A 110,586-nucleotide genomic window follows, 5' to 3' on the forward strand; every position below is an offset into this window, starting at 1 on the left:
TGCGCTCCAGCGGCAGCGCCTTGGCCTGCTCCTGCCAGCGCTCCTGCAGGCGGCGCACCTGGTCGAGCGTGTGGCGGCCGGACGGCTCCAGCGCCTCGGCTTCGGCGATCAGTTGTTCACGCCTGGCGGCCTCGATCTTGCGCTGCTCCGACAGCGGCGCCAGCATGTGCGCCAGCACCTTGTCGAAGGTATGGTCGAGCTTGCGCTTTTCCTTGCGGTCGATGGTGCCCAGGCGGCCCCACATCTGGCGCAGGCGCTGGCCGGCGGCGGCCACGTTTTTCAGGTCGGCGCCGCCGTCGGCCACGGAGTCGGCCAGCGCCTGGGTTTCGGTAATCAGCGCCTGGGCCTTGGCGGCGTTGGCGTGGCGTTCGTCGGCCAGTTGCTTGAAGTGGGCGGCGGCCGGCGCGTAGGCGCTGGTGCAGGCGGCGTCGAAGCGTTCCCACAGCGATTTCGGCGCGTGGCCGGACACCGCGTCCAGCTGTTTCCAGCGGTCGCGCATGCTGCCGACTTTCTTCGCCAGCTCGCTCATGGCAAGCTTTTGGCCTGGCAATTCTTCCACCGCCTTCACCAGCTCCTCGCGCGAGACGTTGCCGCCCCAGCGCGCCCAGTCGCCCAGGCGCTTCAGCTCGGCGCGGATGTGGTTCAGGTGGTCGGTTTGTGCCGGGCTGAGGCGGGTTTTGTGGTCGCGCAGCCATTTGTCGTGCTCGGCGGCGGTGTGCAATTGCCCTTGCTCAAGCGCGGCTTCCAGCGCGTCCATGGTTTCCAGGAATTTCTTGTCGGTTTCCTGCGGCGCCTGTTTGGGCTGCTTCGGCTGCTTCGGCGGCTTGACCGGAGTGGCCGCTTGCGCGCCGCCTGCGGCGCCATCCGCTGCGCCGGCAGCCTCCGCCGAGGCGTCCACAACGCCCTCGCCCGCTTGCGACGTAGCGCCTGCGGCGGACCGGCCGCTGGCGCCGCTTGCCGCAGCTGTACCGGCAGCGGCAGCCGGGTCAGCGGCGGTGGCAGGTTTCGCGGCGGCGGCTGGGTTCGCGGCGTTGGCCGGGCTCGCGGCAGTGGCAGGTTTCGCGGCGGCGGCTGGGCTCGCGGCGGCGGCCTGCTTGGGCGGCGCCGTCAGTGCGGCGCGGGTCTGCTCCAGCGCTGCGGCGAAATCGCTCAGCAGGTGGCGCGGCAAGGCATTGTGCTCCGGCGCCTGCTGATAGCCGGCGGCATCGGCCGCGTGCCGCTCCAGCGCTTGCAGCGCCTCCTCGGCCGGCAAGCCGGCCTCCGGCAGCTTGCGCACGGCGGCCAGCGCGTCGATGATGGTGCGCTGCAAATTAACCTGTGCTTCCAGCCGCGCCGCCAGCGCCGCGCGCGCGGCCGCGTAGTCGGCTGCCAGCGTTGGCACCTCGGCAACCACCTGCCATTGGCGATCCAGCTCGGCCACCTGGTTCGGCGTCAGTTTCTCATCGGCCAACAGGCGTTGCGCATGGTCCAGGCACGCTTGTGCTTTTTGATGCTCGGCCTGCTGGTAGCGGATCGCGTCCAGCCGCCCTTGCATCAGCTTGGCCACGCGGCGATCGGTATTGCGCACCGCCGCCAGCACCTGCTCCAGCGCCGGCTGCGACGTCACGTGCTCGGCGGCGGTCAGGCGCACGCCGGCAAATTCACTCTCCAGTATCAGGGCGACCGCGGCCGCTTCGTTGCCGTTCAGCGCGGCGGCGCGCTGCGTTTGCTCGTCGCGACGGTTGGCGGTGGCGGCAGTGGCCGCATCCTGCTCCTGCGAAGCGGCCGGGGCGGTGGGAACGGCCGAAGTTTCGGTCGCACGCTTAAAGAGGAAATCGAACATGGTGCGCTGTGGTGATGGCTAAAACCACCATCATAGCAAAGCAGGCGGAATTTGCCCTGCTAGCGCGTCAAGAGGGTGGCTATTTCATAATTGCATCATCGCGCGACGCATGTCGCGCGGCTTGGGCAGCGGCCTGGCCGGCATGTCGTCCAGGCCGGCCACCGGCAAAACCTGCAGGCCGGGGATGGAAATCTGGCCGTCATCGACCTCGCCGCCCGGCAGCGCGCGGCGTCGCGCGGTCACCTGCGCCGCCTCGGCCGGCGGCAGGCCGGAGCGCTTCATTTCGTCCAGGTGCTTATCGTGCATCATCAACTGGTTGGCGATCGAGAACCAGGTTTCGCCGGCGATGGCGTTGCGCGCCAGGGCAAACAGTTCCTGCTCCTCTTTTTCCAGCCGCTTGAGCAGGGCCGCGCAGAAAGTGTCGATGCTGTCGCACACTTCGCTGACCTGCTCGTCGCGCACGTCGGCCAGCGCGCCCAGCTTGTTCTGCAGCAGGCGGATCGAGGTCAGCGCCGCCTGGTTCAGGCGGTTGAGTTCGTCGAGCAATTGATCGGCGCGCTCGGTAGCGTCGCGCAGCGCCGGGATCAGGTACATCTCCGTCTTGCGCCAGTGGCAGGCCTGGTACAGGGTGTTGAGGCTTTCGCAGGCGTATTCCAGCTGCGACAGGGTCATGCGGTTCTGCTGCATGAGCGTGGTGCGCACATACTTTTGAAACGATATCAGGCTAACCCGAACGCTGGCTTGTTCGACTGACAGTGCGACCAAAGTGTATGTGGCGGTTAACATTCTGACTGACTCCCTGGGCTGAGGTGGAGGAAGTAAAAGTGTAAAGTTTCCCGACAACGGCGCTTTGAGCTAGCACAAACCGGCCCCGCGCTTCGAAGCACAAATATATAACAAGCCCGCCCCGAATGCTATCGCAAAGGCAGTTGCAGACGTACCATTCCGGCCTCGGGGTGCGGCAAAACCACGCCGCCGAAATGGCGTATCAGTTTCTGGACGCCGCCATTCTCGGACAGCGCATCGCCGACGATCTCGCGCGTGCCCCGGGCGCGGAAATAATCGACCAGCTTCTGGAACAGGATGTAGCCCAGCCCCTTCCCTTTCAAATCGGAACGCACGATGATGGCGAACTCGGCCGATTGATTGTCCGGGTCCAGCACCGCCCGCACCACGCCCAGCGTTTCCGGCTGACCCTGCGGATTGGGGCGGGTGGCGATGAAAGCCATGGCGCGGTCGTAATCGATTTGCGTCAGCCGCGCCAGCTGGGCCGGCGGCAGCTCGCGCATGGCCGAGAAGAAACGCAGGCGGACATCGTCCGGCGCCAGCGCGCTGAAGAAGGCCTGGTGCTGCGCGCCGTCCTCCGGCTTAATCGGGCGCAGCAGAATCTGGCCGCCGTTCCAGTCGAGCCGCTCCTCCAATTCCTGCGGATAGGGACGGATGGCCAGCTCGGCGCGCCGGCCGCGCGCCTTGGCCAGGTGCAGGCGTGCGCCCAGCGCCACCACGCCGCCACCGATGGCCAGCAGCGGGTTCAGCTCCAGCTCGGCCAATTCCGGCAGGTCGGCCACCATGTCGGCCACCTGCACCAGCGTGCGGATCAGCGCCTCGCCGTCGGCCGCGGTCTGGCCCTGCGCCAGCAGCCGCGAAACGCGGGTGCGGCCGACCATGTCGCGCGCCAGCGCCAGGTTCAGCGGCGGCAGGCCGGCCGCGCGGTCGGCCGCGACGTCGGCGGCAATGCCGCCCTGGCCGAAGAACACCACCGGCCCGAACACCGGGTCGTGGCCGATCTGGATGCGCGCCGCCGCCAGCGTGGCGCCGGCCAGCGCGGCCTGCTGCGGCGTCGCCAGCGCAATGCCGTAGGCGGCCATCAGCGCGCGGGCGTCGGCGTCCGACAGCTCGCTGCGGCCTTGCTGCAGCGCCGCCTGCACCAGCTTGCGCGCGGTCGAGCGGCCGCCGGCGCTGGTGGTCGGCACGCCAACGGGCACCTCCATCAGCAGCTCCTGGTTGCGCCGGTACTGGACGATCTGCAGGAAGCCGTTGACCGCCTTTTCCGGCGTGTCGTAGGTCGGCAGGCCGGCGTCGGCAAACACGCGCCGCGCCTGCGCCACCGAGCCGCCGCCCAGCCAGCAGGACAGCACGTTCTTGCCGGCCGCCTGCATCAGCGGCGCCACCGCCTCGGCGATCAGGTGGCTCGGCACCATGGCGGTGGGCGCGTGCAGGAACAGCAGCGCGTCGGCCTGCGGCTCGCGCAGCAGCGCCTGCACGGTGCTGACATAGCGCTCGACCTGGGCATCGGCCAGCAGGCCGACCGGGTTGGCGTGCGGCGCGCCGGCCTGCGTCAGCAGCTTTTGCGTGGCCGGCGACAGCTCCGCCAGTTGCGCGCCGCTGCACGCCAGGGCGTCGGCGGCGATCAAACCGAGGCCGCCGCCGTTGGTCAGCACCGCCAGCCGCTCGCCGCGCTGCGGACGCTGGCGCGCCAGCGTTTCCACGGCGTCGAACAGGTCTTCGGTGGAGTGCACGCGCAGCATGCCGGCGCGGCGGATGGCGGCGTCGAACACCAGGTCGGCGCCGGGCGCGGCGTCGCGCCCCACTTTCAGCACGATCACCGGTTTGCCGCGCGCCGCCAGCCGGCCCGCCGACATGAACTTGCGCGCGCTGCTCACATGCTCGATGCACAGCAGGATGGCTTCCGTTTCGCCGTCCGCCGCCAGGTAGTCCAGCAGGTCGCCGAAATCGACATCGGCGCCGTCGCCCATGGCGGCAAAGCGCGAGAAGCCGATGCCGCGCTGCCCCGCCCAGTCCAGCACCGCCGTCGCCAGCGCCGCCGATTGCGAGACGAAGGCCAGCTTGCCCTTGCGCGCCGCCATCTGCGTGAAGCTGGCGTCCAGCCCCAGCGCCGGCGACTGCAGGCCGGCGCTGCCGGCGCCCAGCACGCGCAGCAGATACGGGCGCGCCGCCTCCAGCATCGGCTGGCGCAGGCTGCGTCCGCCAGCGTGTCCCGGGTCAGCCGTCATGACGATGGCGGCCTTGCCGCCGGCTTGTCCCAGTTCATGGATCAAGCCGGGCACCGTGGCCGGCGGCGTGCAGATGATGGCCAGCTCCGGCGCCGCCGGCAGCGCGCTGACCCGCGCGTAGCTTGGCAGCCCTTGCAGCTGCTGATGCTTGGGATTGACCGGCCAGACGCTGCCGCCGTTCCTGACGAAATCGCCGGCCAGCAGGTTGGCCAGCACCCGCGTCCCGATGCGCTGCGGATTGTCCGAGGCGCCGATGACGGCCACCGAACGGGGTTGGAACAGGCGGTCGAGATTGCGGATGCTCATAGGGCTACCAGCGGGAGCTGTGGTCTTCGGTCACGCCCATCATCTGCGTGACCATGCGTTTGGGTTGGTCCGGCGCGGCGCGCACCCAGCCGCTGAAAGTGCCGATCGGTTGCAGGTAGCGGCTGGCCGCCACCATCATCTTGCGGTTGTCGCGGCGCGCGCCTTCCGGCGTGAAGGTCAGGTCGAGCATATCGTCTTCGGTGAAGATATGCCATGGCGACAGCAGGTCTTTTTTATCGTACAGGAAGTGCGCCGGGCCGAGCGCGATCAGGTCGCCGTCCAGCCACAGCGCGTTTTCATGGTCGCCGAAGTAGCCGGCTTGCAGGTTGAAGCCCAGCTCCATGCTGTGCGCCGAGGCCCAGCGCCAGGCGGTGTTACGCGCCAGCAGGCCGTTCGAGTAGTCGAAGCTGGCGACGCCGCCATCGAGCTTGAATTCCTCGCGCCAGGTGCGCACCTCGCCGCGCAGCGGCATGGCGGACGATTTCTGCGTCGCGTGCACCGAGCCATGGGCGATCGGCCCGGTGGCCAGCAGCAACGGCGCTGGCGATGGACCGAAGCTGGCGTCCACCTCCAGGTAATCGCAGCGCAGCGCCAGTTCGTAGCTGCCGGCGCCGTTGGTGTCGATGCCGATATCGCAGCCTTTGGTTTTGAAGCGGCTCGATTCGCCGGCGTGGTTGGCCAGTTTGGCCGACACCAGCGGCAGGCCGTCCTGCGAGAAGTTGGCCAGCATGTCGCCGTCGCGGCGCTCGAAGGCGTAGGCAAAGGCGGTGCTGGTCCAGCCCAGATCGACGATGGCGACCGCGCAGAACACCTGTTCGGTGCACAGCGCCACGTAATGCCAGCGCTTGTGGTGGAAGCGCCGCCACAGCGCGCCGCGCGAAAACGGCGCCGCCAGCTGGCTCCAGTCGATGTTGCCGACCTGGCCGGCGTAGCGTCCAAACAGCGGTTGGCCGTCGGCGGCAAGCAAACTGGCAGGGGCGGCGGGCAGGCTCAATATCGGTTCAGTCATGCACGCTATTCTAATAAAGATTTCAATATTGCCTGTACAGGAGTGACGTATTTTGTACACCTTTCATGCCAAAAGCGATATTTCCGTGCAGAATGAGCGGCACACCTGCACACCATGACCAGACCACCGCCCGATGCTCGATTTTCTCCGCCGCCTGTACCGCGTGATCCTGCTCCCGGCCTTCGGCCTGGCGCTGCTGATTTTTACCTGGAGCGCCGTGGCCTACCAGCTGCGCCAGGAACACCAGACCGCCCATTACGAGGCGGTGCTGCACAGCCAATCGCTGGCGCGCACGCTGGCCGAGCATAGCAACCACCTGCTGCGCCAGGTCGACCACGCCACCCAGCTGTTCAAGGTCAAATACGAGGAAAGCGACGGCCAGCTGCGGCTGTCCGAATTCACCCGCAAGAACGGCCTGCTGCACTCCCTGCTGCCGGCCAACCTGGACCTGCCGCTGGCCATCATCGACCGCGAAGGCCGCGTCATCGACAGCCGCAATGGCTACTTCGCGCCGGACCTGCGCCAGCAGGCGGTGTTCAGGCAGCACGCCGCCAGCGCTTCCGACACCTCGCTGGTGGCGACGCCGGTGGTGGACCGCCGCACCAAGAAATGGCAGATCCAGATTTCGCGCCGCCTCAATCAGGCCGGCGGCGGCTTCGCCGGCGTCATCATGGTCAGCGTCGACCCGGCCTACCTGGTCGAGGGCTACGACCGGCTGAACGTCGACGCCGGCGCCGCCGTCATGCTGCTCAGCCGCGAAAACGGCATGTCGGCCGGGCGCGTCGACGCCCAGGTCATCATCAGCGACAGCATCGGCTTCGATGTGACCCAGGCCGGCGCCGGCCGGCCGCAGGATGAACTGCTGCTCAAGCGCCCGTTCGACGCCATCGACCGCATTTACAGTTCCAGCGAGCTGCCGCGCTATCTGCTGACGGCCGTGGTGGGCATTCCGGGCCAGGTCGCCATGGCGCGCTTCGAGCAACGGCGCAATATGTATGTCGGCGCCGCCGTGGTGATTTCCGGGCTGGTGCTACTGTTCGTCTACCTGCTGATGCAACAGGCGCACCGCCTGCGCCGCAGCGCCAGAATGGTGATCGAGGCGCAGCTGATGCTGCGCGCCGCCGCCGACGCCAGCCTGGACGCCGTCTACCTGTTCAAGGCCTGCCGCATGCGCGGCGCACAGCGCGAAATCCTCGACTTCACCATCGCCGACCTGAATGAACGCGGCGCGCAGCTGATGGGCTACCGCAGCGCCGACATCAAGGGCAAGCGGCTGGTGGAGGTCATGCCGGAGCTGCACGCCAAAGGCTTCGTCGAAAAATACCGCCACGTACTGGAATCGCGCCAGCCGCTGGAAGAGGAATTCGAAGTCGACTTCCTGCCCAACCGCGCGCTCCACTGGCTGCATCACCAGATCGTGCCGATCACCGACGGCGTGGCCGTCAACGTCCACGACATCACCTCGCGCAAGGAGGCCGAACTGGCGGCGCGCAAGCAGCAGGCCGAACTCACCGCCGTCAACGACGCCTCGCCGCTTGGCCTGCTGCGCGCCGACGCCAACGGCCACTGCACCTACGTCAACCGCACCTTTGAAATGATCACCGGGCTGACGCGCGAAGAGGCGCTGGGCGACGCCTGGCTGCGCGCCGTCCACCCGCAGGACCGCGAGGTGCTGAAGAACGCGCTGCATCACATGGCGCGCACCCGCACGCCCTACCAGGACACGCTGCGCTGCGTGCACCCGGACGGCGCCATAGTCTGGGTGTCGTTCAAGATCGCCGTCATGGTGGTGGACGAGGCGGTGTACGGCTACGTGGGCACGGTGGACGACATCACCCACGTGCGCAAATCGGTGATGGCGCTGCGCGAAAGCGAGTCGCGGCTGCGCACCATCGCCGACACGCTGCCGGCCATGGTGGCGTATATCGACGCCGCGCAGATTTACCGCTTCCACAACCTCGCCTACGAGCGGGAATTCAACCGCACCGGCACCACGGTGCTGGGCATGCCGATCCGCGACACCGTCTCCCCCGAGCGCTACGCCAACCTGCTGCCCTATGTGCAGCGCGCGCTGCAAGGCGAAACGCTGACCTTCGAGGAAGACGACGAGAGCGACGCCACGCCGCGCACCTACGAAGTGGTCTACATCCCGCAGATGGACGAAGACGGCGCCAATGTCATCGGCTTCCACGTCATGCGGCAGGACATCACCGTGCAGAAGCGCGAGAAACAGCGCCTGCTGCGGCTGTCGCAGGTCGATGCGCTGACCGGCCTGACCAACCGCGCCGGCTTCCTGCAAAAACTGCACGACACGATGCTCGCCGCGCGCGCCAACGGCAACCTGATGGCGGTGATGTACATGGACATCGACCGCTTCAAGCCGGTCAATGACACCTTCGGCCACGCCGTCGGCGACGCGCTGCTGAAAGCCTTCTCGGCGCGCCTGACCCACACCATGCGCGCCAGCGACACCATCGCCCGCCTTGGCGGCGACGAGTTCACCATCATCATGGACCGCATCCACCGGGTCGACGACGCTGCCGCGCTGGCGGCCACGATCGTCGCCGCCATGCAGGGCGACTTCGACCTCGATGGCACGGTGGTGTCGATATCGACCAGCATCGGCCTGACCTACTATCGCGGCGAGGACGTCACGCCCGCCGAGTTGCTGAACCGCGCCGACATCCTGCTGTACGAGGCCAAGCAAGCCGGCCGCAATACCTTCCGCGCCGGCCAGACGCTGCACACGCCGGCCGACAACCCGGCATAAATCAAAGCGGGAGCCGCCGGCATGCGCTATATTGGCGCTTTTCCGGCTGTTTCACACTTTTTCATGCGTCTGCTGCACACCTCCGACTGGCATCTCGGCCAATCCCTGCATAATTTCGAGCGTCACTACGAACACCAGCGTTTCCTCGACTGGCTGCTCGACGCCATCGTCGCCGAACAGGCCGACGTGCTGCTGATCGCCGGCGACGTCTACGACAATGCCAACCCGTCGGCCGCGACCCAGAAGCAGCTGTACCGCTTCCTGCGCCTGGCGAAGGAGCGTGTGCCGCATCTGAACCTGGTCATCATCGCCGGCAACCACGACTCGCCGGGCCGGCTGGACGCCCCCGGCCCGCTGCTGGAGGCGCACGGCACGCGCGTGATCGGCGCCGCGCAGCGCGGCGCCGACGGTGAAATCGACATCGAATCGCTGGTGCTGCCGCTGACCGGCCGCAGTGGCGAAATCGAGGCCTGGTGCCTGGCCGTGCCCTTCCTGCGGCCCGGCGACGTGCCGCGCGTGCCGGCGGAGGAAGGCGTCGATCCCTACCTGGCCGGCATCGCCCTGCTCTACCAGCAGGCGTTCGCGCTGGCGCAGAGCAAGCGGCAGGAAGGCCAGGCCATCGTCGCCATGGGCCACTGCCACATGGTGGACGGCCAGATGTCCAGCGACTCCGAGCGCCGCATCGTCATCGGCGGCACCGAAATGCTGCCGGCCGGGATCTTCGACCCGGCCATCGCCTACGCGGCGCTGGGCCATTTGCACCTGGCGCAGCACGTCGGCAAGCAGGAACACATCCGCTACAGCGGCAGTCCGCTGCCGCTGTCCTTCGCCGAGGTGAATTACGCGCACCAGATACTGCGCATCGACCTGCAAGGCGCGGGCGTGCGCGAGATCGTGCCGGTGCCGGTGCCGCGCGCGGTGGAGCTGCTGCGCGTGCCATCCAGGCCGGCGCCGTTGACGCAGGTGCTGGAAGAACTGGAAGCGCTGGCGCCGCCGGAGGCGCCGGCCGAGCAGCAGCCGTATCTGGAAGTGCGCGTGCTGCTGGAGCAGCCGGAACCCGGCCTGCGCGCGCGCATCGAGGCGGCTTTGGACGGCAAGCATGTGCGGCTGGCGAAGATCGAAACCTCGACCGCCGCCCGCGACTCGTCCATCGACAAGGAAGTAATGACGCTGGACCAGCTGGAAAAACTGAAACCCGACGACATCTTCAGGCAGCTATATGAACAGCGCTTCGGCAATCCAGCGCCGGCCGATCAGCTGAGCGCCTTCGCGGAGTTGATGCTGCCATGAGAATCCTGAAAATCAGCGGCAAAAACCTGGCCTCGCTGGCCGATGACTTCAGCGTCAACTTCGAATCGGAGCCGCTGGCATCGACCGGCCTGTTCGCCATCAGCGGCCCGACCGGCGCCGGCAAGAGCACCTTGCTCGACGCCCTGTGCCTGGCGCTGTACGACGCCACCCCGCGCCTGCTGCGCGTGGCCGGCCGCAACTACCTGGCCGACGTCGGCAACGAAACCGTCTCCACGCAAGACCCGCGCACGCTACTGCGGCGCGGCACCGCGGAAGGCCACGCCGAGGTGGACTTCGTCGGCAGCGATGGCGCCACCTATCGCGCGCGCTGGAGCGTGCGCCGCTCGCGCACCAAGGCCGAGGGCGCGCTGCAACCGACGACGATGTCGCTGAAGCTGCTGCCGACCGAACAGCAGATCGGCGCCACCAAGACCGAGGTGAAGGCGGAAATCGAAAAACGTATCGGCCTCTCGTTCGAGCAGTTCACACGCGCCGTGCTGCTGGCCCAGAACGAGTTCTCGGCCTTCCTCAAGGCGGAAGACAACGAGCGCGGCGAACTGCTGGAGACGCTGACCGGCAGCACCGTCTATTCCGAAATCTCCATCCGTGCCTTTGAACGCAACAAGGTGGAACAGGCGGCGCTGCAAAAGCTGAACCTGCGGCTGGCGGACCAGAAGCCGCTGAGCGCCGACCAGCGCGCCGCGATCGAATCGCAGAGCGCCGATGCGGCCGTCGCCATGCAGGCGCTGGACCAGCAGAAGGCGGCGCTGGAACAGGAACTGCGCTGGCACCAGCAAGCGCAAAATCTGGCGCAGGATGAACAGGCCGCGCAGCAGGCCGTCGCCGCCGCACTGGCGGCGGTGGAAGCGGCCGCGCCGCGTCACGCCGCACTGGCACGCATCGATGCGGTGCAGGCAGCGCGTCCGCTGGACGACGACATCCGTCGCATTGACGGCGACATCGCCGCCACGCAGAACATCATCGCCGCCAATACGGAACATGCGCGGCAAGCGGCAGCCGCCCTTGAGCAAGCCAGCGCCGCGCAGGCGCAAGCCGCCGTCAGCCAGCAGGAAGCCGAAGCCGCGCAGCGCGCCGCCGCACCGCTGCTGGACCAGGCCAAGGCGCTGGACGCGCGCATCGAGGCCATGCTGCCCGCCTGGCGCCAGGGCCAGGCCGCCTGCGAGAAGGCCGACCAGGCCGACGCCGCCGCCCGGACAGCGCTGCAGGCGCGCCAGAATGAACATGCGCGCCTGTCCGCGCAACAGCAGGCCGGCGTCGCATGGCTACAGCAGCACAAGCACTGGAAAGCGCTGGCCCAGCAATGGGAACGCTGGGACGTGCTGTTCGTGCAGGCCGGCCAGGCCGCCGCGAACGCCGAGCGCCTGCACCATGGCCTGGCGCGCGTACAGCGCAACGCCCAACTGCATCGCGACGAGGAGGCCGACGCCATCGCCAAACTGGCGAGCGCCGTCCAGGCCTTGCAGACGCTGGACCAGCAGCGCCAGCAGGCAGCGCAGGAAATGGCCATGTACCCGGTCGAACAGCTGCGCGAATCGCGCACCGGCTGGGAACAGCACCGCGACCTGCTGACCAGCGCGGAGAAAATCTGGCTGGACCTGGAAGCGCGCCAGGCCCGCCACGCGCAAATTGAAACGCAATCGGCGCAACTGCGCCAGGCCATGACTGCCGCCGAAGCGCAGCTGGCGGCCGCGCAGCAGCAAGGCATCGCCATCATGGCCACCTTCGCGCAGGCCGAACGCTCGCTCAAGCTGGCGGAAGCCGCCACCGCCGCCAGCGTGGAATCGCTGCGCCAGACGCTGGAAGACGACATGCCCTGCCCGGTCTGCGGCGCCCAGGATCATCCATACCGCCACAACGACGACAGCTTGCAAACCATGCTGCGCGAACTTCAGGGCGATGTGGCGCGCAGCCGGCAGCAGATGGAGGCCAACGTCAAACAGCAGGCGGCGCACAGCGCCACCGCGCAGGCCAGCGCAGATCAGCTGAACGTGCTGGCCGCCGAACAGCGCTCGGTGCAGCAGCAAATGGAACGTGTACGCGCCGCCTGGTCGGCGCATCCGCTGGTCGATGGCGGCGAACTGCCGCCGGAAAGCGAGCGCACCGCCTGGTTCACCGCACAACTGAACGAAGCGTACAAGGCGCTGCAAATCGTTGAGCAACAGGAGCGCGCCCTGCACGCCGCCCGCCTGGCGCGCGATCAGGCGCAAGCCGCCTACGAGCGCGCGGCCGCCGAGCATACGCGCCTGCAAGCCGCGGCCGCCGCGGCCAGGACCGCACTGGCGCAGGCCAACACCGAATACAAGGGTCTGGAAGACCAGCGCATCGAAGTGGCGCTGGCGCTGAGCGGGCTGTTGTCCGACCTGGACGCGGCCTTCAGCGGCGGCGATATTCCAAGCGAAGAGTGGAAAGAGGACTGGAAGTCCGGCCCGGCGCGGTTTTACGAGGCGCGCCAGGCAGAAAGCAAGCAATGGCTGGGGCAGCGCGCGGCTTACGACGAGCGCGCCGCCTCGCTGGCCAGCTTCGAGGTCGAACTGAAAGCGCTGAGCGAGGCCTCGGCCAAGGCCGAACAAGACGCCCTCGTGGTGCGCGCCACATTCGCCACGGCCGATGCGGCGCTCAAGGCCAGCCAGGATCAGCGCATGTCGATGTGGGGCGGCAAGGAAGTGCGCGATGTCGAAGCCGCGCTGCAAGCGGCCATCGATGCAGCCAAGGCCCGCCACGCCGCCAGCCAGGCGGCGGCCCAGGATGCCACGCAGGCACGTACGCGCGCCGACGAGGCGCTGGTGCAGGCCAGCCAGCGCCTCGCGGCCTTGCAGGCATCCGCCGCCGGCGCCGCCCAGCGGCTGGCCGGCTGGCTGGCCGCATTCCAGCAGCGGCAGCCGGAAGCCGGGCTGCACGACCTGGCGCAGCTGCGCGAGCTGCTTGCCACTCCGGCCGACGACATCGCCGCCGAGCGCAACGCGCTGCAAGCGCTGGCCCGCGCCGCCGACCAGTCGGCGACCGTGCTGCAAGAGCGCCAGCGCCAGCGCCAACAGCACCAACTGGGCGCACCGCCATCGCGCCTGCCTGAAACGCCGGCCGGCGAGGCGGCGCCAGGCGCCGACCTGTGGTCCGAGCCAGCGGCGGCGACCGCACCCGCCATCTCCGCTATCGACGCGGTGACGGCGGCGCTCGACGCGCTGCTGGCCGAACGCAAGACCGCCAACGACCACGCCACCGCATTGCAACTGGCGCTGGCGCAGGACGACGAAAAACGCCGCCGCTCGCATTCCATGCTGGCCGAAATCGAGCAGCAGGAAGCCATCGCCCAGCGCTGGGCGCGCATGGACGACTTGATCGGCTCCGCCGACGGCAAACGCTTCCGCAACTACGCGCAGCAATTCACGCTCGACGTGCTGCTGGGTTATGCCAACGCCCACCTGCGCCACCTGTCGCGCCGCTATCAGCTGGAACGCATCCAGAACAATGCCGCGCCGTCGCTCGCGCTGCTGGTGCGCGACCAGGACATGGGCGGCGAGATGCGCTCGGTGCATTCGCTGTCGGGCGGCGAATCCTTTCTGGTGTCGCTGGCGCTGGCGCTGGGCCTTGCCTCGCTGTCGTCGAACCGGGTGCGGGTCGAATCGCTGTTCATCGACGAAGGCTTCGGCAGCCTGGATGCCGACACGCTGCGCGTGGCCATGGACGCGCTGGACGGCCTGCAGGCGATGGGCCGCAAGGTCGGCGTCATTTCGCACGTGCAGGAGATGACGGACCGGATTTCGGCCAAAATCCTGGTGCAGCCATCGGCCGGCGGCCGCAGCACAATTAGCGTCATGTAGCCGCACCGGTGCTATGATTAAGTCTCCAGCGAGGCTACACCATGAGCATCGGCGCCATCCTACCGAGTTCCGCCAGCCTGTCCCCGGGGTACAGCGTACCGCCGGTGCAGCCTTCTGCGCCTGCTGAAAAAACCACGCCTGCCACCACCATCAATCTATCGCCAGAAGCGCAAGCCATGGTCGAAAAGCTCAAGGCGCGCGATCTCGAAGTGCGCCAGCACGAGCAGGCGCACATGGCGGCGGCCGGCGGCCTGGTACTTTCGGGCCCGTCCTATACCTATCAGCGCGGCCCGGACGGCGTCAATTACGCTATCGGCGGCGAGGTCAATATCGACACCTCGCCCGGCGCCACGCCGGAGGAAACCATCGAGCGCGCCCGCACCATCCAGGCGGCGGCGATGGCGCCGGCCGAACCGTCCGGCCCCGACCGCGCAGTGGCCGCCCAAGCGCAGCAGATGGAAATGAAAGCCCGCGCCGAGCAGGCGCAACGCGCCTATGAAGACCCGCCGGAGAAGCGCCCCGCGCTCGACATCTTTGCGTGAATGATAAAATCCCGCCTTTGAAATTTTCCGCAACCTGGCAATCATGTTAAAAGCACCACGCACCCTCACCTTCAAATGCGCCAAGTGCGCCAAAGCCGTGCAAGTCCGCCTGCAAAAGGTGTCGGCATGCTCGCACATCCAGCCTTACGTCGGCGTTTGCCAGTGCGGCGAAGTACGTCATCACGCCATCGGCCAGAAAGACGCCGTAGAATCCTACCTGGCAGCGCCGGAAGGCTGGACCCATCACCACTAAATTGCGCGCCCGGCCCTCAAGTATTGGATTAGCATACCGTTAAAGAGTTGTAGAAGTATCATCAAACGGGGTCCACCATGTCTATCATTTCCAATCTGGGCAGCCGCCTGCCGTCGCTGTACACCGGTAATCAGGGCAACGACAACAAGGCGTCGGCTTTGCAAAAAACGCAAGCCGCCACGCCGGCCAAACTGTCCAACAACCCGCTGGACCTGACCAGCCGCGTGGCCGCGCTGGGCAACGCCACGGTGGATTTCGCCGAGGATTTCGTCAACAGCTTCACGCAGGCGCTGTTCGGCGACGCCGCCAAGGGCGCCGTGATCGACTTCGATTCCGCCAGCCTGGAAACCACGTCCACGTTCGCGGCCGGCGTGCAGCAGACGCGCAGCGGCGGCAGCGTTACCAACGCGGCAGCTTTCAGCCTGACCGACAGCTCGCACTTCATCGGCAAAGGCACCATCACCACCGCCGACGGCCGCAAGTTCGATTTTGAGGTGGAAGTCCAGTACAACGCCGAACTGAGTGCGGCCGCCAGCCAGACCACCGACACCGCAGACCTGCCCAAACCCGGTTGGGCCACCGATACCAAGGATCTGCCGGTGGTGCAGTTGCCGAATCTCGACTTCCCGGGCACGCTGGCGGACCTGTTCCAGCTGATCGGCCGCGATCTGCAAACCGCGCTGGCCAACAACGACAAAGGCAACGGCAAAAACGAGGACGGCATCGACCGCAACACGCTGCGCAGCCTGTCCCTGCGCCTGCTCGATCTGGTCGAAAGCAAGGACACCAACACCTACGCCGCGCCGACCGCCGCCGACAAGGCCAAGGCAGCGGCCAACGCCACCGACGTCGAGCCGGTCGCGCCAAAGGAGCCTGCTGCCAGCGAGCCGCCGTCCGTTGCAGCACCGGCAACCCCGGCCACCCCGGCCGGGCAAGCCGGCGCCGCCACCGCCACGGGCAAGCCGCCGTCGGACAGCGCATCGGTATAATAGCGGCTCCGCGCCACGCAACTCCGCGTGGCGCTCCCCTATTTTATCGATCGCCTCCCCATGCCTGAACAGACCTCCTCTCCGCTGCCACCACAAATCCACTGGGAGGAGAACGGCGAACAACGCTCCGCGCGCTGGCGCTCCGAGGCCGGCATGCCGCCGCCGAAGCGCGTCGTCATCGCCGACGACACCACCAACGCCGACACCGCGTACCGCCTGGCCTGCGAAGGCACCGCGCTGCTGTGGCGCGGCGACTTCCAGAACGCGCGCCAGCTGCTGCAAGCGCTGGCGCGCCGCGCCGACCACAAGGGCAAGTCCGGCAAAAAGGCCAAGGCGCCCAAGGTAGCGGCCTCGCCGACCGAAGCCTTCCACCTGCACCGCCAGGCGCAATCGCAACGCGCCCGCACGCTGGCCATGCTGCTGATCCCATTCGACGAGGGCTACACCATTCCACTGCGCCGCGCGCCGGACGTCAAGCTGGCCTGCAATGAAGCATATGGCCGCTATGAAGAACCGTTCATCGCCTCGCTGCGCGAGCTGCTTGGCCTGATCGGCGCGCACGAATGGCGCCGCGCCGGCGTCGAGATTCCGGCACTGGGCGCGCGCATCCACCCGCATTACGGCGTGTTCTCGCCGGTGCGCGGCGAATACGTTCAGATGGTGGCAGATGCGCCGTTACCGGCGGGCGCGGATCTGGCGTTCGATATCGGCGTCGGCACCGGCGTGCTGTCGGCGGTGCTGGCGAAGCGCGGCATCGCCCGCGTGGTCGCCACCGACCAGGACCAGCGCGCGCTGAGCTGCGCGCGCGAGAACCTGGCGCTGCTGGCGCTCGATCAGCAAGTCGCGCTGCAAACGGCCGACTTGTTCCCCGAGGGCCGCGCCCCGCTGGTGGTGTGCAATCCGCCATGGGTGCCGGCGCGTCCAAGCTCACCGATCGAATACGCGGTATATGACCCGGACAGCCGCATGCTGCGCGGCTTCCTCGCCGGCCTGTCGTCGCACCTGACGCCGGGCGGCGAAGGTTGGCTGATCCTGTCCGACCTGGCCGAGCATCTGGGCCTGCGTCCGCGCGGGCAGCTGCTGGAATGGATCGCCGCCGCCGGCCTCACGGTGCTGGGCAGGATCGACGTCCGCCCGGTCCACCCGCGCGCCGCCGACGCCAGCGATCCCCTGCATGCCGCCCGCGCCGCCGAGGTAACGTCGCTGTGGCGTTTGGGCGCAGCATAATGGACCGCATGAGGGGCACTTGCGCATCGCGGCAAACCTCTATATAATACATGCCTTCAGACGCGGGGTGGAGCAGTCTGGCAGCTCGTCGGGCTCATAACCCGAAGGTCACAGGTTCAAATCCTGTCCCCGCAACCAAATTCGAAAAGCCGTTGATTTCGCAAGGAGTCAACGGCTTTTTCCATTGCGCTCCTTTGTATCGGAATGTTCGCTGGCATACCCAAGCCGCGGCAAAACTGGCACAATCGGCTTTTCGTTTTAGCCAGGAGAGCCGCGTGAAGGATCAAGAACAAGCAACACAACAACCGGTGCAGGATGCGCCAGTCAATCCTTCGCGCCGCCGCATCTTCCAGGCGGCGGGCGCCGCCGGCCTGGCCACCACGCTGCCGGCGCTGACCGAGGCGGCGACCGCCAGGCCGGCCGTCAAGGGCTCGCTCGACGACAAGCTCAAGGCCAATATCAAGAATGTGGTGGTGATCTACCTGGAGAACCGCAGCTTCAACAACCTGTTCGCCAACTTCCCCGGTACCGCCAGCCCACTGTCGGCCGCGCCGGCCGCCGCCTGCCTGCAGCGCGACCGCGACGGCTCGGTGCTGCCGTCGCTGCCGAAAATCTGGGGCGGCATGGTGCCGAACACACAGGACATCGGCGGCAAGAAATACGCCGTCAAGGAAGACGATATCAAGGGCCTGCCGAACGGCCCGTTCAAGCTGGTGGACACCGAAGGCAAGCCGCTGCCGGAAGCCGTCATCACGCGCGACCTGTGGCACCTGTTCTACCAGAACCAGATGCAGATCAACGGCGGCAAGAACGACGGCTTCGCCGCCTGGGGCAACACCGGCGGCATGGTCATGGGCTACTACAGCGAAACCAGTAAAAACCTCGGCCTGTGGAAGATCGCCGAGCAGTACACGCTGTGCGACAACTTCTTCATGGCGGCCTTCGGCGGTTCCTACCTGAACCACCAGTTCCTGATCACCGGCCGCGTGCCGGAATACTTCAACGCCAAGGATACCGCGGCCAGGAAGAAAATCGCCGTGCTGGACGACGGTCCGACCGGCCACCGCCTGTCCGTCACGCCGGATTCGCCGGCATCGGCGATGGACGGCCATCCGCACTTCGTCAACAACGGCGCCATCACGCCGGACGGCTACGCGGTCAACACCATGGCGCCGCCGTACCAGCCGAGCTACATCCGACCGGCCTACGACGGCGATCCGCTGCACGCCGATCCGAAAGACGCCAACACCCTGCCGCCGCAAACCTACGACACCATCGGCGACCTGCTGTCGCGCAAGAAGATCAGCTGGGCGTGGTATGGCGGCGCGTGGCAGGCAGCCTTGGACGCGCGCGGCGGCGGCGAAAGCCGAACTTCCAGTACCACCACCAGCCGTTCAACTACTTCAAGCAGTTCGCGCCCGGCACCAAGGAGCGCGAGGAACACCTGCGCGACGGCGGCCTGGGCGACAGCCCGATCTCCAACAAATTCATCGCCGACGCGGTGGCCGGCAAGCTGCCTGCCGTGACCTTCTACAAGCCGCAGGGCAACCTCAACCTGCACGCCGGCTACTCGGACATCGAATCGGGCGATGCTCACATCACCAATATCGTCGAGCATCTGAGGAAGTCGCCGCAGTTCAAGAACATGCTGGTGGTGATCACCTTCGACGAAAACGGCGGCTGGTGGGATCACGTGGCGCCGCCGAAGGGCGACCGCTGGGGCCCGGGTTCGCGCATTCCGGCCATCGTCATTTCGCCGTTCGCGAAAAAAGGCCATGTGGACCACAACTTCTACGACACCACCTCGATCATGCGCTTCATCACCCGCCTGCACGACCTGCCGCTGCTGGAAGGCCTGAAGACCCGCAACGAAGCCTTCGCCGCCCGCCACGCCACGCCGCCGGGCGACCTGACGGGGGCCCTGAGCTTCCGCTGATATGGCGCATGTGTTAAACTGAGCGCAATTTTGTATGCTTACGAAGCCCGACTACTCAGCCGGGCTTTTGTTTTTCCCCAATGAGAGATAAAAAAGATAACGCGACGTTCGACCTGCCGGGCTTTGATCCCGCCGCGCCGCTCGAACCGGAAGCCAAGCGTCCGCCGCCGCCGCGCGTGCGCCGGGCCACGCTCAAGCAGGAACAGCTGGAGCTGCTGGAACCGACCGACACCACCGGCCTGCCGGTCTGGGTCCGCGACGACAATCTCGATCTGACCGGTTTGCCGGTATGGAAGCGTGACTGATACGGCACACCTGCCGTACACCGCACAAACACCTCCCGCACAGTGGGCCAGACAATGCTAGCCTGTTAGACTGTGTCCACATCCTTTTAGAACAGGGTCCGCCACCATGACTTCCACCTCCTTCGCCAGCCTGCCGCTGAATCCCGCCATCCTGGACAACCTCGACTCGCTCGGCTACAAGGAGATGACCGCCATCCAGGCGCAAAGCCTGCCGTCGGTGCTGGAAGGCCGCGACCTGATCGCCCAGGCCAAGACCGGCAGCGGCAAGACCGCCGCCTTCGGCATCGGCATCCTGGCCAAGCTCAATCCTGCCTGGTTCGCGGTGCAGGCGCTGGTGCTGTGCCCTACCCGCGAGCTGGCCGACCAGGTCGCCGGCGAGCTGCGCCGCCTGGCCCGTTCGACCGGCAACGTCAAGGTGCTGGTGCTGACCGGCGGCTCGCCGATGCGCCCGCAAATCGCCTCGCTGGAGCATGGCGCCCACATCATCGTCGGCACGCCGGGCCGCGTGCGCGACCACCTGAGCCGCGAGACGCTGGACCTGTCCAAGGTCGGCACGCTGGTGCTGGACGAGGCGGACCGCATGACCGACATGGGCTTCTACGACGAAATCGCCGGCATTGTCAGCGCCTGCCCGAAGCGCCGCCAGACCTTGCTGTTCTCGGCCACCTACCCGGACGATATCCGCCGCGCCACCGACGACTTCCTGGTCGATCCGGTCGAAGTCACCGTCGAGGCGCAGCATGACAACAACCAGATCGAACAGCTGTTCTTCGAGATCGGCTTCGACCAGCGCAACGACGCGGTGGCGCGCCTGCTGGGGCACTACAAGCCGGTATCGGCCATCGCCTTCTGCAACACCAAGGTGCAATGCCGCGAACTGGTCGAAGACCTGCAATCGAAAGGCTTCTCCGCACTGGCGCTGTACGGCGAACTGGAACAGCGTGAGCGCGACGAGATCCTGATCCTGTTCGCCAACCGTAGCTGCTCTGTACTGGTGGCCACCGACGTCGCCGCGCGCGGCCTGGACATTCCGAACCTGGAAGCGGTGATCAACGTCGACGTCTCCAAGGACACCGAGGTGCACATCCACCGCGTCGGCCGCACGGGCCGCGGCGGCGAGCAAGGCCTGGCGCTGTCGCTGTGCGCGCCGAACGAGAAGAAATGGGTCAAGCTGATCGAGGAATACCAGGGCCAGCCGGTCAACTGGTTCGATCTCGATAGCCTGGACGAAAACGACTACGGCGTCGATCCGGCGCCGATGATGACGCTGGTGATCTCGGGCGGCAAAAAGGACAAGCTGCGCCCCGGCGACGTGCTGGGCGCACTGACCGGCGACGCCGGCCTGAGCAAGGAACAAGTGGGCAAGATCAACGTGACCGAGTTCCAGACCTACGTCGCCATCGACCGCCGCGTCGCCTACGACGCCTTTGCGCGCCTGAACAAAGGCAATCCGCTCGGCGGCGATTTCGGCGCCATTAAAGGCCGCAACTTCAAGATGCGCTTTATCGACGCCTGATGCCTGTTATCGGTGCTTCGGCTGCTCGATGTGCGGCAGCAGCACCGTCAGGATACCCAGCAGCGGCAGGTAGGAGCACAGCTGGTACACATGGGCGATGCCCTTGATGTCGGCGATGTGGCCCATGGCCGCCGCGCCGATGCCGCTGACGCCGAACATCAGCCCAAAGAAAATCCCCGCCACCATGCCGACCTTGCCCGGCATGAGCTCCTGCGCGAACACCACGATCGCCGAAAAGGCCGACGAGATCACGAAGCCGATCACCACCGACAGCACGGCAGTCCAGAACAGGCCCACGTACGGCAGCGCCAGCGTGAACGGCGCGGCGCCGAGGATGGAGATCCAGATCACGCGCTTGCGGCCGATGCGGTCGCCGATCGGGCCGCCCATGAAGGTGCCCGCCGCCACGGCCGCCAGGAACAGGAACAGATACATCTGCGCGTTCGACACCGAGACGCCGAATTTGTCGATCAGGTAGAAGGTGTAGTAGCTGGTCAGGCTGGACATATAGATGTACTTGGAGAACACCAGCAGCGCCAGCACCGTCATGGCGCCGTACACCTGCGCCTTCGGCAGCGGCGACACCGCCGGGCCGGCGGCTTTCTTCGGCTGCGCCAGGTGGTGGCTGTGCCAGCGGCTGACGTAGACCAGGATCGCAATCGCGGCCAGCACCAGCAGCGCGAACCAGGCGATATTGCCCTGGCCGCGGCCGATGATCACCGCCGCCGCCAGCACGGGGCCCAGCGCCGAACCGGCGTTGCCGCCGACCTGGAACAGCGACTGCGCGAAGCCGAAGCGGCCGCCGGAAGCGGCGCGCGCCACGCGCGAGGCCTCCGGGTGGAAGGTCGAGGAGCCGATACCGATCAGCGCCGACGACACCAGCAAGCCAGCGAACGACGAGGCGAACGACATCATCAGCACGCCGATCAGCGTGGCCACCATCCCCATCGGCAGCAGGAAAGGCATCGGGCGCTTGTCGGTGTACAGGCCGATCCACGGTTGCAGCAGCGAGGCGGTGCACTGGAAGGTCAGCGTGATCAGGCCGACCTGGGTGAAGCTCAGGCCAAACTCCGATTTCAGCATCGGATAAATCGAAGGCAGCATGGCCTGGGTCAAATCGTTCAGCAGATGCACCAGCGCGACGGCGCCGAGTATCTGCATCACGGTGTCGCCGTGCGGGCGACTCATAGCAGCGGTAGTCATGATCTGAAAATTCCGGTTTGAGGAGGATTGAGTGTAATATGGTTGGCAAACTGTGATATTCCAATAATCGTCGAATAAATGCCAAATCCCGACCGCAGCACCGACCACCGCGACTACCAGCGCGTGCCGCGCGTGGTCACCGCCCTCGCGCGCGATGCGGAACACGGCATCACCGCCGCACCGCACAGCCACGAACGCGCGCAGTTGTTGTACGCCACCCAGGGCCTGATGCGCGTGCAGACCGATTCCGGCGTGTGGATACTGCCGCCGCGCCGCGCGCTCTGGCTGCCGCCGGGCGTGGTGCATCACTGGACCTCGGTGAGCAAGGTGGCCATGCGCACCATTTATGTGGAAGCCGGCGCCGCAAAGGCGTTTGGCGACAGCTGCCGCGTGATCGAAGTCAGTCCGCTGCTGCGCGAGCTGATACTGGCGCTGCTGGAGGAGCCGATCGAATATCCGCTGCCGGGACGCGGCGAGCATCTGGCGATGCTGATCCTGTCGGAGCTGAAGGCGGCGGAGACGGTGCCGATTGCGATTCCGTGGCCGCGCGACCGCCGCCTGCTGGCCGTGTGCTCGGCCATCATGGCCGATCCGGGCAGCAGCCGCAATATCGAACAATGGGCCGATGCAGTGGGCGCCAGCGCCCGCACATTGATACGGCTATTCCCGAAGGAGACAGGGCTGCACTACCGCCAATGGGTGCAGCAGGTGCATCTGGCCGAGGCGTTCGGCCGGCTGGCGCAGGGCCAGAGCGTGGGCGAGATCGCGGCGGCGCTGGGTTATGCGAGTCCCAGCGCCTTCAGCGCCATGTTCCGCCGCATTCTCGGCAAAACGCCGCAGCACTACCTGACCGAGTGGCGCCAGCCGCTTACGCAGCGTCCAGCGTAAAGCGGAACACCGCGCCGAGCCCCGGCTCGCTGACCAACTCGATCTTGCTGTGATGGAGTTGCAGGATGCGGTTGACGGTCAGCAGTCCGAGGCCGCCGACGCGGTATTCGCCTTGCAGCGCCACCGGGCGGCGGAACAGGTTGTCGCGCATGGCGGCGGGCACGCCGGGGCCGGTGTCTTCAACGGTCACGGTGACCTTGCCGCTGGCCGCCGGTTCGACGGTGATTTCAACCTCGCCGCCGGACGGCGTGTGGCGGATGGCGTTGTCGAACAAATTGGTCAGCACGCGCTCCATCATGCCCAGGTCGGCGCGCACCATCGGCGCCGGGTGCGGCAGCGTCGCCATCAGGCGCACATGGCGCTCGGCGGCTTGCAGCTCGAATTTCTGGAACACGTCCTGTATCAGGTCCGACAGCGAAAACGGCTCCAGCTCCGGCTGCACCGAGCCGTGTTCGAGGCGCGCCAGTTCAAACAGCGCCTGCGCCAGCCGCCCTACTTTCTGGCTCTGCGCCAGGGCGATGCCGAGGTAGTGCTGGCGTTGGACCGCTGTCAGCGTTTCATCCTTCAGCGACAGCGTTTCCAGGTAGCCGTGCAGCGAACCCAAAGGCGTGCGCAGGTCGTGCGAGATATTGGCCACCACTTCGCGCCGGTCGTGGTCCAGCTGGCGCATGGTCTGCCATTGCTGGTTGATGCGCGCGGCCATATCGCCAAAAGCGTGTTCGAGGACGGCGATATCGTCGCGCGGGTTCTCGACACCGGGCGCGGGCAGCGCCAACTGGTCCGCCTTGGTATCCAGTTGGCGCATGGTGGTTGTGAGCCGGCGCAGCGGCCGCGTGATCAGGCGGAACGCGATCAGGCCGGCGATAAGCACGAGCGCCGCCACCACCACCATCGACCACAAGGTGGTGCGCAGCACCGAGCTGGCCGTGGCGCGGGCGGCCAGCCGGTCGTGCTCCTCGCTTTGCAGGATGACATAGATGTAGCCGACCTTTTTTCGCCGGCGCGCAGGACGGCGGCGCTGAATACCTTGCGGCCCTTGTCGCTGCGCGGGTCGTCGCCCTGTATCGGCAACGGCTCGTTGGCCAGCAGGCGGCGGATCGGATCGAGGCTGACATGGTCGCGTTTCAGGCTACCTTCCGGGGCGGCGTGACCGACGACGCGCCCCTGCATATCGAGCAGGTAGACTTCCACGCTAGGATTGACCGCCATCAGGCGGCTGAACAGGCGGCGCACCATGTCGGGGCCGAGCGCTTGCGCGTCCTCGGCGTGCATCAGCTGCGCGTCCAGCGCGATGCTGCGCGCCAGCCCGCGCGACAAGCCCTGCACCACTTCCTTCTCGTGCATGATGTTGGCGCGGATTTGCAGCCAGGCCGACGCCCCGCAGCAGGCCAGCAGCAGCACCGAAAAGACCAGCGACAGGCGCTGCGACAGCGTCAGCCTCATGCGGCCTCGCCGGCGCTGGCGTACCTGTAGCCTTTGCCCCAGACCGTGAGGATGCGGGTCGGTTCGGCCGGATCGGCTTCGATCTTGGCGCGCAGGCGGTTGATGTGGGTGTTGACCGTGTGTTCGTAGCCGTCGTGCTGGTAGCCCCACACCTGGTTCAGCAGGTCGAGCCGGGAGAACACTTTTTCCGGATGCTTGAGGAAGAAATACAGCAGGTCGAACTCGCGCGGCGTCAAATCCAGCAAGGCGCCGTTCAGGTGCGCCTGGCGCGTGATCGGGTCGACGCGCACGCCGTTCAGTTCCAGCGCTCCGCCCTCGTTGCGCTGGTTGCGCGACATGGCGTCGGCCCGGCGCAGCAGCGCCTTCACGCGCGCCACCAGTTCCAGCACGGAGAACGGCTTGGGCAGGTAATCGTCCGCCCCCAGTTCCAGCCCGAGGATGCGGTGCACCTCGCTCGACCGCGCGCTGGTGATGATGATGGGCGTGTAGGGCGTCATCGCGCGCGCCTGGCGGCAGATTTCCAGGCCGTCCACGCCGGGCAGCATGATGTCGAGGATCAGCGCGTCCCAGCCGCCGGTGCGCACCTGCGACAGGCCCTGGGCGCCGTCCGCGCAGTGCGTCACCTGATACCCCTCATCCTGGAGGTGCATCCGCAGCAGATCCGCGATATGAATATCGTCTTCGACGATGAGTACACGTTTGTTGTCCATGACCGTCATTGTGCCGTAATCGGAAGGACGAAAGTATCACAATTAGTTTAAGTTTACGTGAGGATTTCGTCAGCACTCCCGGCGCAGAATGGCTCCATCGTTATTCCACTTACGGAGGACACCATGACATCACGACGCTCTTTCATCCTGACCAGCGGCGCCGCGCTGCTGGCGGGCATCGCCTACCGCAGCACCATCGCCGCCCCTGCCGCCGCCTGGGAAGTGACCCGCAGCGACGCCGAATGGCGCGCCCTGCTGACGCCCGCACAGTACGAGGTGCTGCGCAAGCACGGCACCGAACGGCCGTTCAGCAGCCCACTGCACAAGGAACACCGCGCAGGCAAGTTCTTGTGCGCCGGCTGCCAGAATCCGCTTTTCTCGTCGAAGAACAAATTCGATAGCGGCACCGGTTGGCCGAGCTTCTGGAAGCCGCTGGACAAGGGTGTAATCACCAGCCGCACCACGTCGCTGGGCATGTATGGCGTTGAGGTAGTGTGCCGCCGTTGCGGCAGCCACCTGGGCGACGTGTTCGACGATGGCCCGGAACCGACCGGCCTGCGTTACTGCATCGACGGCGTGGCGCTGAACTTCGTCGCCGGCGAAGCCTGATCGGGAGATGACATCATGTTGCTGATTTTGCTCTCTTATCTGGGCGGGGCGCTGACGATTGTGAGCCCTTGCATTCTGCCGGTGCTGCCGTTTGTGTTTGCCCGCACCGGGCAGCCGTTTGTGCGCAGCGGCCTGCCGCTGCTGGCCGGCATGGCCCTGACCTTCGCGCTGGTGGCAACGCTGGCTGCGGTCGGCGGCGGCTGGGTGGTGCAGGCCAATGAGTATGGCCGCTGGATCGCCTTGGTGTTGATGGCCTTCTTCGGCATTACGCTGATGCTGCCACAGGTGGCGGACCGCTTGACCAAGCCGCTGGTGGCGCTGGGGGACAAGTTGTCGAACAAGGCGCAGCAGTCGGGCGATGCGGCGGACGGCCAGCATGGCGGTGCACGTTCGTCCTTCCTGCTCGGCGTCGCCACCGGTCTGCTGTGGGCGCCGTGCGCCGGACCGGTGCTGGGGCTTGTGCTGACCGGGGCGGCGTTGAATGGCGCCAGCGCGGGCACCACCTTGCTGCTGTTGGCGTATGCGGCCGGCGCGGCGACTTCGCTGGCACTGGCGCTGCTGGTCGGCGGCAAAGTGTTCGGCGCCATGAAGCGTTCGCTGGGCGCTGGCGAGTGGATACGTCGCGGCTTGGGCGTGGCCATGCTGGCCGGCGTCGCTGCGATTGCGACCGGGCTGGATACCGGCTTGCTGACGCGCGTTTCGAGCGTCGCCACCGCAGGCGTCGAGCAAAAGCTGATCGACACCCTCGCGCCACGTCCAGCCAGCGATGCGCCTACTGGCGGCGCCATGATGCGCAGTGCCGCAACCGCAGCGGCGGACGAGGTGGCGGCCGGCGGCGCGATGATGTCGCGTGTCGCCATGTCCGCCAATGCCGCCAATGCCGCCGGGCCGGCGATGATGTCGCGCCGCGCCGTGGCGCAAGCCGCCGACGCGCTGCCGGTCGAAGGCAAGCTGCCGGCGCTGACGGGCGCCGTGGAATGGCTCAACACCGCCCCGCTCACGGCGGAACAACTGAAAGGCAAGGTGGTGCTGGTCGACTTCTGGACCTACTCCTGCATCAACTGCCTGCGCAGCCTGCCGTACACCAAGGCCTGGGCGGACAAATACCGCAACCAGGGACTGGTGGTGATCGGCGTGCACGCACCGGAGTTCGCGTTCGAGCGCAACGTCAACAACGTGCGCAAGGCGGTGAAAGACCAGGGCATCAACTTCCCTGTCGCCATCGACAACGACTTCGCCATCTGGCGCGCCTTCAACAACCAGTACTGGCCGGCGCACTACTTCATCGACGCCAAAGGCCAGATCCGCCATCACCACTTCGGCGAAGGCGGCTACGCGAAGTCGGAGCAAGTGATCCAGCAACTGCTGGAAGAAGCGGGCCGCAAGGACGTCGCCAACACGGTGGTCAGCACCGAGGACGTCAAAGGCATACAGCAGCAGTCGGACATGGGCCAGGTCGGCTCGCCTGAAACCTATCTGGGCTACGAGCGCGCCGAGAACTTCGCATCGCCGGAAACGCAGGCAGCCAACGCCGCCCGCCAGTACACGGCGCCCGCCAGGCCAGCGCTGAACCAGTGGGGACTGGCCGGCAACTGGCTGTCGCTGCCGGAGCAGGTCACGCTGACACAGGGCGCCGGCAGCATCGTCTACCGCTTCCATGCGCGTGACCTGCACCTGGTGCTCGGCCCGGCCAGGAACGGCAAGCCGGTGCGCTTCCGCGTCACCATCGACGGTGCGGCGCCGGGCAAGAACCATGGCGCCGACACCACCGCCGACGGCGCCGGCGTAATCGACAGCCAGCGCCTGTATCAACTGGTGCGCCAGTCCGGCGATGTGGCCGACCGCACCTTCCGGATTGAATTCCTTGACCCGGGCGTACAAGCGTATGCCTTCACCTTCGGCTAACAGGAGAAAGACCATGAACAGCATCAAGGCACTGGGCGGCGCGCTCGCCCTCTTTAGCATCGCAGCCTGCCAGCAGCAGGCGATATCGGCGGAATCCGCAACCGTGATCGCACCGCCGGTGATCGACTTGCCGGCCGGCGGCGCGCAAAGCGCCACCGCCATCTTCGCGGGTGGTTGCTTCTGGGGTGTGCAGGGCGTGTTCCAGCACGTGAAGGGCGTCACCAGCGCGGTGTCCGGCTACACGGGCGGCGAGGCGCGCACCGCCAGTTACGAGGCGGTGGAAAACGGTGACACCGGCCACGCGGAATCGGTGAAGATCACCTACGATCCGGCGCAAATCAGCTACGGCAAGCTGCTGCAGATATTCTTCTCGGTGGCGCACGATCCCACGCAGCTGAACCGCCAGGGACCGGACAGCGGCACGCAGTACCGCTCGGCCATCTTCCCGCAGACGCCCGCGCAGCAGAGCGTGGCCGAGAAATACATCGTTCAGTTGAACGCCTCGCACGTGTTCAAGAAACCGCTGACGACGCGCATCGAACCGGGCAAGCAGTTCTACGTGGCCGAGTCCTACCACCAGAACTACCTGACGCTGCATCCGAGCGATCCGTACATTGTCTACAACGACTTGCCCAAGCTGACCGACTTCAAGCGCATCCTGCCCGCCCACTATCGCGCGGAAGCGGTCCTCGTGCGACCCGGCGGGAACAGTTAAGGCCGGACCTGCTTCAGCACTTCCAGCACGGCGTCGGCCACCGCTTCTGGCTTATCCGCCTGAATCGCGTGGCCGGCGCCGGCAATGACGCGCTGCACGGCGCGCGACGACAGCCTGGTGAACTCCTTCTGGATGGCGACATTCTCGTCCTCAAACGCTTTATTGGCAGCGCTCTGCGGCTGGCCCGGCACAGCGTAGGGACTAACGCCACGCGTCAGGACCAGCACGGGGATGTCGCCGAAGGGGCGGCGCAATGCGCGCAGCTGTGCATCGCTGGTGGCCATGGCGTTGTACTCCGACGATTTGGCGTGCCAGTAGGACGGCTTCGATTCGGAAGCCAGGATGGCCGCGCCCAGTTGCGGTCCATAGTTCTGCAACGGCTCGCCGATGCATTGCTTCTGCTTCTCGCCATCGCTTGCAAAGCCCTGCTCCGCTGCGTCCAGACAGTATTTGTTCTGCGCCTCGTACATCGCGTAGATCTGCTTGATCTTGCCGCCCGAAGCCCTGTTCAGCCGCTCGGTCTCGTCCTCGTGCTGTGCCTCGACCAGCACCAGTCCTTGCACCAGCTGGGGATGGCGATAGGCGTATACCTGGACATTGGCGCCGCCGAGCGAATTGCCGACCATGATGTACGGCCCCTTCTCCCCTGCGGCCTGTAGCAGCGCATGCAGATCGGCCGCCACGCTTTCGGCGGTATTCGGCTGTGAAGACGGATCGCTGAAACCGAAACCGGCGCGGTCGAAGATGCAGGCGCGCGTATGTTTGGCTACCGCCGGCTGCACGCGATGCCACGCCCATCCGGCGTCGCCGGCAGGTGCGTCAAACACCACCGTCGGGGCGCCTGAACCGGTGCAGTACAGGTTCATCTTGCGGCCGCCGCCAACATCGAGCAACTGATGCGGCACTGCGAAGTCGCTTGCCGCTGCCCAGCCTGAACTCAAGGCCAGGACCATCAGAACAGCTTTCATTCCACCTCCGTTGTCGTGTGAAGTTGCGTAATAATCAGCGATAATAAAGGGATGGACAAGTTAATTTCTGAACTGAGAAGGCTGTACCTGCTTAACGCGGACAACCATCAGCGCCTGCAACACCACTTGCGCGGCGAGGCGACATTTGCTTTCGACCTGGCGCAGGACGGCGTTACGCGCGCCATCGTCATCAATTTCCATAAGGCGCAGGGGAGCGGCACTGGCTGCGACTGTGCGACGTGGCCAACGCGCTGCAATCGGAGCTGGGTTTGCCGGCGCCGGCGGTCAGCGTGTCCGGCGGCGACAGCTACTGTTTGTGGCTATCGCTGGCGACGCCGATTTCGCTCGATCAGGCGCGCCAGTTCCTCGCGCTGCTGCATCAGGCTTACTTCGAAGATGAGCAGATCGATTTCGGCCGCACCATGGTCGAATTGCCGCCTTGCCTGCACGTGGCCACCGGCCTGTGGGCCGCGTTCATCAATCCGAGCATGGGCGGCGCGCTGGCCGAGGATCTGGGCCTGGAAATGCCGCCGAACGAGATGGCGCAAGCGGCCTTCCTGGAAAAGCTCGACTGCATCAGCGACGAGCAGTTCGCCCACGCGCTGGCCACGCTGCGCCGACAGCATGAGGCCAGGCCGCAAGCCGCGCCAGCCAGCGCGCGCAGCCCCACCACGCCTGCCACGCCTGCCACGCCTGCCACGCCAGCCACGCCCGCGTCTCCGCCAACGCCCGGCAGCGCCGATGGCCCGCTGCTGAAGGACGCCACGCTGGAAGACATCGTCAGGCACCTGCATGCGATGGGCATCGAACCCACCTTCCGCCACGTATTGAAAAACTAGCGCGCCGCCAGCGAGCACGCTGGCCGGGAACTGCGGCGCGCGCCGGTGCAGCGTCGCCTGTTCATACGAGTAGGCCATGCGGATCAAGGCCGCCTCGCTGTAGGCCGCACCGACGAAGGACAAGCCCACCGGCAGCCCGTGCACATGCCCCGCCGGCACGGTAATGTGCGGATAGCCCGCCACTGCCGCCGGCGACGAGAAACCGCCGACATAATGGTCGCCGTTGATGAAGTCCGTCAGCCACGCCGGGCCACCGGTCGGCGCCACCAGCGCATCCAGACGATGTTCCTGCATCACCTTGTCGATGCCTTCGGCGCGCGCATAGCGGTGGTTGTTGGCCAGCGCCTCCTTGTAGGCCGGCGATTCCAGCCCGTCCTTGGCCTGCGCGCGTTCCAGGTACTCCTGGCCGAAGTACGGCATCTCCTGCTGGCGATGCTTCTCGTTGAAGGCGATCAGCTCCGCCATGTTGGACACGGGGGCGTTCGGCGCATACTCTTTCAGGTAGGCCGCCAGGTCGTTCTTGAATTCATACAGCAGCACCTCGGTCTCGCTGTCGCTGTACTTGCCGACATTAGGCACTTCAGTCTCCACCAGCACCGCCCCCTGCGCCTTCAGGTCCAGCAATGCCTTTTCGATCACCGCGTCCAGCTCCGCGTGCTGGCCAAAGAAGTTGCGCGCCACGCCGATGCGCGCGCCTTTCAGGCCGCCCTTCTCCAGCGCCGCGCGGTAGTCTCCGGCCTTGCCGGCGCTCTCCCGCGTGACCGGATCCTTCGGGTCCACACCGGTCATCGCCGCCAGCATCAGCGCCGCATCGGCCACGCTGCGCGCCATCGGTCCGGCCGTGTCCTGCGAGTGTGCGATGGGGATGATGCCGCTGCGGCTGACCAATCCGAGCGTCGGCTTGATGCCCACCAGGCCACAGATCGACGCCGGCGAGACGATGGAACCATCGGTTTCGGTGCCCACCGCCAGCGTCGCCAGGCCAGCCGCGATGGCCGCGCCGGAGCCGGAGCTCGAACCGCTGCAATTGCGGTCCAGCGAATAGGGATTGAGCGTCAGGCCGCCGCGCGCGCTCCAGCCGCTGACCGAATGGGTCGAGCGCATATTGGCCCACTCGCTCAGATTGGTCTTGCCGATGATGACCGCGCCGGCGGCGCGCAGCTGTGCCGTGACATGTGCGTCACGCGCGGCGCGCACGCCGGCCAGCGCCAGCGAGCCGGCGGTGGTGCTCATGCGGTCGGCGGTGGCGATATTGTCTTTCAACAGAACCGGAATGCCGTGCAGCGGGCCGCGCACGCGCTTGAGGTTGCGCTCGCGGTCCATGTCCAGCGCGATCTTCAGCGCTTCCGGATTGATTTCGATGATGGCGTTGAGGCGCGGCCCGGCCTTGTCGATGGTCTTGATGCGCGCCAGGTACTGCGAGGTCAGCTTGTGCGAGGTCAGCTTGCCCGCCGCCATCATCTGCTGCTGCTCGAAGACGCCGGCGTCGAGGATGCCGCCGGCGCCGACCGGCCTGGCAAACACGCTCCCCGTGGCCGCCCCGGCCACCAGCCCGATTTTTACGAAATCCCTGCGATCCATGCCGTCCCCGTGAGTTTCACCAATGCGCCGCATTTGTTGCGCTACATTAATATATCAGGAGGTTGCCACTTCCACCACAAAAATTGATAAAAAAAGCACGCCGGCTTGCGCGGGCGTGCTTCTGGCAACAAAGACTGTGCTTAGTTACGCACGACTTTCTTGAATTCGTTGGTGCGGGTGTCGATTTCGACGATGTCGTCTTGCGACACGAACAGTGGCACCTGGATCGAGAACTGTTTCGATTCGATCGCGTTTTCGATCTTGGCTTCCTTGGTCACGTTGCCCGAGGTGTTGCCTTTAACCGCTGGCTCCGAGTAGATGATCTGACGCTGGATGGTGGTTGGCAGTTCAACCGAGATCGCTTTGCCGTCGTAGAACACGGCTTCGCATTCCATGCCGTCTTTCAGGTAGTTCAGCGCGTCGCCCAGGTTTTCTTCTTCGATTTCGTACTGTTCGTAGTCAGCGTCCATGAACACGTACAGCGGGTCGGCGAAGTACGAGTAGGTTACTGGCTTCTTGTCCAGCACCACAACGTCGAATTTGTCGTCGCCGCGGAACACGCTTTCGAAAGGCGCGTTGGTCAGCAGGTTCTTCATTTTCCACTTGTAGGTGAAGCCGGTGCGGCTCGAACCGTTGACGTCGGAGCGCAGCACGATGAATGGCTTAGCGTCAACCATGATGATGTTGCCAACGCGAATTTCTTTTGCAGGTTTCATAGTGATTCTACTTAATAAGGTGGTTGCGTAAAGATCATCGTTGCCTCGCCGGCCTACGCTTGATCGGGTAAAAAATGCGTTATAGAGATTAACCCGGCATTGTACCTTGTTTTTCTTCTAGCGCCTATCTCAGCGTGGCCGCAAACGCCAGCAGATTGCTGGCCAAATCGCCATGCGACAGCATCTGCCGCTGCCACTCGGCGGCGCCCGCCGCGGCCTGCGCCGCCTCCCCTTGCAGCCCGGCCCACAAGGCCGTCCAGTCGTCTTCGGCACCGCCGCCGGACGCGGCGCCGTTCCAGCGCAGCGCAAAGGCGGCCAGTTGCGGCAGCGCGCCGGCGTAGCGTTGCAGGAAGGCGCGCAGCTTCTTGTGGTGCAGGTTCTCGTCCTGCGGGTAGATGTGCCAGATGAACGGCTTGCCGGCCCATTGCGCGCGCACGAAGGAGTCCTCGCCGCGCACGAAGTTCAGGTCGCAGGCCCAGAGCAGCTTGTCGTAGTCCGGCTGCGGCACGAACGGCAGCACGCGCAGCGCTCAGCGCACCGTGCGTGGCGACCGCGCCTGCGTGGCCATCGCCGCCGGTAAAGGCGCGCACGGCGTCCGCCGCCACGCCCTCCGGCACCAGGCATGTAAGCGGCCGGCCGCCCTGCCGCCAGGCGTCGAACAGCGCCGACACCGGCGCGTGCGGATAGCAGAACAGCGATACCTTGGTCGACGCCAGCTCGGCCGGCGTCAGCCCCAGCCCGCGCAGGAACGGCGCCGGCGCGAACTGCAAACGCTGCTGCTCCAGCGCGGCCTCGCGCAGCAGCCCGCCGGTCTGGCCGGTAAAGCCGGGAAAGAAGAAATGCTTCATCAGCCCCTGGCGCTGCGGCGACGGCAGGCGGTGGCAGCCCTCCACCCACTCCTCCGCCGTCAGCCCCTCCAGGTTGAACCACACCGGACGCGGCTGGCGCTGCGCCATGGCGTCGATGTAGCCCGGCGGGATGTCAACGGCGAAGAATTCCACCACGATGTCGGCCACGTCGGCCGGCGCATAAACGCCGTCCTGGTCGCGCCAGTGGCGCACGGCGACGCCCTGCACCTGCTGGCGCGCGGCCGCCACGTCCACCTCCGGGCAGATGCGCTGGAAGCTGGCCAGATCGTCGACGTACAGCGTCACCGCCACGCCGTGCTCGTGCACCAGCTGTCTGGCGAGACGCCAGCAAATACCGATATCGCCATAGTTGTCGACGACGCGGCAGAACAGGTCCAGTTTCATAGGCATGCGGGCAAAAAAATCGAGGCTGGATGATACCTGATTAAGGCATGGCGGCCACCAAGAATATCAAAACTTCAATCCGCGCTGTCAGTCCAATCCTACCAGCGCGGCGCCTCTACCGGCTGGATTCACCAAACACAAGGAGATGTCATGAACGAATATCAACAATATTACGGACAACCATTCGCACCACAACAATTCGGAGAACTGGCGCCGCAAGGCTTCTTCGGCGGGCTGCTCGGCGCTCCGCTGGGGGCCTGATCGGACGCGGCATCGGCGGCCTGTTCGGCAACGCCAACCTGGGCCGCCAGATCGGCCAGGCCGCAGGCGGCATCGGCGGCGGCCTGCTGCCGTTCGGCGCGGACCCGGTCGCCGCCGCCTATGCGCAACAGGCGCAGCAACAGCAACTGCTGCAACAGGCGCAGCTGGGCCAACTTGGCCAACTGGCGCCGCAGGGCTGGTTCGGCAACATCATCAAGAGCGTGGCGCGGCCGCTCGGCGGCGCCGTCGGCGGCATCTTCGGTAACGCCGGCCTGGGCAACACCATCGGCGGCATCGCCGGCCAGCTGGGCGGCATGCTGCCGTTCGCCGCCGACCCGGTGGCGCAGGCCTACGCGCAGCAGGAAGCACTGGCGCAGCAGCAAGGCCTGGCGCCGCAAGGCTGGCTGGGCGACATCATGCGCAAATACCGCCCTTACACGGGCATCATCAGCCCCACCTTCCCATCGTCGCCGAACCTGATGCCATTTGGCGCCGATCCGATGCAACAAGGGCAGCTGCAACAACTACAGCAACTACAGCAACTACAGCAACTACAGCAACTGCAACAGCTGCAGCAGATGCAGCAGATGCAGCAGTTCCAGGACCAGGGCCTGGCGCCGCAAGGATGGTTCGGCAACATCCTCAAAAGCGTGGCGCGGCCGATCGGCAGCGCCGTCGGCGGCATCTTCGGTAACGCCGGCCTGGGCAACACCATCGGCGGCATCGCCGGCCACCTGGGCGGCATGCTGCCCTTCGACGCCGACCCGGTGAGCGCGGCCTACGCGCAGCAACAGGCACAGCTGGCGCAACTGGTGGCGCAGCAAGGCAACAGCGCCCTCTACGGCGGGCAAACCCTGCACTGACACCCAGCCGTGCACGACCACCCCGCCGCGGCGCTGGCCGTCGCGGGGCGCTGCACCTGAAGGAGAACCGTATGCCTGACAAGTCCCGCTTCCTGGTCCACGCCGCGCTCGGTGCGCCGCTCAACGACTTCCTGACGGTGGCCGCCACCGATACGGACATCAAGGTGATCGACATCATCGGCCCGCGCGACCGTCCGCACACGGCGGTGGTGGAACTCAGCCCCGACAAGGCGCAACAGCTCGAACAGCACTTCCGCCTGACCGGCACGCCCTCGCACCAATTGACGATAGAACCGGACCGGCCGCTATCCATGTTCAGCGGCCCGTTCGCCCCCTTTTGAAAGGAACATCATGCCCAAGAATCCCAATGGCGGCGGCAGCACACCGCCAGACCTCAGCACGTCCATCGGCGACGGCGACACCGCTGCCCCCGCTGACAGCGGCAATCCCGTTGCCAGCCGCCGCGGCGGCGGCGCCAGCAGCGGCGCCAGCGCCGGCGAAGCACCCGCCAGCGAAGCGGCCGGCGGCAGCAGCGATCCCGCGCCGCACAGCAACGGCCGCGCCGACAGCACCGGCCGTAACATCGCCGCCCGCAAGAAGCAATTCGTCATCGCACCGCGCCAGCCGTCGGAAGGCCTGCAGACGCTCGGACTGCAGCCGCTGCGGTTCGACGCGCTGGAGCAGGCTCTACGCAACAGCAACGACATCGAAGTGATCGACAAGCTCGGCCCCAAATCCGTGCTGGGCGCGCTGGCCGACGGCCTCGGCGGCAACCAGGGCGTGCTGGTGGCGCGCATGACCGAACAGAAAGCGGCCACGCTGCACCAGCAAGGCCAGGGACGCCTGCTGGTCGAGCGCGACCAGCCGCTGAACATGATGGAACCGCTGCTGCGCCTGCCGACGATGGTCACCGGCGTCACGCCGACCGAGGGCGGCGGGCCGGTGCTGAACGCCGTCATCAGGGTGGTCGGCAAGGATGGCGCGCCACAGGCCAGCGCGGAAGTATCGCTGTTTGGCAGCATGCTGCCGGCCAGCGGCACCACCGACGCCAACGGCCAGGTCACGCTCTCGCTGTTTGGCGAAACGCCCGACACCGTGCGCGGCCTGTACGTCAAGCCCAAGTCCGACTACTGGAGCTTCTACCAGCGCGACCCCGACATCAGCAGCAACGAAGCCAACGTGGTGGTGCTGCGCGCGCTGGCCGATTGGCCGGCGCTGGCCGGCTTCCCCGGCAGCGCTGCTACGGCTGGGGACAAAAGCGATGCGGCTGGACCAGTTGCCCGGCACCTATCGCGGCCAGGGCGTGCGCATCGCCATCATCGATTCCGGCGCCGCCACCACGCACGACAATCTGCACGGCATCCGCGCTGGCTTCGACGTCATCAACAAGAAAACCAATCCCGACGGCTGGGACCAGGACGCGCTGGGCCACGGCTCGCATTGCGCCGGCGTGATCGCGGCGGCCGATATCGCCTCCGGCATTCGCGGCTTCGCGCCCGACGCGGAAGTCCACGCCTGCAAACTCTTCCCCGGCGGCCAGGTAAGCCAGTTGATCGACGCGCTCGAATACTGCATCGACAAGCAGATCGACGTGGTCAATTTGTCGCTCGGCGGCGCCGCCGTATCGGAGGCGTTGGAACAGCAGATCATCCGCGCCCGGCGGGCCGGCATCGCCTGCATCGTCGCGGCCGGCAACTCGGGCGGCGCGGTGCAATACCCTGCCTCATCGCCCAACGTGCTGGCGGTGGCAGCCATCGGCAAGCTCGACGAATTCCCGGCCGACAGCTACCATGCGCAAACGCTGGACGCCAACGTCGACGCCTACGGCTACTTCACGGCCAAGTTCAGCTGCTTCGGGCCGCAGGTGGCGGTATGCGCACCGGGCGTGGCCATCACCTCTTGCGTGCCGCCCAATAACTTCGCCGCCTGGGACGGCACCTCGATGGCAACACCGCACGTCACCGGGCTGGCTGCGCTATGCCTGGCGCATCATCCGGACTTCCAGACGCAGCAGTACAGGACACGCGGGGCGGAACGGGTCGAACGACTGTTCCAGATCATCCGCGCCAGCGCGCGCCGCGTCAGCCTGGGCGACCAGAGCCGCACCGGCTACGGCATGCCGGACACGCTGCTGGCAGTGGGGCTGCAGCCGCAGGCCGCCATGCCGCCGATGCAGCCACAGTCCATGGGGATGCCGCTGATGATGCAGGCGCAGGCGCCGGGCTACGATCCGTTCGCGCTGGGCATGCTGCCCTACTACCGGCCGCCGCTGCCCTACGCGCCACTGGCGTGGTAAGCGTGGAAATGCAAAAAGCCGCACGAGGCGGCTTTTCGCATGATTTGGCGTCCCCACGGGGATTCGAACCCCGGTACTCACCGTGAAAGGGTGATGTCCTAGGCCTCTAGACGATGGGGACAGAAACTGTCCGTAGTGGCCACTTGGAAATATCTTTTGGCGTCCCCACGGGGATTCGAACCCCGGTACTCACCGTGAAAGGGTGATGTCCTAGGCCTCTAGACGATGGGGACATTTCCAAGGCGCGTATTATGGCAGCGTCATTCTCCGAACGCAATAGCAAACCCTTGTTTTTGCTGAAAAATCACAGCAAGATTGGCAGGTCTGCCACATTCACCGCGTCGCCTCGAGAATTACGCGCTGAAACCGCACCGGCTCTTCAAGATGAATCTGATGTCCGGAGTGCTCGAACACAAACAGCGCCTTCGCCGGCGCGGCCAGCTTGTCGAAGTAAGCCGTGGTCACCTGCGTGGAAGTCTGGATATCATTGCGCCCGACGAGGAAATACACCGGGCATGCCACCGACGGCAAACTTGTCGCCAGATCGATCCGCATCACCTCGTTCCACAGCGGTGACCAGGCCTTGAACCATTGCATGAAGTAGCTCTTGAACTCGCTGGTCATCACGAACTGCTTGCCCTCTTTAAAGAACAGCCACTTCCGCAGATAGAACATATCCTCATCGGACTCCAGCGGAACGCGCACCCGGTTCAGTTCCGCGATGGCGTCAGCGTTGTCGTGGAAATGGGCTTTCAGCGTCACCAGCAAGGCCTTCTCGCTCGCCAGCTGGCTCACGACCGGATTGACGGCGAAATACGCGTGCAGCAATTCCGGATGGGTCCTGACGATATGAAAACCCAGGACATTGCCCCAAGAGCTGCCGAGCAAATAAATTTTGTCTTGCCGCAGCTCTTTCCTTACGAACTCGATCACCTGATAGGTATCGCTCAGCATCAGCTCAAGCGAGGGCTGGACCGGGGACGGGTTCAGCTTCAGCGTCTGGCCGGCATCGCGCTGATCCCACTGCACCAAGGTAAACCTGCCCTTCAGTTGATCGGTAAAGGCATCCGCGTTCTTCATCATCGAACTGCCCGGCCCGCCGGAGAGGAACAGCAACACTGGCTTGGCCGGATCATCCGTGCTGATCTCCACCACCTGCTTTATCCCACCGATTTCAGGCGTCAACGTATAAGCCCGGCAAAACGGTGCCAACAACGTCAACAACACAGCGAGTATCACTTTTCTCATCAAGCCCCCCGATCGAATAGCGGAAAAAATAACACGGTGCCAAGCGTGTCCCAGCTGCGCTACCCCAAACTCGAAATGCACATAACAGAGCCTAGCTGTCCAGTCCCGTCTGTTCATAAACCCGTTTTACAAATAGGTCGGGTTTCTGTTGCTGCCATAGTTTAAGAGCCTGAATCGGTGTTTTTGAACCGATGGCGCGCTGGGGAATGTGATGGTTGTACAGCTGGAGGTAATTTCTCAGCGTCGTCTCCAGCTCGGCCTGGCTGTCGAAGCGGGTTTGCTGAAGAAGCTCGTTGATACGGCCATTGAAGCGCTCGACCATGCCGTTGGTTTGTGGATGACGAGGTGGCGCCAGGCGGTGTTCAATATCCATGCCGGCGCAGACCTTATCGAACACATGCCGGCCGCTGGGTTTCTTGGCCTTGGTCGTGAAGCGGTCCGTAAACTGCGAGCCGTTGTCGGTCAGGATCTTGGCGATTTTGATTGGTGAGGCCTCCTTCAACCGCCGTAGAAAATCGATGCTGCTGGTGTCGCTCATGTCGTGATAGATGTGCAGGAAGACCCAGCGCGTGGCGCGGTCGATAGCCACGAACAAATAGCGGCGCGAAGTTTCATCGGGCATCTGCGGCAGGTACTTGATGTCGATGTGAACGAAGCCTGGTTCGTAGTCCTTGAAGGTCTTCTTGGACGAGATCGTTTCTCCCTCGGCCTTGGGAATGACGTCCTCCAGACGCGCCATGCCTTCGCGTTTGAGCAGGCGGGCGATGCCCGAGCGCGAGGCGTCGGCGTTGATGTACTGCTTGGTGATGTAGACCAGATCGTCGAGCGGCAAGTACAACGTTTGGCGCAGCGATAGCACAATGGCCTCCTGCGCTTCGCTCAAGGTCGTATGCAGGGTATGGGCACGATGGGAGCGGTCTTGAACATCGTCACGCTTAAGCCATTTGGCTGCCGTGGATCGCGTGACGTTGAAGACCTTCGCCGCCTGCCGGTCTGACAGCCCTGAGTCCTTGATCTCCTGGCGGATTTTGGGAGTGGTACGGGCTTGTGGATGAATGCGCATAGTCATGCTCTCGATGTCTCCAGTGCGATCTTGCGGGGGCGCGATGATCGCGGCGACAGGTCTGCGATCAGTTCCTCCAGTATGGTCTTGGCGCGAAACAAAGGCCAGCTACGACGAGGGATATGATCGCACGGAACTAAACACTTAGCGGCCGCTTCCGCCCCATCTCGGACCTTCGACACATTCTCTCGCTGGCTAAGAACCGATTAGTGAATCAGCTTTTCGTAAAGCTAGGCTAAATCACTTTCTAGTAACGTCTAAAGAAGCAATCAAATCGGCAGCTTGTTTTAAGTTCGCAGGGGCATTCTCAATCTGGCTTTGCTGAAGTGAAACCTGAACGTCAACATCACGATATGAGAAGAACAAATGACAAATTTCTGTTTCGTGACAAATAATTGTTCCAACAGAATATGTCGAATCGGCGCGAGTAGGCTTTCGTCGGAAGTACCAGATATCTCTCTCACATAAATCTGAGCATCTATACCAACCGAAGGATGTGACTTGGTAATCCCCCCATTTTTAGAGCGCGCCAAAAGTAGGGGTTAAGCGGCCAAAGCAAGCTTCTGTTTCGGTGTGATGCCGCCAAGTGCCATGTTGGGCCGGTCGTGATTGTAAGTCCACAACCAGCGGGTTGCAAAATCCTGAATCTCATCGAGCGTGTCGAACAGGTGATGAGCCAGCCAATCGTAGCGCACTGTGCGGTTATAGCGCTCGACGTAGGCGTTTTGCTGCGGCTGTCCGGGCTGAATGAAGTCAATGCGGATGCCGCGCTTAGCGGCCCATGCCAAGGTTACAGCGCTGATGTACTCAGGGCCGTTATCGCAACGAATGACCAGTGGCTTACCTCGCCATTCGATGATCCTGTCGAGCGATCGGATGACCCGTTCCGAGGGCAGCGAGAAGTCGACCTCGATACCGAGTCCTTCGCGGTTGTAGTCGTCGATTACATTGAACAAACGGATACTGCGGCCATCGGACAGTTGGTCATGCATGAAATCCATCGACCAAGTCTGGTTGATCTGTGTGGGCACGGCCAACGGCAGCGGTTTTTCGCGCACCAGGCGATGGCGCGGCTTGATCCGCAGGTTCAGTTCCAACTCGCGGTAAATCCGGTAGACCCGTTTGTGGTTCCAGCCGAACGACTTCACGTTGCGCAGGTACAGAAAGCACAGACCGAAGCCCCAGTTACGCTGATTGCTTGTCAGTCGCACCAGCCAGTCGGCGATGACTTCGTTCTCCGCATTTAGCTTGGCTTCGTAGCGGTAGCAAGTTTGGCTGATGCCAAAGGCCAGGCACGCGACCTTGATGCTCAATCGGCCTGCGGCCACGTAGTGCTGCGCCATCTCACGTCGACGAGATGGCTTCACCACTTTTTTGCCAGTGCCTCCGCGACGATCTCGGCCTTCAGGCGCTCCTCGGCATACATCTTTTTCAGGCGACGGTTTTCGTCTTCCAGCTCTTTCATGCGGGCCATGAGCGAGGCATCCATGCCGCCGAACTTGGAACGCCACTTGTAGAACGTGGCGTTGCTGATGCCGTGCTCGCGGCACAACTCAGGGACTGGCGATCCGCCCTCGGCTTGCTTGAGGATGGCGATGATCTGGCTATCGGTAAAACGGGACGTCTTCATGCAGAACTTTCAAAAATCTGAGTTTGGAAAATTCTACTTTTAAACGCGATCATTTGCTGGGGGATTACCACTTGAAGCACAGCGCCTACCGCTCCCTCGGCAATGGCTGCGTCAAATGGCGGCGGAAATCCATTCGCTCGTCGCTCTGCGCTCGATTGCAAGTAAATTCCCCATTTTCCATAATAAGGACCGTTGGGAAATTCTAAAAAAGCGCCTTGTGTACTATCGAGTGCGCTGCTAGTAGCTCGCAGCGAAGACGCGCTGATTATCGCTGGATTTGGAACTCGAAAGGTTACACTGGCGATTTTCAAGTCCACATTTCTCTGTGACCAAAGGTGCGAGAGAGTACACCCTAATACCAATAAAAGAAAACCATACCAACTCTGCTCTTACTCATTGCCCTTCTTTCGCTCAGACGTCAGCTATTGGCCGGATGCCGTCATGTGCCGCTATCCAACCGCGCCGGTTTCCATTCCTTCAGCAGGTGCAATGCGCGTCGCTCTGCGGGCCAGATGTAAAGTGAATACAGGTCATCGGCGGGCTCCCACTCCGTTTGAATTGTACGAGCTCCGCTGACCAAGTAAATGAATCGATAAGAGCCTGGCGCTACCTCCAATCGGGACGCATCCGGAAAGAAATCTGTGCAGCCCATCACGGCGATTTTCCCCGTCGGAAATGCAAACGAGCCTTCTACTGCGTGGTCGAATTCTTTCAATTTAATTTCAGGAGGTCCATTAACAACATGGACTGCAACCGCGACATCGACATTTCTGAGCGTTCCCAGGGAAAGCGCGGTCTCGCCAACTGCTACCATCGCGGCAGCTGCGTCATCATTCCAAAGCGCACCGAAATCGTCTTTTGAATTCTCATCTTGGATGATGAACTGAAAATAATCCGCAAAAATAGTAAATCGATGTAATGCCACGTTTCCCTCTTCTTGGTTCGGCACTTGACCTAAGGTCGACTGACTGCTTCTGGCCGAACTCAGCCAAGGCTATCTTAAGTGAGTATTCAGTCCCGACCTAAGAAGTTTTTCCGCATATTTTCTAGCAGTATCTTCGTCAGCAAGGTGGCAAACGTTATTTCGGGATAACGCGCTTTTCCATGAAAATTCTGGCTCCGCAAATGCACGTTCTAGCTGCAAATGTAGCTCTTTCCATATCGTAGTACCGTGTCCTACTTCCTGCCGCAAACAGTCCAGCGCCTCTTGCTCGTTATGCCCAATCTCGGCTGAAAAGTAGTTGGCGAGGATGTAATCTATATGCTCGAACATAACAAAGAAGAAAATTGCGAAGGGCCGCTTCTGGCCGGCAGCGGCGTCTTCCACTATAGCGGTTTCCATGATTCAACGAAGGTATTTAGATCAAGCGGCCGGTCGTGTGGCTGACCAACCTTGAAAAGACCCGCATGAGCAATGTCTTGAATCGCAGCAGTAAAACCGGAACCCAGCTTGAATCCCCATGGGCGCTCGATTGTTGCAGTTAGTCGAGCGTCGACCATTGCCGCTACTGACCGGACTACCTCATCCACTATTCGTAGTGTTGATGGCGACAAATCTTTAGCTACCGCCATGAGTATTCGAGGACTAAATTGCACCGGAGCCTGCCTGGTAATGTATGCCTCGTTACTTACGGCAACAAAGAAATCTGGAGGACTACCGTCGCGCGCACAAGCAGGCAGTGAAGGAGCAGCAGCCTCAACAAAAAGGAAACCCCAGTCTTTTGATGATTCCGTCGTTAAAGGAGAAGAATGAGTCCACTTCGCCGCACTCTCGGGCGTCCAGCCAAGTCGTCCAAATTTGATCTCCTTCCTTGTTGCTATTCCAAATTGCCCACAGCGCACGAGGGGCTTATCACGACATGCAGCAAATACGGGGTCCAGTTCAGCAGCAAACGATTGCCACCTATGCCATTCCCAGAGAGGTTCGGAAGCAGCGTCACCCAGTATTACGTAAGCTTGATAAGGTCGCTCGTAGTTAAACATGAAGGTCTACAGTATGAAAGATCACAAAAGGCGGGACAAAAATTTGAATCAATGATTCAACGCCAATGGCCGTTTCTGGCCGCTATCGGTCAAGCTATAGCTCGATAGATTACATTTTCAAGGCCCGCGTCGGCATAGGCATCAGAATTCGTGACGTGACCATCATACGGGCCGACTTTGCACACGTTTACCCCGTCCTTGAATACCAACTGAAGACCGTGCTCGGGTTCCCAGTCGCAGTTGCATTCAATGGAAACATACATGCCCATGTCGCCATACCCCCGACGAGAGATTATCGGTTGGTCTCCAAGCTGAATGTGTTTCCAAACATCGTTAGAGGACTCGATAGACAAGAATTCCGAATCAGAAGAACTCCAAAATTTATTCATATCCTTGTAGTACTGAAAGATAAATTCCTCAGCCGCGCTGAGCACAGCCGGTCCAGCAGTCAAGAATGCTGCAATCGTTGAATGGTAATCTTCCTTATTCGCATCCTCGTCGTAGCCTTCGATAATGATGCTGCACTCTTTACCCATGAACATTTTCAATGGAAGCGGGTGACTATAGTGCCAACCAAAGCGCTCATCTTTTTCTACTTCACCAAGTCCTGGAATGTTCATTTGAATTTTCTATTTTTTTATACTAAACGGTGGGGTCTGCTTCTGGCCGAACGCAGCCATCTATTGCATCATCAAATAAAAATTTCTTCACTCGGACTGCCTTGTTCGAGCGCACCGAAAACAAACGTGACCTTCGCTCCCTTCATAAACGGCAAAGCGCAAAGGTCTTGCCGAATGAACGCAAAAAGCTCCTTTGAAGAATGACCGGCAAAGACCCCTTCAGCATCACCGCCATCAATGGCCATGTCATCACCGAGGTACTCTCCTATTCCGCGCTCAGCCATCGCAATACGACACTTAGAGATGAACTCGCAGTACGGAATGACGTCGCGAATTCCGTGCCTAAAGTCGATAACAAGATGCTCCACTTCTAACCCTTCTTATGTTGGTGAGCGACCGGTATTGGCCGATGGCGGCAAGACATTGCCGTCTTATGCTCTATCCTTCATTATAAAAAACGAAGACGCGAGAACTGCCTTCTTTCACTCGCACACCGTCCACCACACGCTCTTCATTCGACGGGAGAAATTCCTTGACTCCGCCCTTGCCGTCAACCATCCCTCCATTTCCATACACAGCTTCATGCAGCAGAGATCTAGCAAAATCGTACATGGCTCGTCGCGTGGAAAAATTTAAGCATACATCGTTGTTGCCCACATCTACGGAAGCAGAGAGGAAATGATGTTTGCCGCCCACTACTTCGGACGAACCAAGTTCATCGCCACTTGGGGTGACCGTTACCGTATCGGGAAGATGGTTCTTTGAATTCATTTCTTTATTTGACTTCACTCAGGACTCGTTTTTTGAGCGGCGGCTTCTGGCCGTTATCGGCCAAGCATGTGAGCCAAAGGTTATAGGATACCAGCTTGCTGAAATGAAAATATCACACATTCCCACGTGGCAAGGGTGCCTCCATTAAGAAACGCATGTTAGAGATCCAAACAATGGAGGTCGGTCATGGATGGTCGCCGACGCAACTTGGCTTTTTAACTTGTACATCGTCAGCAAATTGCGTGGGTGCTGCCTAGTCCAACTGCGGCTACAAGACGTCTGCCACGGCAATCGCGCCAGTCATCGGCCGGACTCCAGACGGCAAGCACGGCGGACTGCGGCCGCCGCTTCCGGCCCGCCCTGCCACAGGCATGGCCGCGTCGACGGCTGTCTTCGCGTCCCCTGCGTAGGGCGGATAGCGGAGGTGGTGGTTCGAAAGGGCCTCAAGATGATGCCGCGCGATGAACCCGGTCTGAGCGAGGTTCGCCAGCACCGGCACGGCCACCATCCAGGCGGCGGCGTACCCTGCTACCATGACCACGAAGCTGAGACGCCGCCGCTTGCCGGCGACTGGATGGGTGTGCATGCTGGCTCCTCCGGTTGGGTTGATTCGAGAACCATTCTGCGGCGCTGCCTGCTGCATGTGAAGCTGTCAGATGTCCCTGTTAGATATGGCAGGGAGCGCTGTGTCAGATCTGACAGGTGAGCAGGCCGAGGCACTTCGCTATAGTAGCGGGGGCGTCGCAGAAAAACGCGGTGACGTGCCGCCATCAACATGCTAACCGTGCCGGAACAGGAGTAGACAACGTGGTCGTGCCAACCAAAATTTTCTTGCATTACCTGAGCAGGATGCGCGCAGTGCTCGACCGTGTACGCGCGGTCGATCAAGCGATCGGCAGCGAGCGGCTCTATCCGGATATGTTCCCGCTGCTGCAGCAGGCGAAAACGGCGATCGGATTCACACTGCGCACCGTCTGCCCGCTGGCCGGCCGGGAGATCGTCTCCTTCAGCGACGACGTCGACAGCTTTGAAAGCGTTCTGGCCGAGCTGGACTCGACCTGCGCTTATCTGGCGGCCATTCCCGACGATGCGTTCGGCCGGATTGGCGCGCAGTCCGTCTCGACGGCGGCAGGCTTTGCCGATCTGAACCTGGACGGGTGGGAGTACTACCAGATGTACGCCATGCCGAATTTCTTCTTCCATTATGCGATGGTGTATGCGATCGCCCGCCATGCCGGGGTGCCGATCGGGAAAGCCGACTTCGACGGCTATCATCGATACCCGCTCGGCTTCGTCTTCACCGACGAGTGCGACCCGGCCGATCTGGACAACCTGCAGTAGCGATGGACTATTCCCACCTCCGCGCATTCCGCGATGCCTTGTCGAAGGCGCCTCACCTGACGGATTTGAAATCGATCTGCAGGGACTTCTGTAGCGCGACAGGCATGCCGCACTATATGTTCGCCGTCTGCGAGGCGGTGTCGCTGACCGCGCCGCGCCTGATCACCGTGACGAATTTTCCCACGGAGTGGGTCGACCATTATCTGCAGCGCCGGACATCGTCGGTCGATCCGATCCTCCAGTACAGCTTTTCCAATACCGCGCCGCTCCTCTGGAGCGAATTGGAACATCTGCCCGCAGCCCAAGGCGGCGCCGGCGAGGGAAAAGCCTTCATCGAGCGCGGCAAGGCGCATGGTCTGCACCGCGGCTTGACGGTGCCGCTCAGCCCTCCGAGCGGGCAGACCGCCTTCTTCAGCCTGGCCAGTTCTGACCTGACGCTGGACGACGACCGGCTCGGCAATCTGCTGCCGGCCGCCGGCATCTTCAGCAACTACCTTTTCGACGCTTACATCCGCATCGACAAGATCGACAACCCTAAGGTCAACCAGTTGACCGAGCGCGAACTGGAGTGCGTGTTCTGGGCGTGCGAGGGCAAGACTGCTTGGGAAATGGCCCAAATTGTCGGCGTGGCGGAACGCACCATCAATTTTCACCTGACTTCGGTGATCAAAAAACTCGGCGCCTCGAACCGCCAGCATGCCGTGGCCAAGGCTGTCATGTACGGCCTGGTCAAACCGCGCGCATAGCGCCGCGTGGGCGGAACGCACCAAAGGCAATCAAACCTGGTGCAAATGGGGAGCTTAGTTTTCGTAGATTCACTGAGCAATTTCCTTTAGCTCGAACGTCGCCTTCTGGCCACATCCCGCGATCTGTCATTTGCGACGATTCAGCCTGAGCCCTCGAAATCTCATTCAAGGCAGGAAGTAGTCGAAGCGATAATAGTGCTTTCCGCTCGTGATCTCTATCGTCATAGCGCCGGTGAGGCCCATCAGTTCGCCCGTTGCGGAATCTGGTACCACCGTCAAAACAAGCGACGCTGCGCCGCGATTCATCGTACCGCTGTGTTGCAACACGAAACTGCCTTTGCGCCCGTTGAGACTGCCTTCCACGCGCTCCATCGCCACGTAGCCTGCAGACCCGGACACCTCGGTGCGAATTGCCAGCATCTCACCCAAGCTGTGCGCCACAAGATCCCCATCGAATTGTTTGTCAATAGTCATCCGGCCCAGACCAGTGGATTCGAGGCCCGGCGCGGGCGGCTGTGGTGTCAATTTCACGTCGAACTGTCCTGAAGCCTGCATGGTCTTCTCCTTGGTTCCGGCGTTGGCCTCCGCGTGACCTATAAATGCCAACAGAGCGAAGATTCCTGCCAGTCGTTTGATGATCATCGTAACGTCCTTTGCATAAGATACGCGAACACGGTATGCCGCTGCGTCTCATTATGATTGCGAACCATTGTTGTTAGGCGCGGAGTCGATTGAGCTAATGTCCGCATGTGGCCGGAAGCGCCTACTTTGCGTTGCGTGCTCCTGATTGAATCGACAAGCGCATCTGTTCATTTAGCTGAAGGAATTCACGCACAAGCTCATCGCAGACATCCTTGCTTGCTTTGCATTTCACGTCTATGTTGACGAACACGGTGCTGTCTTTCGCTACAATGGCTCGTTTAACCACAGACGGATACAAGGCATGTTTTTCGGGGGCAAACTACCGCCTAGTTTTAAACGTAAAGCTGATAGAGCTTCAGCAGGTGAGCTGTATTCGATATTTGAACGCTCAACCTCAGGCAAAGGTTCTGCGCGAGCATTCACGCAGGCACAAAGTACGACCAGTAAAGACAAAAAGTTTTTCAATATCCTTATTCCTTTCACAGCTCTTGCGAACGACGGCTCCTGGCCGAATCGTGTCATCAGCGATGAGGGTCGAGCTCCGGATAATGTTTCAAAATAGGCCTGAAAAGGTGCTCATCGCATGCCGCCATCATCGGCCCCATGTGTCGGTCCAGACTCAGGCGGTCAGCCTCAGGGCTCACTTCCTGAATTTTATGAATTATCACATTCAACTGAGCTGTGAGCTTCAGCACTTCCTGCATTAACTCTATCGCAATCTGCTTTTCCATAGATAAGCCTTCGTATTTATCATTTCCTTGTTGGGCGTCTCCTGAATAGATTCGCTTGGGCCGCTTGCGATATTACATTTGTCCCAGCACAAAAGTCTCGATGGCGCCGTTGTACGTCGAGTTTTCTCGCAATGCGTTGAAAGAAATCTTCAACTTTCCGCAGATTCACTTTCGATGTGCCGACTTGGGAAAGCAGACCAGCGTAATACTCTGGCCCAATGTAGACCCATTTCACTTTGCCGCCGCACTTTACTGCAATTTTCAGCTGAATCACTTCTGATTTGCCTGGTTAAACGCGCTATTGAGCGCGGCGGTGGTGTAGGCCGTCATGATCTGCGTGGACTGGCGCTGCATTTCCGCGCCGATGAGCGCTTGCTTGTCGGCGAGCTTTTTAATGTGGGGAGAATTTCGCCCCTGTAACGTCAGCGACCTCAATTCCTCAGCGCTGAAATGCCGGGCGTAGATATGCGCCAGGTTGGCATTCCATTGCGGCTGAAACTGCGGAGCGTGGTAGTCCAGTTGTTGCGATAGCAGCGCTCGCGCCTCCGCCACGCCACGCCTGGCCGAGATGATGGCAAAAGTCTGGGTTCTCAGCGCGACTTCGACAGCAATCGCCCGCAAGTTGGCGCCCAATTGCCGGCGCTGCACGAATTCCACTGCGGCGGATTCAGCTGTGGCGCTCCACGCCGCCGGCGTCAGGCAGGAAAGCACGACAATCAAAAGCACCAGCCGAGACAGGACGCGCATGCCACCACCATTGTTTAACAATCGGCAACAGCATAGCATCTTGCCGAAGCGAAAAATGCGCGGATTATCACGAGGGGGCTGCAGGAGGCGCAGAAAACAAAAAAGCCGCATCATGGCGGCTTGATTCATTTACGCTTTGGCGTCCCCACGGGGATTCGAACCCCGGTACTCACCGTGAAAGGGTGATGTCCTAGGCCTCTAGACGATGGGGACCAAGGAACTTCTCGATATTGCCTTCTACGCTGTTGGTGGAGGTAAGCGGGATCGAACCGCTGACCTCTTGCATGCCATGCAAGCGCTCTCCCAGCTGAGCTATACCCCCCGGGCGCAGAAAACATTTACTACTAACCGACTAGCTTTGGCGAAGCTGGCGTCCCCACGGGGATTCGAACCCCGGTACTCACCGTGAAAGGGTGATGTCCTAGGCCTCTAGACGATGGGGACCTCGGAACTACCTTAACTACAACATCTCCTGTGCGGTGGTGGAGGTAAGCGGGATCGAACCGCTGACCTCTTGCATGCCATGCAAGCGCTCTCCCAGCTGAGCTATACCCCCTCTGGCACAGAAAATTTACTACCTACCAGCCTTGGCGAAGCTGGCGTCCCCACGGGGATTCGAACCCCGGTACTCACCGTGAAAGGGTGATGTCCTAGGCCTCTAGACGATGGGGACCTTGGCACTACCGTACTACAACCTCTGCAAACTGGTGGAGGTAAGCGGGATCGAACCGCTGACCTCTTGCATGCCATGCAAGCGCTCTCCCAGCTGAGCTATACCCCCGTTTGCGCGAGAGACAAGAGTATAGCAGAGGCGCCGTATTATGCAAATACCCTTTTGCAACTTTGCCCCTGCTTCAATGAATAATTTAAAGGAACTTCGCCAGACGCGCCACAACGGTGTCGCGGCCGAAGATTTCCAGCACGGCGTCGATCGCCGGCGTTTGCAGCTGGCCGGTGATAAACAAGCGCAGCGGCATGGCGATCTGCGGCATCTTCAAGCCATGCGCGGCCAGCACTTCTTTAATCATGGCCGCCAGCGCCGCCTTGTTCCACTCGACCGTTTTGCAGCGCTCGGCGAAATCGGCCAGCGCCGGTTTGACGGCGTCCGTGACGTGCTGGGTCAACAGCGCGACGTCGGGCTGCGGCTCGCGGTAGAACAGCATGGCGGCGTCGGCCAGTTCGTTGACGGTGTTGGTACGCTCTTTCAGCAGGCCCAGCACCACGGCCAGCGATGGCGCGCCGTCGAACACGGCGCCGTTGGCCAGCATGCGCGGCTTGGCCAGCTCGGCCAGGCGCTCGTTGTCGGCCTGCTTTATATAGTGGTTGTTCAGCCAGTTCAGTTTTTCGATGTTGAACTGCGCGGCCGAGTTCGACAGGTGCGAGCCGTCGAACCACTGGCACACCTGCTCCATCGAGAACACTTCGTCGTCGCCGTGGCTCCAGCCCAGGCGCGCCAGGTAGTTCAGGATGGCTTCCGGCAGATAGCCTTCGGCCGGGTATTGCATGACGTTGACCGCGTCCTTGCGCTTGGACATCTTGGCGCCGTCCGAACCGAGGATCATCGGCAGGTGGCCGTACTCCGGCAGCGGCGCGCCGATGGCGCGCAGGATGTTGATCTGGCGTGGCGTGTTGTTGACGTGGTCGTCGCCGCGCAGCACGTGGCTGATTTCCATGTCCAGGTCGTCGATGGCGACGCAGAAGTTGTAGGTCGGCGTGCCGTCCGGGCGGGCGATGACCAGGTCGTCCAGTTCTTTATTGCCGATGGTGATGGTGCCTTTGACGAAGTCGTTCCAGGTGACGTCGCCATCGAGCGGGTTCTTGAAGCGGACCACCGGCTTGCGGCCTTCCGGTATCGCCGGCAGCACCTTGCCCGGTTCCGGACGCCAGGTGCCGTCGTAGCGTGGCTTCAGGCCGGCGGCAGTGGCGCGGTCACGCATCGCCTGTACTTCTTCCGGCGACGAGTAGCAGTGGTAGGCGGTGCCAGCTTCCAGCATCTGCGCCACCACTTCGCGGTAGCGGTCCATGCGCTGCATCTGGTAGAACGGGCCTTCGTCGTGATTCAGGCCCAGCCAGGCCATGCCCTCGATAATCGCCTGCACGGCTTCCGGGGTCGAGCGCTCCAGGTCGGTGTCTTCGATGCGCAGCACGAAGGTGCCGCCGAAGTGACGGGCGAAGGCCCAGGAATACAGCGCCGTGCGGGCGCCGCCGAGGTGGAGGTAACCGGTCGGGCTGGGAGCGAAACGGGTGCGGACTGGCTTGGCTGGTGCGTTGGTCATCGTAATGAAAGCTAAGATGTAAAAGCTGCTATTTTACCGCGTCAGCGCCCGCCCGGCGCTTTTACCAGCCGCTGAAGCGCGGCCACACCTGCCAGGCGCCGCCCTGCTCCGGTATCACATGGTACTGACCGTGTTGCGCGCCGGTGGCGCAGGCGTGATTGGGCAGGATGCGCAGGCTGCTGCCGACCGGGAACAAGTGGCTGATGTCGCCCTCGCCCGTCCATTGCAGCACGCCATGTTCCTGGTTGGCCTTGCCGAATTCCAGGCCGGGAATGGCGTTGCCGTCGGCGTTGCAGACCAGGCCGTAGCCGTGGCTCTGGTGGCCCAGGTCGCGGCTCATCGCCATCCAGCCGCCGTCGGTGATGACCCAGCCCTTGTCGGGCTGATGGCCGATGACCGTGCACAGCACGCTGATGGCCACCTCGTCCGCCGTGCAGACGCCGACATCGGCCATCACCATGTCGAAGAAGACGTAGACGCCGGCGCGCACTTCGGTCACGCCCTCCAGTTGCCGCGCGTTCAGCGCGGTTGGCGTGGAGCCGACGCTGACCACCGCGCAAGCGTGGCCGGCGGCGCGCAGCTTGTCGGCGGCAGCTACGCAGCGCGCGCGTTCCTGCTCGGCCATCGCGGCCAGCGCTTCCGGCGTGTTCAGGTCGTAGGAGGCGCCGGCGTGCGTCATCACGCCCTTGAGGCGCGCGCCGCCCTGTAGCGCGGCAGCGATGTGCAACAGCGCCGGATCGGCGGGCTTGATGCCGGACCGGTGGCCGTCGGTATCGATTTCAATCAGTACGTCGTAGCAAACGCCATGTTCGGCGCCGTGGCGGGCGACCTGCCCGGCCATCGCCACCGACTCCACCAGCAGCGTCAGGCGCAGGCCGGCGCGGATCAGCCTGAGCGCGTGATCCAGCTTGTTCGGCACGATGGCGACCGCGTAGAGGATGTCGTCCACGCCAGCGCGAAAGAACTCTTCCGCCTCTTTTAACGTCGAGACGGTGATCCCGCGCGCGCCGGCAGCTAACTGGCGCCGCACCACCTCCAGGCATTTGCTGGTTTTCACATGCGGCCGGAACGCCACGCCAAGCTGCGTCATGCGGTTCTGCATGCGCGCGATATTGCGCTGCATGCGCGCCTCGTCCAACAACAGTGCCGGCGTTTCCAGATTGTTCTGCATGACTTGCTCCTCGATTGTCGATACAATACATTTTATCCATTTTTAGACAAATATGCCAATCATGCGAAATCAAGCTCAACTTTTGCTGCTGGACCGGGATGCCATCGCCGGTCTGCTGACCACGGACATCGCGCTCGACGCCACCAACACCGCATTCACGCTGCACGGGCACGGCCAAGGCCGCAGCTTCCCGGTGGTGCGCGAATCGCTGGCGACCGGCGGCGTGTTCGGCATCAAGTCCGGCGATGTCGCCGCACGTGATGTGCTGGGATTCAAGGCGGCCGGCTTCTGGCCAAGCAACCGCGAGCTGGGCGGCGAGCCGCATCAGGCCACGGTGATGTTATTCGATCCGGCCACCGGGCGGCCGCGCGCCGTATTGGACGGCAACGCGATCACCACCGCGCGCACCGCCGCAGCCGGCGAACTGGGCTTGCGCACGCTGGCGCGCCAGGACAGTGCCTCGGTATGCGTATTCGGCACCGGCGTGCAGGCCGGCGCGCAGTTGGCGGCGGCATTGCGCGCCCTGCCCGCACTGCGCGAAGCGCGCTATGTATCGCGCAGCGGGCGGCCGGACCAGCGTTTCGAGGCGCAGTTTGCAGCGCTGGCCAGTGGGCATTGCGCGTTGGAGCACGCACACGACGCCGACGCCGCGGTAGCCGCCAGCGACGTGGTGATCACGGCAACGCCGGCGCGCGAGGTGTTGTTCAGCGCCAGCGCCGTCCGGCCGGGCACGCACATCAACTGTGTCGGCGCCGATACGCGCGGCAAGCGCGAGCTGCCGGACGGCTTGCTACAACTGGCGAAAGTGTTCGTGGATGATCTGACCCAGGCGAGCGCGCTGGGTGAACTGCAATGGGCGCCCGCCACGGCATGCTTGCCGTTGGGCGGTCTGCTGACGGGCCGGCTACAGTTCAAGCGCGATCGTGAGGACATCACAATCTTCGACATGACCGGCCTGGCCCTGCAGGATCTGGTGCTGGCCGAGTATTTATACCAGGCCGCGCGCCAGGATGGCGTTGGCCTCGGTATCCACTGGCCCTGGTGATCAGTCGTTTTTAACGACGATGGTTGGGAACTTGCTGGTCATGTCCTTGGCTTTTTCCGCCACCTGCACGGCGACTTTGCGGGCAATCGCCTTGTAGATGGCAGCTTCCTTGCCATCCGGGTCGGCCACCACGGTCGGCTTGCCGGCATCGGCCTGCTCGCGGATCGCCATGGTCAGCGGCAGCGCGCCGAGGAAGTCGACGCCGAAGTCCTTGCACATCTTCTCGCCGCCGCCGTGGCCGAAGACTTCTTCGGCATGGCCGCAGTTGGTGCAGATGTGCACGCTCATGTTCTCGACCACGCCCAGAATCGGGATGCCGACTTTTTCGAACATTTTCAGGCCCTTGCGCGCGTCCAGCAGCGCGATGTCCTGCGGCGTGGTGACGATGACGGCGCCGGTGACCGGCACTTTCTGCGACAGCGTCAGCTGGATATCGCCGGTGCCCGGCGGCATGTCGACAATCAGGTAGTCCAGGTCGCGCCAGTTGGTTTGCTCCAGCAGCTGCTGCAACGCCTGGGTGACCATCGGGCCGCGCCACACCATCGGCTCGTCCGGGTCGATCAGGAAGCCGATCGACGACACCTGCACGCCATAGTTCTCCAGCGGCTCCATCGACTTGCCGTCCTTCGTTTCCGGGCGGCCCTTCACGCCCAGCATCATCGGCTGCGATGGGCCGTAGATATCGGCGTCCAGCAGGCCGACCGACGCGCCCTCTGCCGACAACGCCAGCGCCAGGTTGACGGCGGTGGTGGATTTGCCCACGCCGCCCTTGCCCGAGGCCACGGCGATGATGTTTTTGACATTCACCATCGGCTTCAGGCCGCGCTGCACGGTGTGCGCGATAATCTTGCTAAAGACGCTGACGCTGATATTGCCGACACCCGGCAGGGTCTTCAGGCCGGCAATCACGCTGCCGCGAATGGCATCGATCTGGCTTTTGGCAGGGTAGCCCAGTTCGATGTCGAGCGAAATATCGCTGCCATCGACCTTTAAATTCTTGACAGCTTTACCACTGACGAAATCCTTCGTTGTGTTTGGATCAACAATTTTCGACAGGGCGGCCTTGACGTCTTCTACAGTGATGCTCATGTAACTCTCCGATAAATATGCCGCCATTCTAGCGCAAGCTGCGCAAGTGCCGCATCCGCTGTTAAAATGCTCCTTTTCCACCCACAAAGTGCAACAAGACCATGACCCGCAAGCTGTTCGTCACCACTGCCCTGCCCTACGCTAACGCCGCCTTCCATATTGGCCACATGATGGAGTACATCCAGGCCGACATCTGGGTCCGGTTCCAGCGAATGCAGCGCGACGCCGGCGTTGCGCGCGAGGTGCACTTTGTCGGCGCCGACGACACCCACGGCACGCCGATCATGATCGCCGCCGAGAAGGAAGGCATCACGCCGCAGGAGTTCGTGGCCAAGATCGCCGCCGGCCGCGCCCAGTACCTGGACGGTTTCCACATCGCCTTTGACAACTGGTACTCCACCGACTCGCCGGAAAACGTCGAGCTGTCGCAAGGCATCTACCGCAAGCTGCGCGATGCCGGCCTGATCCAGACCAAGACCGTCGACCGCTTCTTCGACCCGGTCAAAGGCATGTTCCTGGCCGACCGCAACATCAAGGGCGAATGCCCGAAATGCGGCGCCAAGGACCAGTACGGCGACAACTGCGAAGTGTGCGGCGCGGCCTATCAGCCGACCGACCTGGTGAATCCGTTCTCGGTGTTCACCAACGCCACGCCCGTGCTGAAACCGTCGGAACAGTATTTCTTCAAGCTGTCGGACAAGCGCTGCTACGAGTTCCTGAAAGAATGGCTGAACACGCCGGGCCGCTTGCAGCCGGAGATGGTCAACAAAGTCTCCGAATGGCTGGGCGAAGCCGGCGAGAAACTGGCCGACTGGGATATCTCGCGCGACGCGCCGTACTTCGGCATCCCGATTCCTGATGCGCCGGGCAAGTACTTCTACGTCTGGCTGGACGCGCCGGTCGGCTACCTGGCCTCGCTGAAAAACTACTTTGCCAAGCAAGGCCTGGACTACGAGGCCTTCCTGCGCGACTCGAACACCGAGCAGATCCACTTCATCGGCAAGGACATCGTGTCCTTCCACCTGCTGTTCTGGCCGGCGATGTTGAAGTTCGCCGACCACCCGACCATCGAGCGCATGCGCGTGGCGGTGCACGGCCACCTGACCGTCAACAACGAGAAAATGTCCAAGTCGCGCGGCACCGGCATTTCGCCGCTGCGCTACCTGAACCTGGGCATGAATCCGGAGTGGCTGCGCTACTACATCGCCTTCAAGCTGAATTCGAAGGTGGAAGACCTGGACTTCACCGGCGAAGACTTCGTCGCCCGCGTCAACTCCGACCTGATCGGCAAGTACGTCAACATCGCCTCGCGCTGCGCCGGCTTCATCGCCAAGAAATTCGACGGCAAGCTGGCCGCCAGCCTGTCCGACAACGCCCAGGCGTGGATCAAGCGCGCGCTGGTGACGGCGGAAGGCGCCGAGCGCCAGGCCAGCATCGCCGCCAACTACGAGGCGCGCGAGTTCGGTAAGGCGCTGCGCGAAATCATGGAAATCGCCGACATCACCAATCAGTACGTCGACGAGAACAAGCCGTGGATCCTGGCCAAGGATGAGTCGAAAGTCGCCGAACTGCACGACGTCTGCACCACCGCGCTGATCCTGTTCCGCCAGCTGACGCTGCTGCTGTCGCCGGTGCTACCGGGCGTGGCCGCCAACGTCGCCAAGTTCCTCAACGACGAGCAACTGGTGTGGACCGATACCGACGTCGCCAGCGGCGTGGTGTCGAGCGCCATGCTGGGCCGCACCATCGGTGCCTACGCGCACCTGATGACCCGCGTCGACGCCAAGATGATCGAAGACCTGTTCGACGCGCCGTCGGCCGCCGCCGCGCAGGCCGCCGCCCCTGCCGTCAAGGCCGAGAAGCCAGCCAAGGCCAAGGCCGCGCCGGCCGTCGCCGTGACCGAGACCGGCATCGAAGTGATGGCGCCGGAAATCACCGTGGACGACTTCTTCAAGGTCGACCTGCGCATCGCCAAAATCGTCAACTGCGAACACGTGGAAGGCTCGGACAAGCTGCTGCGTCTGACGCTGGACGCCGGCGAAGGCCGCCACCGCAACGTCTTCTCCGGCATCAAGTCGATGTACCAGCCGGAAGACTTGATCGGCAAGCTGACCGTGCTGGTGGCCAACCTGGCGCCGCGCAAGATGAAGTTTGGCGTGTCGGAAGGCATGGTCATGGCCGCCTCGGCAGCCGATGAGAAAGCCAATCCGGGCATCTACATCCTGAATCCGTGGCCGGGCGCCGAGCCGGGCATGCGCATTCGCTAAGGGCCGGGCATGGACCTGAGGGTGCGCGAAGCAACAAGGGACGATGCCAGTCTGATCGCCGAGCTCACGCGCGCCGCGTGGGCCGGCAAGGTCAGCGTTACTTCCAGCGGCCACCGTGAAACCGCCGTCATCGTCGCAGAGCACCTGCGCGATGGCGGCGGTTTTGTTTTGGAAGTGGACGATCAGGCCATCGGCTCGGTGCGCTGGCTGCCGCTGGACGGCGGCCAGGACGTGTGGGAAGTGTGCCGCATGGGCGTGCTGCCGGGGCATCGCGGCAGCAATCTGTCGCAGCACTTGCTGGAGGCGGTGATCCACCATGGCCTGGCGGCGGGCGTGCAGGAAGTGCGGCTGGCGGTGCGCGCCGACCAGCCGAAGCTGATCGATTTTTACGCCGCCTACGAGTTCGAACTGGCCGAGGAGCTGGAATATTCGCACGCCAATCCGCTGGAACCGGCGCCGCTGGTCATGCGACGTCTGCTGCGAAACTGACAGGAATACGGGAGCCAGTCCTACGTCCTTGATCGCGCTTGCATGAAAGAATGACTGTTCATCGCCTTGTTTCCACAGGAGAGCAATATGAACAGTAAATTGATCGCATTTCTTTCAGCAGCGACCTTGAGCGTGAGCGCGCTGGCCCAGACCACCGCCACGCCAAATCCGCCCACTCCGGCGCCAGCCGGCCAGCCCGGCAGCGTTCCGACCGGCAACCAGCCGACTACCGTGACGCCCAACCCGGCGCTCAACACCAGCCCCGACCGCGGCCTGGGCAATACGCAAAGCAACACGCTGCCGCTGGAACAGCCACGCAGCACGCTCAGCAATAACAACAATCTCAGCCGGACCAATCCGAACACGCCCAACAATACCCTGAATAACAACAATAACAATAACAACAACCTCAACAACAACCGCAACAACTCGGTCAACTGCGCCAGCACCGCCGGCGTCACGCGCCGCGACACCACTTCCACCTCCGCCATGACCGCGCCCAATATCGCCCAGGCGCCGCGTCTGGATTGCGACAACACCCGCCAGGTGCGGCCATGAAGCAAGCATTCGCACTGCTGGCACTGGCAGGCTGCCTGAGCGCCCCGGCATGGGCCCAGCAGCAGACCGATCCCGATCCCTCGGTCAAGACCGGTGACGGCAAAGCCGCACAGGCCCAGACCAGGAAAGCGGAGAAGCATCCCTGCACCAATATGCAGGGCGGTGTCGACGCCAGCGGCGCCGAAACGGTCGAGGCTCACGCCAAGACAGATAAAACCAAGCAGGATCACGCCTGCGGCAAGGACAACGGCAAAGCATCGTCGCCCCACGCCGCCCCCACCACGTCCAATCCCGACGTTAAACGCTAAAGGAGAGCACCATGAACAGCAAACTGATCGCAATGATTGCCGCAGCCTGCCTGAGCACCGCAGCCATGGCACAGACGCAAACTTCCGGCACCACCAATACCGGCACGCCAACGCAAGGCCAGAGCAACGCCACCAGCGGCGAGCAGCAGGCCACGACCATGCAAAACAACAGCAACCGTCAAAACACCGCGCCGGTCGACACCGCCAAGGACCGCAAGCAGTCGCAGCGTGACAAGAACAAGGTCGACTGCAATACCGCGCACACCGATGGCGGCGCCACCGCACCTGCCCACGCGCCTTGCGAAGACAAGAACGTCAAATCCAAGCGCTAATCCGCCTTACAGCGCCAGCGACAGCGGGCCACTGCCCGCGCGCGGCGCCGTGGAGCACAGCAGCACCTGGCCGGCTCCCGGCCCGGTGCCGCAGGCGCGAGTGTAGTCGACCTCGCCGCTGCTCAGGCCCACCGCGCAAGAACCGCACAGGCCCGAACGGCAGCCCGATGGCGCTTCCACCCCGCTGGCCTCGGCCAGATCGAGCAGGCTGGCGTGCTTGCCATCCCACACCGCATCGACACCGGACTTGACGAAGCGGACAGCCACCGGCGCCGCTGGTGCGGTATTGTCCTTCACCACAGCGGCGCGCCGCACACTGGCAGGACCGAACGCCTCGAAGCGGATACGCTCATCGGGCACACTCAGCTTGCGCAAGCCGTCATACATATCCTGCATAAAGCCCGCCGGGCCGCACAGATAAAAATCGTAATCGTCAAACGGCAGCAGCGTTTTGAGCGCCTGCATATCGATGCGCTCGCGCTGCACATGCAGCGCCAGATTGCCGTGCCCCATCGCCAGCGTTTGCAGATGCACGGCAAACGGATGCGCCACCTCGCGTGCGCCATGAATGAAGTGGATCGGATGCTTGTGCCGCGTGCGGCTGCCGTTGACCAGCAAGCCGTTCAGCATGGCGATCATCGGCGTGATGCCGATGCCGGCCGACAGCATCACCACCGGACGTTGCGTGCCCTCCTCAAACGTGAACTCGCCGCCCGGCCCCATCAACTCGATCTGCGCGCCCGGCGCGAGATGTGCATGCAACCAGGACGACACCACGCCCTGCTGCTTGACACTGATGCGGTAACGGCGGCCATTTGGCGCGTCGGAAATCGTATAGCTGCGGATCTGCGAGGCCGCGCCCTGCTCCGCCCACGCCGGCACCCGCACGGAGACGAACTGGCCCGGCACATGCGCCGCCACGCCGAGGCCGTCGGCCGGTTCAAGATGAAAGGAGCGCACGTCGCTGCTCTCCTGCACCACGTCCACCACGGTGAATGGACGCCAGCTGGCGGTCAGCGCGGCCGCGGCCTGCACGCGGTCCGCCTCTTCCCAGCTGCCGGTGCGGGCGTTTTGCATGGCTGGCTTCGGGTCGGTCCAGCGGAATGGCAAGGCGCCGGCGTTGCGCACCACTTCGCGCACGTGGAAGCGCAGCAGCTTCTCGGCGCCAGCGAAGGCTTGCAGCTGCGGGCCGTCCCAGATGATTTCGCCCTCGACCGCGATGTGCAGCATGTCGCCACGCTCGAAGTCGATGAACAGCAGGCCGGCGCGCGGATTGTTGAGCAAGTTGCCCATGGTGTTGAAGAAGTAGTTGCCGACGAATTCGGGCGCGGTCAGCGTGCGTTCGTCATCGACACGGACGAAGCCGGGCCGGCCGCCGCGGTGCGATACATCCACGCCACGACCGCGGCCGGCATCGGCCGCCATATTGGCGCTGGCGATGAAAAAGGTATCGGCGCGGGCGATCAGCTCGCGGTCGGCCGCGCTCAGCGCCGCGCTCCGCTGCACCTGCACCTTGCGGCCGTCAGCCGGCGCCGGACTGTGCTGGCGGTGCTGGATGTACTGCGGGCAGTTGCCGAAGCTTTGCGTCACGCTCACGCGCAACCCGCCATCGCCGGCGGCGACGATTTCGCCATTGACGCCGGTTGCGGCGGCGCGTGGTTGGTTCCAGGCCGAGGCCGCCAATGTGGTCGCCGGCGCGCAGCTGGCCTTCCAGTGGATCGCCCGGCAGCATGCCGCTGCGGATATCCAGCGTGCGCGCGTCCGGCGTGACGATGAAGCCGGGATCGGCCGCCAGCACCGTCGCCCACGGCTGGCCGGCCGCGTCCAGCGCACCGACGAAGAAAAACGGCAGGCTGTGGTAGAACTCGCGGTGCTGCTCAGGCATGAAATCGCGTATGTATGCCGCCGCGCCCGCCATCTGCTCGCGCACACCCACGCGCTCCTGGATCGCCAGTTCACCGGCATGAAAAATCGAGGCGGCGGCATCCATGATTACACCTCCTCGGGCGCGAGGCCGGCCTTGGTGGCAGGCATGGCGACAAAACCGGGCAATGCCCGTACCTTGTCCAGCCAGGCGCGGATGTTCGGATAGGGCTTGAGCGACACGCCGCCTTCCGGTGCGTGGGCGATGTAGCTGTAACCGGCGACATCGGCAATGGTGGCGTGCTCGCCGGCCAGCCAGCGGCGGCCCTGCAGTTCCTGCTCCATGACGTCGAACAGGCGCGCCGCGATGTGTTTGGCGGCTTCATGATCGCGCGGGGCATTGAACACGGTGACCAGGCGGGCGGCGGCCGGGCCGTAGGCGATTTTGCCGGCGGCGGCCGACAGCCAGCGCTGCACGTTGGCGGCGGCCAGCGGCTCGCGCGGCAGCCAGCGGCCGCTGTCGTCGTATTTCGACGCCAAGTAAACGAGGATGGCGTTGGAATCGGCCAGCGTGACTTCGCCGTCCTGCAACACCGGGATTTCGCCGAAGGCATTCATCGACAGGAATGGTTGCTGCTTATGCTCGCCGGCGGCCAGGTTGACGTGGACATATTCGTGCGGCAGGTTCAGCAGGCTGAGAAACAGGTGCACGCGGTGGGTGTGGCCGGAAAGGGGAATGCCGTACAGCTTCATGATGACTCCTGGTCGGTGAATGATGGGGAAAGTATAGGGAGCCAGGATCGTGCTGATAAGCCGGACAAAACAGGAATCACCGTCCACTCAAAGTGTACAATTGGCGGCATGACCGATCTTGCAGCCATTAATCTCAATCGCCTGACCACCTTTGTTGCCGTGGTGGAGGCTGGTTCGTTGACGGCCGCCGCCGAGCGGCTCGGGCTGGCCAAGTCCATGGTCAGCAAGCACATGCAGTTGCTGGAGCAGGAAATCGGCGTCGGCCTGCTGCTGCGCTCGACGCGACGGTTGAGCCTGACCGAGGCCGGGCGGGAATTCTACGCATCCAGCCGGCAGTTGCTGAAAGCGGCCGAGCTGGCCATTGAGCAGGCACGCAGCGGCAGCGGCAGTCCGCAAGGCACGCTGCGGGTCGCCTGCCCGATCGATTACGGGTTGATTGTGGTGTCGCCCCTGCTGGCGCAGTTGCGGGCGCGTTATCCGGCGCTGAAGATCGATCTCACTTGCGGCGACCACATCATCGACCTGATCGCCGAGGGCATCGATGTGACTGTACGGCTGGGCAAGCTGGCCGATTCGGGCCTGATGGCGACGCGCGTGGACACGCTGGTGCGCTGGCTGGTGGCCAGCCCGGAGTTCATCGCCCGCCACGGCATGCCGCGCACGCCGGAGGATTTGGCGCAGCTGCCGTATGTGTCATTGTCGGTGCTGGCGCAGCCGGCGCAGTTTGCGCTGACGAACCGCGCCGGCGAGCAGGTGGAGGTGCGCATGCAAAACACGGTGTTTTCGTCCAACACGGCGTTTGCGACGCGGGCGGCGGCGCTCAGCGGCGACGGTGTGCTGCGCGCCACCACCTTCTCCATCAAGGACGATGTCGCCGCAGGCCGGCTGCTGCGTGTGCTGCCGGAGTGGTCGCTGCCGGACAGCGACATCCACGCCGTCTATCCCGCCACCTCGCACGTGCCGCAGAAAGTGCGCGTCTTCATCGACGCCCTCAAGGCGGCCACCGCCGCCTAGCGCCAACGGCCGGCCAGGGGCGGCGCGCCGGGCACGCCAGCATGTGGGCGCGAGATCAACGCGGAGATGGCGGCCGGGCGCGTTTCCGCCGGCGGCGCAGCGCCAGTGTGAGCGGCGACTCCACGGCGTCGTTCCCGCGCAGGCGGGAACCCATAGACCGCCTGCCCACACGCGTCCCATGGATTCCCGCCTGCGCGGGAATGACGGCAGGTCGGCTAGCGGTTGACGACGCGCGCCACCAATCCCGCAAGTCCGGCGGCAGCGGACGCGATTGCCACGCCGGCCCAGATCCATGTTGCCATTGCCGACGGCGGCCTGGGCTCCTTGGGAGCGCCCGCATCCTGCAACGAAGCCGGAAACGGGCGCGCCGCCAGCGGCACGATACGCCAGTCGGCGCGGTTGGCGGGCGCGCGCTGCTGGTACTCGCGCAGCGACAATACCGGATCGCTGCCAAACGCCCGCGACGACGGAAATTGCGGCATCCGCACAAACAGCAGCGCTTCCAGGTCTGCGGCCAGTTGCGCCTCCAGCCCTACCTTACCGACGCCGGCGGCCAGCCTGCCCAGCAAATCTTCGCCGATCGTGTTGAAAGCGGCGAAAGGCAGCAACTCGGTGCGCTCGGTCTTCAGGTAATCATAAGCGCTTTGTCCGCTGGCCAGGCTGGCTTCCTTCAGCGCCATATACGGCAGCGCCACGGCCGCCTTCAGCGGACTCTCGCCGCCCAGGCGCGGAATATCCCAACCCAGCGTGCGCAAGGTCGCAACGCTGATGCCCGCGCAATTGGCGCTGGCATGCCGGTAGTGGAAATCCTGCCGGTAAAAATGATTGAACACCCGGCTGATCGCCTCCTGATACAGCGCCGGCGCCCGCTGGTCCCTGAGCACCGCCACCAGCAGGTAGGAAGGCCGATACCAAGCCTGGCCGCTATTCAGGTCGCCCATGTAAGCGTCCATCGGCAGCATGGAGGCAATGATGCCCTTCTCGCTGACCGAAGCCAGGCTGTAGAAATTATTCACCAGCCAGTCATCCCACTCGCCCGCCATACCGAAACGGCCGGTGGCGACAGCAAAGTGGCCGCCGTAAGCCTCGTCGTCGTCGCCCTGCGCGCCGTTCAGCACGAAAGCCAGCACCGGCTTGCCGGCCAGCGGCAAGGCTTGCGTGCCGCCGTCGCGCCGCCACAAAGTACGCGTGGCGTAGGCCGACCGGGCGCCGCCGTGCCCGGCGCGCACCAGGCTTTCCAGCGTCTCGCCGGCGGCCAGCGGCTGGCTGGCGGCGGCCGCTGGCATGGCGTAACGTTTCGGCCACAGCGTGCGGATCACAAACCGGTCCTCCCGCATCGCGCCGCGCGCCTTCACCTCGCCGTCGGCAAAAAAGGCCAGGCTGCTGGCGTCGGCATACGAACGGTTGGTCGATAATTTCGGCGTCAGCGCGACCGGCAGCGGCGCGGCGACGCCGGCCCGGAGCAAGTGGCCGTCCGGCAGCAAGCGCCCTTCCGCCACGTGCGGAGAGCCGATCCACAACAACGGCGGCGGCACGTCGCGCGGCTTGCCGCCGCCCTCTGCCAGCCACGCCTTCACATCGTCCTGCGCACGCAGGCGCGGCGCGTAGCCGGCCGCCTCGCCCCGGGCGACGGCGAGCATGTCGTCATTGAAGTACCACAGCGCCTGCTTGCTGGCCAGGCAGTACTTGCAGTGGCCGGTGGCCAGCCTGAAACGGTCGGTCGGGTACAGCCCCAGCCAACCGGGCGCAAGCGCGTCGCGGACGCTGCTGTCGGTAACGGTTGCGGCGGGCGAGGACATGGCGGCAGTGTACAACAGGGCTGCAGCCGCCAGCATGACAGCAAAGGGACACGACGACATGCTGTTGCTCCGGTGAACTGATCGGACTTGCAGTGTAGAGCGCGAATGGCAGCGAACTGTTGCGCTGGTTCAAGTTTTCTAAGCGCGCCGGGCCGAGATCACGATGCCGCCGACGATCAGCGCGAACGCGGCGGCGTGGTAGCCGTGCGGCGCCTCGCCCAGAAACGCGGCCGACAGCACGGCCGTGAACAGCGGCGTCAGGTTGACAAAGAAGGCGCCGACCGACGGCCCCGCCGCGCGCACGCCGGCGCCCCAGCAGCCAAAGGCGACAATCGCCGGGCCGACGGCGACGTACAACAGCGCCGCCACCAGCATGCCGCTCCAATGCACCGGCATCGCGCCCAGCGCCTGCTCGCCGATGGCGAAGCCGCCCGACCACAACACGCCAAACGCCACCTGCGCCAGCAGGAAGCTGGCCCAGTTGGCGCGGATGGCGGCCGGCTCGGTGGTGCGCGTCAGCAGCCAGCTGTAGAACGACCAGGCGATGGTCGCCAGAATCATGAACAGGTCGCCGGGCACCAACCTCAGCTCCAGCACGTGTTGCCATTCGCCGCGCGCCAACACCAGCAGCACGCCGGCAATCGACAGCACCGCCCCGGCCACCTGCTTGCGGCTGACCGGCACGCCGAAGAACAGCCAGCCGGTCAGCATCATCCACACCGGCATGCCGGACGCCACCAGCGTGACGTTGATCGGCGTCGAGCTTTGCAGCGCCATGTATTGCAGCGCGTTGTACATGCCGATGCCGAGCAGCCCGAGCATGGCGTAGCTTTTCCAGTGGCGCCACAGGCCGGCGTCGCGGCGCAACACGGGGCCGGCCAGCGGCAACAGGATCAGCAAGGCGATGCTCCAGCGCAGGAAGTTGAGCAGCACGGGCGGCAGCATGTCGTGCACCAGGCGGCCGACGATGGCGTTGCCGGCCCACAGCAGCGGCGGCAAAGTGAGCAGGAAAACGGTTTTGGCGGTGAGGCGTTGATTCATTTTTAATATTCGTACAACATTATCATCCAGAGCATACCCGATCCGGCCGGTCGCCAGCGATAGAAATAGCGTTGTGGCACCGGTGCGCGGTAAAATAGCCGCTGCTGATCCACCCACTTAGATAATATGAAACTTTCTAAACAACATTCGATGTACGAATCCGATCACACCCTGTTCATCAAGGCGTTGAAGGAAAAGAATCCTGGCATTGAAGCCGGCCAGCAACAAGGCCGCGCGCTGCTGTGGGACCGTCCGCCGATCTCGCTGGATGAGCAGGAGCGTCAGCTGAAGTCGGCGGTGAAGCAACAGGCTTACGTTTACCAGAACAAGGTCTGAGTTCACACGGGGCGGCAAGGATGTTGCCAGAGGATACGGCTGACGTGCAGCCGCCAGTACCGGACGCCGCCCAAGGCACGCCGGACGATGGCGCCCACCCGCTCGCCGAAGCCGCCCAAGCCAGCACGGTAGACGCGGCCAGCGTCGGCATCGGCGGCGCTGCCGGCGATGCCACGCTGGCGGCCTCAGCTGAAGCGGCAGGCGCCGAAGCAGCGGCAGCCGAAGCTGCGGCGGTCACGGCTGAAGTTTCCGCCCTCGCCCGCCTGTACGGCGAGCCGCTGCTCAAGCTGCCCACCGACCTGTACATTCCGCCCGACGCGCTGGAAATTTTCCTCGACGCCTTCGAAGGCCCGCTGGACCTGCTGCTGTACCTGATCCGCAAGCAAAACTTCAACATCCTCGACATTCCAATGGCGCAGCTGACGCTGCAATATCTGAAGTACGTCGACCAGATCCGCCTCTCCAATCTGGAACTGGCGGCCGAGTACCTGCTGATGGCGGCCATGCTGATCGAGATCAAGTCGCGCATGCTGCTGCCGCAGCGCCAGGCCGATCTCGACGTCGAGGCCGACGACCCGCGCGCCGAGCTGGTGCGCCGCCTGCTGGAATACGAGCAGATCAAGCTGGCCGCCTACGACCTCAACGCGCTGCCCCAGGTCGACCGCGATTTTGTCCGCACCCAGATCTTCATCGAGCAAAGCCTGGTGCCGGTGTGGCCGGAGGTGGCGGCCAGCGATCTGCAACAGGCGTGGATGGATGTCATGAAGCGCGCCAGGCTGACCCAGCATCACAAAATCAGCCGCGAGGAACTGTCGGTGCGTGAGCACATGACCGGCATCCTGCGCCGCCTGCAATCGACCCGTTTCGTCGAGTTCGCCGACCTGTTCGATGTGGCCGGCGGCGTGCCGGTGGTGGTGGTCAACTTTGTCGCGCTGCTGGAGCTGGCCAAGGAAACCCTGATTGAAATTACCCAGGCCGAACCGTTCGCACCGATCTACGTGCGGCTGGCCTACTCGCCGGCGTGAGCCGGCAACAAGAATGAGCTAACACATGAAAATCATCACCTCGATTGAAGAATTGCGCGACCAACTCAGCGGCCAGCTGCGCACCGCCTTTGTCCCCACCATGGGCAATCTGCACGAAGGCCATTTGTCGCTGATGCGCCTGGCGCGCAAGCATGGCGACCCGGTGGTGGCGTCGATCTTCGTCAACCGCCTGCAGTTCGGCCCGAACGAGGATTTCGACAAGTATCCGCGCACCTTCCAGGCCGACGTGGAAAAGCTGGAGAAGGAAGGCGTGTACGTGCTGTTCGCGCCGACCGAAAAAGACCTGTACCCGGAGCCGCAGGAATACCGCGTGCAGCCGCCGGACGGCCTCGGCAATACGCTGGAGGGCGAGTTCCGCCCCGGCTTCTTCAACGGCGTGTGCACGGTGGTGACCAAGCTGTTCTCGTGCGTGCAGCCGCGCGTGGCGGTGTTCGGCAAGAAGGATTACCAGCAATTGATGATCGTGCGTAACATGGCGCGCCAGTTTGCGATGCCGACCGAGATTATCGCGGCCGAAACCTGGCGTGCCGATGATGGCCTGGCGCTGTCGTCGCGCAATATGTATTTGTCGGCGAGCGAACGGGCCGAGGCGCCGGCGCTGTACCAGACCCTGAACGCGGTGGCCGACGAGGTGCGCGGCGGCCATCTGGATGTATTCCAGCTGGAACACAAGGCCATGGACGATCTGGCCAAGCGGGGCTGGAAGCCGGACTATATCTCGATCCGCAAGCGCAGCGACCTGCAACCGCCGAACGCCGGCGACCTGGCGCAGGGCACGCCGCTGGTGGTGCTGGCCGCCGCCAAGCTCGGCACGACCCGCCTGATCGACAACCTCGAAATCTAAGGCTGACCAGCCGGCGGCGGCACCGCCGGAAACACCACCGCGCCCTGCGCTAACCATTGAATAATGACCGCCGGCGTGTGCCGCCGCTCCTGACGCGACTGCATCAGCATGCGCCGCGCCACCCACGGCGTCAACGGCCGCGCGTTATGCGTTTGATGCAGATCAGGCGGCGACGTTTTGCGCCCAGGCCAGGGCAGACAGGTGGGCCTTGTTGACGTCCAGCGGACTGAGCTTGAGCGACGCGGCCAGCGAGGCGACCAGGCTTGTGCTCAGCTCGCAGGCCTCGGCCAGCGCCAGGTAGGGGCCGTATCTGCCGCTGCGGTTCAGCAGCGCCGCCACCACCTCGTCCGACAGCTGGATGTTGGCCAGCACCTCTTCCATCGGAATCCCCAGCAACCGGTCCAGCAAGGAAAACATGCCGGCCACAAAGACGTTTTCTGCCTCGCTCTTGCCCAGCGCAGCCTGCGCCAGCAGCTCGGCCAGGCGGCCGCGCACCACCGCCGTTTCCAGCAGCACCGGCGAATAGCCGCTCGTGCTGGCCGTCGCCAGCAGCAAGGTCAGCCAGCGGTACAGCGGCGTATAGCCCAGCAGCGTCAGCGCCTGGCGCAGCGACTGCACTCCCTGCCGGCGCCAAAGCCCGCCGAGTTGATGAAGCGCAGCAGCTTGTACGACAGCGTGGCGTCGCGCTTGAGCACCGCCTCCAGTTGCGCGATGTCGGCATTCTGCCGCACCATCTGCATCAGTTGCATGATGATGGTCTGCGCCGGATTCATACCCTTGCTGTTGCTGGTCGGGCGCGGCGTCAGGTGCAGCTTGCCGACGAAGGCGTTCAGGCCCAGCGCCGCACAGGCGTCGAAATCGGCCCAGTTGGTGACCGGCCGGGCGATCATGCCCACGCTTGATTGCTTCAGCGCCGCGTACGTGCGCGCCTGGGTCGCCACGTCGGCGCCGGAAAAGCGCACTTCCACGTAGGACGCCATGGTCGGCAGCCGGGCGCCGATGCGCGCCAGGTCCGCCTCGCGCAGCAAAATGCCGACGCCGCCCGCGCGCAAGCCCTGCACGGCGGCCATGGTGTCGGGATGCGCCAGTTCGGCCGCCTTGATCGACAGCACCGTGCGTTCGGGGGAAGGTCGTGCAGGGCGTCGGCCGACAGCATGGCCGGCACGGCCGCGAGGAAGAGGATTTTATCGCGCAGCAACCAGCCCTGGTCCTGGTCCACCACCTGGCCGGCGACAAAGCCGATCAGTGCTTCCAGCAGCTCGCGCTGCGGGGCGGTGTCCGCGTCCTGCCAGGCGAGCTCATAGCCGACCACGCGCTGCTTCGGGTCTAGCAATGGCTCACGGACAAGGAAGGTAGACTGGTGCATGGCCTGTTAGGGTGAGCTCGGCAGCGCCCGCGTCCGCGCCGCCCGCTTGCGGGGGTCCCGCCCCCGCTGCCAGGAATCAAGCTCCGAGTTTTTCGAAGATCTTGTTCAGTTTTTCGTCCAGCGTGGCGGCGGTGAACGGTTTCACCACGTAGCCGTTGGCGCCGGCCTGCGCTGCCGCGATGATGTTTTCCTTCTTCGCTTCGGCGGTCACCATCAGCACCGGCAGCTTGGCCAGCGCCGGGTCGGCACGGATGTTTTGCAACATCGTCAGGCCGTCCATATTCGGCATGTTCCAGTCGGACACGACGAAGTCGAACGATTCGGCGCGCAGTTTGGCCAGCGCCATCACGCCATCCTCTGCCTCGTCGACGTTGGCATAACCCAGTTCTTTTAACAGATTCCGGACGATGCGACGCATCGTCGAAAAATCGTCAACAACTAAAAATTTCATCTTTGGATCAGCCATGAATTGCTCCGTTGATTCTCTACGCGGTTGTTAATAGTGCCTACACTTGGCATTAAGTTGTAGGATAGCATTTTCGTTGCCTGAAGGCGAACAAAGTAGCAGTAAAACGTCACACTTGCACAATTAAACACGCAAGGCGCGCATACCGTGCTGCGCCAGGTGGCCCAGCACCATGCCCGGCAGTGCCTGCAGGGCGCCCACTTCGTGCGCCGCGCCGACCGCGATCGCCTCGCGCGGCATGCCGAACACCACGCAACTGGCTTCGTCCTGGGCGAAATTATACGCCCCCGCCTGGCGCATCTCCAGCATGCCGGCGGCGCCGTCCTTGCCCATGCCGGTCAGGATCACGCCGACCGCGTTCTTGCCGGCCGCCTGCGCCGCCGAGCGGAACAGCACATCGACCGACGGCCGGTGGCGGTTGACCGGCTCGGCCTGGTCGATGCGGGTCATGTAGTTGGCGCCGCTGCGGGTCAGGTACAGGTGCGAGTGGCCGGGCGCGATGTAGGCGTGGCCCGGCAGCACGCGTTCGTTGCCCTGCGCCTCCTGCACTGAAATCTTGCACAGCGAGTCGAGCCGCTTGGCGAACGAGCGCGTGAAGCCTTCCGGCATGTGCTGGGTGATCAGGATGCCGGGGCAGTCGGACGGCATCTGCATCAGGAATTCGCGGATCGCCTCGGTGCCGCCGGTGGAGGCGCCGACGATGATCAGCTTTTCCGACGACAGCAGCGGGTTGCGCAGCGCCGACAGCGGCGCCGCGCCATGGCCCTCGGCGCCCGGCTGCGGCAGGCGCCGCGCCTGCACGCGCGCCTTGGAGGCGGCGCGGATTTTATCGGTGATCAGCTCGGTGTACTCGCGCATGCCGGCCTGGATCGAGATCTTCGGCTTGGTGACGAAGTCGACCGCGCCCAGCTCCAGCGCGCGCATGGTGATCTCCGAGCCGCGCTCGGTCAGCGAGGACACCATCACCACCGGCATCGGTCGCAGCCGCATCAGTTTTTCCAGGAAGTCGAGGCCGTCCATCTTCGGCATCTCGACGTCGAGCGTCAGCACGTCGGGGTTGGTTTGCTTGATCAGCTCGCGCGCCACCAGCGGATCGGGCGCCACGCCGACCACTTCCATGTCGGCTTGGGAATTGATGATCTCGCTCATGACGCTGCGGATCAGTGCGGAGTCGTCGCACACCAGGACTTTGATCTTCATAAAAGGCTTTCTTGTTATTTAAAACAGATCGATCTCGCCACCCACCGGCGCCACCTTGAGGCGGCTGGCGTATTCGATTTCCCGCTTGACCAGGGTGTCATTGTGGCTCTGCATCAGTTTCTTGACCAGCACCTTGCCGGTGCGCGGGAAGAAATACACCTTGCGCGGGTAGATGTCGTTCAAGTCCTCGGCCACCACCCGGATGCGTTCCACTTTCAAAAAATTCAGCACGAAGGCGGCGTTGCGCTCGCCGACATTGATGGCCGTGAAGCCCTTCAGCACGGCGCCGCCGCCGAACACCTTGGCTTCCAGGTTCTCGCGCTTGGCGCCGGCCTTGAGCAGGTCGTTGATCAGGATCTCCATCGCGTACGTGCCGTAGCGCGCCGAGGCCGACACCGGGCTGCCGGTGTCGCCGCCGCCGTCCGGCAGCATGAAGTGGTTCATGCCGCCCAGGCCGGTGGTGCGGTCGCGGATGCAGGCCGACACGCACGAGCCGAGCACGGTGACGATCAGCATGTCCTTGTTGGTGTGGTAATACTCACCGGGCAGGATCTTGGCGGCCTGGCAGTCGAACGTGCGGTCGTAATAGACGTTGGTGGCAAATTGTTCGAGGTCCATGTTTTCTCTCAGGTGCGATGCGGCGGTGCTTTACGGGCGGCGGCATCGTCGAGCTCGTAGACGGTCTTGCCGCGCAGTTTCAACGACTCCGAGACATACAGGAAATTCTCCGAATGCCCCGCGAACAGCAGCGCATCGGGCTTCATCAGCGGCACAAAGCGCGACAGGATCTTGCGCTGGGTGGCCTTGTCGAAGTAAATCATGACGTTGCGGCAAAAGATGGCGTCGAACTGGCCGCTGATCGGCCAGCTGTCGGCCAGCAGGTTGAGCTGCTTGAAGGTGATCATATTGCGCAGTTCCGGCCGCACGCGCGCCATGCCCTCGCGGTCGCCCTTGCCCTTGAGGAAGAAACGGCGCTGGCGCTCGGGCGACATCTTGTCGAGCCGGTCCATGCCGTAGACGCCGTTGGCGGCCGTCGCCAGCACATTGGTGTCGATGTCGGTGGCGACGATCTGGCAGTTCGGCGTCAGCGTGTTGAACGCCTCGCACACCGTCATGGCGATCGAATACGGCTCCTCGCCGGTCGAACTGGCGGAACACCAGATGGTCAGCGGCTCGCGCTTGCCCTTGACGTGCTCGGCCAGCAGCGGGAAATGGTGGGCCTCGCGGAAGAACGAGGTCAGGTTGGTGGTCAAGGCGTTGGTGAACGACTCCCACTCCTCGCCGAGGTGGCCCGCTTCGAGCTGGTCCAGGTATTTGGCGAACGAGTCGATGCCGGTCGCGCGCAGGCGGCGCGCCAGGCGGCTGTAGACCATTTCCTGCTTGCTGTCGGCCAGCGAGATGCCGGCGCGCTTGTAGATCAGCCCGCGCACGCGCTCGAAGTCGCGCGCGTTGAAGTCGAATTCCTTGACCGTGTCTTTAGATTGCGGCATATGTTAACCCTTTCTGGTACTGCGTACTAACTATGCCCACCGCCGCGCCCGCATTGGCGGCCGTGGCGGGTACAGCGATGAAACTCAGGCGGCCAGCTGGTCGATCAAGCCCATTTCCGGGCTCGACATCAGCTTGTCGATGTCGACCAGGATCAGCATGCGCTCGTCGATCGTGCCGAGGCCGATCATATAGTCGCTGCTGAAGGCGGTGCCCATTTCCGGCGCCGGCTTGACCTGCTCGGGCGACAGCGTGGTCACGTCCGACACCGAATCGACCACCATGCCGACCACGCGGCCGTTGATGTTGAGGATGATGACCACGGTGAACTGGTCGTACACCGGCTCGCCGAGGTGGAACTTGATGCGCATGTCCACCACCGGGATGATGATGCCGCGCAGGTTGATCACGCCCTTGATGAAGTCCGGCGCGTTGGCGATGCGGGTGACCGCCTCGTAGCCGCGGATCTCCTGCACCTTGAGGATGTCGATACCGTATTCTTCCGAGCCGAGCTTGAAGGCCAGGTATTCGTGGCCGGCGATCTCGTGTGCGTGTGCCGCGGTGGATTGTATCTCTGCCATGATGGCCCCCTATGAAGAAAAATCGATTCGTCGGCCAGCTGGCGCGACGAGCGTATCAGTGCGGCCACATCCAGGATCAGCGAGACGCCGCCATCGCCGAGGATGGTGGCGCCGGAAATCCCGGCCACCTTGCGGTAATTCGACTCCAGATTCTTGACCACCACCTGCTGCTGCCCGACCAGCTCGTCGACGAACAGGCCGGCCTTGCGGCCGTCGGTTTCAACGATGATGACGATGCCCTGGCACGGATCGTTGAAGCGCGGCGCGATGTCGAACATCTGATACAGCGGCACCAGCGGCAGGTACTCGCCGCGCACCTTGATGACCCGGCCCTTGCCGCTGATTTCCTTGACGTCTTCCGGCGCCGGCTGCAGCGATTCGATGACAAAGCCCAGCGGCAGGATGTAGATCTCATCGCCGACGCGGATCGACATGCCATCGAGAATCGCCAGCGTCAGCGGCAGCGAAATCGAGATGGTGGTGCCGAAGCCCTTGGCCGAGCGGATGTCGACCACGCCGCCCATGGCGGTGATGTTGCGTTTCACCACGTCCATGCCGACGCCGCGGCCGGACACGTCGGTCACGGTCTCGGCGGTCGAGAAGCCCGGCGCGAAAATCAGCTGCCAGACCTCGGCGTCGCTCATGGTGTCGCTGACCGCCAGGCCGTTCTGCTGCGCCTTGGCGAGGATTTTCTCACGGTTCAGGCCACCACCGTCGTCCGATACCTCGATGATGATGTTGCCGCCCTGGTGTGATGCCGACAGGAAAAGCCGGCCGGCGTCGCTCTTGCCGCCGGCGCGGCGCACGGCCGGCATCTCGATGCCGTGGTCGATCGAGTTGCGCACCAGGTGGGTCAGCGGGTCGACAATGCGCTCGATCAGGCCCTTGTCAAGCTCGGTGGCGGCGCCGTTGGTGATGAAATCGACCTTCTTGCCCAGCTTGTGGGCCAGGTCGCGCACCATGCGCGGAAAGCGCGAGAACACGAAGTCCATCGGCATCATGCGGATCGACATCACCGCTTCCTGCAGGTCGCGGGTGTTGCGGGTCAGCTGGCTGACGCTGTTGAGCAGGCGCTCGTGCACCATCGGGTCGAGCGTGTCGACGCGCTGCTCGATCATCGCCTGCGTGATGACCAGCTCGCCCACGAGGTTGATCAGCTGGTCGACCTTCTCGATCGACACCCGGATCGACGACGACTCGGCGCCGGCATGGGCGGCGGCCTTCTCTTTTTCCTTTTCTTCCTTCTTGACCACCTTCTTCTCTTCCTCCGGCGGCGGCGTCTCGATGACGATGCCGGCGGCGGCGCGGATCTGTTCGACCGGCTGGAAGAAGCCGTAGCCCTGCGCGTCCTCGGACGCGGCGCTGGCGTTGGCGCGGATTTCGTCGAGCGGCTGGAAGAAGCCATAACCGTCGCCGCCGGCCGCGGCCGGTTTGAGGTCGGTGCTGTCGAAGAAGCCGTAGCCGAGGTCGGCCTCGACCTGGTCGCGCGCGGCCTTTTCCTGTTGCGCCTGGGCGTCGTCCAGCGCCGGCAGCTCGGTCACTTGCATCTCGTCCGGATTGAGCACGAACGAGCAGATGGCGATGATGTCGTCCAGGCTCTCGTGCGTGGTGACCACCATGGCGTTGCGGTCCTTGTCGAGCGGCGTGATGGCCACATGGCCCATCAGGCCCAGCTCCTCGCCCAGCGCCTGCACCTCGCGGTGCGGCATGGCCGGCAGCTGCAGCCGGTAACGGCGGCCGCCGCTGTGGTCGACCACCCTGGCTTCCGGCGCGTTGAAGGCCGGCGCCACCGGCGCCAGCGCCACCACCGGCACGTCCTGCGCCAGCGACTGCAGCATCATGCGCACGTCGCCGACGGCGTCCTGGTCGACCTCGCTGCCGAGGCGGTGGCCGTCCAGCTGCATCTTGAGGATGTCCTTGGCGGCCAGGAAGGCGTCGACGTGCTCGCCGGTGAGCGCCATCTCGCCCTTGCGGATGCGGTCGAGCAGGGTTTCCAGCACGTGCGTGATCTCGCTCATGTCGGTCACGCCAAACGTCGAGGCGCCGCCCTTGACCGAGTGGGCGGTGCGGAAGATCGCGTTCAGGTCCTCGGCGTCGGGCGACGCCACATCGACGGCCAGCAGCAGCCGCTCCATTTCAGCCAGCAGTTCCTCGGCCTCATCGAAAAAGACCTGATAAAACTGGCTTATATCGATGGTCATGGTGATACTCCGTTACGTTCGCTTCGCATCATGACGCGCCTTATCAGCCGATGACCTTTTTGACGACCTCGATGAGCCGCTGTGGGTCGAAAGGCTTGACCAGCCAGCCGTTGGCGCCGGCGGCGCGGCCCTTGGCTTTCATCTCGTCGGAGGACTCGGTGGTCAGCATCAGTATCGGGGTTTTGGCGTAGGCCGGCAGCTCGCGCAGCAGCGCGATCAGCTGCAAGCCGTCCATGCGTGGCATGTTCTGGTCGGTCAGCACCAGGTCGACGCTCTGCAGCTTGGCCTTGTCCAGGCCGTCCTGACCGTCCACCGCTTCGACCACCTGGTAGCCGGCAGCCTTGAGGCTGAAGGCAACCATCTGGCGCAGGGAGCTGGAATCATCAACTGCAAGTATAGTCTTGGCCATCTTCTTCTCTCTTGTAAATCACGTTTGTTGGGTGGTTAAAACAGCTCGATGTCGCCGCTTTCCAGGTGCTGCTGACTGACGGCCTTGCGCAGCACGCTGCGCAGTTCCAGACTCTGTATCGCCAGCGCCATGCTGACCTTGCCGAGCAGTTCGACGATCTGCTCGTTGTCGCTTTCGGGCAGCATTTCAGCGCCGTGCGCGCCGAGCGTGCCGAGGAATTCGCGCAGGCCGGTCACGCGCTTGAGCGTGCGGTCCAGCAGCTGGCTGGTCATGTCCTGGAATTGCAGGCTGGTGATGGCGGCGTTGACATAGCCGCCCACCTGGCCCTGCAGCGCCTCGAGCTGGGCGCGCTGTTCGGGCGTGACGCTGCCGCCGTCCAGCAGCAGCTGGATGGTGGCCTGCTCCGCCGCCACCGTCTGGTGGATGGCCATGAAGTTGTAGGACAGCTTTTCGATCGCTTCCTCCAGCAGCAGGCCAGTCTGGATCAGGTCGGTCTCGACTTCGGTCAGGTGCCGGCGACCGTGGTCAGACACGCCGGACAGCAGGCGCTTGACGTGGGAACCCAGAATTTTTTTCTCGTCATAACAGTCTCGTTCTTTACTACTTTATTTGCGTACCGGCGGCCCGGCCGGCTTGGCCGGCGCGGCCGCGGCGGCGCCGATGCCGGCGGCGTCGTCGACATCGCCGACCTCGATCTTGCGGCCGTCGCGCAGCACATTGTCCTCGGCCCGCTTGTTCATCACCACGATGCTGATGCGGCGGTTGATCGGGTTGAACGGGTCGGCCTTGTCGAGATTGATGGCCGAGGCCAGCCCGACCACGCGCAGCATCTTGGCATCCTGCATGCCGCCGGCGATCAGCTCGCGGCGCGAGGCGTTGGCGCGGTCGGCCGACAATTCCCAGTTGCCGTAGCCGGCGTCGCTCATGTACGGCGTCGAGTCGGTGTGGCCGGACAGCGTGATGCGGTTGGGCACGTCATTGAGCACGAAGCCGATCTCGTGCAGGATCTCCTTGGTGTACGGTTGCAGCTCGGCCTTGGCCAGCGCGAACATCGGGCGGTTCTGCTCGTCGACGATCTGGATCCGCAAGCCCTCGCTGGTGATGTCGAGCAGCAGCTGGTCCTTGTATTTCTTCAGCAGCGGATTGGCCTCGATCTTGTTCTCGATGCGCTGCTTGAGCGCCTGCAGCCGCTGGTTTTCCTCGGCCTCCAGCGCCGCCTTCGCGGCGGTCAGGTTATAGGTCTTCTTTTCCTGCGGGTCGTCGCTGGCCTTGACCTGGCCGTCGCTGCGGGTCAGGTCCTTGCCGCCGCCCTTGATGATGGACGAGCTGTCGCCGCTGCCGGAACCGCCCTGCATGGCCACCTTCAGCGGCGTCTTGAAGTATTCGGAAATGCCGTTGAGGTCGCCCTTGGTGGTCGAGCCCAGCAGCCACATCAACAGGAAGAAGGCCATCATCGCGGTCACGAAGTCGGCGTACGCGATCTTCCAGGCGCCGCCGTGGTGGCCGCCGCCATGCTTCTTGATGCGCTTGACGATAATAGGCCGCAGGCCCTCTTCAGCCATGATTGATCCTTACGCTAATAACAGTGTGCCGCATGGCTTACTTCGACTTCGATTTCTTGATGTGGTCTTCCAGCTCGTTGAAGGTCGGGCGTTCGGTCGAGTACAGCACCTTGCGGCCGAATTCCACCGCCAGCGCCGGCGCGTAGCCGTTCAGGCTGGCCAGCAGCGTGACCTTGACGCACTGGTACATCTTGGTCGACTCTTCCAGCTTTTGCTCCAACAGGCTCGACAGCGGCGCGATGAAGCCGTAGGCCAGCAGGATGCCGAGGAAGGTGCCGACCAGCGCGTGCGCGATCAGGATGCCCAGCTCGGCCGGCGGCAGGCCGACGTTTTCCATCGTGTGCACCACGCCCATCACCGCCGCCACGATGCCGAAGGCCGGCATGCCGTCGCCCAGGCGGGCGATGGCGTGGCCCGGCGCGGCGCCCTCGTGGTGGTGGGTGTCAATTTCGATATCCATCAGGTTCTCGATCTGGAACGCGTCCATATTGCCCGACACCATCAGGCGCAGGTAATCGGTGATGAATTCCACGATGTGATGGTCTTCCAGCACGGTCGGGTATTTGCTGAACAGCGGGCTTTGCTCCGGGCTGTCGATATCGCCTTCGATCGACATCAGGCCTTCTTTGCGCACCTTGGACAGGACGTCGAACAGCAGCGACATCAGCTCCATATACAGGTCCTTGGTGTAGCGCGAGCCCTTGAGCAGGGTCGGCAGCGCGGCCAGCGTGGCCTTCAGCGTCTTGCCGTTGTTGCCGACGATGAAGGCGCCGATCGCGCCGCCGCCGATCATGACCAGCTCCAGCGGCTGGAACAAGGCGGCCAGGTGCCCGCCGGCCATGGCATAGCCGCCGAACACGCCGACCAGGACCACCACATATCCGATGATGACTAACAAGTGTACTGACTCCCAGAGCGAAAACCGGCCGAATTGTTACGAAGCGGGCCGGTTTTTTCAAGAATTTACATATAGAACTACAATAGCCTGAGTCGGGGGCGGCGGGCAAGTGAATAACGTCAAATGATGCTTAAAAGTACCATATATACAGGGGATTTCCGCTTCAGTGACTCGAATGATGCTATCGGGCGGTGTTTCCGTGATGATAAATTCATAGCTTATAAGCATCGAACCGGGACGCATTTCGGCGCGCGCCTTGCGCCACAATCCGCTCATGGCGGCCGGCGACAGGTAGGCGAACACCAGGTCGAACTGGCTGAAATCGAGGTCCTCGTAGTCGCCGCGCAGGAAGCGCGCGCGGCTGCGGCCGAGCGTAGCGCGCAGCCAGCTGACCAGCCATGGCAGCGGCGCCAGCTCGATGCCGACCGCGTCGGCGTCCGGCCGCACCCGCGCCATATATAAGGTGAAGCCGCCCAGGCCGCTGCCGACATCGACCACGCGCACCGGCTTCCCGGCCGGCAGCAGCTGGCGCACCGCGTCCCACACGGCCGGGCCGGACGGGTAATACGGCACCTGGGTGCGGAAGGTCGACCAGTACCAGCCGAGCAGCAGCAAAAAGCCGGCGCCGAACAGCCATGGCGGCAGTTGCAGCGCCAGCGCGGTCAGCACCGCCAGTGGGAACAGCAGCTGGATCACGCGCCACCAGGCGGCCAGCGCCAGCTTCCACGTCAGCAGCGCCGCCAGCACGCCCTGGACGAGCGCCAGCGCCAGATAATCGACCGGTAAACGGAAACTGGCCATCACATACAGGATGGCCAGGGTCAGCGGCAAGGCGCCGCATTGGATCAGCATGGCCCGCACGGCGGGCGCGCGGATGATGCGTGGAAGATAAGCGTCGGTCACGCCGGCATTATGCCGCGATTGCCTCCGCCTCGCGCGACTTTTTGGTCTTGCCGGCGCGCGAAGGCATGTGGCACAGGCCGCAGACATAGCTGCCGTGCAGGTCCATGGCGTTGACCACGTATTTGCCCTGGCACTTGTTGCACGGCGCCAGTTCCAGCATCTTGCTGCTGAAGAAGCGCACCAGGGTCCAGGCGCGGGTCAGCGACAGCAGCGGCTCCTCGCCCGGCTCCGGCGGCATTTGCTCCAGGTACAGCTTGTAGGCCTTCATCACCGCTTCGATGCCCGTGGCGCCGGCGTGGGTCACCAGGAAGCTGTGGATGTTGATGAACAGCGAGGAGTGGATATTCGGCTGCCAGGTCAGGAACCAGTCGGTCGAGAAAGGCAGCATGCCTTTTGGCGGCGACACGCCCTTCAGCTCTTTATACAGCTTGAGCAGGCGCTCGCGCGACAGCGACACTTCCGATTCCAGCAGTTGCAGGCGGGCGCCCAGCTGGATCAGTTCGATGGCCAGCTGAATTTCCTGGGCTTCCGACACAACACTTTTCTTGGCGGCCATGATCTGCGCTCCCGGAATTAAACGATTTCTTCGACTGGCTGGCCGGCCATCAGGATGGCGGCGTGCGACTGGGCCAGGACGCGGTCTTTATTGTAGTTGGTCAGCATCGACAGGATGGCGCTGTCGTCGAAGCGGAAGCGGGCCAGCATCATGTTGCCGCCTGCCAGTTTCAGGATTTGCGCGTTGCTCATGCCTTCGATCAGGTCGGCGATTTCAGCGGCGATGCCCAGACGGAAGATCGCGGTGACTTTGTCGGCGCGGATCATCTGCTGAGCCAGCATCAGGTAGCTCAGGTTGGCGTCGCGAATTTCAGCCATCATATCGTTTGCGGTCATTTTCCCTACTCCTTGCGGTTTTCTCTCTGTCGGAACACATTTGCGTTTCCGTTGAGATACATTCTGCTTGAGCAACAAAAACACGAGAAGAGGAAACACTCCGTATTTTTCGTCGGGAAATAGCGGGCACGACCTGTCGGTGTTTGTCTTACAAACACTCGCAGATCTTCATCTACGCCCTTGCGGCGCAGGTTTCTTGCGGGATACAAGTTTCAAAAATTCATCCCTTTAAATCGAAAAATAAAGCGGCAAAGCGACTCTTTTTTACGACATCTAAACCGGTAACGGCAGCGTTTTGGAGAACTTTAGGGTTTTGACGAAAAAATTTTAAAAATTTTTTTGCCTTGCTCACGCGGTTTGCTGCGCATCTAGGAAGGGTAACGGCAGGGTTTTGGGGAACTTTAGGGGTTTTTTGAAAAAAATCGAAAATTTTTTTCCCGTCATTCCCGCGACGGCGGGAATCCATAGGGCGCGTCCGGCCAACTCGGCATGGATTCCCGCCTTCGCGGGAATGACGTGGAGGAGCCCGGAGAATATTTTCCGGTTAAACTCCCTGCTTTAGACCTCAACAACTATCCATAATGACAACTCGCACCCACTGCCTGGAACGCGACGCCCAGGATCCGCTGGCCGCGCTGCGCGACCAGTTCGACCTGCCAGCCGGCGTTATTTATCTGGACGGCAACTCTCTCGGCGCCCGCCCCAAGGCTTCCCTCACCCGCGCCCAGCAGGTCATCGTCCAGGAATGGGGGCATGACCTGATCCGCAGCTGGAACAGCGCCGGCTGGTTCGAGCTGCCCAAGCGCCTGGGCAAGCTGCTGGCGCCGCTGATCGGCGCCGCCGACGGCGAAGTTGTGGTCACCGACACCACCTCGGTCAACCTGTTCAAGGCACTGGCCGCCGCGCTGCAGATGCAGGCGGCCGACCCGGCGCGGGCCGGCCGCCGCGTGATCGTCACCGAGCGCTCGAACTTCCCCACCGATATCTATATGGCCCAGGGCCTGACCGCCTGGCTCGACCGCGGCTACGCGCTGCGCCTGATCGATAGCCCGGACCAGCTGGCCGGCGCCATCGACGCCGACGTGGCCGTGGTCATGCTGACGCACGTAAATTACCGCACCGGTTATCAATACGATATGCAGGCCGCCAGCGCCCTCGCCCACGACGGCGGCGCGCTGATCATCTGGGACCTGGCCCACTCGGCCGGCGCGGTGCCGGTCGACCTGCATGGCGGCGGCGCCGACCGGCCGTGGGCTGCACCTATAAATATCTGAACGGCGGCCCCGGCGCGCCGGCCTTTATCTGGGTGCCAAAAAAGCATCAGGCCCGCTTCCAGCAACCGCTGTCGGGCTGGTGGGGCCACGCCGCGCCATTCGCCATGGCGCCGGACTTCACGCCGGCCGACGGCATCGCCCGCGCGCTGTGCGGCACCCAGCCCATCGTTGCGCTGGCCCTGGTCGAGTGCGGCCTTGACGTGCACCACCAGGCCAGCATGGCGGCGATCCGCGCCAAGTCGCTGGCGCTGACCGACCTGTTCATCGATCTGGTCGAGCAGCGCTGCGCCGCCCATCCGCTGGAACTGGTGACGCCGCGCGAACACGCCAACCGTGGCAGCCACGTCAGCTTCACCCATCCGCACGGTTATGCGGTGATGCAGGCGCTGATCGCGCGCGGCGTCATCGGCGACTACCGCGAGCCGGCCATCATGCGCTTCGGCTTTACGCCGCTGTACACCAGCTATGCCGACGTGTGGGACGCGGTGGAAATCCTGCGCGACATCCTGGACCGCAAGGACTACAACATCGACGCCAAGCGCGACGCCGTGACCTGATAACGAGAGCAAGAATATGAGCGACAACAAACCAGCCAGCGGCTGCCCGATGCATGCGGCGGCGCCAGCGAACGCCGAATGGCACGGCGCGCAAATGGACTTCAGCAATGCGATGAGCTACGGCGACTATCTGGGCCTGAACCAGATTCTGCACGCCCAGCATCCGCTGTCGCCGAACCACAACGAGATGCTGTTCATCATCCAGCACCAGACCAGCGAACTGTGGATGAAGCTGATGCTGCACGAGATGCGCGCGGTGCGCACGCACATCCGCGCCGACGATCTGCCGCCGGCGTTCAAGATGCTGGCGCGCGTGGCGCGCATCATGGACCAGCTGGTGCACGCCTGGGACGTGCTGGCCACCATGACGCCGCCGGAATACACGGCCATCCGCCCTTACCTGGGCGCGTCGTCGGGCTTCCAGTCCTACCAGTACCGCGAGATCGAGTTCATCCTCGGTAACAAGAACGCGGCGCTGCTCCATGTCCACGCCACCACGCCGGAATACCCGCTGCTGCAGGAAGCGCTGCGCACGCCGTCGATCTACGACGAGGCGATCCAGCTGCTGGCGCGCCACGGCCTGCCGATTTCGGCCGCACGCCTGAACGCCGATCCGGCCCAGCCAACCGTGGCCGACGAATCGGTGCAACAGGCCTGGCTACAGGTCTACCGCGACCCGACCCGCTATTGGGCGCTGTACGAGCTGGCCGAGAAACTGGTCGATATGGAGACTGCCTTCCGCTTCTGGCGCTTCCGCCATGTCACCACCGTGGAGCGCATCATCGGCTTCAAGACCGGCACCGGCGGCACGGCCGGCGTGAGCTACCTGCGCAAGATGCTGGACGTGGTGCTGTTCCCCGAGCTATTTGCGCTGCGCACCGCCCTGTGACACCAGCGGCAGCGCGATGTAGCTGTCTTGGTAGATGCGCTGGGTGGCTTTCCTGTAGTCCGCCGGCTGCGCGTGGAAGATGTTCTGCACGTACGTCTGCGGATTGCGATCGTACAGCGGGAACCAGCTGGACTGGATCTGCACCATGATGCGGTGGCCGGGCAGGAACACGTGGTTGGCCGTCGGCAGCGCGAAGCGGTATGGCAGCGGCGCGCCGGCCTTGATCGGCTTCGGCGTTTCCAGGCTTTCGCGGTAGCGGCCACGGAAGATATCGGCCGATATCATTAGCTGGTAGCCGCCCAGTTCGGGCTGCGACGCCACCTGATCCGGGTAGACGTCGATCAGCTTGACCACCCAGTCGGCATCGGTGCCGGTGGTGGCGGCCAGCAGGTGCGCGACCGGCTCGCCGCTGATTTTGACCGGCGCGGTCAAAACGTCGGTGGTGTAGGTCAGCACGTCGGTGCGGCCCGAGGCTTCGCGCTGGTCGTCGACCAGCCAGCGCGGCCAGGTCTGGCCCTTGGCCTCGTCATAGCCGACCGCCATGATCGGCCGCGCGCGGTACGGCACCGGCTTGGCGGGATCGGAGATGTATTCGTCGTAAGCGTTGCGCTGCGCCGGCGCGCCGGGTGCAGCGGGAATCGCGCTGCTGAGGTTCAGCGATCCATTGGCGCCCAGCTTCAGCGCCGTCGGCGCGATGGCGCCGCTGGCGCCGCTGGCAGGCCAGCTGTCGAGCATGCGCCATTTGTTGGTGCCGGTCTCGAACGCCGTCACCGGCGCGATCTGCGCCGCCAGCGCCCCGGGCGAAGGCTCGTCCTTCAGATAACGGTCGAGGAATGGCCGCAGAATCTCTTCGCGGAAGTACAAGCCGGTATCGCTATTGAACTTGATCGGTCCAAGCTTGCCGCCGTCGCCATCCTGGCCGCCGTGATTCCATGGCCCCATTACCAGGAACACCTTGCTGTCCTTGTCGTTAGGCTTGATCGCCTTGTAGACGGCAATCGCGCCATAGATATCCTCGGCATCCCACAGGCTATGCACCAGCAAGGTCGGCACCGTCACAGGGCGCCCGGCCAGGATCTTGTCGACCGCCTGGCTTTGCCAGAAGGCGTCATACGAAGGATGCGCCAGCACCTTGCGCCAGAAGCCACTCTGCTCGACGCCGCGCTGGCGCGCCAGCTCGCCCGCCGAGCCGGCGCGCAGGAAGGTATCGTAATCGTCGTAGGTGCTGGTGAACCAGCGCGCGTCGTTGCGGCGCGTGACCACCTGCTCCAGGATGTACGGCAGGTTCACCTGGCGGAACGCGCCATTATGGAACCAATCGTCGCCGCGCCAGTTATCCACCATGGGGTTCATCGGCACCGCCACCTTCAGCGCCGGGTGCGGATTGACCAGCGCCACCAGCGGCAGATAACCGTCATACGAACCACCGATGATGCCGACCTTGCCGTTCGACTCAGGCACGTTTTTGGTCAGCCACTCAATGGTGTCCCAGGTATCGGTGGAATGGTCAATCGCAGTCGGGTTGAACTCGGTGCCGGCCATCGGACGGTTCATCACGTAATCGCCCTGCGAACCGTATTTGCCGCGCACGTCCTGCACCACCCGGATGTAGCCGCCCTTGACGATAACGTCGGCCTGGTTGTCGTAGCCCTGCAGGATGGATTCCATCTGCGCGTTTTCGGACTGGCTGGTCATGCCGTCGGCGCCGTACGGGGTGCGGGTCAGCAGCATCGGCGCCTTGCGCGCGTGGCGCGGCAGCACGATGACGGTATTCAGGCGGACGCCGTCACGCATCGGTATCATGACCGTGCGCTTGATGTAGTCGAAGCTGTCCACCGGCGCCTTGAATTCTTCAGGCGTCTCGCTGGGCAAGGTGGATTGTGCGTGTGCGGAGAGGACGACGCTGGCCAGAACGGCCAGCGCCAGTGCGGATTTCTTCATGAACGCCCCGGTGTGTTGTGAACCGCTAAAGTATCACAACCCCGTCATTCCCGCGAAGGCGGGAATCCATGGAGCGCCGATCAGGCCACCCTGCATGGGTCCCCGCCTTCGCGGGGACGACGGAGACGGGGGCTTACTTCGCCAGCAGCAGCTCGTTCAAGCGCTTCACGAAAGAAGCCGGATCGCTCAGCGAACCACCTTCAGCCAGCAGCGCCTGATCGAACAGCAGGTTGGACCAGTCGCTGAACGAGCTAGCCACGTCCTCGGCCTTCAAGCGCTGCACCAGCGGGTGATCCGGATTGATTTCCAGGATAGGCTTGGACTCCGGCGCGTTCTGGCCAGCAGCCTTCAGCATGCGCAGCAGATTACCCGACAGCTCATTCTCGTCCGCCACCAGGCAGGCCGGCGAATCGGTCAGGCGGAAGGTCACGCGCACGTCCTTGGCTTTATCGGCCAGCACGCCCTTCATCTTCTCGACCAGGTCCTTGTACGAAGTTTCGGTTTCCTCGTGCTCCTTCTTCTCGGCTTCATCTTCCAGCGCGCCCAGATCGAGACCGCCCTTGGCCACCGACACCAGTTCCTTGCCTTCGAACTCGGTCAGGAAGGACAGCATCCACTCGTCCACGCGGTCGGTCAGCAGCAGCACCTCAACGCCCTTCTTGCGGAAGATTTCCAGGTGCGGGCTGTTTTTCGCGGCGATATAGTTATCGGCGGTGACGTAATAGATCTTGTCCTGGCCTTCCTTGGCGCGCGACAGGTACTGCTCCAGCGACGTGGTCTGCTGGTCGTTGTCGTTGGCGGTCGAGGCAAAGCGCAGCAGCTTGGCCAGGCGGTCCTTGTTGGCCGCGTCCTCGCCGATGCCCTCTTTCAGTACCTGGCCGAATTCGGTCCAGAAGGTCTGGTACTTGTCTTTCTTTTCCTGCTCTTCGGCGTTCGCCAGTTCTTCCAGCATGCCGATCACGCGTTTGGTCGAGCCGTCGCGGATCACCTTGACGTCGCGCGACTCCTGCAGGATTTCACGCGATACGTTCAGCGGCAGGTCGGCCGAGTCGATCACGCCTTTGACGAAGCGCAGGTAGGTCGGCATCAGCTGCTCGGCGTCGTCCATGATGAACACGCGCTTGACGTACAGCTTGAGGCCACCGCGCTTGTTGCGGTCCCACAGGTCGAACGGCGCCTTGGCCGGGATGTACAGCAGCTGGGTGTACTCGCTGCGGCCTTCGACGCGGTTGTGGGTGTGGGTCAGCGGCGGCTGGAAGTCGTGCGACACATGCTTGTAGAACTCGTCGTACTGCTCCGGCGTGATGTCGGATTTGCTGCGGGCCCACAGCGCGCTAGCCTGGTTGACGGTTTCCCATTCGTCTTTGACGACGGTTTCCTTCTTCTCTTCGTCCCACTCTTCTTTCTGCATCACGATCGGCAGCGAGATGTGGTCCGAGTACTTGCGGATGATGGATTTGATCTTCCACGACGACAGCAGCTCGTCCTCGCCTTCGCGCAGGTGCAGGATGATGTCGGTGCCGCGGCCGACCTTCTCGATCTGCTCGACCGAGTAGTCGCCTTCGCCGCTCGATTCCCAGCGCACGCCTTCCGAAGCCGGCGCGCCGGCGCGGCGGCTTTCGACGGTGATCTTGTCGGCGACGATGAAGCCCGAGTAAAAGCCCACGCCGAACTGGCCGATCAGGGCCGCGTCCTGCTGCTGGTCGCCCGACAGCTTGCCGAAGAATTCCTTGGTGCCGGACTTGGCGATGGTGCCGAGGTGCGAAATAGCCTCGTCGCGGCTCATGCCGATGCCGTTGTCGGAAATGGTGATGGTGCGCGCCGCCTTGTCGAAAGCGACCTTGATTTTCAGCTCATGGTCGTTGCCGTACAGGGCGTCGTTGTTGATGGCTTCGAAACGCAGCTTGTCGGATGCGTCGGAGGCGTTGGAGATCAGTTCGCGCAGGAAGATCTCTTTGTTCGAATACAGGGAGTGGATCATCAGCTGCAGCAGCTGCTTCACTTCGGCCTGGAATCCAAGGGTTTGTTTTTCGGTGTCAGCCATTTTTAAATAGTCTTTTGGTTAAGATTGCAGGAAAGTGGGGATTATAAAGGCTATTTCAAGAGCTCCCGTTCCAGGAAACGCCACACGGCCGGGTCCTGCATCGCCGCCACATTGAGGCGCATGCGGGTCGACGGCAGCTGCTTGGGCGAGAACAGGCTGCCCGGCGCCAGCAGCAGGTTGTGCGCCATGGCGCGCTCGGTCAGCACGTTGGTGTCGCGGCCGGCGTCGGCCCATACAAACATGCCGGCCGGCGGCGAGCCGTCCACCGTCAGGCCGATGCGCTCCATCTGGCGCAGCGTCTTGGCGCGCAGGCCGTCCAGCCGCGCGCGCAGGCGGTCGGCGTGCTTGCGGTACGAGCCCTCGGACAGCACCTTGTACACCACTCGCTCGCCGATGTCGCTGGTGGTCAGCGTCGACAGCATCTTGCGGTCGGCCAGGCGCTCGGCACGCTCCGGCGAGGTGGCGATGAAACCGACCCGCAGGTTGGCGGCCATGGTCTTGGAGAAGCCGCTCAGGTAGATCACCCGCTGCAACTGGTCCAGCGCGGACAACCGCGTGGCCGGCTGCACGGCGCTGCCGGGATGCAGGTCGCAGTAGATATCGTCTTCGACGATGATGAAGTCGTGTTCCTCCGACAGGCGCAGCACCTGGAAGGCCTTGGCCGCCGACAGCGAGGTCGAACTCGGGTTGTGCAGCACCGAATTGATGATGTACAGCTTGGGCTTGTGCAGTGCCGCCAGTTCGGCCAGCCGGGCGATATCCGGGCCGTCGGCCAGGCGCGGGATGCCGATCACTTTCGCCCCCAGCGCGGCGAAGGAGCCGAACATCAGGAACCAGGCCGGATCGTCGACGAAGATGGTGTCGCCGGGACGGGTGAATTCGCGCGCCACCAGGTCCAGCGCCTGCGTGACGCCGGCGGTGGTGAGGATCTGCTCCGGCGCGGCGGCGATTTCCAGTTCGGCGAGCTTGTGCTGCAATTGCTGGCGCAGCGGCAGGAAGCCTTGCGGCACGCCGTAGCTTAATAATAGCGTCGGGTTCTGGCGGCTGACGGCGCGCAGCGCGTTGGCGACGGCCGGGCCGTCCAGCCATTCCGGCGGCAGCACGCCGGAGCCCGGCATTTGCTGGTGCGGCATCTGGCGGAACATGTTCCGCACCAGCCAGACCACGTCAATCGGCTTGCTGTCGAAGCCCGACCTGGCGGCGCGCAGGGCAGCCGTGGCGGCGCCGCCGGCCTGGCTGGCGTCGGCAGCGTTCAGCGCCATCGCCGGCCGTTCGCGCACGAAGAAACCGGCGCCACGGCGCGATTCCAGGTAGCCGGTGGCCACCAGCTTGTCATACGCGGCCACCACGGTAAAGGCCGACACGCCGTGCGAAGCGGCAAACGCGCGGATCGACGGCATGCGCGCGCCGCCGCGCAGCAGGCGGTCGTCGATGCGCGCAGCCACCGAGCGCACGATCTGGTCGATCAGTGTTTCCCCCGATTCGCGCAACAGCAGGCCAAGCATCGGCCCGGCCGACCCGCGCGCCGGCGGCAATAACGACCGGGACGCGCCGCGCCCAGCGCCAGGGGACGCGGCCTCCGCCCCGCCACCACCGCCACCACTACCGCCACCGATGCCACCGGCACCACCGGCACCGGCACCAGCCTGCGCCGCTGTGCGCGCAGTGGACCGTGCTCCATCGCGGCCGGCGGCGGCCGGCGCCGGCGTCGGCACCCGCACCGAGGTAGTCGACGGGCCGGGCGCAGGCGCGGCCATGGCGCGGGCTTCGCGGGCCTGGGCGGCGGCCAGCGCCTCGTTGACTGCCTCCGCCGCTGCGGCAGCAGCGGCGCCCAGCAGCGACGTGCGTGCTCGTGTATTGGTCATTTTACCGTCACAGTATGTCAAATTATGTTTGCAAGTGTACTGGCACTGTACTGGTTTTGTCACGTACGATAACTTCATGACTGCCACCCCTACCCTGACCACCCACAGCCGCCTGAGCGACGAAACCAGCGGCATGCTGCTCGGCCTGACCGGCGTAGCCATCTTCAGCCTGACGCTGCCCTTCACCCGGCTGGCCGTCGGCGGCGGCGCGGACGGCGCTGGCGGCCTGTCGCCGATGTTCGTCGCCCTCGCCCGCGCGCTGGTCGCCGCCGTGCTGGCCGGCGGCTGGCTGTACTGGAAGCGCGCGCCGCTGCCGCCGCGCGCGGCCCTGCCCGCGCTGGCGATGGTCGCCGTCGGCTGCGTCATCGGCTTCCCCTGGCTGACCTCCGTGGCGATGCGCAGCCTGCCGGCCGCCCACGGCGCTGTACTGGTTGGCGTGCTGCCGCTGGCCACCGCGCTGTTCGCGGCCCTGCTGGGCGGCGAAAAGCCGTCGCCAGGCTTCTGGATCATGGCCATCATAGGCTCGGCGCTGGTAGTCGGCTTTGCGCTGCGCCAGAGCGGCGGCGGCTTGCACATGGCCGATCTGGCGGTATTCGTCGCGGTGCTGCTGGCGGCGATGGGCTACGCCGCCGGCGGCCGCCTGTCGCAGACGCTGGGCGGCCAGCAAACCATCTGCTGGGCGCTGGTGCTGGCCGCGCCGCCGCTGTTGCCGGTGGTCGGCTGGCTGGCATGGCAGGACGCCGGCCAGATCGCCGGCGCCAGCGCCGCCGCCTGGACCGGCTTCGCCTACGTTTCGGTATTTTCGATGTTCATCGGCTTCTTCTTCTGGTATCGCGGCATGGCGCTGGGCGGCGTGGCGCGCGTCGGCCAAGTACAGCTGGTGCAGCCCTTTCTGTCTGTACTGGGCGCCACGGCGGTGCTGGGCGAAACGCTGGAATGGCCAACGCTGGTCTTCGCAATCGCCGTCATCGCCACCGTGGGCGCGGGCCGCAAAATGCAGGTAAAACGCGGCTGAAGCCATACAGTATCTTGATTTCGCGGTGGGCGGCAGCATCCCCCGCCGCGAGAGTACAATATCGGTCTCAACACACATAATTAACAACTGGATAAGCACATGTCTGTTTACGAAAAACTGAAAGCGCTTGATATCACCCTGGCCGCACCAGCCACCCCGGCCGCCGCCTACGTCATGTACGCACAAACCGGCAATCTGGTATTCCTGTCCGGCCACATCGCCAAGCGCGCCGACGGCAGCGTCTGGGTCGGCCAGCTGGGCAAGAATATCGACACCGCAGAGGGCAAGGCCGCCGCGCGCGCCATCGCCATCGACCTGATCGGCACGCTGCAAGCGGCCGTCGGCGGCGACCTGACCCGCGTCAAGCGCATCGTCAAAGTCATGAGCCTGGTGAACTCCACCCCTGAATTTACTGAACAGCACCTGGTCACCAACGGCGCTTCCGAGCTGCTGGGCGAAGTCTTCGGCGATGCCGGCAAACACGCCCGCTCGGCCTTTGGTGTCGCTCAAATCCCGCTTGGCGCCTGCGTCGAAATCGAACTGATCGCGGAAGTCGCGTAAAGCGGGCGGCAGCTTACCCGCTGCCGTTCCTCCTATAAAAGCCGCCACAAGCGCGCTTGTTGTCATTCTCTAGTGAGACACGTATGAAAATTGAAAACCCCAACCCGATCCAGTGGCAGTTCGCCGAACGCGCGGAACAGCTGCAGGCGTCCTTCATCCGCGAGATCCTGAAGATCACGCAGCAGCCGGAAATCATCTCCTTCGCCGGCGGCCTGCCATCGCCGCTGACCTTCCCGGTCGACGCCATGAAGGCGGCCTACGACAAGGTCCTGAGCGAAAACGGCAAGGTCGCGCTGCAATACGGCCCGACCGACGGCTACACCCCGCTGCGCCAGTGGATCGCCGATTCGCTGTCGACCGGCGGCGCCAAAATCGTGCCGGAACAGGTACTGATGGTGTCCGGCTCGCAGCAGGCGCTGGACCTGCTGGGCAAAGTGCTGATCGATGAAGGCAGCCGCGTGCTGGTCGAAACGCCGTCGTACCTGGGCGCGCTGCAAGCGTTCTCGGTCTACCGTCCTGAATTCAAGTCCGTCGACACCGACGACCACGGCCTGGTGCCGTCGTCGATCGAAAAGGTGGCGCAAGGCGCGCGCCTGCTGTACTCCCTGCCGAACTTCCAGAACCCGACCGGCCGCACGCTGTCGGTCGAGCGCCGCCAGGAACTGGTGGAAACCTGCGCCCGCCTCGGCCTGCCGCTGATCGAGGACGATCCATACGGCGCCCTGAGCTACAAGGGCGAGCCGCTGCCGAAGATGGTGGCGATGAACCCGGACGGCGTGATCTACATGGGCTCCTTCTCCAAGGTGCTGACGCCCGGCATCCGCCTCGGCTACGTGGTGGCGCCACTGCCGCTGGCGCGCCGCCTGGAGCTGGCCAAGCAGGCCGCCGACCTGCACACCTCGCAGCTGACGCAGATGGTGGTGCACGAAGTGGTCAAGGACGGCTTCCTGGAACAGCACATCCCGAAAATCCGCGCGCTGTACGGCGACCAGTGCCAGGTGATGCTGGACGCGATGGCCCAGCACTTCCCGGCCGGCGTCGAGTGGACCAAGCCGGAGGGCGGCATGTTCATCTGGGTCACGCTGCCGAAACACATCAACGCCATGCAGCTGCTGGATGAAGCGATCGCGCAGAAAGTCGCCTTCGTGCCTGGCTCGCCGTTCTACGCCAACGACCCGGCCAGCAACACGCTGCGCCTGTCCTTCGTGACCGTGCCGCCGGAGCGCATCCGCCAGGGCATTGAAATCCTGGGCAAGCTGATCGCCGCAAAAATCTAAGCAGTACCTCCCGCGGGCGGCACTCGCCGCCCGCAAAAATACAACATCGGCAGCAGTGACTTTATCACCAATAGTCACTAAAAACGGCCAATCCTTTAACTTCCCGCCAACATTACTTACACCATCTGGCGCTAGCCTGGCTGCGCCTTGATGCATCGGCGACAATACTTGAAAATCAGGGGAAATTTTTCAACCGTGCGAGGTTGCAAAGCGGTATGATTTAGACGGATAGTCACTTTCATATCAGGCCAGCCTTTGTTGAAACGCGCATCGATCACCTTCGCTTGCCCACCACGTTGCCCACCCACGCAACGGTCGACCCACGCCAACCCAACCCACCAGGTTAAAGGCGATTCCCAATGAATTCCGGAAGTCTGAGTTACGCTACGCGGCGCGATGCCGCGATCCTGATCGTTGACGACGCCCCCGAGAACCTCGGCGCGCTGCGCAAGCTGATGGTCGAACAAGGTTACCAGACCTTTGTGGCCACCAACGGCGAGCGCGCACTGAAGATCGCCCGCCGCGTCCACCCGGACCTGATCTTGCTCGACATCGTCATGCCCGGCATGGACGGCTACGAAACCTGCCGCCAGCTGAAAAGCCACGCCGCCACGCAGCGCATCCCGGTCATCTTCATGAGCGCGCGCACCGGCACCGACGACGTGGTGGCCGGCTTCGACCTCGGCGCGGTGGACTACATCAGCAAGCCGCTGCGCATGCCGGAAGTGTGCGCGCGCGTGCGCACGCAACTGCACATCCGCAGCAAGAGCGAGACGCACGAGGAACAGGCCGAGCGCCTGCGCACCATCGTCAACAACATGGCCGAGGGCCTGCTGATCATCGAAGCCGACGGCCGCATCCAGTTCACCAACCCGGCCTGCGACAAATACCTGGGCTACCAGGCCGAGGAACTGGCCGGGCGCACCATCTCCGAGCTGCTCAACCCACTGGTGGCGCAGGAGTACCTGGAATATTTCGAGCGCTACGCCGCCGCGCCGCAGACGGCGCACAACCACGGCACGCGCGAAGTCATCATCCGCCACCGCAACGGCAGTTCGGTGTGCATGGACCTGACGCTGACGCCGATGTACCTGCGCCAGCCGCTGTTTATCGGCCTGCTGCACGACATCACCCACCACAAGCAGTCGGAGGACACGCTGCTGCGCGCCGCCATGGTCGACCCGCTGACCAAGATCGCCAACCGCCGCCACTTCGACACCTTCCTCGAAAAGGAATGGCAGCGCGCCATGCGCAGCGGCCTGCCGCTGTCGCTGGTGGTGCTGGACGTCGACCACTTCAAGCTATACAACGACACGCTGGGCCACCCGGCCGGCGACGCCTGCCTGCAGCAGGTGGCCCAGGCCATCGCCTCGCACGCGTTGCGCCCGACCGACCTGGCGGCGCGCTACGGCGGCGAGGAGTTCGTGCTGCTGTTCGCAGAAACCGACAGCGAGGCCGCCTATCTGCTGGCCGAAGCGATCCGCGCGCATATCGAGTCCTTGCAGATTCCGCATCCGCGTTCGACCACGTCGGCGTGGCTGACGGTGAGCATAGGCGTGGCGACCATCCACCCGCATCAGCTGGACAACACCGAGTCGCTATTCGTCGCCGCCGACCGCGCCATGTACGTGGCCAAGGAAGGCGGCCGCAATCAGGTGCAGGCCACCAAAACCGGCGGCGCCTCGCTGGCCACCGTCAAAGCGCTGGTGATGCGCTGACGCGCGCCGCGCAAGCGGCGTTCCAGTACCTGATCGCGGACCCGCGTGCGGCCGGCGCGCTGGCCGTCATCGAGATCAGCATCCTCGACGAGCATCATTTTGTGGCCGGGGTGGCGGCGCGCTTTACGGGCGAGGCCGACCTGCGCGGGCGCCTGTGACGCGGCTCAGACCGGGCGGCCGCGCACGCGGATGAAGGGGCCGATGCAGCGCTCCAGATTGGCGTCGACGCACATGACGAACATATTGCCGCTGGGGTGAAAACGCAGGTAGCTGGTGACCGCCCGCCCGGCCTTGGTGATGGCGCCGCTGCAATCGGGCTTGCCGTTGTCCTTGACGATGGTGTCGGCCTGCTTGTAGAAGCCATTCCTGTCCGGCTGGTCGGACACGGTGAAGGTGGATTCGGCCACCTCCTCGTTGCTGAACACCAGCGCGGTGCCGTCGGCGCGGATGCGGTAGGTTTCGCTGCATTCGGTGTCCGGCACGGCGGTGCGCCAGGTGCCGATGAGCGGATGGTCGGCCCGCAGCGGCGCGGCATGGGCCGTGGTGGTGGCCGCGACCGCCGCCACTGTCAGTGTCGCCACAAACATCCTCATCGCACACCTCCGCTTATTTTTCCGCCACCGCCTTCAGTTTCGCCAGGCCGTTTTCAAACGCCGGGCCCAGCGCCCGGTCCATGCTGATAATCATATTCATGATCTTACCCGTAAAATCGACTTCGCCGTTCATGCTCCAGCGTACCGTGGTGCCGCCGTCCTGCGGCTGCACCCAGAATTCCATCAGCGACGGTTTGGCGTTATCGCCGGCGAAGGTGAGCTTGACGCTGATATTGGTCGGCGTCTGGCTCAGCACCTCCATCTGCGCCGACGCGATATTATTCCACGGCGACCACTGCGGCCAGTTGCCAAAGTCGCGGATCAGCGGCAGCACCTTTTCCGGCGGCGCCTGGATGCTGACGGCGCGCTGCACGGTGTAGCTCGACGGCTGGAACGCGGCAATGACGAACAGGACCAGCACCAGCGCTGAAATCCCGATGATTAGATTTTTAAACATGTTTTACTCGTAACGTACATTCACAGGAGCCGGACCATGCTGTCGCACATCTACATAGGAAGCAACGATTTTGAACCGGCGCTGGCATTTTACAGCGCCGTGCTGGCAGCGGTCGGCGCGCGCCAGCGCTTTATCGACGCCGGCAAGCCATGGGCCGCATGGCAGCCGGCAGAAGGCGCCCGGCCGCTGTTCGTGATCGGCAAACCGTATGACGGCCAGCCGGCGAGCTGCGGCAACGGCCAGATGGTGGCGCTGATGGCGCCTTCACGCGCGGCGGTGGACCGCGCCCACGCCGCCGCGCTGGCGCATGGCGGCAGCTGCGAGGGCGCGCCGGGCTTGCGGCCGCAGTATCACGCCAACTACTACGGCGCCTACTTTCGCGACCCGGAGGGGAACAAGCTGGGCGTCGTCTGCCACGACGCGGCGGGAGATTAAGCCAGGGCTTCCTTGGCGGCTTCCTCGGGCGTCAGGCCTTCGTAGAACTGGTCGGTGAACCATTCCACCTGCTCTTCGATGTGGTCCTGCGCCTGCTGCTGCGTGGCGCCGCCCTTGACCAGGAAGCCCTCCACTTCGATGCACCAGTTGATCAGCTCCAGGGTTTCCGGGTCAAGCTCTTCTTTTTCTTTGCCATGATGATGACTCCTTACTTCTCGGGATACAGCACCACCTGCAGGTAGTTATCCGTATCAAAATAACGCTGTGCGGCCTTTTGGAGGTCCGCCGTCGTCAGCGCGTTCACGCGCGACTCATAAGTAAGTATATCCTCTGGATTGTTATTATTGAAGAAGGCATTCTGCAAGGACGCCATCCAGTAGCCGTTTTCGCGCATGCCCTTGCGGTAGCTCTTGATCCACGAGGCCTTTACCTTGTTGAGGTCCGCCTCGTCCACGCCATCCTGCTTGATCCTGGCGATTTCCGCAAACGTCGCGGCCAGCACCTTGTCGACATTCTCCGGCGCGCACGGCAGCGTGGCGTTGATCGAGTAGTTCCCGTACGGGATGCGGTTCATGCTGCCGCTCATGCCGCCGCTGTACATCGCGCCCATCTTCTCGCGCAGCGTCTCAATCAGCTTGATGTTCATCACCTCGACCAGCGCCTGCAAGCGGATGCGCTCGACGCGCGAATATTCCACCTCGCCGGTGAACGACAACGAAATAGTGCTCTTCGGCTCCGAGCCGGCGTGCACCTCCTTCTTCACCACGCCCTTCACCGGCCGCACGCCCTCGTCGCGGAAGGCCACCGGAATCTCGCCCGCCGGCAGGCTGGCAAGGTAGGTCGCGATCAGCGGCTTGATCTTCTCCACCTCGAAGCTGCCGATGATGAAGAAGGTGAAGTCGCGCGCGCTCGACATGCGGCTGTTGTAGATGTCCAGCACGCGGTCCAGCGCCAGCTGGTCGAAGTCGGACGGCTTGGCGGCGCGCAGCACGCGCGGGTTGTTGTTGTACAGCGTGGCGGTCACCGTGTCGTAAAACACCGACTCCGGCCGCGCCAGATTGTTCTGCGCCAGTTCGCGCTGGCGGTCGACGTAGGCGCTGTAGATGGCGGCGTCCTTGCGCGGCTGCGTCATTTGCAGGTAGACCAGTTGCAGCATGGCTTCCACGTCCGAGCTGCCGGAGCTGCCGCCGACCGATTCGTTGAGCGAACTGACTTGCGCGCTGGAGCTGACGCTCTTGCCGGCTAAAACCTTTACCAGGTCGTTGGGCGAGTAATTCAGCACGCCCATCTGGCCGACGATGCTGCTGGCGTAGTGGGCGGCGAAGACATCGCTGTCCGGCAGCAGCGACCAGCCGCCGTAGCGCAGGCCGCCGAGGATCACCTGGTCGTTATTGAAGTCGGTCGGCTTGAGCACCACCTTCACGCCGTTGCTCAGGGTGAGTTCCGTGGTGCCGATTTTGGCGTTGACGCTTTCGCTGACGATGCTGCCGGCCTGCGGCAAGGCGGGCATCAGCTGCGAGGCATAGACCTTGTCCTCGATCGGCTTGACGGCGATCTTCTCGGCCGCCGTGGCGGTGGCCACCAGCTGCGCGGCCTTGGGCGGCGTCACGCCCGGCTTGTCGCTGCCGCTGTAGATCACCAGCTTGCTCTGGTTGACCGGTATCGCCGCGCGCACGGCGGCGTTCACCTCCTGCACGCTGATCTCCGGTATCAGCTCGGTGGCGTAGCGGTATTCGGCGGCGATGCCGGGAATCGATTCGTCCTCCAGGAAGTTGCGGATGTATTCGGCCGCGTAGCCGGCGGAATCGGATTTATCGCGCTCGTTGTACATGCGCTCATAGTTGCGCAGCATGCCCTTCTTGGCGCGCTCCACTTCGGCGGCGCTGAAACCGTACTGGCGCGCGCGCTGGTCTTCCTGCACCAGCGCGTTGATGGCCGGCGTGGCGCCGCCCTTGCCCAGCACCGCGCCGGCGCCGAAGGAACGGTAGCCGCGCACGATCTTGTTCATGCCGCTGCCCCCTTGCAGGAACGGCGGGTCGGCCTGCTGCGTCAGTTCGTACATGCGCTGGCTGAGGATAAAGCTGTACATGCCTTCGATGAGCTTCTGGCGATAGTCGGCGATGGTGCCGCCGGCCGGCCAGGACTGGATAGGATAGCGGATGTAGACGGTGTTGGCGCTGACTTCCTTGTCGGTGAAGACGATGCCTTCGGACTTCTGCCGCTGTGGAATCCTGGCGTAGTTGCGCGGGCGCGGATTGACCGGGTTTTTCAGCTTGTTGAAGTGCTGCCCGATCAGGCGCTCCGCCTCGGCCGGTTCGATGTCGCCAACCACTACCACCGCCATCAGGTCCGGGCGATACCAGTCGCGGTAGAAGCGCTTGATGGCGTCGTACTTGAAGTTCTTGATGATCTCATCTTTACCGATCGGCATGCGCTGCGCATAGCGCGAACCGTTCAGCACCTTGGGCAGCACCAGTTTGTTCATGCGGTCGTCGACGCCTTTGCCGAGGCGCAGTTCTTCCAGCACGATACTGCGTTCGCTGTCGATGTCGGCGTTGTTGAACGACAGGCCGTGCGCCCAGTCTTCCAGCACCTGGAAGCCCTGCTCGACAGTTTCCTTCTTGTCGGTGGGGATGGGCAGGATGTACACCGTTTCGTCGAAACTGGTGTAGGCGTTGAGGTCCGCGCCGAACTTGACGCCGATCGACTGCAAATAGGACACCAGCTCGTTGCGCTTGAAGTTGGTGGAGCCGTTGAAGGCCATGTGTTCGGTGAAGTGCGCCAGGCCTTGCTGGTCGTCGTCCTCCAGGATCGATCCGGCCTTGACCACCAGCCGCAGCTCCAGCTTTTTCTCCGGGCGGCCATTCTGGTGGATGTAGTAGGTCAGCCCGTTGGCCAGCTTGCCCATCTTGACCTGCGGTCCGACCGGAATCTGGTCGCTGAGCTTCAGTGGCGGGAGGGTATCGGCTTGCGCCAGAAAAGACCATGCCAGAAGTGCAGCGCCGGACACGATACGCAGGGTAATCAGCTTCATTCCGAATGCAAAATAGGTAAGAGAGCAGCTACCTTACACCGAAATCCGCAATTCAGGGTAGAATCCTCGTGCCTGCCGCCCGGCAGGCGACAACAACGTCTTCGGGGCGGGGTGTAATTCCCCACCGGCGGTAAGGTTCACAACCAAGCCCGCGAGCGCGGTAACGCGCAGACCTGGTGCGACTCCAGGGCCGACGGTTAAAGTCCGGATGAAAGAAGATGTGCGCTGTACGCATCCTGCCGCACGTTCGTGCGCGGCTGGCTGCGCGTATTCGCTTGCCCTGTCGCGTTCCTATTTTATCAAGGAGCGTTTCCCATGCTGGACCAAACCGCAGTATCCCCTTATTCCCTGGTATCCGACGATCTGGAAGGTCGCATCCACGCGGCGCTGGAAGCCATGCGCGCCGGCGTGCCGGTCATCCTGCTCGACGATTTCGACCGCGAGAACGAGGCCGACCTGATCGTCGCCGCCGAGAAGATGACCGTGCAGACCATGGCCATGATGATCCGCGAGTGCAGCGGCATCGTTTGCCTGTGCCTGAGCGCCGACAAGGTGCGCGAACTGGAGTTGCCGATGATGGCGGCCAATAACGGCAGCCGCTATGGCACGCCGTTCACGGTGTCGATCGAGGCGCGTGAAGGCGTCACCACCGGCGTCTCGGCGGCCGACCGCGTGACCACCATCCGCGCGGCCACGGCGGCCAACGCCAGGCCGTCGGACCTGGTGCATCCGGGCCACGTGTTCCCGCTGCGCGCCACGCCGGGCGGCGTGTTGTCGCGCAAAGGCCATACCGAGGGTTCGGTGGACCTGGCCACGATGGCGGGCCTCGATCCGTCGGCGGTGCTGTGCGAGTTGATGAACCCGGACGGCACCATGATGCGGGGCGCGGATATCGAACGCTTCGCCGAACTGCATCGGATGCCGATTCTGACCATCGCCGAGATGATCGAGTGGCGCCGCCTTCACGAGTAAGCCGTCACTCGCGCGAAGGCGGGAGTCCATGGGGCGCTTGCCGGGTATGGGTTCCCGCCTTCGCGGGAACGACGGCAGGCTTAGGTCGGCCTGCCAAGTTTGACGTGGCAGTAGACGAGGCATAAGGCGCCGGCGTAGGCGGCGGCGATCAGCGTGAACGCCAGCGGCATGCGCAGCGCCCAGTCGGGCGCCGCGTGCATCACGCTGCCCATCATCGCCACGCCCACCAGCGCGCCGATCTGGCGGTTGGCGTTGAGCGCGGCGGCGGCGCTGTTGGCGTGCGCCTTGCCCGCCACCAGCATCACCGTCGCCGTCATGCCCGGAATCGCAATGCCGATGGCGACGTTCATCACCGCGGCCGCCGTCACCAGCAGCCAGTACGGCGTGTCCGGACGCAGGCCGAACAACATCACCAGCGCCATGGCCAACCCCACCATCAGGCCGTACATCATCGGCGGCCGCGTGCCGACGCGCGCCGTGATGCGGCCCGAGGTCAGGTTGCCGATGGCGAAAGCAGCCATCATCGGAATCAGCTTGAAGCCCGTCTGCAAGGCATCCGCCCCGCCCTGCTGGATAAACAGACTAAGCAGGAACAACTGCCCGAACACCGCGAAGTTAATCAGGAAGCCCACGCCGTTGGCCGCCGCGAACGCCGGCGTCTCGAACAGCGCCTTGGGCAGCAAGGGATGCGCACCGGCGCGCTCGCGCCGCACCAGCAGCGCGGCGGCGGCCAGCGCGGCCACCCCGGCGCCCACCACGCCGGCCGAGGTCCAGCCCAGCGCCGGGCCTTCGATCAGCACAAAACTCCAGCGCCGCCAGCGCCACCACACCCAGCGCATGGCTCATCATCGACAGGTCGCGCGCCTGGCGCGGCGTGGCCGGCGCCAGCATCTGGGTCAGCACGATGCCCAGCAGGCCGATAGGTACATTCACCCAGAACACGCTGCGCCAGCCGAATTCGTGCACCAGCGCGCCGCCGACCAGCGGCCCGGCCGCCGACGAGCAGCCGACGATGGCCGACCACGTGCCCAGCATCCGTGCGCGCGTGGCCTGGTCCTCGTAGGCGTGCGTCAGCAGGCTCAAAGAACTCGGCATGAACAGCGCCGCGCCCACGCCTTGCAGGAAGCGTGCGGCGATCAGCGCGTTGCCACTGGGTGCAACAGCGCACAGCACCGAACCGAGAATGAAGACACTAAGGCCGCCCTGATATACGGCCTTGGGGCCGAAACGGTCGGCCAGCGCGCCGCCTGCCATCAGCAACGCGGCGAAAGTCAGCGTGTAGCCATCCACCACCCATACCAGGCCGGTGAGCGGCACCGCCAGGCTGGCCGAGATGTCGCCCAGCGCGGTGTTGACGGCGGTGACGTCGATCATGGCCATGACAAAGCCGATGGCCAGCGTCATCAGCATCAGCAGCGGCGGTACTTGCCGCGCTCGCGCGGCGGTGGTGGTGGTGGTGGTGTTCGATGTATTCATGCCGGCATGGTAGGCCGCTTGCGCAATGCAGTAAATACGCATAACATCAGCGCTATGATGCAAAAATGCATCGCGCACAGAGACTGACATGGACTGGGACAACGCCCGCATCTTCCTCGCCATCTACCGCAAGGGCACGCTGCGCGCCGCCGCCGCCGCGCTGGATATCGACCAGGCCACCGTCGGCCGCCGCCTCAACGCCCTGGAAAAGTCGCTGGGCGCGCGGCTGTTCCTGCGCACGCCGTCCGGCTACATGGCCACGCCGGCCGGCGAACTGGCCGTCACCGCCGCCGGCAAGATGGAGCAGGCGGCGCTGCAATTCCAGCGCGAGATGCAGGGCATCGACAACCGCCTGTCCGGCAGTGTGCGCGTAACCACCTCCGACACCATGGCCGCGCATTTCGTCATCGCCGCCATGCAGCGGCTGCACGTCATGCATCCGGAAATCCGCATCGTGCTCAGTACCAGCACCAGCATCACCAGCCTGACGCGGCGCGAGGCCGACCTGGCGGTGCGCACGCTCAAGCCCACCGATCCTGACCTGATTTCGCGGCACCTGACCCGCCGCAGCATGGGCCTCTATGCCACGCCGGGCTATCTGAAAGAGCGCGGCGTGCCGGTGCCGGGCAACGGGCTGGCGGGGCACGACATCGTGATCTACCAGCCTTCGGTGGCGCCGCGCCACCAGGAGAAGATTTGCATGGAGCCGGTGCACAACGCGCGCGTGGCGATGGAGGTCAACAGCGGCCTGGCGCTGATCGAGGCGGCGCGGCTGGGCATGGGCGTGACCGAACTGCCCTGCCACATGGCCGACAACGATGCGCGCCTGGTGCGCGTGTGGCCCGAGCGGGTCGATCACTACGATGTGTGGCTGGCGATGCATGCGGATTTGAGCCGCAGCGCCCGCGTGCGCGCGGTGGCCGACGCCATCATCGACAGCTTCCCGGAAAAGTAGCGGACGCCGGTTTCCACCGCGCCGGTGCTAATATGACTATATGAGTACGCAAGCATCTTTTCCCAACCTCCTGCAACGGCTACACCGGGGCGCGGTCGGCTGGCTGCAAAGCTGGTGGCGGCTGACGCAGTTCGCGGTGCTGATGTTTTCCGTGGCGCTGACGCCGGCGAGCTATGGCCGCGAGCGGCGCCCGCTGCTGGCACGCCATCTGGTGGCCGATACGGCGCCCAACCTGGCCTGGTACGGCGTGCTGTCGGCCCTGATCAGCCTTGTGCTGATCCGCATCGTGGTGGTGACTTCGCAAAGCTATGGCCTGACGCGCTATGCGCTGGAGATGGTGGTGCGGGTGCTGGTGCTGGAGCTGATTCCATTGACCGCCGCGGCTTTCGTAGCGTTGCGCACCACCCTGCCGGCCGGGCTGGAATTCGCGCAGGGGCGCGGCAGTGGCCACCGCATGGGCGAGGCGGAACTGCACCGCGAGTTCTTCCCGCGCGTTGCGGCGGGCATGTTCGCGGTGTGGATGCTGGCGGCGGTCAGCTGCGTGCTGACGCTGATCCTGACCTATTTGTCGCTGTACGGCTTTACGCCGTGGGCGCTGGCCGGCTATACGCGCGTGGTCGGCCAGGTGTTCAATCCGGCCGTGACCATGATACTGGTGCTGAAGATCGTGTTCTTCAGCCTTGCCGTCGGGCTGATTCCGATGGCGTCCTCCTTTTATTTTGGCGAGAGCTACCGCAACAAGGTGTCGCACGGTCTGTCGGACATGGTGCGGTTGTTTGCCGTGATGCTGCTGATCGAAGTCGCTTCACTCATGGGAAATTACTACTGATATGACTGAACCAATCAATGAAGCCGCACCGGTGCGCAATGCTGAATTCAAGGCGGCCCTGCTGCTGGTGCTGATGGTGCTGCTGGTGGCCGGCTCGGGGCTGTATCTGCTATATGCGCGCGGTGCGTTCGAGTCGACGCAGACGCTGATTTTGCAGGCCGACGATTCCGAGGGCGTGGTGGTTGGCATGGATGTGACCTTTGCCGGCTTTCCGATCGGCCGCGTGCGGCGCATCGAGTTGAGCAGCGAGGGCAAGGCACGCCTGGTGGTCGATGTGCAGAGCAAGGATGCGCATTGGCTACGCAGTTCCAGCATCTTCACGCTGGAGCGCGGGCTGGTGGGCGGCGCCAAGCTGCGCGCCTTCAGCGGCATTCCGACCGATCCGCCGCTGGAAGATGGCGCGGCGCGCACGCTGCTGGTGGGCGATCCTGGCGCCGAGATTCCGCGCCTGCTGGCGGCGGCGCGCGACCTGCTGCAAAACCTGAATGACCTGACGGCGGAAAATTCTGCGCTGGCGTCCAGCCTGGCGAATGTGGCCGGCGTGACCGGCAAGCTGAATGGCCCGCAAGGCGCGATGGGGCTGATCGCTGGCGACGACAAGAATGCGCAGCAGCTGATGGAGCGCGCCAACAAGCTGCTAGTGACGGTGAATGCGCTGGCGGTGAAGGCCGATAGCCTGATCGGCCATGCGGATGAGCAGGTGTTCGGCCAGCAGGGTGTGATGACCGATGCGCAAGCGACCGTGAAGCAGCTGAATGGCCTGCTGGCGGATGCGCGCAATTCGCTGAAGAAGATGGATGCGGTGCTGGTGGAGGCGCAGGCGGTGGCTTCCAATACCAGGGAAGCGACGGCGGACCTGGGCGCCTTGCGCGGCGAGGTGGAAAGCAGCTTGCGGCGCGTTGAGCAGCTGGTGAATGAAATCAACCGCAAGTGGCCATTCAAGCGCGATACGGAGATCAAGCTGCCATGAAGAAGACCATCGTTATCGCTGCTGTGCTGCTGGCAGGCTGCGGCAATAATCCGCCGCTGCCGGATTGGCAGATGAATGCGCACAACGGCATCGACCGCGCCACCGCCGCCTACATGGAGGGCAACACGCGCGTCGAGACGGCCGAATTCAAACGCGCGCGCAGCGCGCTGGCCAGCACCGGCAAGGTCGATCTGATGATCCGCGCGGAGCTGATCCAGTGCGCCGCGCGCGTCGCCTCGCTGGTGTTCGAAGACTGCGCCGGCTACAACAGGCTGGCCCAGGACGCCAGCGCCGCCGACCGCGCCTACGCCGCCTACCTCGCCGGCCGCCTGCCCGGCCGACTGCCTGGCCACTTGCCCGCCCAGTTGCCCACCCATTTGCCCGACGCCGGCCCCGCAATGACGTCCTCCCTTGAAGCTGGCGCCACCGTCGCGCCAGGCGCTAGCGGCATAGCCGATGCTGGTGGCACGCTGACGGCCGCCGATATCGCGCTGCTACCGGCACAGCATCAGGCGGTGGCCGCTGCGGCTAGCGATGCGGCGGCGGCTGGCGCGGTGCAGGCGATTGCCGATCCGCTGTCCAAGCTGGTCGCCAGCGGTGTGCTGCTGCGCGCCGGCAAAGCCACGCCGCAGGTGCTGGCCGACGCGGTGGAAACCGCGTCCGCGCAGGGCTGGCGCCGCCCCCTGCTTGCCTGGCTTGGCGTGCAGGCCATGCGCGCCGCTCAAGCCGGCGACACCGCGGAAGCCCAGCGCATCAAGCGCCGCATCGATCTGGTCACCGAAAAATGAACATTGCCACCACCGCCGTCCCCTCGCACGCCGCCATCGCCGGCCACCTGCGCGGCGCCGACTTCCACGACTGCTACACCACCGACCTGGCGCCCACGCCCCTGACCGCGCTGGAACTCTACCTGCGCGTGGTCGCCACCACGCCCGGCTGGGTCAATGCCGCGATGGCGCTACGCAACCGCGTCGTGCGACTGGCCGGCCTGAAGGACCTCGGCCTGCTGGGCGATATCGATCCGCACAAGCCGATCGCCGGCTACCAGGTCGGCGATCGTGTCGGCATCTTCACGATCCGCCACATCAGCGAGCAAGAGGTGATCCTCGGCGACTCGGACAAGCATCTCGACGTCCACCTGTCGGTCTGCAAGCTGCCGGGAAAAGTCGCCGTTAGCACCGTGGTGCATACGAAAAACGCACTAGGGCGGCTGTACATGCTGTTCGTCGCCCCCGCGCACCGCCGCATCGTCCCGGCCACGCTGAGGAAAGCCAGCTTCCTGTAAAATCGCGGCTTCACCGCATCAAGGATAGTCATGGCTTACTCCCTCGCCCGCCCGTTGCGCGGGCTGTTCACCGCATTGGCGCTGTCGTGCGCCGTCTTCGCGCAGGCCGCGCCGCAGAAGGTCATCGTCGACATGGACATCGGCGATGACATCGACGACGCCTTCGCCCTCGGCCTGCTGCTGCAAAGCCCGGACATCGAAATCGTCGGCATCGCCACCGCCTGGGGCGACACCGCACTGCGCGCGCAACTGCTCGAACGCATGCTGCGCGAGACGGGCCACAGCCAGATTCCAGTGGCGCGGGGCATCGCCACCAGCGGCAATCCGCAGCCGTTCACGCAGGCGCGCTACGCGCGGCGCGGCCAGTTGCCAGCCAAAGTCGATGCGGTTGATTTCATGCTCGACCAGATCAAGCGCCAGCCCGGCCAGATCACGCTGCTCGCGCTCGGCCCGCTGACCAACATCGGCGCCGCCATCGAGCGCGACGCCGCAGCCTTCGGCAAGCTGAAACAGGTGGCGATGATGGGCGGCTCGGTGCGCAGCGGCTACCGCAAGTCGCAGTATGTGCCCGCGCGCCCGGCCGACAAGGAGTACAACATCGTGTCCGACATCGCCGGCGCGCAAAAGCTGTTCACCTCCGGCGTGCCGATTGTGATGATGCCGGTCGATTCGACCCAGATTCGCCTCGATGAAGTGGAGCGCAATGCCTTGCTCGGCCACGGTTCGGCCATCACCGATGCGCTGGCCCTGCTCTATCACCAGTGGATCAACGCTTACCAGCCGTGGTCCAGCAATATGCCGTCGCTATTCGACGTGGTGCCGGTGGCGTGGCTGCTCGATCCGGCCGTGTGTCCGACCACGCCGCTACGCATTGTTGTAGATAACGAGGGCTTTACCCGCGAGCAGCCGGGCAAGCCGAACGCGCAAGTTTGCCTGGCCTCGGACCAGAAGCGCTTCTTCGAGATCATGATGCCGCGACTGTTGAAGGATTGAGCCATGGCCCTTGTCTATTCCTCCGAAACGGGCCGCATGTGCCCGGACTGCCGCAAGCCGCTGAGCGATTGCGGCTGCAAGACAACCGCCAAAGCCAGGCCCGCCGGCGACGGCAATGTGCGCGTGTCGCGCGAGTCCAAGGGGCGCGGCGGCAAGACCGTGACGCTGGTGCGCGGCCTGCCGCTGGACGCCGAGGCATTGGCGGCGCTGGGCAAGCAGCTGCGCAGCGCCTGCGGCTCGGGCGGCACCGTCAAGGACGGCGTGCTGGAGATCCAGGGCGACCATTGCGAGCGCGTGATGGCCGAACTGACGAAGCTGGGCCACAAGCCGAAACGCGTCGGCGGCTGACGCGCCGGCGCGACGGCGCGTCACTGGCGGGTGCGCTGCACTGACAGGTAAATATTGTCGCGCTCCAGCGCCCTGCCCTCGCCCACGGCGGCGACCCATTCGGCGGTGCTGGCCACCGCCGCGAAGCCGGTGTGAAACACCGTGCTGAAAACCCGGTGTATCTCTTCCGCGCTGGCCTTGCCGGCGGCGTTCTCATAGGACGGCGAGCCACTGGCGTCGGCCAGAAACTCCACGGACAATCCCCTGTGCGCCGCTTCGTAGATGGTGGCGGCGTCGCAGTTGTGCGTCATGTAGCCAACGATGGCAAGCGTGTCGATGCCATTGGCGTCGAGCCATTGCGCCAGGTCTGTACCGGTGAATACGCTGGCATGGCTTTTGTTGATGTGGTGCGCGGCCGGGCGGCTGGCGATGTCGTCATGCAGCCTCCAGGCCGGCGAGCCTTTGGCGAAGATCGGCGACTGCTCCGGCGCGTCGTGCTGCACCACCACCACCGGGATGCCGGCGGCTTGCGCGACGTCCATCGCACGCGTAATGTTGGGAAGCGAGACAGTCAACGGCGGATGTTCGATCCGCATATGGCCGGTAAAGTATTCGTTTTGCACGTCGATGACGATCAGGGCGCGGCGCATGGTGGTTCTCCTGGCTGGGTGGCAATGACGGCCATTGTGCCCCTGTCGGGCGCCCGCCGACAGCGGCCCGAAGGCATACATGCGATACAATCGGGCCATGAAATCACCCGCCGCCCAAATCTTGCGCATCGCCGTCATCGCTTTCGACGGCATCACGCCGTTTCACCTGTCGCTGCCGGGCATGGTGTTCCGCGACGCCGCATTCGAGCTGAAAATCTGTTCGGCGGACCGGTCGCCGCTGCGCACCACTGGCGGTTTCGATATCGCCGTGCGGCACGGCCTGGCGGCGCTGGCCCGCGCAGATATCGTGATCCTGCCGACCTGGCACGACGATTGCCGCGACGCCGAGCCGGCGCTGCTGGCGGCGCTGCAACGCGCGCACCGGCGCGGGGCGCGCATCGTCGGCCTGTGCCTGGGTGCGTTCCCGCTGGCGCAGGCGGGCTTGCTGGATGGCCGCCGCGCCACCACCCACTGGGCCTTCGCCGACGCGCTGGCCGGGCGCCATCCAGCCGTCGCCGTCGACCGCGAGGTGCTGTATGTGGATGACGGCGTGCTGACATCCGCCGGCGTAGCGGCGGGGCTCGATTGCTGTTTGCATTTGCTGCGCCAGTTGCGCGGCGCCGAGGTGGCCAATCAAGTTGCGCGCCAGCTGGTGGTGGCGCCGCACAGGCAAGGCGGGCAGGCGCAGTTCATCGAGCGTCCGCTACCCGTCAGCGGCAGCGACGACCGCTTCGCACAGGTGCTGGCGTGGGTGGGCGAACGGCTGGCCGACCAACATAGCCTCGACGCGCTGGCCTCGCGCGCGGCCATGAGCCGGCGTAGCTTTACGCGCCACTTCCGCGACGCCACCGGCACCTCGTTCAAGCAGTGGCTATTGAACCAGCGCGTGGCGCACGCCCAGCGGCTGCTGGAGGGCAGCGCGCTGCCGGTCGAGATGGTGGCGCAGCAGGCCGGCTTTGGCTCGGCGCTGTCGCTGCGTCAGCACTTCCGCGCGGCGCTGCGCATCTCGCCGTCGGCTTATCGTAAGCTGTATCGACCTACAGGAGAGCAGTCATGACACCATCCCATCAGGCAGTACTGGAGAAAATTATCGCGGTGTTGGCGGCGGACGCGCGCATCGTCGGCGTGGCGGCGAGCGGCTCGTGCGCCAGCGGCGCCGCGGATGAATTCAGCGATCTCGATCTGGTGATCGCGGTGGAGCCGGACGATTATGCGGTGGTGTCGGCGCAGCGCAAGCTGATCGCGGCGCGCATGGGCAAGCTGCTGGCCGCCTTCACCGGCGAGCATGTGGGTGAACCACGTTTGCTGATTTGTCTTTTCGACGAGCCGCTGATGCATGTGGATCTGAAATTCGTCAGCCTGCCGGATGCGGCGGCGCGGGTGGATGAGACGCGCATTGTATGGCAGCGCGACGGCCGCTTGTCCGACACGCTGGCGCAGGGAGAGGCGCGCTATCCGGCGCCGGACCCGCAGTGGATCGAAGACCGATTCTGGATCTGGACGCATTACTGCGCTACCAAGATCGGACGCGGGGAGCTGTTCGAGGCGCTGGACTTTCTGGCGTTCCTGCGCTGGCGGGCGCTTGGCCCGCTGATGTTGATGGCGGTCGGCGCGCAACCCAATGGCGTGCGCCGGATCGAGCAACTGGCGCCTGCTGATGCGGCGCGGCTGGAGGCTACCATTGCGCTGCATGAGCGCGCGTCCTGCCTGGCGGCGTTGGAAGCTTGCGTACGGCTCTACGACGAACTGCGCGCACCGCACCTGTCCGCGCAGCCCCCTGGAGACGCCGCGCGCGCTGCGGCGCTGGCTTACCTAGCGGGTATCAAGTCGCGCCCGGCGGCATGACCTCCCCTGCCAGGCGCGTTGCAGCTGGCGGGATGCGAGATCCAGCGGGCTTACTTGCCGGACGCTTCGTCGCGGGCGGCCGCTTCGCGCAGCTTGTCTTTCTTGCTCTTGCGCTTGCCCTTGACGCCGCCGTTGGCGACGTCCGTGGCTGGTCCCGCCGGCTGCGCCACCTCGGTCGGCTCGAAGCCGGCGATCACTTCGCGCGGCACGCGCAGGTTCTGGCGCTTTTCGATCAGGCGGAAGTGCGCCTCGGCATCGGCGCTGACGAAACTGATCGCCACGCCGCTTGCGCCGGCGCGGCCGGTGCGGCCAATGCGGTGCGTGTAGTCGGTCGGCGAGCGTGGCAGGTCGTAGTTGACCACCGCCGGCAGCCGCGCGATGTCGATGCCGCGCGCCGCCACGTCGGTCGCCACCAGCACTTGCAGGTAGCCGGTGCGGAAATCGGTCAGCGTCTGCGTGCGCGCGCCCTGGCTTAACTCGCCGTGGAACGAGGCGGCGTGGATGCCGTTGCGGCGCAGCTTGTCGGCCACATGGTCGGAGGCGTATTTGGTGGCGACGAACACCATCACGCCGCGCCATTTATGCTGTTCGATCAGGTGCTTGAGCAGCATGGTCCGGCGCGGCACGTCGACGCTGATGGCGCGCTGCGCGATGGCGGGTTCGCTGGCCGCTTCGGACAGCACTTCGATGCGCGTCGGCGCGCGCAGGATGGTGTCGGCCAGCTTTTGCACCGCCGGCGGGAAGGTGGCCGAGAAGAACAGGTTCTGGCGCTGCGCCGGCAGCAATGCGAGGATGCGGTTCAGCTCTTCGCTGAAGCCCAGGTCCAGCAGGCGGTCCGCTTCGTCCAGCACCAGCATCGCCGTTTGCTCGATGCGCACGGCGTTGTGGTCGATCAGGTCCAGCAGCCGGCCCGGCGTGGCGACCAGGATGTCGGTGCCGCCGCGCAGCGCCAGCATCTGCGGGTTGATCGAGACGCCGCCGAAGACCACCTGCACCTTGTAGGTGGTGGGCAGCATCGACACCAGCTTGCGCACCGCCTCCCCCACCTGCGCCGCCAGCTCGCGCGTCGGCACCAGGATCAGGCCATGCAACCGGCGCGGGCCGCCGCGGCCGGCCAGCAGCGTTTGCAGCATCGGCAGCGCGAAGGCGGCGGTTTTGCCGGAGCCGGTTTGCGCCGCGCCGAGCACGTCGTCGCCGCGCAGGATGGCGGGGATGGCGGCGCGCTGGATAGCGGTCGGCTCGTGGTAGCCGATGTCGCTGATGGCGTTGAGCAGGGAGGGCGCGAGGCCCAGGGTGGAGAAGGACATATCGGCCTGAATTCTTTAAATGAGGGCGACAGTATAAAGCATGCTACTGGCACACGCCCCGCAGGTAGGCGATCGGGATAAACGGCAGCGCCAGCACGCCGTTGAGGAAGAACGTCGGTTGCCGTTTCAGGCCATCGGCATGCAGGCAGTCAGGCACCTTGGCCTCGTTGAAGGCGGTGGTCATGATGTCGTGCTTTTCCGGATTGAGACCGATCACGGCGGCCTGCACCGGCGTGGGGGCCGGCGCCGGTTCGGCCGCCACGGTGTCGGCAACGGCTTTCTGCGCCACGGGGTCGGCGCGGCCTTGCAACGCTTTCAGCTCCGCCGCCGTTACCGGCGCGTCGAGGTAAGGATCTTTACGCGGCTCGTCCGCCTGCGCGGCGGTGCACAGCGCGGCGGTCAGGATGAGGCAGGATAGGCGCATGGTGAGTCCGGGGCACGAATATGCATTATCATGCAGTATAGCTGTTTTGATAAAGATGACCGCCATGATCAATTGGGATGCCCATGCCTGCCTGCCCCAGCACCCGCTGGCCGACTTCACGCCGGTCCGCCGGCTGCATGCGGCGGGCGTCAATTATGTGTCGCTCAACGTCGGCGCCGACATGAATCCGCTGGCGCAGGTGATGTCGGTGATCGCCGGCTACCGCGCCACCATCGCCGCCGATCCCGAGCGCTTTGTGCTGGTGTCGAGCGTCGACGATATCATCCAGGCCGCCGCCGATGGCCGCATGGCGCTGAGCTTCGACCTTGAAGGCGCGCTGCCGCTGCTGGAGCAGCCGGAGATGGTGGCGCTGTATGCCCAGCTGGGCGTGCGCCAGATGCATTTCGCCTATAACCGCAATAACAGCGTGGCCGGCGGTTGCCACGACACGCCGCGCGGCCTGACGCCGCTGGGACGGCGCATGGTGGAGGCGGTCAACGATAACGGCATCCTGATGGACTGCGCGCATACCGGCCATCTGTGCAGCCTGGAGATCATGGAGGCGTCGGCGCAGCCGGTGATCTTCAGCCACGCCAATCCGCATGCGCTGGTGCCGCACGGCCGCAATGTCAGCGATGAGCAGATACGCGCTTGCGCCGCCACCGGAGGCGTGGTGTGCGTGTCGGGACTATCGTTCTTCCTTGGCAGCGAACGGCCGGATGCACACGATGTCGCGCGCCATGCGGCGTATATCGCCGATCTGGTGGGTGTGCGCCACGCCGGCATTGGCCTGGATATCTGCTTTCAGCAGCCGGGGCTCGACGATACGCCGCCCGGCGGCTTCGATCCGTCTTACTGGTGGCCGGCGTCAGCTGGCTACAGCGCCGAGCGGCCGCCCAGCTTTACGCCGCCCGAGGTGTGGCGCGAGCTGCCGGCCGCGCTGCGCCGCACCGGCATGAGCGACGGCGAGGTGGAGCTGGTCCTGGGCCGCAATATGATGCGCGTGGCGCAGCAGGTGTGGAGCGCGCCAACCGCGCACATGGCGCCCGCACGGGCGGCATAACGGGCGCCCAAGAGGTGGCGGCGGCGCGAGCGCTGGCGATGGCGGCATTGCCGACGGCGCCCGCTCCGCAGCGCCGTCAGCGGCGCATCCTGACCTCCAGGTAGGCCACCAGCGCCAGCTTGAATTCCGCCACCAGTTCGCGCCGTTCGGCGGCGCCGGCTTGCGCGTACAGCGGGTTGAGGCCCTTGATGATTTGCAGCGCCACGTTGGCGGTGCGCAGCGACTCGGTCTCGCCCATTGCTGGCGTTTGCGCCCGCAGGATGGCGCCAAACTGCGCGCGCAAGCGCTGGCGCGCGTCGCCGCTGCGCTGGTAGCCGAGCGTGGCGTTGAGCAGCGTGAAATACGCCGGACGCTCTTCCAGAAAACCGATCATCAGGTCGAAAATCCGTCCGGCCAGCGCCGGCACGTCCAGTCCTGCCGCTTCGTCGACCAGCACGCTCCAGCGCTGCGCCATCTGCTCGGCGTACTGGTCGCGCAGCGCCAGCGCCAGCGTCAGCTTGTTGGGGAAGTATTGGTACAGCGCGCCGATCGACGAGCTGGAACGTTCGGCGATGGCGGTCATGGTGGCGGCGTCGAAGCCGGCGTCGGTGAATACGCCGGCGGCGGCGTCCAGCATGGCGGCTACGCGCTGCTCGCCGCGCTGCTGCTGCGGTTTGCGTCGTGGGGTTTGGGCGGTGTCTGGGAGCATGGGCGCATTATAGGACGGATGGGCAGCCACTGGGCCACACCCCAGGCCAGTTCCGGCACGACGAATAGCCATAGCAGCGGCGCGCCGGTGGCGTGCAGCGCCCACAGCATCCAGGTGGTGAACAGCAGGCGCGCGACGCCGTCGAAGCGGCCGTACAGCGGTTGCGGATCGCGCAGGCGCAACGCCGCCCATACCAGCACCACGCTGCCCAGCAGGCAGGCGAACAGCACGTGGAACGGCGTGAAGGCCGGCAGCGCGGCGCCGCCCAGCCCCTGGTTGACGCGGTCCAGTTGTGCGTGGGCCAGCGCGAAGCTCCACGGCGTGGCAAAAGGGGCGGTAAGCAGCAAGTCGTACAG

The 110,586-nt window shown here is 64.2% G+C and carries 103 protein-coding genes, 9 tRNA genes, 7 pseudogenes and 1 riboswitch (2 of these 120 only partly in view); of the genes and pseudogenes, 48 read left to right on the forward strand and 71 right to left on the reverse strand.

Annotated elements, in window-relative coordinates:
* The 4 genes from ACRQ5J_RS19660 to ACRQ5J_RS19675 form a co-directional block, all read right to left on the reverse strand.
* Window positions 1-1,822 carry the 5' portion of a DUF349 domain-containing protein gene (locus ACRQ5J_RS19660; protein WP_432379081.1) on the reverse strand. Its footprint begins 803 nt before the window's first position, so the window shows 1,822 of its 2,625 coding nt (coding positions 1-1,822); it begins with the start codon at window positions 1,820-1,822; the stop codon falls past the left edge of the window.
* 84 nt (window positions 1,823-1,906) lie between these two features.
* Window positions 1,907-2,524, reverse strand: a complete 618-nt coding sequence (locus ACRQ5J_RS19665) for a hemerythrin domain-containing protein (RefSeq protein ID WP_432379083.1) — start codon at window positions 2,522-2,524, stop codon at window positions 1,907-1,909.
* A 212-nt stretch (window positions 2,525-2,736) separates the two neighbouring features.
* The gene (locus tag ACRQ5J_RS19670) at window positions 2,737-5,142 is read right to left on the reverse strand and encodes a bifunctional acetate--CoA ligase family protein/GNAT family N-acetyltransferase (RefSeq protein ID WP_432379085.1); all 2,406 of its coding nucleotides are present in this window, start codon (window positions 5,140-5,142) and stop codon (window positions 2,737-2,739) included.
* A gap of 4 nt (window positions 5,143-5,146) precedes the next feature.
* The gene (locus ACRQ5J_RS19675) at window positions 5,147-6,151 is read right to left on the reverse strand and encodes a DUF2804 domain-containing protein (protein WP_432379087.1); all 1,005 of its coding nucleotides are present in this window, start codon (window positions 6,149-6,151) and stop codon (window positions 5,147-5,149) included.
* A gap of 133 nt (window positions 6,152-6,284) precedes the next feature.
* Between ACRQ5J_RS19675 and ACRQ5J_RS19680 the strand changes: the two genes are divergently transcribed.
* The 11 genes and pseudogenes from ACRQ5J_RS19680 to dbpA all read left to right on the forward strand — a co-directional run bounded on the left by ACRQ5J_RS19680 (window position 6,285) and on the right by dbpA (window position 20,818).
* Window positions 6,285-8,921 carry a diguanylate cyclase domain-containing protein gene (locus tag ACRQ5J_RS19680; RefSeq protein WP_432379089.1) on the forward strand — a complete coding sequence of 879 codons (2,637 nt, stop codon included), beginning with the start codon at window positions 6,285-6,287 and terminating at the stop codon, window positions 8,919-8,921.
* Window positions 8,922-8,984: 63 nt separating this feature from the next.
* The gene (locus tag ACRQ5J_RS19685) at window positions 8,985-10,211 is read left to right on the forward strand and encodes an exonuclease SbcCD subunit D C-terminal domain-containing protein (protein ID WP_432379091.1); all 1,227 of its coding nucleotides are present in this window, start codon (window positions 8,985-8,987) and stop codon (window positions 10,209-10,211) included.
* Window positions 10,208-14,050, forward strand: coding sequence for an AAA family ATPase (locus ACRQ5J_RS19690; RefSeq protein WP_432379093.1), 3,843 nt, complete (start codon window positions 10,208-10,210; stop codon window positions 14,048-14,050). Before ACRQ5J_RS19685 ends, ACRQ5J_RS19690 begins: the two co-directional genes overlap by 4 nt.
* Window positions 14,051-14,091: 41 nt before the next feature.
* A complete protein-coding gene (locus tag ACRQ5J_RS19695; RefSeq protein ID WP_432379094.1) occupies window positions 14,092-14,592 on the forward strand; it encodes a putative metalloprotease CJM1_0395 family protein in 501 nt (166 codons plus the stop codon).
* A 43-nt stretch (window positions 14,593-14,635) separates the two neighbouring features.
* Window positions 14,636-14,845 carry a hypothetical protein gene (locus tag ACRQ5J_RS19700; RefSeq protein WP_432379096.1) on the forward strand — a complete coding sequence of 70 codons (210 nt, stop codon included), beginning with the start codon at window positions 14,636-14,638 and terminating at the stop codon, window positions 14,843-14,845.
* Between the two features lie 77 nt (window positions 14,846-14,922).
* Window positions 14,923-15,834: a hypothetical protein gene (locus ACRQ5J_RS19705; protein WP_432379098.1), complete on the forward strand. Its 912-nt coding sequence runs from the start codon at window positions 14,923-14,925 to the stop codon at window positions 15,832-15,834.
* A 60-nt stretch (window positions 15,835-15,894) separates the two neighbouring features.
* Complete coding sequence (locus ACRQ5J_RS19710) at window positions 15,895-17,061, forward strand: methyltransferase (RefSeq protein WP_432379100.1); 1,167 nt, start codon at window positions 15,895-15,897, stop codon at window positions 17,059-17,061.
* Between the two features lie 61 nt (window positions 17,062-17,122).
* A tRNA-Met gene (locus ACRQ5J_RS19715) sits at window positions 17,123-17,199 on the forward strand.
* Window positions 17,200-17,534: 335 nt separating this feature from the next.
* Window positions 17,535-18,997, forward strand: a pseudogene (gene acpA / locus ACRQ5J_RS19720) (acid phosphatase).
* Between the two features lie 80 nt (window positions 18,998-19,077).
* Window positions 19,078-19,302 carry a hypothetical protein gene (locus ACRQ5J_RS19725; RefSeq protein WP_432379102.1) on the forward strand — a complete coding sequence of 75 codons (225 nt, stop codon included), beginning with the start codon at window positions 19,078-19,080 and terminating at the stop codon, window positions 19,300-19,302.
* 106 nt (window positions 19,303-19,408) lie between these two features.
* Window positions 19,409-20,818, forward strand: coding sequence for an ATP-dependent RNA helicase DbpA (gene dbpA / locus ACRQ5J_RS19730; RefSeq protein ID WP_432379104.1), 1,410 nt, complete (start codon window positions 19,409-19,411; stop codon window positions 20,816-20,818).
* A 6-nt stretch (window positions 20,819-20,824) separates the two neighbouring features.
* Here the strand turns inward: dbpA and ACRQ5J_RS19735 are convergent, their stop codons facing one another.
* Complete coding sequence (locus tag ACRQ5J_RS19735) at window positions 20,825-22,021, reverse strand: MFS transporter (protein ID WP_432379106.1); 1,197 nt, start codon at window positions 22,019-22,021, stop codon at window positions 20,825-20,827.
* Window positions 22,022-22,099: 78 nt separating this feature from the next.
* On the opposite strand from ACRQ5J_RS19735, the gene ACRQ5J_RS19740 reads away from it, so the two are divergent.
* Window positions 22,100-22,909: an AraC family transcriptional regulator gene (locus ACRQ5J_RS19740; protein WP_432379108.1), complete on the forward strand. Its 810-nt coding sequence runs from the start codon at window positions 22,100-22,102 to the stop codon at window positions 22,907-22,909.
* Here ACRQ5J_RS19740 and ACRQ5J_RS19745 read toward each other — a convergent pair.
* A pseudogene (locus tag ACRQ5J_RS19745) lies at window positions 22,890-24,352 on the reverse strand (HAMP domain-containing sensor histidine kinase). The gene ACRQ5J_RS19740 and the pseudogene ACRQ5J_RS19745 overlap by 20 nt on opposite strands.
* The gene (locus tag ACRQ5J_RS19750) at window positions 24,349-25,062 is read right to left on the reverse strand and encodes a response regulator transcription factor (protein ID WP_432379110.1); all 714 of its coding nucleotides are present in this window, start codon (window positions 25,060-25,062) and stop codon (window positions 24,349-24,351) included. The pseudogene ACRQ5J_RS19745 and the gene ACRQ5J_RS19750 overlap by 4 nt, the downstream one beginning before the upstream one ends.
* A 123-nt stretch (window positions 25,063-25,185) precedes the next feature.
* Between ACRQ5J_RS19750 and msrB the strand changes: the two genes are divergently transcribed.
* Genes msrB through msrA form a run of 3 tightly spaced genes read left to right on the forward strand, consistent with a single transcriptional unit; the run spans window position 25,186 to window position 28,291 of the window.
* The gene (msrB, locus tag ACRQ5J_RS19755) at window positions 25,186-25,671 is read left to right on the forward strand and encodes a peptide-methionine (R)-S-oxide reductase MsrB (RefSeq protein ID WP_432379112.1); all 486 of its coding nucleotides are present in this window, start codon (window positions 25,186-25,188) and stop codon (window positions 25,669-25,671) included.
* A gap of 15 nt (window positions 25,672-25,686) precedes the next feature.
* Window positions 25,687-27,576 (forward strand): cytochrome c biogenesis protein DipZ, encoded by a 1,890-nt coding sequence (locus tag ACRQ5J_RS19760; protein WP_432379114.1) that lies wholly within the window; start codon window positions 25,687-25,689, stop codon window positions 27,574-27,576.
* 13 nt (window positions 27,577-27,589) lie between these two features.
* A complete protein-coding gene (msrA, locus tag ACRQ5J_RS19765) occupies window positions 27,590-28,291 on the forward strand; it encodes a peptide-methionine (S)-S-oxide reductase MsrA (protein ID WP_432379116.1) in 702 nt (233 codons plus the stop codon).
* On the opposite strand, the gene ACRQ5J_RS19770 is transcribed toward msrA, so the two are convergent.
* The 5 genes and pseudogenes from ACRQ5J_RS19770 to earP all read right to left on the reverse strand — a co-directional run bounded on the left by ACRQ5J_RS19770 (window position 28,288) and on the right by earP (window position 33,648).
* Window positions 28,288-29,259 (reverse strand): alpha/beta fold hydrolase, encoded by a 972-nt coding sequence (locus tag ACRQ5J_RS19770; RefSeq protein ID WP_432379118.1) that lies wholly within the window; start codon window positions 29,257-29,259, stop codon window positions 28,288-28,290. The two genes, msrA and ACRQ5J_RS19770, sit on opposite strands and share 4 nt — an antisense overlap.
* Before the next feature lie 60 nt (window positions 29,260-29,319).
* Complete coding sequence (locus ACRQ5J_RS19775; RefSeq protein WP_432379120.1) at window positions 29,320-29,460, reverse strand: hypothetical protein; 141 nt, start codon at window positions 29,458-29,460, stop codon at window positions 29,320-29,322.
* 665 nt (window positions 29,461-30,125) lie between these two features.
* Window positions 30,126-31,679 (reverse strand): annotated as a pseudogene (locus ACRQ5J_RS19780) (amidase); the annotation flags it as partial.
* A gap of 140 nt (window positions 31,680-31,819) precedes the next feature.
* Window positions 31,820-32,395 (reverse strand): elongation factor P, encoded by a 576-nt coding sequence (locus tag ACRQ5J_RS19785; RefSeq protein ID WP_432379122.1) that lies wholly within the window; start codon window positions 32,393-32,395, stop codon window positions 31,820-31,822.
* A 124-nt stretch (window positions 32,396-32,519) separates the two neighbouring features.
* Window positions 32,520-33,648: pseudogene (earP, locus tag ACRQ5J_RS19790) on the reverse strand (elongation factor P maturation arginine rhamnosyltransferase EarP).
* 47 nt (window positions 33,649-33,695) lie between these two features.
* Here earP and ACRQ5J_RS19795 point away from each other — a divergent pair.
* Window positions 33,696-34,772, forward strand: a complete 1,077-nt coding sequence (locus tag ACRQ5J_RS19795; protein ID WP_432379124.1) for a hypothetical protein — start codon at window positions 33,696-33,698, stop codon at window positions 34,770-34,772.
* 71 nt (window positions 34,773-34,843) lie between these two features.
* Window positions 34,844-35,113 carry a hypothetical protein gene (locus ACRQ5J_RS19800; RefSeq protein ID WP_432379126.1) on the forward strand — a complete coding sequence of 90 codons (270 nt, stop codon included), beginning with the start codon at window positions 34,844-34,846 and terminating at the stop codon, window positions 35,111-35,113.
* Here the strand turns inward: ACRQ5J_RS19800 and ACRQ5J_RS19805 are convergent.
* Window positions 35,078-35,887: a hypothetical protein gene (locus ACRQ5J_RS19805; protein ID WP_432379128.1), complete on the reverse strand. Its 810-nt coding sequence runs from the start codon at window positions 35,885-35,887 to the stop codon at window positions 35,078-35,080. The genes ACRQ5J_RS19800 and ACRQ5J_RS19805 overlap by 36 nt on opposite strands.
* Window positions 35,888-36,033: 146 nt before the next feature.
* Here ACRQ5J_RS19805 and ACRQ5J_RS19810 point away from each other — a divergent pair, with 146 nt between their 5' ends.
* Window positions 36,034-37,068 (forward strand): S8 family serine peptidase, encoded by a 1,035-nt coding sequence (locus tag ACRQ5J_RS19810; RefSeq protein WP_432379130.1) that lies wholly within the window; start codon window positions 36,034-36,036, stop codon window positions 37,066-37,068.
* Window positions 37,069-37,113: 45 nt separating this feature from the next.
* Here ACRQ5J_RS19810 and ACRQ5J_RS19815 read toward each other — a convergent pair.
* The 13 genes from ACRQ5J_RS19815 to ACRQ5J_RS19875 all read right to left on the reverse strand — a co-directional run bounded on the left by ACRQ5J_RS19815 (window position 37,114) and on the right by ACRQ5J_RS19875 (window position 44,969).
* Window positions 37,114-37,189: transfer RNA gene (locus ACRQ5J_RS19815), tRNA-Glu, on the reverse strand.
* Window positions 37,190-37,225: 36 nt separating this feature from the next.
* Window positions 37,226-37,301: transfer RNA gene (locus ACRQ5J_RS19820), tRNA-Glu, on the reverse strand.
* A 100-nt stretch (window positions 37,302-37,401) separates the two neighbouring features.
* Window positions 37,402-38,316: an alpha/beta fold hydrolase gene (locus ACRQ5J_RS19825; RefSeq protein ID WP_432379132.1), complete on the reverse strand. Its 915-nt coding sequence runs from the start codon at window positions 38,314-38,316 to the stop codon at window positions 37,402-37,404.
* A gap of 91 nt (window positions 38,317-38,407) precedes the next feature.
* The gene (locus tag ACRQ5J_RS19830; protein WP_432379134.1) at window positions 38,408-39,385 is read right to left on the reverse strand and encodes an IS481 family transposase; all 978 of its coding nucleotides are present in this window, start codon (window positions 39,383-39,385) and stop codon (window positions 38,408-38,410) included.
* A 536-nt stretch (window positions 39,386-39,921) separates the two neighbouring features.
* Window positions 39,922-41,009, reverse strand: a protein-coding gene (locus ACRQ5J_RS19835) for an IS3 family transposase (protein WP_432379136.1) whose coding sequence is annotated in 2 segments (ribosomal slippage) — window positions 39,922-40,748 and window positions 40,748-41,009 — 1,089 coding nt in all. Because the reading frame shifts where the segments join, the coding sequence is not laid out codon by codon here.
* Window positions 41,006-41,320, reverse strand: coding sequence for a hypothetical protein (locus ACRQ5J_RS19840; RefSeq protein ID WP_432379138.1), 315 nt, complete (start codon window positions 41,318-41,320; stop codon window positions 41,006-41,008). The genes ACRQ5J_RS19835 and ACRQ5J_RS19840 overlap by 4 nt, the downstream gene beginning before the upstream one ends.
* 128 nt (window positions 41,321-41,448) lie before the next feature.
* Window positions 41,449-41,934: a hypothetical protein gene (locus ACRQ5J_RS19845; RefSeq protein WP_432379139.1), complete on the reverse strand. Its 486-nt coding sequence runs from the start codon at window positions 41,932-41,934 to the stop codon at window positions 41,449-41,451.
* 69 nt (window positions 41,935-42,003) lie between these two features.
* A complete protein-coding gene (locus ACRQ5J_RS19850; RefSeq protein ID WP_432379141.1) occupies window positions 42,004-42,351 on the reverse strand; it encodes a hypothetical protein in 348 nt (115 codons plus the stop codon).
* Window positions 42,336-42,992, reverse strand: coding sequence for a hypothetical protein (locus tag ACRQ5J_RS19855; protein ID WP_432379142.1), 657 nt, complete (start codon window positions 42,990-42,992; stop codon window positions 42,336-42,338). Before ACRQ5J_RS19855 ends, ACRQ5J_RS19850 begins: the two co-directional genes overlap by 16 nt.
* 89 nt (window positions 42,993-43,081) lie before the next feature.
* Window positions 43,082-43,612, reverse strand: a complete 531-nt coding sequence (locus ACRQ5J_RS19860; RefSeq protein ID WP_432379143.1) for a DUF6985 domain-containing protein — start codon at window positions 43,610-43,612, stop codon at window positions 43,082-43,084.
* Between the two features lie 71 nt (window positions 43,613-43,683).
* Window positions 43,684-43,980, reverse strand: a complete 297-nt coding sequence (locus ACRQ5J_RS19865; RefSeq protein ID WP_432379145.1) for a hypothetical protein — start codon at window positions 43,978-43,980, stop codon at window positions 43,684-43,686.
* A gap of 70 nt (window positions 43,981-44,050) precedes the next feature.
* Complete coding sequence (locus tag ACRQ5J_RS19870; protein ID WP_432379147.1) at window positions 44,051-44,401, reverse strand: hypothetical protein; 351 nt, start codon at window positions 44,399-44,401, stop codon at window positions 44,051-44,053.
* A 250-nt stretch (window positions 44,402-44,651) separates the two neighbouring features.
* Complete coding sequence (locus ACRQ5J_RS19875; protein ID WP_432379149.1) at window positions 44,652-44,969, reverse strand: hypothetical protein; 318 nt, start codon at window positions 44,967-44,969, stop codon at window positions 44,652-44,654.
* A gap of 221 nt (window positions 44,970-45,190) precedes the next feature.
* Here ACRQ5J_RS19875 and ACRQ5J_RS19880 point away from each other — a divergent pair, with 221 nt between their 5' ends.
* Together ACRQ5J_RS19880 and ACRQ5J_RS19885 are read left to right on the forward strand one after the other, a co-directional pair.
* Window positions 45,191-45,724: a DUF1993 domain-containing protein gene (locus ACRQ5J_RS19880; RefSeq protein WP_432379151.1), complete on the forward strand. Its 534-nt coding sequence runs from the start codon at window positions 45,191-45,193 to the stop codon at window positions 45,722-45,724.
* A gap of 2 nt (window positions 45,725-45,726) precedes the next feature.
* Entirely contained in the window at window positions 45,727-46,470 is a 744-nt protein-coding gene (locus ACRQ5J_RS19885; protein ID WP_432379153.1) for a LuxR family transcriptional regulator, read from the forward strand.
* A gap of 165 nt (window positions 46,471-46,635) precedes the next feature.
* On the opposite strand, the gene ACRQ5J_RS19890 is transcribed toward ACRQ5J_RS19885, so the two are convergent.
* The 11 genes from ACRQ5J_RS19890 to ACRQ5J_RS19940 form a co-directional block, all read right to left on the reverse strand.
* A complete protein-coding gene (locus ACRQ5J_RS19890; protein WP_432383695.1) occupies window positions 46,636-47,025 on the reverse strand; it encodes a DUF3224 domain-containing protein in 390 nt (129 codons plus the stop codon).
* A 608-nt stretch (window positions 47,026-47,633) separates the two neighbouring features.
* On the reverse strand, window positions 47,634-47,843 hold the full coding sequence (locus ACRQ5J_RS19895) for a hypothetical protein (RefSeq protein ID WP_432379155.1): 210 nt from the start codon (window positions 47,841-47,843) through the stop codon (window positions 47,634-47,636).
* Between the two features lie 270 nt (window positions 47,844-48,113).
* Window positions 48,114-48,719 carry a hypothetical protein gene (locus tag ACRQ5J_RS19900; RefSeq protein ID WP_432379156.1) on the reverse strand — a complete coding sequence of 202 codons (606 nt, stop codon included), beginning with the start codon at window positions 48,717-48,719 and terminating at the stop codon, window positions 48,114-48,116.
* An 8-nt stretch (window positions 48,720-48,727) separates the two neighbouring features.
* Window positions 48,728-48,803 (reverse strand) — tRNA-Glu (locus ACRQ5J_RS19905).
* 33 nt (window positions 48,804-48,836) lie between these two features.
* A tRNA-Ala gene (locus ACRQ5J_RS19910) sits at window positions 48,837-48,912 on the reverse strand.
* Between the two features lie 46 nt (window positions 48,913-48,958).
* Window positions 48,959-49,034: transfer RNA gene (locus tag ACRQ5J_RS19915), tRNA-Glu, on the reverse strand.
* A gap of 36 nt (window positions 49,035-49,070) precedes the next feature.
* Window positions 49,071-49,146: transfer RNA gene (locus ACRQ5J_RS19920), tRNA-Ala, on the reverse strand.
* A gap of 41 nt (window positions 49,147-49,187) precedes the next feature.
* A tRNA-Glu gene (locus ACRQ5J_RS19925) sits at window positions 49,188-49,263 on the reverse strand.
* Between the two features lie 32 nt (window positions 49,264-49,295).
* A tRNA-Ala gene (locus ACRQ5J_RS19930) sits at window positions 49,296-49,371 on the reverse strand.
* An 85-nt stretch (window positions 49,372-49,456) separates the two neighbouring features.
* Window positions 49,457-50,866, reverse strand: coding sequence for a glutamate--tRNA ligase (gene gltX / locus ACRQ5J_RS19935; RefSeq protein ID WP_432379158.1), 1,410 nt, complete (start codon window positions 50,864-50,866; stop codon window positions 49,457-49,459).
* Between the two features lie 61 nt (window positions 50,867-50,927).
* On the reverse strand, window positions 50,928-52,037 hold the full coding sequence (locus tag ACRQ5J_RS19940; RefSeq protein ID WP_432379160.1) for an alanine racemase: 1,110 nt from the start codon (window positions 52,035-52,037) through the stop codon (window positions 50,928-50,930).
* Window positions 52,038-52,098: 61 nt separating this feature from the next.
* On the opposite strand from ACRQ5J_RS19940, the gene ACRQ5J_RS19945 reads away from it, so the two are divergent.
* Window positions 52,099-53,082: an ornithine cyclodeaminase family protein gene (locus ACRQ5J_RS19945; RefSeq protein ID WP_432379162.1), complete on the forward strand. Its 984-nt coding sequence runs from the start codon at window positions 52,099-52,101 to the stop codon at window positions 53,080-53,082.
* On the opposite strand, the gene apbC is transcribed toward ACRQ5J_RS19945, so the two are convergent.
* Complete coding sequence (apbC, locus tag ACRQ5J_RS19950) at window positions 53,083-54,171, reverse strand: iron-sulfur cluster carrier protein ApbC (protein ID WP_432379164.1); 1,089 nt, start codon at window positions 54,169-54,171, stop codon at window positions 53,083-53,085.
* Between the two features lie 101 nt (window positions 54,172-54,272).
* Here apbC and metG point away from each other — a divergent pair, with 101 nt between their 5' ends.
* The 5 genes from metG to ACRQ5J_RS19975 all read left to right on the forward strand — a co-directional run bounded on the left by metG (window position 54,273) and on the right by ACRQ5J_RS19975 (window position 58,125).
* Entirely contained in the window at window positions 54,273-56,438 is a 2,166-nt protein-coding gene (metG, locus tag ACRQ5J_RS19955) for a methionine--tRNA ligase (protein ID WP_432379166.1), read from the forward strand.
* 9 nt (window positions 56,439-56,447) lie between these two features.
* Window positions 56,448-56,927, forward strand: a complete 480-nt coding sequence (locus ACRQ5J_RS19960) for a GNAT family N-acetyltransferase (protein ID WP_432379168.1) — start codon at window positions 56,448-56,450, stop codon at window positions 56,925-56,927.
* Window positions 56,928-57,014: 87 nt separating this feature from the next.
* Window positions 57,015-57,485 (forward strand): hypothetical protein, encoded by a 471-nt coding sequence (locus tag ACRQ5J_RS19965; RefSeq protein WP_432379170.1) that lies wholly within the window; start codon window positions 57,015-57,017, stop codon window positions 57,483-57,485.
* Window positions 57,482-57,793, forward strand: a complete 312-nt coding sequence (locus tag ACRQ5J_RS19970; protein WP_432379172.1) for a hypothetical protein — start codon at window positions 57,482-57,484, stop codon at window positions 57,791-57,793. Before ACRQ5J_RS19965 ends, ACRQ5J_RS19970 begins: the two co-directional genes overlap by 4 nt.
* Window positions 57,794-57,804: 11 nt before the next feature.
* Window positions 57,805-58,125 (forward strand): hypothetical protein, encoded by a 321-nt coding sequence (locus ACRQ5J_RS19975; protein WP_432379174.1) that lies wholly within the window; start codon window positions 57,805-57,807, stop codon window positions 58,123-58,125.
* A gap of 6 nt (window positions 58,126-58,131) precedes the next feature.
* Here ACRQ5J_RS19975 and ACRQ5J_RS19980 read toward each other — a convergent pair whose 3' ends face one another.
* The 3 genes from ACRQ5J_RS19980 to ACRQ5J_RS19990 are packed head-to-tail and all read right to left on the reverse strand — an operon-like array spanning window position 58,132 to window position 60,741.
* Entirely contained in the window at window positions 58,132-59,721 is a 1,590-nt protein-coding gene (locus ACRQ5J_RS19980; protein ID WP_432379176.1) for a pyridoxamine 5'-phosphate oxidase family protein, read from the reverse strand.
* The gene (locus tag ACRQ5J_RS19985) at window positions 59,648-60,115 is read right to left on the reverse strand and encodes a hypothetical protein (RefSeq protein ID WP_432379178.1); all 468 of its coding nucleotides are present in this window, start codon (window positions 60,113-60,115) and stop codon (window positions 59,648-59,650) included. Before ACRQ5J_RS19985 ends, ACRQ5J_RS19980 begins: the two co-directional genes overlap by 74 nt.
* A 2-nt stretch (window positions 60,116-60,117) precedes the next feature.
* On the reverse strand, window positions 60,118-60,741 hold the full coding sequence (locus tag ACRQ5J_RS19990; RefSeq protein WP_432379179.1) for a glutathione S-transferase family protein: 624 nt from the start codon (window positions 60,739-60,741) through the stop codon (window positions 60,118-60,120).
* Between the two features lie 108 nt (window positions 60,742-60,849).
* On the opposite strand from ACRQ5J_RS19990, the gene ACRQ5J_RS19995 reads away from it, so the two are divergent.
* Complete coding sequence (locus tag ACRQ5J_RS19995; RefSeq protein ID WP_432379181.1) at window positions 60,850-61,755, forward strand: LysR family transcriptional regulator; 906 nt, start codon at window positions 60,850-60,852, stop codon at window positions 61,753-61,755.
* A 215-nt stretch (window positions 61,756-61,970) separates the two neighbouring features.
* On the opposite strand, the gene ACRQ5J_RS20000 is transcribed toward ACRQ5J_RS19995, so the two are convergent.
* Complete coding sequence (locus tag ACRQ5J_RS20000; protein WP_432379182.1) at window positions 61,971-63,614, reverse strand: hypothetical protein; 1,644 nt, start codon at window positions 63,612-63,614, stop codon at window positions 61,971-61,973.
* Between the two features lie 78 nt (window positions 63,615-63,692).
* Window positions 63,693-64,595, reverse strand: coding sequence for a DMT family transporter (locus tag ACRQ5J_RS20005; protein ID WP_432379184.1), 903 nt, complete (start codon window positions 64,593-64,595; stop codon window positions 63,693-63,695).
* 126 nt (window positions 64,596-64,721) lie between these two features.
* On the opposite strand from ACRQ5J_RS20005, the gene ACRQ5J_RS20010 reads away from it, so the two are divergent.
* Genes ACRQ5J_RS20010 through panC form a run of 3 tightly spaced genes read left to right on the forward strand, consistent with a single transcriptional unit; the run spans window position 64,722 to window position 66,821 of the window.
* A complete protein-coding gene (locus tag ACRQ5J_RS20010) occupies window positions 64,722-64,931 on the forward strand; it encodes a DUF3460 family protein (RefSeq protein WP_432379186.1) in 210 nt (69 codons plus the stop codon).
* Between the two features lie 20 nt (window positions 64,932-64,951).
* A complete protein-coding gene (locus ACRQ5J_RS20015) occupies window positions 64,952-65,956 on the forward strand; it encodes a segregation and condensation protein A (RefSeq protein ID WP_432379188.1) in 1,005 nt (334 codons plus the stop codon).
* 25 nt (window positions 65,957-65,981) lie between these two features.
* The gene (gene panC, locus ACRQ5J_RS20020; RefSeq protein WP_432379190.1) at window positions 65,982-66,821 is read left to right on the forward strand and encodes a pantoate--beta-alanine ligase; all 840 of its coding nucleotides are present in this window, start codon (window positions 65,982-65,984) and stop codon (window positions 66,819-66,821) included.
* Between the two features lie 162 nt (window positions 66,822-66,983).
* On the opposite strand, the pseudogene ACRQ5J_RS20025 reads toward panC, so the two are convergent.
* The 15 genes and pseudogenes from ACRQ5J_RS20025 to ACRQ5J_RS20095 all read right to left on the reverse strand — a co-directional run bounded on the left by ACRQ5J_RS20025 (window position 66,984) and on the right by ACRQ5J_RS20095 (window position 79,252).
* Window positions 66,984-68,187: pseudogene (locus ACRQ5J_RS20025) on the reverse strand (EAL and HDOD domain-containing protein).
* 76 nt (window positions 68,188-68,263) lie between these two features.
* A complete protein-coding gene (gene cheY / locus ACRQ5J_RS20030) occupies window positions 68,264-68,653 on the reverse strand; it encodes a chemotaxis response regulator CheY (protein ID WP_008450066.1) in 390 nt (129 codons plus the stop codon).
* A 123-nt stretch (window positions 68,654-68,776) separates the two neighbouring features.
* Window positions 68,777-69,853: a protein-glutamate methylesterase/protein-glutamine glutaminase gene (locus ACRQ5J_RS20035; RefSeq protein WP_432379193.1), complete on the reverse strand. Its 1,077-nt coding sequence runs from the start codon at window positions 69,851-69,853 to the stop codon at window positions 68,777-68,779.
* 18 nt (window positions 69,854-69,871) lie between these two features.
* Window positions 69,872-70,471 (reverse strand): chemoreceptor glutamine deamidase CheD, encoded by a 600-nt coding sequence (gene cheD / locus ACRQ5J_RS20040; protein ID WP_432379195.1) that lies wholly within the window; start codon window positions 70,469-70,471, stop codon window positions 69,872-69,874.
* Window positions 70,472-70,479: 8 nt separating this feature from the next.
* Window positions 70,480-71,343, reverse strand: a complete 864-nt coding sequence (locus tag ACRQ5J_RS20045; RefSeq protein ID WP_432379197.1) for a CheR family methyltransferase — start codon at window positions 71,341-71,343, stop codon at window positions 70,480-70,482.
* A gap of 84 nt (window positions 71,344-71,427) precedes the next feature.
* Complete coding sequence (locus ACRQ5J_RS20050; protein ID WP_432383696.1) at window positions 71,428-71,865, reverse strand: chemotaxis protein CheW; 438 nt, start codon at window positions 71,863-71,865, stop codon at window positions 71,428-71,430.
* On the reverse strand, window positions 71,748-74,123 hold the full coding sequence (gene cheA / locus ACRQ5J_RS20055; protein ID WP_432379198.1) for a chemotaxis protein CheA: 2,376 nt from the start codon (window positions 74,121-74,123) through the stop codon (window positions 71,748-71,750). Before cheA ends, ACRQ5J_RS20050 begins: the two co-directional genes overlap by 118 nt.
* Window positions 74,124-74,166: 43 nt before the next feature.
* Window positions 74,167-74,532: a response regulator gene (locus ACRQ5J_RS20060; protein WP_432379200.1), complete on the reverse strand. Its 366-nt coding sequence runs from the start codon at window positions 74,530-74,532 to the stop codon at window positions 74,167-74,169.
* A gap of 35 nt (window positions 74,533-74,567) precedes the next feature.
* Window positions 74,568-75,074: a chemotaxis protein gene (locus ACRQ5J_RS20065; protein ID WP_432383697.1), complete on the reverse strand. Its 507-nt coding sequence runs from the start codon at window positions 75,072-75,074 to the stop codon at window positions 74,568-74,570.
* Between the two features lie 63 nt (window positions 75,075-75,137).
* On the reverse strand, window positions 75,138-76,094 hold the full coding sequence (motB, locus tag ACRQ5J_RS20070; RefSeq protein ID WP_432379202.1) for a flagellar motor protein MotB: 957 nt from the start codon (window positions 76,092-76,094) through the stop codon (window positions 75,138-75,140).
* A 37-nt stretch (window positions 76,095-76,131) separates the two neighbouring features.
* On the reverse strand, window positions 76,132-76,992 hold the full coding sequence (gene motA / locus ACRQ5J_RS20075) for a flagellar motor stator protein MotA (RefSeq protein WP_432379204.1): 861 nt from the start codon (window positions 76,990-76,992) through the stop codon (window positions 76,132-76,134).
* Between the two features lie 57 nt (window positions 76,993-77,049).
* Window positions 77,050-77,895, reverse strand: coding sequence for a class I SAM-dependent methyltransferase (locus ACRQ5J_RS20080; RefSeq protein WP_432379206.1), 846 nt, complete (start codon window positions 77,893-77,895; stop codon window positions 77,050-77,052).
* A gap of 7 nt (window positions 77,896-77,902) precedes the next feature.
* Window positions 77,903-78,451: a flagellar transcriptional regulator FlhC gene (flhC, locus tag ACRQ5J_RS20085; protein ID WP_432379208.1), complete on the reverse strand. Its 549-nt coding sequence runs from the start codon at window positions 78,449-78,451 to the stop codon at window positions 77,903-77,905.
* Window positions 78,452-78,468: 17 nt separating this feature from the next.
* Window positions 78,469-78,786: a flagellar transcriptional regulator FlhD gene (gene flhD, locus ACRQ5J_RS20090; RefSeq protein WP_090177486.1), complete on the reverse strand. Its 318-nt coding sequence runs from the start codon at window positions 78,784-78,786 to the stop codon at window positions 78,469-78,471.
* A gap of 220 nt (window positions 78,787-79,006) precedes the next feature.
* Entirely contained in the window at window positions 79,007-79,252 is a 246-nt protein-coding gene (locus ACRQ5J_RS20095; protein ID WP_432379210.1) for a hypothetical protein, read from the reverse strand.
* Between the two features lie 115 nt (window positions 79,253-79,367).
* Here ACRQ5J_RS20095 and kynU point away from each other — a divergent pair.
* Window positions 79,368-80,617: pseudogene (gene kynU, locus ACRQ5J_RS20100) on the forward strand (kynureninase).
* A 16-nt stretch (window positions 80,618-80,633) separates the two neighbouring features.
* Window positions 80,634-81,506: a tryptophan 2,3-dioxygenase gene (kynA, locus tag ACRQ5J_RS20105; protein WP_432379212.1), complete on the forward strand. Its 873-nt coding sequence runs from the start codon at window positions 80,634-80,636 to the stop codon at window positions 81,504-81,506.
* Here the strand turns inward: kynA and ACRQ5J_RS20110 are convergent.
* The 3 genes from ACRQ5J_RS20110 to ACRQ5J_RS20120 all read right to left on the reverse strand — a co-directional run bounded on the left by ACRQ5J_RS20110 (window position 81,480) and on the right by ACRQ5J_RS20120 (window position 86,996).
* Entirely contained in the window at window positions 81,480-83,447 is a 1,968-nt protein-coding gene (locus ACRQ5J_RS20110; RefSeq protein ID WP_432379214.1) for a CocE/NonD family hydrolase, read from the reverse strand. The genes kynA and ACRQ5J_RS20110 overlap by 27 nt on opposite strands.
* A 133-nt stretch (window positions 83,448-83,580) precedes the next feature.
* Window positions 83,581-85,491 carry a molecular chaperone HtpG gene (gene htpG, locus ACRQ5J_RS20115; RefSeq protein WP_432379216.1) on the reverse strand — a complete coding sequence of 637 codons (1,911 nt, stop codon included), beginning with the start codon at window positions 85,489-85,491 and terminating at the stop codon, window positions 83,581-83,583.
* Between the two features lie 50 nt (window positions 85,492-85,541).
* Complete coding sequence (locus ACRQ5J_RS20120; protein WP_432383698.1) at window positions 85,542-86,996, reverse strand: PLP-dependent aminotransferase family protein; 1,455 nt, start codon at window positions 86,994-86,996, stop codon at window positions 85,542-85,544.
* A 436-nt stretch (window positions 86,997-87,432) separates the two neighbouring features.
* Between ACRQ5J_RS20120 and ACRQ5J_RS20125 the strand changes: the two genes are divergently transcribed.
* The 4 genes from ACRQ5J_RS20125 (at window position 87,433) to ACRQ5J_RS20140 (ending at window position 91,927) form a co-directional block, all read left to right on the forward strand.
* On the forward strand, window positions 87,433-88,371 hold the full coding sequence (locus ACRQ5J_RS20125; RefSeq protein WP_432379218.1) for a DMT family transporter: 939 nt from the start codon (window positions 87,433-87,435) through the stop codon (window positions 88,369-88,371).
* A gap of 99 nt (window positions 88,372-88,470) precedes the next feature.
* Window positions 88,471-88,932: a RidA family protein gene (locus ACRQ5J_RS20130; RefSeq protein WP_090177463.1), complete on the forward strand. Its 462-nt coding sequence runs from the start codon at window positions 88,471-88,473 to the stop codon at window positions 88,930-88,932.
* Between the two features lie 83 nt (window positions 88,933-89,015).
* The gene (locus ACRQ5J_RS20135) at window positions 89,016-90,209 is read left to right on the forward strand and encodes a PLP-dependent aminotransferase family protein (RefSeq protein ID WP_432379220.1); all 1,194 of its coding nucleotides are present in this window, start codon (window positions 89,016-89,018) and stop codon (window positions 90,207-90,209) included.
* Between the two features lie 359 nt (window positions 90,210-90,568).
* A complete protein-coding gene (locus ACRQ5J_RS20140; protein WP_432379222.1) occupies window positions 90,569-91,927 on the forward strand; it encodes a diguanylate cyclase domain-containing protein in 1,359 nt (452 codons plus the stop codon).
* 164 nt (window positions 91,928-92,091) lie between these two features.
* Here ACRQ5J_RS20140 and ACRQ5J_RS20145 read toward each other — a convergent pair whose 3' ends face one another.
* Together ACRQ5J_RS20145 and ACRQ5J_RS20150 are read right to left on the reverse strand one after the other, a co-directional pair.
* Complete coding sequence (locus ACRQ5J_RS20145; RefSeq protein WP_432383699.1) at window positions 92,092-92,514, reverse strand: hypothetical protein; 423 nt, start codon at window positions 92,512-92,514, stop codon at window positions 92,092-92,094.
* A 19-nt stretch (window positions 92,515-92,533) separates the two neighbouring features.
* Window positions 92,534-92,977: an SRPBCC family protein gene (locus ACRQ5J_RS20150; protein ID WP_432379223.1), complete on the reverse strand. Its 444-nt coding sequence runs from the start codon at window positions 92,975-92,977 to the stop codon at window positions 92,534-92,536.
* Between the two features lie 36 nt (window positions 92,978-93,013).
* Between ACRQ5J_RS20150 and ACRQ5J_RS20155 the strand changes: the two genes are divergently transcribed.
* Window positions 93,014-93,412, forward strand: a complete 399-nt coding sequence (locus tag ACRQ5J_RS20155; RefSeq protein WP_432379224.1) for a VOC family protein — start codon at window positions 93,014-93,016, stop codon at window positions 93,410-93,412.
* Here the strand turns inward: ACRQ5J_RS20155 and ACRQ5J_RS20160 are convergent.
* Window positions 93,409-93,546 carry a hypothetical protein gene (locus ACRQ5J_RS20160; RefSeq protein WP_432379225.1) on the reverse strand — a complete coding sequence of 46 codons (138 nt, stop codon included), beginning with the start codon at window positions 93,544-93,546 and terminating at the stop codon, window positions 93,409-93,411. The genes ACRQ5J_RS20155 and ACRQ5J_RS20160 overlap by 4 nt on opposite strands.
* A gap of 74 nt (window positions 93,547-93,620) precedes the next feature.
* Entirely contained in the window at window positions 93,621-96,446 is a 2,826-nt protein-coding gene (locus tag ACRQ5J_RS20165; RefSeq protein WP_432379227.1) for a M16 family metallopeptidase, read from the reverse strand.
* 93 nt (window positions 96,447-96,539) lie between these two features.
* A riboswitch (FMN riboswitch) is annotated at window positions 96,540-96,670 on the forward strand.
* Between the two features lie 91 nt (window positions 96,671-96,761).
* Between ACRQ5J_RS20165 and ribB the strand changes: the two genes are divergently transcribed.
* On the forward strand, window positions 96,762-97,418 hold the full coding sequence (ribB, locus tag ACRQ5J_RS20170) for a 3,4-dihydroxy-2-butanone-4-phosphate synthase (RefSeq protein WP_432379228.1): 657 nt from the start codon (window positions 96,762-96,764) through the stop codon (window positions 97,416-97,418).
* 80 nt (window positions 97,419-97,498) lie between these two features.
* On the opposite strand, the pseudogene ACRQ5J_RS20175 reads toward ribB, so the two are convergent.
* Window positions 97,499-98,894 (reverse strand): annotated as a pseudogene (locus tag ACRQ5J_RS20175) (MFS transporter).
* 88 nt (window positions 98,895-98,982) lie between these two features.
* Here ACRQ5J_RS20175 and ACRQ5J_RS20180 point away from each other — a divergent pair.
* From ACRQ5J_RS20180 to ACRQ5J_RS20210, 7 genes are read left to right on the forward strand one after another with little or no spacing between them, the layout of a single operon-like run.
* Window positions 98,983-99,849, forward strand: coding sequence for a LysR family transcriptional regulator (locus ACRQ5J_RS20180; protein WP_432379229.1), 867 nt, complete (start codon window positions 98,983-98,985; stop codon window positions 99,847-99,849).
* 40 nt (window positions 99,850-99,889) lie between these two features.
* A complete protein-coding gene (locus tag ACRQ5J_RS20185) occupies window positions 99,890-100,678 on the forward strand; it encodes an MlaE family ABC transporter permease (protein ID WP_432379230.1) in 789 nt (262 codons plus the stop codon).
* A gap of 1 nt (window position 100,679) precedes the next feature.
* Complete coding sequence (locus tag ACRQ5J_RS20190; RefSeq protein WP_432379231.1) at window positions 100,680-101,648, forward strand: MlaD family protein; 969 nt, start codon at window positions 100,680-100,682, stop codon at window positions 101,646-101,648.
* The gene (locus ACRQ5J_RS20195; RefSeq protein WP_432379232.1) at window positions 101,645-102,436 is read left to right on the forward strand and encodes a hypothetical protein; all 792 of its coding nucleotides are present in this window, start codon (window positions 101,645-101,647) and stop codon (window positions 102,434-102,436) included. The genes ACRQ5J_RS20190 and ACRQ5J_RS20195 overlap by 4 nt, the downstream gene beginning before the upstream one ends.
* Complete coding sequence (locus ACRQ5J_RS20200; protein WP_432379233.1) at window positions 102,433-102,933, forward strand: DUF2867 domain-containing protein; 501 nt, start codon at window positions 102,433-102,435, stop codon at window positions 102,931-102,933. Before ACRQ5J_RS20195 ends, ACRQ5J_RS20200 begins: the two co-directional genes overlap by 4 nt.
* Window positions 102,934-102,963: 30 nt before the next feature.
* Entirely contained in the window at window positions 102,964-103,926 is a 963-nt protein-coding gene (locus tag ACRQ5J_RS20205; RefSeq protein ID WP_432379235.1) for a nucleoside hydrolase, read from the forward strand.
* Between the two features lie 3 nt (window positions 103,927-103,929).
* Complete coding sequence (locus tag ACRQ5J_RS20210) at window positions 103,930-104,274, forward strand: translation initiation factor Sui1 (RefSeq protein WP_432379236.1); 345 nt, start codon at window positions 103,930-103,932, stop codon at window positions 104,272-104,274.
* 20 nt (window positions 104,275-104,294) lie between these two features.
* On the opposite strand, the gene ACRQ5J_RS20215 is transcribed toward ACRQ5J_RS20210, so the two are convergent.
* Window positions 104,295-104,903 (reverse strand): cysteine hydrolase family protein, encoded by a 609-nt coding sequence (locus ACRQ5J_RS20215; RefSeq protein WP_432379237.1) that lies wholly within the window; start codon window positions 104,901-104,903, stop codon window positions 104,295-104,297.
* Between the two features lie 97 nt (window positions 104,904-105,000).
* Between ACRQ5J_RS20215 and ACRQ5J_RS20220 the strand changes: the two genes are divergently transcribed.
* Both ACRQ5J_RS20220 and ACRQ5J_RS20225 read left to right on the forward strand, forming a co-directional pair.
* Window positions 105,001-105,960, forward strand: a complete 960-nt coding sequence (locus tag ACRQ5J_RS20220) for a GlxA family transcriptional regulator (RefSeq protein WP_432379238.1) — start codon at window positions 105,001-105,003, stop codon at window positions 105,958-105,960.
* Window positions 105,957-106,748: an aminoglycoside 6-adenylyltransferase gene (locus ACRQ5J_RS20225; protein WP_432379240.1), complete on the forward strand. Its 792-nt coding sequence runs from the start codon at window positions 105,957-105,959 to the stop codon at window positions 106,746-106,748. Before ACRQ5J_RS20220 ends, ACRQ5J_RS20225 begins: the two co-directional genes overlap by 4 nt.
* A 50-nt stretch (window positions 106,749-106,798) precedes the next feature.
* Here ACRQ5J_RS20225 and ACRQ5J_RS20230 read toward each other — a convergent pair whose 3' ends face one another.
* A complete protein-coding gene (locus ACRQ5J_RS20230) occupies window positions 106,799-108,055 on the reverse strand; it encodes a DEAD/DEAH box helicase (RefSeq protein ID WP_432379242.1) in 1,257 nt (418 codons plus the stop codon).
* Window positions 108,056-108,098: 43 nt separating this feature from the next.
* Entirely contained in the window at window positions 108,099-108,479 is a 381-nt protein-coding gene (locus ACRQ5J_RS20235; RefSeq protein WP_432379243.1) for a hypothetical protein, read from the reverse strand.
* A 64-nt stretch (window positions 108,480-108,543) separates the two neighbouring features.
* Between ACRQ5J_RS20235 and ACRQ5J_RS20240 the strand changes: the two genes are divergently transcribed.
* Window positions 108,544-109,542: a dipeptidase gene (locus ACRQ5J_RS20240; protein WP_432379244.1), complete on the forward strand. Its 999-nt coding sequence runs from the start codon at window positions 108,544-108,546 to the stop codon at window positions 109,540-109,542.
* Window positions 109,543-109,618: 76 nt separating this feature from the next.
* Here ACRQ5J_RS20240 and ACRQ5J_RS20245 read toward each other — a convergent pair whose 3' ends face one another.
* Together ACRQ5J_RS20245 and ACRQ5J_RS20250 are read right to left on the reverse strand one after the other, a co-directional pair.
* On the reverse strand, window positions 109,619-110,230 hold the full coding sequence (locus ACRQ5J_RS20245) for a TetR/AcrR family transcriptional regulator (RefSeq protein WP_432379246.1): 612 nt from the start codon (window positions 110,228-110,230) through the stop codon (window positions 109,619-109,621).
* Window positions 110,164-110,586, reverse strand: the 3' portion of a protein-coding gene (locus ACRQ5J_RS20250; RefSeq protein ID WP_432379247.1) for a hypothetical protein. It continues 45 nt past the right edge of the window; 423 of the gene's 468 nt are visible here — the last part of the coding sequence; the start codon falls outside the window, past its right edge — the gene reads right to left on this strand; its stop codon occupies window positions 110,164-110,166. Before ACRQ5J_RS20250 ends, ACRQ5J_RS20245 begins: the two co-directional genes overlap by 67 nt.

It is taken from the genome of Duganella sp. P38, from assembly GCF_050859475.1.
In the GTDB taxonomy this organism is placed as follows: Bacteria; Pseudomonadota; Gammaproteobacteria; order Burkholderiales; family Burkholderiaceae_D; genus Rugamonas.

What these genes read in the sequence shown, in the direction of transcription:
- ACRQ5J_RS19670 (WP_432379085.1), bottom strand. Translation starts at nt 5,142, where the DNA reads ATGAGCATCCGCAATCTCGACCGCCTGTTCCAACCCCGTTCGGTGGCC.
- ACRQ5J_RS19675 (WP_432379087.1), bottom strand. Translation starts at nt 6,151, where the DNA reads ATGACTGAACCGATATTGAGCCTGCCCGCCGCCCCTGCCAGTTTGCTT.
- ACRQ5J_RS19680 (WP_432379089.1), top strand. Translation starts at nt 6,285, where the DNA reads ATGCTCGATTTTCTCCGCCGCCTGTACCGCGTGATCCTGCTCCCGGCC.
- ACRQ5J_RS19685 (WP_432379091.1), top strand. Translation starts at nt 8,985, where the DNA reads ATGCGTCTGCTGCACACCTCCGACTGGCATCTCGGCCAATCCCTGCAT.
- ACRQ5J_RS19690 (WP_432379093.1), top strand. Translation starts at nt 10,208, where the DNA reads ATGAGAATCCTGAAAATCAGCGGCAAAAACCTGGCCTCGCTGGCCGAT.
- ACRQ5J_RS19695 (WP_432379094.1), top strand. Translation starts at nt 14,092, where the DNA reads ATGAGCATCGGCGCCATCCTACCGAGTTCCGCCAGCCTGTCCCCGGGG.
- ACRQ5J_RS19700 (WP_432379096.1), top strand. Translation starts at nt 14,636, where the DNA reads ATGTTAAAAGCACCACGCACCCTCACCTTCAAATGCGCCAAGTGCGCC.
- ACRQ5J_RS19705 (WP_432379098.1), top strand. Translation starts at nt 14,923, where the DNA reads ATGTCTATCATTTCCAATCTGGGCAGCCGCCTGCCGTCGCTGTACACC.
- ACRQ5J_RS19710 (WP_432379100.1), top strand. Translation starts at nt 15,895, where the DNA reads ATGCCTGAACAGACCTCCTCTCCGCTGCCACCACAAATCCACTGGGAG.
- ACRQ5J_RS19725 (WP_432379102.1), top strand. Translation starts at nt 19,078, where the DNA reads ATGAGAGATAAAAAAGATAACGCGACGTTCGACCTGCCGGGCTTTGAT.
- dbpA (WP_432379104.1), top strand. Translation starts at nt 19,409, where the DNA reads ATGACTTCCACCTCCTTCGCCAGCCTGCCGCTGAATCCCGCCATCCTG.
- ACRQ5J_RS19735 (WP_432379106.1), bottom strand. Translation starts at nt 22,021, where the DNA reads ATGACTACCGCTGCTATGAGTCGCCCGCACGGCGACACCGTGATGCAG.
- ACRQ5J_RS19740 (WP_432379108.1), top strand. Translation starts at nt 22,100, where the DNA reads ATGCCAAATCCCGACCGCAGCACCGACCACCGCGACTACCAGCGCGTG.
- ACRQ5J_RS19750 (WP_432379110.1), bottom strand. Translation starts at nt 25,062, where the DNA reads ATGGACAACAAACGTGTACTCATCGTCGAAGACGATATTCATATCGCG.
- msrB (WP_432379112.1), top strand. Translation starts at nt 25,186, where the DNA reads ATGACATCACGACGCTCTTTCATCCTGACCAGCGGCGCCGCGCTGCTG.
- ACRQ5J_RS19760 (WP_432379114.1), top strand. Translation starts at nt 25,687, where the DNA reads ATGTTGCTGATTTTGCTCTCTTATCTGGGCGGGGCGCTGACGATTGTG.
- msrA (WP_432379116.1), top strand. Translation starts at nt 27,590, where the DNA reads ATGAACAGCATCAAGGCACTGGGCGGCGCGCTCGCCCTCTTTAGCATC.
- ACRQ5J_RS19770 (WP_432379118.1), bottom strand. Translation starts at nt 29,259, where the DNA reads ATGAAAGCTGTTCTGATGGTCCTGGCCTTGAGTTCAGGCTGGGCAGCG.
- ACRQ5J_RS19775 (WP_432379120.1), bottom strand. Translation starts at nt 29,460, where the DNA reads ATGGAAATTGATGACGATGGCGCGCGTAACGCCGTCCTGCGCCAGGTC.
- ACRQ5J_RS19785 (WP_432379122.1), bottom strand. Translation starts at nt 32,395, where the DNA reads ATGAAACCTGCAAAAGAAATTCGCGTTGGCAACATCATCATGGTTGAC.
- ACRQ5J_RS19795 (WP_432379124.1), top strand. Translation starts at nt 33,696, where the DNA reads ATGGCGGCCACCAAGAATATCAAAACTTCAATCCGCGCTGTCAGTCCA.
- ACRQ5J_RS19800 (WP_432379126.1), top strand. Translation starts at nt 34,844, where the DNA reads ATGCCTGACAAGTCCCGCTTCCTGGTCCACGCCGCGCTCGGTGCGCCG.
- ACRQ5J_RS19810 (WP_432379130.1), top strand. Translation starts at nt 36,034, where the DNA reads ATGCGGCTGGACCAGTTGCCCGGCACCTATCGCGGCCAGGGCGTGCGC.
- ACRQ5J_RS19825 (WP_432379132.1), bottom strand. Translation starts at nt 38,316, where the DNA reads ATGAGAAAAGTGATACTCGCTGTGTTGTTGACGTTGTTGGCACCGTTT.
- ACRQ5J_RS19830 (WP_432379134.1), bottom strand. Translation starts at nt 39,385, where the DNA reads ATGACTATGCGCATTCATCCACAAGCCCGTACCACTCCCAAAATCCGC.
- ACRQ5J_RS19850 (WP_432379141.1), bottom strand. Translation starts at nt 42,351, where the DNA reads ATGGAAACCGCTATAGTGGAAGACGCCGCTGCCGGCCAGAAGCGGCCC.
- ACRQ5J_RS19855 (WP_432379142.1), bottom strand. Translation starts at nt 42,992, where the DNA reads ATGTTTAACTACGAGCGACCTTATCAAGCTTACGTAATACTGGGTGAC.
- ACRQ5J_RS19860 (WP_432379143.1), bottom strand. Translation starts at nt 43,612, where the DNA reads ATGAACATTCCAGGACTTGGTGAAGTAGAAAAAGATGAGCGCTTTGGT.
- ACRQ5J_RS19875 (WP_432379149.1), bottom strand. Translation starts at nt 44,969, where the DNA reads ATGCACACCCATCCAGTCGCCGGCAAGCGGCGGCGTCTCAGCTTCGTG.
- ACRQ5J_RS19885 (WP_432379153.1), top strand. Translation starts at nt 45,727, where the DNA reads ATGGACTATTCCCACCTCCGCGCATTCCGCGATGCCTTGTCGAAGGCG.
- ACRQ5J_RS19890 (WP_432383695.1), bottom strand. Translation starts at nt 47,025, where the DNA reads ATGCAGGCTTCAGGACAGTTCGACGTGAAATTGACACCACAGCCGCCC.
- ACRQ5J_RS19895 (WP_432379155.1), bottom strand. Translation starts at nt 47,843, where the DNA reads ATGGAAAAGCAGATTGCGATAGAGTTAATGCAGGAAGTGCTGAAGCTC.
- ACRQ5J_RS19900 (WP_432379156.1), bottom strand. Translation starts at nt 48,719, where the DNA reads ATGAATCAAGCCGCCATGATGCGGCTTTTTTGTTTTCTGCGCCTCCTG.
- gltX (WP_432379158.1), bottom strand. Translation starts at nt 50,866, where the DNA reads ATGACCAACGCACCAGCCAAGCCAGTCCGCACCCGTTTCGCTCCCAGC.
- ACRQ5J_RS19940 (WP_432379160.1), bottom strand. Translation starts at nt 52,037, where the DNA reads ATGCAGAACAATCTGGAAACGCCGGCACTGTTGTTGGACGAGGCGCGC.
- ACRQ5J_RS19945 (WP_432379162.1), top strand. Translation starts at nt 52,099, where the DNA reads ATGCGAAATCAAGCTCAACTTTTGCTGCTGGACCGGGATGCCATCGCC.
- apbC (WP_432379164.1), bottom strand. Translation starts at nt 54,171, where the DNA reads ATGAGCATCACTGTAGAAGACGTCAAGGCCGCCCTGTCGAAAATTGTT.
- metG (WP_432379166.1), top strand. Translation starts at nt 54,273, where the DNA reads ATGACCCGCAAGCTGTTCGTCACCACTGCCCTGCCCTACGCTAACGCC.
- ACRQ5J_RS19960 (WP_432379168.1), top strand. Translation starts at nt 56,448, where the DNA reads ATGGACCTGAGGGTGCGCGAAGCAACAAGGGACGATGCCAGTCTGATC.
- ACRQ5J_RS19965 (WP_432379170.1), top strand. Translation starts at nt 57,015, where the DNA reads ATGAACAGTAAATTGATCGCATTTCTTTCAGCAGCGACCTTGAGCGTG.
- ACRQ5J_RS19970 (WP_432379172.1), top strand. Translation starts at nt 57,482, where the DNA reads ATGAAGCAAGCATTCGCACTGCTGGCACTGGCAGGCTGCCTGAGCGCC.
- ACRQ5J_RS19975 (WP_432379174.1), top strand. Translation starts at nt 57,805, where the DNA reads ATGAACAGCAAACTGATCGCAATGATTGCCGCAGCCTGCCTGAGCACC.
- ACRQ5J_RS19985 (WP_432379178.1), bottom strand. Translation starts at nt 60,115, where the DNA reads ATGGATGCCGCCGCCTCGATTTTTCATGCCGGTGAACTGGCGATCCAG.
- ACRQ5J_RS19990 (WP_432379179.1), bottom strand. Translation starts at nt 60,741, where the DNA reads ATGAAGCTGTACGGCATTCCCCTTTCCGGCCACACCCACCGCGTGCAC.
- ACRQ5J_RS19995 (WP_432379181.1), top strand. Translation starts at nt 60,850, where the DNA reads ATGACCGATCTTGCAGCCATTAATCTCAATCGCCTGACCACCTTTGTT.
- ACRQ5J_RS20000 (WP_432379182.1), bottom strand. Translation starts at nt 63,614, where the DNA reads ATGTCGTCGTGTCCCTTTGCTGTCATGCTGGCGGCTGCAGCCCTGTTG.
- ACRQ5J_RS20005 (WP_432379184.1), bottom strand. Translation starts at nt 64,595, where the DNA reads ATGAATCAACGCCTCACCGCCAAAACCGTTTTCCTGCTCACTTTGCCG.
- ACRQ5J_RS20010 (WP_432379186.1), top strand. Translation starts at nt 64,722, where the DNA reads ATGAAACTTTCTAAACAACATTCGATGTACGAATCCGATCACACCCTG.
- ACRQ5J_RS20015 (WP_432379188.1), top strand. Translation starts at nt 64,952, where the DNA reads ATGTTGCCAGAGGATACGGCTGACGTGCAGCCGCCAGTACCGGACGCC.
- panC (WP_432379190.1), top strand. Translation starts at nt 65,982, where the DNA reads ATGAAAATCATCACCTCGATTGAAGAATTGCGCGACCAACTCAGCGGC.
- cheY (WP_008450066.1), bottom strand. Translation starts at nt 68,653, where the DNA reads ATGGCTGATCCAAAGATGAAATTTTTAGTTGTTGACGATTTTTCGACG.
- ACRQ5J_RS20035 (WP_432379193.1), bottom strand. Translation starts at nt 69,853, where the DNA reads ATGAAGATCAAAGTCCTGGTGTGCGACGACTCCGCACTGATCCGCAGC.
- cheD (WP_432379195.1), bottom strand. Translation starts at nt 70,471, where the DNA reads ATGGACCTCGAACAATTTGCCACCAACGTCTATTACGACCGCACGTTC.
- ACRQ5J_RS20045 (WP_432379197.1), bottom strand. Translation starts at nt 71,343, where the DNA reads ATGCCGCAATCTAAAGACACGGTCAAGGAATTCGACTTCAACGCGCGC.
- cheA (WP_432379198.1), bottom strand. Translation starts at nt 74,123, where the DNA reads ATGACCATCGATATAAGCCAGTTTTATCAGGTCTTTTTCGATGAGGCC.
- ACRQ5J_RS20060 (WP_432379200.1), bottom strand. Translation starts at nt 74,532, where the DNA reads ATGGCCAAGACTATACTTGCAGTTGATGATTCCAGCTCCCTGCGCCAG.
- motB (WP_432379202.1), bottom strand. Translation starts at nt 76,094, where the DNA reads ATGGCTGAAGAGGGCCTGCGGCCTATTATCGTCAAGCGCATCAAGAAG.
- flhC (WP_432379208.1), bottom strand. Translation starts at nt 78,451, where the DNA reads ATGGCCGCCAAGAAAAGTGTTGTGTCGGAAGCCCAGGAAATTCAGCTG.
- flhD (WP_090177486.1), bottom strand. Translation starts at nt 78,786, where the DNA reads ATGACCGCAAACGATATGATGGCTGAAATTCGCGACGCCAACCTGAGC.
- ACRQ5J_RS20095 (WP_432379210.1), bottom strand. Translation starts at nt 79,252, where the DNA reads ATGGATTCCCGCCGTCGCGGGAATGACGGGAAAAAAATTTTCGATTTT.
- kynA (WP_432379212.1), top strand. Translation starts at nt 80,634, where the DNA reads ATGAGCGACAACAAACCAGCCAGCGGCTGCCCGATGCATGCGGCGGCG.
- ACRQ5J_RS20110 (WP_432379214.1), bottom strand. Translation starts at nt 83,447, where the DNA reads ATGAAGAAATCCGCACTGGCGCTGGCCGTTCTGGCCAGCGTCGTCCTC.
- htpG (WP_432379216.1), bottom strand. Translation starts at nt 85,491, where the DNA reads ATGGCTGACACCGAAAAACAAACCCTTGGATTCCAGGCCGAAGTGAAG.
- ACRQ5J_RS20120 (WP_432383698.1), bottom strand. Translation starts at nt 86,996, where the DNA reads ATGCTTGGCCTGCTGTTGCGCGAATCGGGGGAAACACTGATCGACCAG.
- ACRQ5J_RS20125 (WP_432379218.1), top strand. Translation starts at nt 87,433, where the DNA reads ATGACTGCCACCCCTACCCTGACCACCCACAGCCGCCTGAGCGACGAA.
- ACRQ5J_RS20130 (WP_090177463.1), top strand. Translation starts at nt 88,471, where the DNA reads ATGTCTGTTTACGAAAAACTGAAAGCGCTTGATATCACCCTGGCCGCA.
- ACRQ5J_RS20135 (WP_432379220.1), top strand. Translation starts at nt 89,016, where the DNA reads ATGAAAATTGAAAACCCCAACCCGATCCAGTGGCAGTTCGCCGAACGC.
- ACRQ5J_RS20140 (WP_432379222.1), top strand. Translation starts at nt 90,569, where the DNA reads ATGAATTCCGGAAGTCTGAGTTACGCTACGCGGCGCGATGCCGCGATC.
- ACRQ5J_RS20145 (WP_432383699.1), bottom strand. Translation starts at nt 92,514, where the DNA reads ATGTTTGTGGCGACACTGACAGTGGCGGCGGTCGCGGCCACCACCACG.
- ACRQ5J_RS20150 (WP_432379223.1), bottom strand. Translation starts at nt 92,977, where the DNA reads ATGTTTAAAAATCTAATCATCGGGATTTCAGCGCTGGTGCTGGTCCTG.
- ACRQ5J_RS20155 (WP_432379224.1), top strand. Translation starts at nt 93,014, where the DNA reads ATGCTGTCGCACATCTACATAGGAAGCAACGATTTTGAACCGGCGCTG.
- ACRQ5J_RS20165 (WP_432379227.1), bottom strand. Translation starts at nt 96,446, where the DNA reads ATGAAGCTGATTACCCTGCGTATCGTGTCCGGCGCTGCACTTCTGGCA.
- ribB (WP_432379228.1), top strand. Translation starts at nt 96,762, where the DNA reads ATGCTGGACCAAACCGCAGTATCCCCTTATTCCCTGGTATCCGACGAT.
- ACRQ5J_RS20180 (WP_432379229.1), top strand. Translation starts at nt 98,983, where the DNA reads ATGGACTGGGACAACGCCCGCATCTTCCTCGCCATCTACCGCAAGGGC.
- ACRQ5J_RS20185 (WP_432379230.1), top strand. Translation starts at nt 99,890, where the DNA reads ATGAGTACGCAAGCATCTTTTCCCAACCTCCTGCAACGGCTACACCGG.
- ACRQ5J_RS20190 (WP_432379231.1), top strand. Translation starts at nt 100,680, where the DNA reads ATGACTGAACCAATCAATGAAGCCGCACCGGTGCGCAATGCTGAATTC.
- ACRQ5J_RS20195 (WP_432379232.1), top strand. Translation starts at nt 101,645, where the DNA reads ATGAAGAAGACCATCGTTATCGCTGCTGTGCTGCTGGCAGGCTGCGGC.
- ACRQ5J_RS20200 (WP_432379233.1), top strand. Translation starts at nt 102,433, where the DNA reads ATGAACATTGCCACCACCGCCGTCCCCTCGCACGCCGCCATCGCCGGC.
- ACRQ5J_RS20205 (WP_432379235.1), top strand. Translation starts at nt 102,964, where the DNA reads ATGGCTTACTCCCTCGCCCGCCCGTTGCGCGGGCTGTTCACCGCATTG.
- ACRQ5J_RS20210 (WP_432379236.1), top strand. Translation starts at nt 103,930, where the DNA reads ATGGCCCTTGTCTATTCCTCCGAAACGGGCCGCATGTGCCCGGACTGC.
- ACRQ5J_RS20215 (WP_432379237.1), bottom strand. Translation starts at nt 104,903, where the DNA reads ATGCGCCGCGCCCTGATCGTCATCGACGTGCAAAACGAATACTTTACC.
- ACRQ5J_RS20220 (WP_432379238.1), top strand. Translation starts at nt 105,001, where the DNA reads ATGAAATCACCCGCCGCCCAAATCTTGCGCATCGCCGTCATCGCTTTC.
- ACRQ5J_RS20225 (WP_432379240.1), top strand. Translation starts at nt 105,957, where the DNA reads ATGACACCATCCCATCAGGCAGTACTGGAGAAAATTATCGCGGTGTTG.
- ACRQ5J_RS20230 (WP_432379242.1), bottom strand. Translation starts at nt 108,055, where the DNA reads ATGTCCTTCTCCACCCTGGGCCTCGCGCCCTCCCTGCTCAACGCCATC.
- ACRQ5J_RS20235 (WP_432379243.1), bottom strand. Translation starts at nt 108,479, where the DNA reads ATGCGCCTATCCTGCCTCATCCTGACCGCCGCGCTGTGCACCGCCGCG.
- ACRQ5J_RS20240 (WP_432379244.1), top strand. Translation starts at nt 108,544, where the DNA reads ATGATCAATTGGGATGCCCATGCCTGCCTGCCCCAGCACCCGCTGGCC.
- ACRQ5J_RS20245 (WP_432379246.1), bottom strand. Translation starts at nt 110,230, where the DNA reads ATGCTCCCAGACACCGCCCAAACCCCACGACGCAAACCGCAGCAGCAG.